The organism is Mesorhizobium neociceri (assembly GCF_013520985.1).
GTDB classification, from domain to species: domain Bacteria; phylum Pseudomonadota; class Alphaproteobacteria; order Rhizobiales; family Rhizobiaceae; genus Mesorhizobium; species Mesorhizobium neociceri.
On the sequence record NZ_JACDTY010000008.1, the window covers coordinates 163560 to 274170 of the forward strand.

115 protein-coding genes (2 of these 115 only partly in view) are annotated in these 110611 nt (G+C 62.5%); 63 read left to right on the forward strand and 52 right to left on the reverse strand.

What is annotated here, in order from left to right:
* Positions 1–349, reverse strand: partial view of a lysozyme inhibitor LprI family protein gene (locus H0241_RS18075; RefSeq protein ID WP_181059011.1) — the start only. 416 nt of this gene lie to the left of the window's left edge; the window shows 349 of its 765 coding nt (coding positions 1–349); the start codon lies at positions 347–349; its stop codon lies off the left edge, out of view.
* Positions 350–602: 253 nt separating this feature from the next.
* On the opposite strand from H0241_RS18075, the gene H0241_RS18080 reads away from it, so the two are divergent.
* Both H0241_RS18080 and H0241_RS18085 read left to right on the forward strand, forming a co-directional pair.
* Positions 603–1301 carry a phosphatidylserine decarboxylase gene (locus H0241_RS18080; protein WP_112560773.1) on the forward strand — a complete coding sequence of 233 codons (699 nt, stop codon included), beginning with the start codon at positions 603–605 and terminating at the stop codon, positions 1299–1301.
* 3 nt (positions 1302–1304) lie between these two features.
* Complete coding sequence (locus tag H0241_RS18085; protein ID WP_181059012.1) at positions 1305–2120, forward strand: CDP-alcohol phosphatidyltransferase family protein; 816 nt, start codon at positions 1305–1307, stop codon at positions 2118–2120.
* A 21-nt stretch (positions 2121–2141) separates the two neighbouring features.
* Here H0241_RS18085 and H0241_RS18090 read toward each other — a convergent pair whose 3' ends face one another.
* On the reverse strand, positions 2142–4364 hold the full coding sequence (locus tag H0241_RS18090; RefSeq protein WP_181059013.1) for an AMP-binding protein: 2223 nt from the start codon (positions 4362–4364) through the stop codon (positions 2142–2144).
* A 239-nt stretch (positions 4365–4603) separates the two neighbouring features.
* Entirely contained in the window at positions 4604–5011 is a 408-nt protein-coding gene (locus H0241_RS18095) for a tautomerase family protein (RefSeq protein ID WP_181059014.1), read from the reverse strand.
* 113 nt (positions 5012–5124) lie between these two features.
* Here H0241_RS18095 and H0241_RS18100 point away from each other — a divergent pair, with 113 nt between their 5' ends.
* Positions 5125–5988 carry a LysR substrate-binding domain-containing protein gene (locus H0241_RS18100; RefSeq protein ID WP_181059015.1) on the forward strand — a complete coding sequence of 288 codons (864 nt, stop codon included), beginning with the start codon at positions 5125–5127 and terminating at the stop codon, positions 5986–5988.
* A 150-nt stretch (positions 5989–6138) separates the two neighbouring features.
* Here the strand turns inward: H0241_RS18100 and H0241_RS18105 are convergent, their stop codons facing one another.
* The 3 genes from H0241_RS18105 to H0241_RS18115 all read right to left on the reverse strand — a co-directional run bounded on the left by H0241_RS18105 (position 6139) and on the right by H0241_RS18115 (position 9641).
* Positions 6139–7044 (reverse strand): DMT family transporter, encoded by a 906-nt coding sequence (locus tag H0241_RS18105; RefSeq protein ID WP_181059016.1) that lies wholly within the window; start codon positions 7042–7044, stop codon positions 6139–6141.
* Positions 7045–7096: 52 nt separating this feature from the next.
* Positions 7097–7984, reverse strand: a complete 888-nt coding sequence (locus tag H0241_RS18110) for a DMT family transporter (protein WP_181059017.1) — start codon at positions 7982–7984, stop codon at positions 7097–7099.
* 151 nt (positions 7985–8135) lie between these two features.
* Positions 8136–9641: a S10 family peptidase gene (locus tag H0241_RS18115; protein WP_181059018.1), complete on the reverse strand. Its 1506-nt coding sequence runs from the start codon at positions 9639–9641 to the stop codon at positions 8136–8138.
* 148 nt (positions 9642–9789) lie between these two features.
* On the opposite strand from H0241_RS18115, the gene H0241_RS18120 reads away from it, so the two are divergent.
* Positions 9790–10296, forward strand: coding sequence for an OsmC family protein (locus tag H0241_RS18120; protein WP_181059019.1), 507 nt, complete (start codon positions 9790–9792; stop codon positions 10294–10296).
* Positions 10297–10449: 153 nt separating this feature from the next.
* Here H0241_RS18120 and H0241_RS18125 read toward each other — a convergent pair whose 3' ends face one another.
* The 14 genes from H0241_RS18125 to H0241_RS18190 all read right to left on the reverse strand — a co-directional run bounded on the left by H0241_RS18125 (position 10450) and on the right by H0241_RS18190 (position 25344).
* Complete coding sequence (locus tag H0241_RS18125; protein ID WP_023689120.1) at positions 10450–10671, reverse strand: hypothetical protein; 222 nt, start codon at positions 10669–10671, stop codon at positions 10450–10452.
* 139 nt (positions 10672–10810) lie between these two features.
* Positions 10811–11440: a hypothetical protein gene (locus tag H0241_RS18130; protein ID WP_181059020.1), complete on the reverse strand. Its 630-nt coding sequence runs from the start codon at positions 11438–11440 to the stop codon at positions 10811–10813.
* A gap of 131 nt (positions 11441–11571) precedes the next feature.
* Entirely contained in the window at positions 11572–12327 is a 756-nt protein-coding gene (locus H0241_RS18135; RefSeq protein ID WP_181059021.1) for an SDR family NAD(P)-dependent oxidoreductase, read from the reverse strand.
* Positions 12328–12547: 220 nt separating this feature from the next.
* Entirely contained in the window at positions 12548–14029 is a 1482-nt protein-coding gene (gene purF / locus H0241_RS18140; protein ID WP_112397309.1) for an amidophosphoribosyltransferase, read from the reverse strand.
* Between the two features lie 130 nt (positions 14030–14159).
* Entirely contained in the window at positions 14160–14825 is a 666-nt protein-coding gene (locus H0241_RS18145; protein WP_181059022.1) for a CvpA family protein, read from the reverse strand.
* 48 nt (positions 14826–14873) lie between these two features.
* Positions 14874–16277, reverse strand: a complete 1404-nt coding sequence (radA, locus tag H0241_RS18150) for a DNA repair protein RadA (RefSeq protein WP_181059023.1) — start codon at positions 16275–16277, stop codon at positions 14874–14876.
* Between the two features lie 237 nt (positions 16278–16514).
* A complete protein-coding gene (locus tag H0241_RS18155) occupies positions 16515–18005 on the reverse strand; it encodes a replicative DNA helicase (protein WP_181059024.1) in 1491 nt (496 codons plus the stop codon).
* A gap of 252 nt (positions 18006–18257) precedes the next feature.
* Positions 18258–18842, reverse strand: coding sequence for an AAA family ATPase (locus H0241_RS18160; RefSeq protein ID WP_328824733.1), 585 nt, complete (start codon positions 18840–18842; stop codon positions 18258–18260).
* Positions 18843–18851: 9 nt separating this feature from the next.
* On the reverse strand, positions 18852–19826 hold the full coding sequence (locus H0241_RS18165) for a small ribosomal subunit Rsm22 family protein (RefSeq protein WP_181059025.1): 975 nt from the start codon (positions 19824–19826) through the stop codon (positions 18852–18854).
* A gap of 164 nt (positions 19827–19990) precedes the next feature.
* The gene (locus tag H0241_RS18170) at positions 19991–21340 is read right to left on the reverse strand and encodes an SAM-dependent methyltransferase (protein ID WP_181059026.1); all 1350 of its coding nucleotides are present in this window, start codon (positions 21338–21340) and stop codon (positions 19991–19993) included.
* Positions 21341–21516: 176 nt separating this feature from the next.
* Complete coding sequence (gene rplI / locus H0241_RS18175) at positions 21517–22101, reverse strand: 50S ribosomal protein L9 (RefSeq protein WP_181059027.1); 585 nt, start codon at positions 22099–22101, stop codon at positions 21517–21519.
* A gap of 268 nt (positions 22102–22369) precedes the next feature.
* A complete protein-coding gene (gene rpsR / locus H0241_RS18180; protein ID WP_006203718.1) occupies positions 22370–22618 on the reverse strand; it encodes a 30S ribosomal protein S18 in 249 nt (82 codons plus the stop codon).
* Positions 22618–23118: a 30S ribosomal protein S6 gene (gene rpsF, locus H0241_RS18185; protein WP_112560792.1), complete on the reverse strand. Its 501-nt coding sequence runs from the start codon at positions 23116–23118 to the stop codon at positions 22618–22620. Before rpsF ends, rpsR begins: the two co-directional genes overlap by 1 nt.
* A 297-nt stretch (positions 23119–23415) precedes the next feature.
* On the reverse strand, positions 23416–25344 hold the full coding sequence (locus H0241_RS18190; protein WP_181059028.1) for an LTA synthase family protein: 1929 nt from the start codon (positions 25342–25344) through the stop codon (positions 23416–23418).
* Between the two features lie 280 nt (positions 25345–25624).
* Between H0241_RS18190 and fabD the strand changes: the two genes are divergently transcribed.
* The 9 genes from fabD (at position 25625) to gmk (ending at position 32960) form a co-directional block, all read left to right on the forward strand.
* Positions 25625–26572 carry an ACP S-malonyltransferase gene (gene fabD / locus H0241_RS18195; protein WP_181059029.1) on the forward strand — a complete coding sequence of 316 codons (948 nt, stop codon included), beginning with the start codon at positions 25625–25627 and terminating at the stop codon, positions 26570–26572.
* 86 nt (positions 26573–26658) lie between these two features.
* Positions 26659–26880, forward strand: coding sequence for a type II toxin-antitoxin system RelB family antitoxin (gene relB / locus H0241_RS18200; protein WP_181059030.1), 222 nt, complete (start codon positions 26659–26661; stop codon positions 26878–26880).
* Complete coding sequence (locus tag H0241_RS18205) at positions 26864–27130, forward strand: type II toxin-antitoxin system RelE family toxin (protein ID WP_181059031.1); 267 nt, start codon at positions 26864–26866, stop codon at positions 27128–27130. Before relB ends, H0241_RS18205 begins: the two co-directional genes overlap by 17 nt.
* Before the next feature lie 42 nt (positions 27131–27172).
* On the forward strand, positions 27173–27910 hold the full coding sequence (gene fabG, locus H0241_RS18210; RefSeq protein WP_027045360.1) for a 3-oxoacyl-[acyl-carrier-protein] reductase: 738 nt from the start codon (positions 27173–27175) through the stop codon (positions 27908–27910).
* A gap of 221 nt (positions 27911–28131) precedes the next feature.
* A complete protein-coding gene (locus tag H0241_RS18215) occupies positions 28132–28368 on the forward strand; it encodes an acyl carrier protein (RefSeq protein ID WP_006203723.1) in 237 nt (78 codons plus the stop codon).
* Between the two features lie 34 nt (positions 28369–28402).
* Positions 28403–29665, forward strand: coding sequence for a beta-ketoacyl-ACP synthase II (gene fabF, locus H0241_RS18220; protein ID WP_181059032.1), 1263 nt, complete (start codon positions 28403–28405; stop codon positions 29663–29665).
* 202 nt (positions 29666–29867) lie between these two features.
* On the forward strand, positions 29868–31127 hold the full coding sequence (gene mltG / locus H0241_RS18225) for an endolytic transglycosylase MltG (RefSeq protein WP_181059033.1): 1260 nt from the start codon (positions 29868–29870) through the stop codon (positions 31125–31127).
* A 261-nt stretch (positions 31128–31388) separates the two neighbouring features.
* Positions 31389–32279, forward strand: a complete 891-nt coding sequence (locus H0241_RS18230) for a YicC/YloC family endoribonuclease (RefSeq protein ID WP_181059034.1) — start codon at positions 31389–31391, stop codon at positions 32277–32279.
* 6 nt (positions 32280–32285) lie between these two features.
* Positions 32286–32960 (forward strand): guanylate kinase, encoded by a 675-nt coding sequence (gene gmk, locus H0241_RS18235; RefSeq protein ID WP_235984335.1) that lies wholly within the window; start codon positions 32286–32288, stop codon positions 32958–32960.
* Between the two features lie 169 nt (positions 32961–33129).
* Here the strand turns inward: gmk and rsmA are convergent, their stop codons facing one another.
* From rsmA to lptF, 6 genes are all read right to left on the reverse strand, one after another.
* Complete coding sequence (rsmA, locus tag H0241_RS18240; protein WP_181059035.1) at positions 33130–33969, reverse strand: 16S rRNA (adenine(1518)-N(6)/adenine(1519)-N(6))-dimethyltransferase RsmA; 840 nt, start codon at positions 33967–33969, stop codon at positions 33130–33132.
* Positions 33966–34994 carry a 4-hydroxythreonine-4-phosphate dehydrogenase PdxA gene (gene pdxA / locus H0241_RS18245; RefSeq protein ID WP_181059036.1) on the reverse strand — a complete coding sequence of 343 codons (1029 nt, stop codon included), beginning with the start codon at positions 34992–34994 and terminating at the stop codon, positions 33966–33968. Before pdxA ends, rsmA begins: the two co-directional genes overlap by 4 nt.
* 13 nt (positions 34995–35007) lie before the next feature.
* A complete protein-coding gene (locus H0241_RS18250) occupies positions 35008–35937 on the reverse strand; it encodes a peptidylprolyl isomerase (protein ID WP_181059037.1) in 930 nt (309 codons plus the stop codon).
* Between the two features lie 75 nt (positions 35938–36012).
* Positions 36013–38451 carry an LPS-assembly protein LptD gene (locus H0241_RS18255; RefSeq protein WP_181059038.1) on the reverse strand — a complete coding sequence of 813 codons (2439 nt, stop codon included), beginning with the start codon at positions 38449–38451 and terminating at the stop codon, positions 36013–36015.
* On the reverse strand, positions 38451–39533 hold the full coding sequence (gene lptG, locus H0241_RS18260; RefSeq protein WP_181059039.1) for an LPS export ABC transporter permease LptG: 1083 nt from the start codon (positions 39531–39533) through the stop codon (positions 38451–38453). The genes H0241_RS18255 and lptG overlap by 1 nt, the downstream gene beginning before the upstream one ends.
* Before the next feature lie 2 nt (positions 39534–39535).
* On the reverse strand, positions 39536–40735 hold the full coding sequence (lptF, locus tag H0241_RS18265; protein ID WP_181059040.1) for an LPS export ABC transporter permease LptF: 1200 nt from the start codon (positions 40733–40735) through the stop codon (positions 39536–39538).
* A 369-nt stretch (positions 40736–41104) separates the two neighbouring features.
* Here lptF and H0241_RS18270 point away from each other — a divergent pair, with 369 nt between their 5' ends.
* The 8 genes from H0241_RS18270 (at position 41105) to H0241_RS18305 (ending at position 49336) form a co-directional block, all read left to right on the forward strand.
* Positions 41105–42595, forward strand: coding sequence for a leucyl aminopeptidase (locus tag H0241_RS18270; RefSeq protein WP_181059041.1), 1491 nt, complete (start codon positions 41105–41107; stop codon positions 42593–42595).
* A gap of 7 nt (positions 42596–42602) precedes the next feature.
* Positions 42603–43052 carry a DNA polymerase III subunit chi gene (locus H0241_RS18275; protein WP_181059042.1) on the forward strand — a complete coding sequence of 150 codons (450 nt, stop codon included), beginning with the start codon at positions 42603–42605 and terminating at the stop codon, positions 43050–43052.
* Positions 43053–43194: 142 nt separating this feature from the next.
* On the forward strand, positions 43195–44136 hold the full coding sequence (locus tag H0241_RS18280) for a 3-oxoacyl-[acyl-carrier-protein] synthase III C-terminal domain-containing protein (protein WP_328824747.1): 942 nt from the start codon (positions 43195–43197) through the stop codon (positions 44134–44136).
* Positions 44137–44138: 2 nt separating this feature from the next.
* Positions 44139–45131 (forward strand): NAD-dependent epimerase/dehydratase family protein, encoded by a 993-nt coding sequence (locus tag H0241_RS18285; protein ID WP_181059044.1) that lies wholly within the window; start codon positions 44139–44141, stop codon positions 45129–45131.
* A complete protein-coding gene (locus H0241_RS18290) occupies positions 45128–45952 on the forward strand; it encodes an MBL fold metallo-hydrolase (protein ID WP_181059045.1) in 825 nt (274 codons plus the stop codon). Before H0241_RS18285 ends, H0241_RS18290 begins: the two co-directional genes overlap by 4 nt.
* Entirely contained in the window at positions 45949–47205 is a 1257-nt protein-coding gene (locus H0241_RS18295) for a F390 synthetase-related protein (RefSeq protein ID WP_181059046.1), read from the forward strand. The genes H0241_RS18290 and H0241_RS18295 overlap by 4 nt, the downstream gene beginning before the upstream one ends.
* The gene (locus H0241_RS18300; RefSeq protein ID WP_328824748.1) at positions 47202–48335 is read left to right on the forward strand and encodes a GNAT family protein; all 1134 of its coding nucleotides are present in this window, start codon (positions 47202–47204) and stop codon (positions 48333–48335) included. The genes H0241_RS18295 and H0241_RS18300 overlap by 4 nt, the downstream gene beginning before the upstream one ends.
* Complete coding sequence (locus H0241_RS18305; protein ID WP_181059048.1) at positions 48332–49336, forward strand: Rieske (2Fe-2S) protein; 1005 nt, start codon at positions 48332–48334, stop codon at positions 49334–49336. The genes H0241_RS18300 and H0241_RS18305 overlap by 4 nt, the downstream gene beginning before the upstream one ends.
* A gap of 19 nt (positions 49337–49355) precedes the next feature.
* On the opposite strand, the gene H0241_RS18310 is transcribed toward H0241_RS18305, so the two are convergent.
* From H0241_RS18310 to H0241_RS18320, 3 genes are all read right to left on the reverse strand, one after another.
* Positions 49356–50513: an ATP-grasp domain-containing protein gene (locus tag H0241_RS18310; RefSeq protein ID WP_181059049.1), complete on the reverse strand. Its 1158-nt coding sequence runs from the start codon at positions 50511–50513 to the stop codon at positions 49356–49358.
* 280 nt (positions 50514–50793) lie between these two features.
* Positions 50794–51570, reverse strand: a complete 777-nt coding sequence (locus H0241_RS18315; RefSeq protein WP_181059050.1) for an OmpA family protein — start codon at positions 51568–51570, stop codon at positions 50794–50796.
* A gap of 89 nt (positions 51571–51659) precedes the next feature.
* The gene (locus tag H0241_RS18320; RefSeq protein WP_181059051.1) at positions 51660–54935 is read right to left on the reverse strand and encodes a DUF6212 domain-containing protein; all 3276 of its coding nucleotides are present in this window, start codon (positions 54933–54935) and stop codon (positions 51660–51662) included.
* A 157-nt stretch (positions 54936–55092) separates the two neighbouring features.
* Between H0241_RS18320 and H0241_RS18325 the strand changes: the two genes are divergently transcribed.
* Complete coding sequence (locus H0241_RS18325) at positions 55093–56106, forward strand: glycosyltransferase family 2 protein (protein WP_181059052.1); 1014 nt, start codon at positions 55093–55095, stop codon at positions 56104–56106.
* 38 nt (positions 56107–56144) lie between these two features.
* Here the strand turns inward: H0241_RS18325 and H0241_RS18330 are convergent, their stop codons facing one another.
* Together H0241_RS18330 and H0241_RS18335 are read right to left on the reverse strand one after the other, a co-directional pair.
* Complete coding sequence (locus H0241_RS18330; protein ID WP_181059053.1) at positions 56145–56432, reverse strand: hypothetical protein; 288 nt, start codon at positions 56430–56432, stop codon at positions 56145–56147.
* A gap of 163 nt (positions 56433–56595) precedes the next feature.
* A complete protein-coding gene (locus H0241_RS18335) occupies positions 56596–59175 on the reverse strand; it encodes a DUF6212 domain-containing protein (protein WP_181059054.1) in 2580 nt (859 codons plus the stop codon).
* A 337-nt stretch (positions 59176–59512) separates the two neighbouring features.
* Between H0241_RS18335 and H0241_RS18340 the strand changes: the two genes are divergently transcribed.
* The 3 genes from H0241_RS18340 to H0241_RS18350 all read left to right on the forward strand — a co-directional run bounded on the left by H0241_RS18340 (position 59513) and on the right by H0241_RS18350 (position 63596).
* A complete protein-coding gene (locus H0241_RS18340) occupies positions 59513–60031 on the forward strand; it encodes a hypothetical protein (protein ID WP_235984337.1) in 519 nt (172 codons plus the stop codon).
* Positions 60032–60548: 517 nt separating this feature from the next.
* A complete protein-coding gene (locus H0241_RS18345) occupies positions 60549–62795 on the forward strand; it encodes a sulfatase-like hydrolase/transferase (RefSeq protein ID WP_181059055.1) in 2247 nt (748 codons plus the stop codon).
* 213 nt (positions 62796–63008) lie between these two features.
* Positions 63009–63596, forward strand: a complete 588-nt coding sequence (locus H0241_RS18350) for a DUF995 domain-containing protein (protein ID WP_181059056.1) — start codon at positions 63009–63011, stop codon at positions 63594–63596.
* 198 nt (positions 63597–63794) lie between these two features.
* Here the strand turns inward: H0241_RS18350 and galE are convergent, their stop codons facing one another.
* Positions 63795–64874: a UDP-glucose 4-epimerase GalE gene (gene galE, locus H0241_RS18355; RefSeq protein WP_181059057.1), complete on the reverse strand. Its 1080-nt coding sequence runs from the start codon at positions 64872–64874 to the stop codon at positions 63795–63797.
* Positions 64875–65912, reverse strand: a complete 1038-nt coding sequence (locus H0241_RS18360) for a UDP-glucuronic acid decarboxylase family protein (protein ID WP_181059058.1) — start codon at positions 65910–65912, stop codon at positions 64875–64877.
* 878 nt (positions 65913–66790) lie between these two features.
* Between H0241_RS18360 and H0241_RS18365 the strand changes: the two genes are divergently transcribed.
* The 7 genes from H0241_RS18365 (at position 66791) to H0241_RS18395 (ending at position 71618) form a co-directional block, all read left to right on the forward strand.
* Positions 66791–67405: a hypothetical protein gene (locus H0241_RS18365; protein ID WP_181059059.1), complete on the forward strand. Its 615-nt coding sequence runs from the start codon at positions 66791–66793 to the stop codon at positions 67403–67405.
* A gap of 7 nt (positions 67406–67412) precedes the next feature.
* Positions 67413–68261: a 23S rRNA (adenine(2030)-N(6))-methyltransferase RlmJ gene (locus tag H0241_RS18370; protein WP_181059060.1), complete on the forward strand. Its 849-nt coding sequence runs from the start codon at positions 67413–67415 to the stop codon at positions 68259–68261.
* 196 nt (positions 68262–68457) lie between these two features.
* Positions 68458–68934, forward strand: a complete 477-nt coding sequence (locus H0241_RS18375; RefSeq protein ID WP_181059061.1) for a MarR family winged helix-turn-helix transcriptional regulator — start codon at positions 68458–68460, stop codon at positions 68932–68934.
* Positions 68935–69004: 70 nt separating this feature from the next.
* A complete protein-coding gene (locus H0241_RS18380) occupies positions 69005–69427 on the forward strand; it encodes a VOC family protein (RefSeq protein ID WP_181059062.1) in 423 nt (140 codons plus the stop codon).
* Positions 69428–69629: 202 nt separating this feature from the next.
* Positions 69630–70076, forward strand: coding sequence for a hypothetical protein (locus tag H0241_RS18385; RefSeq protein WP_181059063.1), 447 nt, complete (start codon positions 69630–69632; stop codon positions 70074–70076).
* A 133-nt stretch (positions 70077–70209) separates the two neighbouring features.
* Entirely contained in the window at positions 70210–70785 is a 576-nt protein-coding gene (locus tag H0241_RS18390) for a TetR/AcrR family transcriptional regulator (protein ID WP_181059064.1), read from the forward strand.
* Complete coding sequence (locus H0241_RS18395; RefSeq protein ID WP_181059065.1) at positions 70782–71618, forward strand: EamA family transporter; 837 nt, start codon at positions 70782–70784, stop codon at positions 71616–71618. The genes H0241_RS18390 and H0241_RS18395 overlap by 4 nt, the downstream gene beginning before the upstream one ends.
* 31 nt (positions 71619–71649) lie before the next feature.
* On the opposite strand, the gene H0241_RS18400 is transcribed toward H0241_RS18395, so the two are convergent.
* Complete coding sequence (locus tag H0241_RS18400; RefSeq protein ID WP_181059146.1) at positions 71650–72243, reverse strand: TetR/AcrR family transcriptional regulator; 594 nt, start codon at positions 72241–72243, stop codon at positions 71650–71652.
* Between the two features lie 95 nt (positions 72244–72338).
* On the opposite strand from H0241_RS18400, the gene H0241_RS18405 reads away from it, so the two are divergent.
* A complete protein-coding gene (locus H0241_RS18405; protein ID WP_181059066.1) occupies positions 72339–72866 on the forward strand; it encodes a DinB family protein in 528 nt (175 codons plus the stop codon).
* 188 nt (positions 72867–73054) lie between these two features.
* Here the strand turns inward: H0241_RS18405 and H0241_RS18410 are convergent, their stop codons facing one another.
* On the reverse strand, positions 73055–73306 hold the full coding sequence (locus tag H0241_RS18410) for a hypothetical protein (protein WP_181059067.1): 252 nt from the start codon (positions 73304–73306) through the stop codon (positions 73055–73057).
* Between the two features lie 140 nt (positions 73307–73446).
* On the opposite strand from H0241_RS18410, the gene H0241_RS18415 reads away from it, so the two are divergent.
* From H0241_RS18415 to H0241_RS18430, 4 genes are all read left to right on the forward strand, one after another.
* Positions 73447–73833: a hypothetical protein gene (locus H0241_RS18415; protein ID WP_181059068.1), complete on the forward strand. Its 387-nt coding sequence runs from the start codon at positions 73447–73449 to the stop codon at positions 73831–73833.
* 351 nt (positions 73834–74184) lie between these two features.
* Positions 74185–74781: a glutathione S-transferase family protein gene (locus H0241_RS18420; RefSeq protein ID WP_181059069.1), complete on the forward strand. Its 597-nt coding sequence runs from the start codon at positions 74185–74187 to the stop codon at positions 74779–74781.
* A 255-nt stretch (positions 74782–75036) separates the two neighbouring features.
* Positions 75037–75420: a TfoX/Sxy family protein gene (locus H0241_RS18425; protein ID WP_181059070.1), complete on the forward strand. Its 384-nt coding sequence runs from the start codon at positions 75037–75039 to the stop codon at positions 75418–75420.
* Positions 75421–75496: 76 nt separating this feature from the next.
* A complete protein-coding gene (locus H0241_RS18430) occupies positions 75497–75922 on the forward strand; it encodes a GFA family protein (RefSeq protein WP_181059071.1) in 426 nt (141 codons plus the stop codon).
* 203 nt (positions 75923–76125) lie between these two features.
* Here the strand turns inward: H0241_RS18430 and H0241_RS18435 are convergent, their stop codons facing one another.
* Entirely contained in the window at positions 76126–76776 is a 651-nt protein-coding gene (locus H0241_RS18435) for an outer membrane protein (protein WP_181059072.1), read from the reverse strand.
* Between the two features lie 413 nt (positions 76777–77189).
* On the opposite strand from H0241_RS18435, the gene H0241_RS18440 reads away from it, so the two are divergent.
* From H0241_RS18440 to H0241_RS18460, 5 genes are all read left to right on the forward strand, one after another.
* Positions 77190–77954 carry an SDR family oxidoreductase gene (locus H0241_RS18440; protein ID WP_181059073.1) on the forward strand — a complete coding sequence of 255 codons (765 nt, stop codon included), beginning with the start codon at positions 77190–77192 and terminating at the stop codon, positions 77952–77954.
* Entirely contained in the window at positions 77951–80014 is a 2064-nt protein-coding gene (uvrC, locus tag H0241_RS18445; RefSeq protein ID WP_181059074.1) for an excinuclease ABC subunit UvrC, read from the forward strand. The genes H0241_RS18440 and uvrC overlap by 4 nt, the downstream gene beginning before the upstream one ends.
* 157 nt (positions 80015–80171) lie before the next feature.
* On the forward strand, positions 80172–80768 hold the full coding sequence (pgsA, locus tag H0241_RS18450) for a CDP-diacylglycerol--glycerol-3-phosphate 3-phosphatidyltransferase (RefSeq protein ID WP_023673449.1): 597 nt from the start codon (positions 80172–80174) through the stop codon (positions 80766–80768).
* Position 80769: 1 nt separating this feature from the next.
* Positions 80770–81024 carry a molybdopterin converting factor subunit 1 gene (gene moaD, locus H0241_RS18455; RefSeq protein ID WP_181059075.1) on the forward strand — a complete coding sequence of 85 codons (255 nt, stop codon included), beginning with the start codon at positions 80770–80772 and terminating at the stop codon, positions 81022–81024.
* A 4-nt stretch (positions 81025–81028) separates the two neighbouring features.
* A complete protein-coding gene (locus H0241_RS18460; RefSeq protein ID WP_181059076.1) occupies positions 81029–81511 on the forward strand; it encodes a molybdenum cofactor biosynthesis protein MoaE in 483 nt (160 codons plus the stop codon).
* A gap of 58 nt (positions 81512–81569) precedes the next feature.
* On the opposite strand, the gene H0241_RS18465 is transcribed toward H0241_RS18460, so the two are convergent.
* From H0241_RS18465 to H0241_RS18480, 4 genes are read right to left on the reverse strand one after another with little or no spacing between them, the layout of a single operon-like run.
* A complete protein-coding gene (locus tag H0241_RS18465; RefSeq protein ID WP_181059077.1) occupies positions 81570–82064 on the reverse strand; it encodes a DoxX family protein in 495 nt (164 codons plus the stop codon).
* Positions 82065–82066: 2 nt separating this feature from the next.
* Entirely contained in the window at positions 82067–82867 is an 801-nt protein-coding gene (locus tag H0241_RS18470; protein WP_181059078.1) for an HvfC/BufC N-terminal domain-containing protein, read from the reverse strand.
* A complete protein-coding gene (gene bufB, locus H0241_RS18475; protein WP_181059079.1) occupies positions 82854–83777 on the reverse strand; it encodes an MNIO family bufferin maturase in 924 nt (307 codons plus the stop codon). Before bufB ends, H0241_RS18470 begins: the two co-directional genes overlap by 14 nt.
* A gap of 33 nt (positions 83778–83810) precedes the next feature.
* Positions 83811–84134 (reverse strand): BufA1 family periplasmic bufferin-type metallophore, encoded by a 324-nt coding sequence (locus tag H0241_RS18480; RefSeq protein WP_181059080.1) that lies wholly within the window; start codon positions 84132–84134, stop codon positions 83811–83813.
* Positions 84135–84415: 281 nt separating this feature from the next.
* On the opposite strand from H0241_RS18480, the gene H0241_RS18485 reads away from it, so the two are divergent.
* Both H0241_RS18485 and H0241_RS18490 read left to right on the forward strand, forming a co-directional pair.
* Positions 84416–85183, forward strand: a complete 768-nt coding sequence (locus H0241_RS18485) for a YbaY family lipoprotein (RefSeq protein ID WP_181059081.1) — start codon at positions 84416–84418, stop codon at positions 85181–85183.
* Positions 85184–85382: 199 nt separating this feature from the next.
* Complete coding sequence (locus H0241_RS18490) at positions 85383–85652, forward strand: hypothetical protein (protein ID WP_181059082.1); 270 nt, start codon at positions 85383–85385, stop codon at positions 85650–85652.
* Positions 85653–85732: 80 nt separating this feature from the next.
* Here the strand turns inward: H0241_RS18490 and H0241_RS18495 are convergent, their stop codons facing one another.
* Positions 85733–86209 carry a cupin domain-containing protein gene (locus H0241_RS18495; RefSeq protein WP_181059083.1) on the reverse strand — a complete coding sequence of 159 codons (477 nt, stop codon included), beginning with the start codon at positions 86207–86209 and terminating at the stop codon, positions 85733–85735.
* Positions 86210–86273: 64 nt separating this feature from the next.
* Here H0241_RS18495 and H0241_RS18500 point away from each other — a divergent pair, with 64 nt between their 5' ends.
* Positions 86274–86729, forward strand: a complete 456-nt coding sequence (locus tag H0241_RS18500; protein WP_181059084.1) for a MarR family winged helix-turn-helix transcriptional regulator — start codon at positions 86274–86276, stop codon at positions 86727–86729.
* Positions 86730–86731: 2 nt separating this feature from the next.
* Here the strand turns inward: H0241_RS18500 and H0241_RS18505 are convergent, their stop codons facing one another.
* The 3 genes from H0241_RS18505 to H0241_RS18515 form a co-directional block, all read right to left on the reverse strand.
* Complete coding sequence (locus tag H0241_RS18505; RefSeq protein WP_181059085.1) at positions 86732–87343, reverse strand: class I SAM-dependent methyltransferase; 612 nt, start codon at positions 87341–87343, stop codon at positions 86732–86734.
* A 234-nt stretch (positions 87344–87577) separates the two neighbouring features.
* Complete coding sequence (gene ndk / locus H0241_RS18510; RefSeq protein WP_181059086.1) at positions 87578–88000, reverse strand: nucleoside-diphosphate kinase; 423 nt, start codon at positions 87998–88000, stop codon at positions 87578–87580.
* Positions 88001–88111: 111 nt separating this feature from the next.
* Positions 88112–89020, reverse strand: coding sequence for an AraC family transcriptional regulator (locus tag H0241_RS18515; RefSeq protein WP_181059087.1), 909 nt, complete (start codon positions 89018–89020; stop codon positions 88112–88114).
* Positions 89021–89273: 253 nt separating this feature from the next.
* Between H0241_RS18515 and H0241_RS18520 the strand changes: the two genes are divergently transcribed.
* The 3 genes from H0241_RS18520 (at position 89274) to H0241_RS18530 (ending at position 90501) form a co-directional block, all read left to right on the forward strand.
* Entirely contained in the window at positions 89274–89573 is a 300-nt protein-coding gene (locus H0241_RS18520) for a hypothetical protein (protein ID WP_181059088.1), read from the forward strand.
* 13 nt (positions 89574–89586) lie between these two features.
* On the forward strand, positions 89587–90165 hold the full coding sequence (locus tag H0241_RS18525) for a DNA-3-methyladenine glycosylase I (protein WP_181059089.1): 579 nt from the start codon (positions 89587–89589) through the stop codon (positions 90163–90165).
* A gap of 129 nt (positions 90166–90294) precedes the next feature.
* Positions 90295–90501 (forward strand): hypothetical protein, encoded by a 207-nt coding sequence (locus H0241_RS18530; protein ID WP_181059090.1) that lies wholly within the window; start codon positions 90295–90297, stop codon positions 90499–90501.
* Positions 90502–90544: 43 nt separating this feature from the next.
* On the opposite strand, the gene bluB is transcribed toward H0241_RS18530, so the two are convergent.
* A complete protein-coding gene (bluB, locus tag H0241_RS18535) occupies positions 90545–91180 on the reverse strand; it encodes a 5,6-dimethylbenzimidazole synthase (RefSeq protein WP_181059091.1) in 636 nt (211 codons plus the stop codon).
* 69 nt (positions 91181–91249) lie between these two features.
* Entirely contained in the window at positions 91250–91969 is a 720-nt protein-coding gene (locus H0241_RS18540; RefSeq protein ID WP_181059092.1) for a glutathione S-transferase family protein, read from the reverse strand.
* 70 nt (positions 91970–92039) lie between these two features.
* Between H0241_RS18540 and H0241_RS18545 the strand changes: the two genes are divergently transcribed.
* The 4 genes from H0241_RS18545 to H0241_RS18560 all read left to right on the forward strand — a co-directional run bounded on the left by H0241_RS18545 (position 92040) and on the right by H0241_RS18560 (position 95477).
* Positions 92040–92552 carry a DinB family protein gene (locus tag H0241_RS18545; RefSeq protein ID WP_181059093.1) on the forward strand — a complete coding sequence of 171 codons (513 nt, stop codon included), beginning with the start codon at positions 92040–92042 and terminating at the stop codon, positions 92550–92552.
* A gap of 224 nt (positions 92553–92776) precedes the next feature.
* Positions 92777–93361: a hypothetical protein gene (locus H0241_RS18550; protein WP_181059094.1), complete on the forward strand. Its 585-nt coding sequence runs from the start codon at positions 92777–92779 to the stop codon at positions 93359–93361.
* 274 nt (positions 93362–93635) lie between these two features.
* Entirely contained in the window at positions 93636–94424 is a 789-nt protein-coding gene (locus H0241_RS18555) for a GGDEF domain-containing protein (RefSeq protein ID WP_181059095.1), read from the forward strand.
* 225 nt (positions 94425–94649) lie between these two features.
* The gene (locus H0241_RS18560) at positions 94650–95477 is read left to right on the forward strand and encodes a sterol desaturase family protein (RefSeq protein ID WP_181059096.1); all 828 of its coding nucleotides are present in this window, start codon (positions 94650–94652) and stop codon (positions 95475–95477) included.
* Between the two features lie 87 nt (positions 95478–95564).
* On the opposite strand, the gene H0241_RS18565 is transcribed toward H0241_RS18560, so the two are convergent.
* Positions 95565–97646, reverse strand: coding sequence for an ATP-dependent helicase (locus H0241_RS18565; RefSeq protein WP_181059097.1), 2082 nt, complete (start codon positions 97644–97646; stop codon positions 95565–95567).
* A gap of 165 nt (positions 97647–97811) precedes the next feature.
* Here H0241_RS18565 and H0241_RS18570 point away from each other — a divergent pair, with 165 nt between their 5' ends.
* A complete protein-coding gene (locus H0241_RS18570; protein WP_181059098.1) occupies positions 97812–98780 on the forward strand; it encodes a hypothetical protein in 969 nt (322 codons plus the stop codon).
* On the opposite strand, the gene H0241_RS18575 is transcribed toward H0241_RS18570, so the two are convergent.
* Together H0241_RS18575 and H0241_RS18580 are read right to left on the reverse strand one after the other, a co-directional pair.
* Positions 98731–99615, reverse strand: coding sequence for an IS1595 family transposase (locus H0241_RS18575; RefSeq protein ID WP_181059099.1), 885 nt, complete (start codon positions 99613–99615; stop codon positions 98731–98733). The two genes, H0241_RS18570 and H0241_RS18575, sit on opposite strands and share 50 nt — an antisense overlap.
* A gap of 120 nt (positions 99616–99735) precedes the next feature.
* Positions 99736–99900, reverse strand: coding sequence for a hypothetical protein (locus H0241_RS18580; protein ID WP_181059100.1), 165 nt, complete (start codon positions 99898–99900; stop codon positions 99736–99738).
* Between the two features lie 153 nt (positions 99901–100053).
* On the opposite strand from H0241_RS18580, the gene H0241_RS18585 reads away from it, so the two are divergent.
* Positions 100054–100206 (forward strand): hypothetical protein, encoded by a 153-nt coding sequence (locus H0241_RS18585; protein ID WP_181059101.1) that lies wholly within the window; start codon positions 100054–100056, stop codon positions 100204–100206.
* Positions 100207–100234: 28 nt separating this feature from the next.
* On the opposite strand, the gene H0241_RS18590 is transcribed toward H0241_RS18585, so the two are convergent.
* Positions 100235–101749 carry a cupin domain-containing protein gene (locus H0241_RS18590; RefSeq protein ID WP_181059102.1) on the reverse strand — a complete coding sequence of 505 codons (1515 nt, stop codon included), beginning with the start codon at positions 101747–101749 and terminating at the stop codon, positions 100235–100237.
* A gap of 766 nt (positions 101750–102515) precedes the next feature.
* Positions 102516–103484 (reverse strand): LysR substrate-binding domain-containing protein, encoded by a 969-nt coding sequence (locus tag H0241_RS18595; RefSeq protein WP_181059103.1) that lies wholly within the window; start codon positions 103482–103484, stop codon positions 102516–102518.
* A gap of 111 nt (positions 103485–103595) precedes the next feature.
* On the opposite strand from H0241_RS18595, the gene H0241_RS18600 reads away from it, so the two are divergent.
* The 5 genes from H0241_RS18600 (at position 103596) to H0241_RS18620 (ending at position 106683) form a co-directional block, all read left to right on the forward strand.
* Positions 103596–104429 carry a hypothetical protein gene (locus H0241_RS18600; protein WP_181059104.1) on the forward strand — a complete coding sequence of 278 codons (834 nt, stop codon included), beginning with the start codon at positions 103596–103598 and terminating at the stop codon, positions 104427–104429.
* Between the two features lie 49 nt (positions 104430–104478).
* Positions 104479–105405: a DMT family transporter gene (locus H0241_RS18605; RefSeq protein WP_181059147.1), complete on the forward strand. Its 927-nt coding sequence runs from the start codon at positions 104479–104481 to the stop codon at positions 105403–105405.
* A complete protein-coding gene (locus H0241_RS18610; protein ID WP_181059105.1) occupies positions 105398–105616 on the forward strand; it encodes a hypothetical protein in 219 nt (72 codons plus the stop codon). Before H0241_RS18605 ends, H0241_RS18610 begins: the two co-directional genes overlap by 8 nt.
* 170 nt (positions 105617–105786) lie before the next feature.
* On the forward strand, positions 105787–106233 hold the full coding sequence (locus tag H0241_RS18615) for a MucR family transcriptional regulator (protein WP_181059106.1): 447 nt from the start codon (positions 105787–105789) through the stop codon (positions 106231–106233).
* A 33-nt stretch (positions 106234–106266) separates the two neighbouring features.
* Positions 106267–106683 (forward strand): hypothetical protein, encoded by a 417-nt coding sequence (locus tag H0241_RS18620; protein WP_181059107.1) that lies wholly within the window; start codon positions 106267–106269, stop codon positions 106681–106683.
* On the opposite strand, the gene H0241_RS18625 is transcribed toward H0241_RS18620, so the two are convergent.
* Positions 106665–106856 (reverse strand): hypothetical protein, encoded by a 192-nt coding sequence (locus H0241_RS18625; RefSeq protein WP_181059108.1) that lies wholly within the window; start codon positions 106854–106856, stop codon positions 106665–106667. The two genes, H0241_RS18620 and H0241_RS18625, sit on opposite strands and share 19 nt — an antisense overlap.
* A gap of 320 nt (positions 106857–107176) precedes the next feature.
* Here H0241_RS18625 and H0241_RS18630 point away from each other — a divergent pair, with 320 nt between their 5' ends.
* The 4 genes from H0241_RS18630 to H0241_RS18645 form a co-directional block, all read left to right on the forward strand.
* Positions 107177–109054: an ABC-F family ATP-binding cassette domain-containing protein gene (locus H0241_RS18630; protein WP_181059109.1), complete on the forward strand. Its 1878-nt coding sequence runs from the start codon at positions 107177–107179 to the stop codon at positions 109052–109054.
* A gap of 186 nt (positions 109055–109240) precedes the next feature.
* Positions 109241–109636: a thioredoxin family protein gene (locus H0241_RS18635; RefSeq protein WP_181059110.1), complete on the forward strand. Its 396-nt coding sequence runs from the start codon at positions 109241–109243 to the stop codon at positions 109634–109636.
* A gap of 9 nt (positions 109637–109645) precedes the next feature.
* A complete protein-coding gene (locus tag H0241_RS18640; RefSeq protein ID WP_181059111.1) occupies positions 109646–110365 on the forward strand; it encodes a cytochrome c biogenesis CcdA family protein in 720 nt (239 codons plus the stop codon).
* A gap of 223 nt (positions 110366–110588) precedes the next feature.
* Positions 110589–110611, forward strand: partial view of a DoxX family protein gene (locus H0241_RS18645; RefSeq protein ID WP_181059112.1) — the beginning only. It continues 466 nt past the right edge of the window; only the first 23 of its 489 coding nucleotides appear in the window; the start codon lies at positions 110589–110591; the stop codon falls past the right edge of the window.

The following is a 110611-nucleotide window of genomic DNA, read 5'->3' on the forward strand; positions in this document are numbered from 1 at the left end:
CCGCCGGCTTGCGGATGCCGGCCAGGAAGGCCGCGCGGCCATGCAGGAATTCGCCGAGATCGAAGGTCTGCTGGTCCTTGGGCGTGTTCTCGTTGAAGCCGGCGATCTGATCGCGATACGCGATGAAGTCGCTCTGATCGTCCCGTAGCGCCTTGCCGGCAGGAGCATCAAGCGTCTTCAGCAGCGCGGCATAATTCTTCGCCACCTCGGCATCGGCTTGCGCCAGAGTCGGATCTGCACAGATCGCCTTTTCCGCGACACTCGCAGCCTTGGCGCAGTCGAAGGACGGCTTGCCTTGTGCCGCTGCGTGGTCGCTCGCTGCCAAGAGTACGGTCAAAACGGCACCCATGGCTGCCAATCGCGTGGCAGGGTGGTGCGCTTTTCCTGATTTCGGCATCGTGGGCAGTCGGCCTTTTCGCCGCGCATTCAGCCAGCGGTGGCTTGAATTCTGGCGGCAAAGCCGCCGACCGGCAAGCACGTCGCCGTCGCTGCCGGCCGTGGCCAATGCAGCCTTGCCCAATGTTGCGTTGCGACGACGGAGCCTTTCCGGTATTGAGGCCGGACCTGAAACAGGGACCGCCCTATCCCATGAGCTCCACCCAATGAGCCTAGTCGACTCGGTCAAAAATGCCTTCGTTCCGATCCATCGCGAGGGCTATCCGTTCATTGCCGCCTTTGGCGCGGGCACGCTGTTCCTCGGCTATTTCTCCTCGGTGCTGTTCTGGATCGGCCTGATCCTGACCGCCTGGTGCGTCTATTTCTTTCGCGATCCCGAGCGTGTCACGCCGGTCGACGACCGGTTGGTGGTCAGCCCCGCCGACGGCATCATCTCGGCGGTCGGGCCAGCTGTGCCGCCGCGCGAACTCGGCCTCGGCAACACCGAAATGACCCGCATCTCGGTGTTCATGAACGTCTTTTCCTGCCACGTGAATCGCGCCCCGGTGCGCGGCCGCATCACGAAAATCGAGCATCGGCCAGGCAAGTTCCTCAATGCCGAACTCGACAAGGCAAGTTCGGAAAATGAGCGCAACGGGTTGGTCATCGACAGCCCCAACGGCACCGTGGCCGCCGTCCAGATCGCCGGCTTGGTGGCGCGGCGCATCGTCTGCTGGGCCGAGACCGGCGGCTCGATCGCCATCGGCGAACGCTTCGGCCTGATCCGCTTCGGCTCGCGCGTCGACGTCTTCCTGCCTTCGACCGCCGTGCCGCGTGTCGCCGTCGGCCAGACCGCGGTCGGTGGCGAAACCGTGCTCGCCGAATTCGGCGGCATCGCCGCAACCCCGCTCGTCAGGATTTCGTAAGCGGTGGGCGCGCCGTTCAAAAAATTCGAGGCTCACGGCAGCGGCGGCCCGCGCATCCGCGAAATCCCGATGCGCATGGTGCTGCCCAATCTCGTCACCGTGCTTGCCATCTGCGCCGGCCTGTCCGGCATCCGCTTCGGCTTCGAAGGCCGCTTCGAGCCGGCAGTGGTGATGGTGCTTCTCGCCGCCTTCCTCGACGGCATAGACGGGCGCTTGGCGCGCATGCTGAAGGCGACATCCAAATTCGGCGCGCAGATGGATTCGCTCGCCGACATCGTCAATTTCGGTGTCGCGCCCGCTTTGGTGCTCTATGCCTTTCTGCTCGACCGTGCGGGATCGCCGGGCTGGATCGCGGTGCTGCTGTTCGCCATCGCCTGCGGTTTGCGGCTAGCGCGCTTCAACGTGCTCGACGAGGACCACGATCGCCCGATCTGGCAGAGCGAATATTTCGTCGGCGTGCCGGCGCCGGCAGGCGCCGTGCTGGTCATGCTGCCGCTCTATTTGTCGTTCCTGCGCGTTGGCGTTGAACCCAGCCGTCCCGCCGCCTTCGTCGCCACCGGCTTCACCATCCTGGTCGCCTTCCTGCTGGTCAGCCGGCTGCCGGTCTATTCGGGCAAAAGCCTGAAAGTGCCGGGTGACAAGGTGCTGCCGATCATCCTCGCGGTGGTGCTCTACGTGCTGCTGCTGATGACCTATCCCTGGTACACGCTGACCGCCTCGGTCGCGGGCTATCTCATCTTCCTGCCCTTCAGCGTGCGTGCCTATTCCAAGCGCGCCCTGCGCGAGGGCGAAAAAGTGCCGCCTTCGGATATCGGGTAGAGGCCAGCTGTCCGGCCGCCCTCAAGCCGCGACGCCCAGCCCCAGCTTTTCGATCGCCAGCTTCCGCGTCGAGACATAATCCGTCTTGCCCGAGCCCAGCACCGGGATCTCGTCCACCTTGACGATGTCGTTGGGCACCATCAACTCAGCCGCGCCTGCCTGCTTGCCGAACTTGCGCAGCTCTTCCGGGTCGGCATCGTCGGCGGTGGTGACCAGCACGATGCGCTCGCCGCGCCTCTTGTCCGGCACGGCCACCGCGGCGTGGTGCTCTTCCGGCCACAGCGACTGCACCAGCATCTCGACCGCGCCCAACGACACCATTTCGCCGGCGATCTTGGCGAAGCGTTTTGCCCGGCCGCGAATGGTGATGAAGCCTTCGCGGTCGACCGAGACGATGTCGCCGGTGTCGTGCCAGCCGTCCAGCGGCTGCAATTCGCCGGGACGGTCGGCCGTCATATAGCCCATCATCAAATTCGGCCCGTCGAGCCACAGCCTGCCGGCGTCTTCGATGCCTTCGACCGGTTCGAGCTTCATGCGCATCGCCGGCAGCAGCCGCCCGACCGTGCCGTCACGGCCATGGATGGCAGTGTTGACGGCAACGACGGGTGCGGCTTCGGTCAGGCCGAAACCCTCGATGATCGAGGCGTCGAAGCGCTCGCGGTAGACGCGCCGCGTCTCCGGCTTCACCGCTTCGGCGCCGGCAACGACAAAGCGCAGGCTGGAGAAATCGCCATCCTTGGCGGTGCGGGCGTAATTGGCGAGGAACGTGTCGGTGCCGAACATGATGGTCGGCTTCACCTTGCGCGCGATCTCCGGGATGATCTTGTAGTGCAGCGGCGAGGGGTAGAGGAACAGTTTTACCCCGGTCACCAGCGGCAGGATGGTGCCGCCGGTCAGGCCGAAAGAGTGAAACACCGGCAGCACGTTGAGCAGGATGTCGGACGGCGAAATGGTGATGCGTGCTTCGGCCTGCATGGCGTTGGCGTGGAGGTTGCGGTGCGACAGCACCACGGCCTTTGGCATGCCTTCGGAACCCGAGGTGAACAGGATCACCGCGGGCTTCGCCGCATCCTGCCGCTGCAGCGGAAAGCGCCATAGGGCGGCCGCGGTCAGCTTCTCCAGCGTTGTGACGCTTGCGCGCACATCCTCCAGCCACAGCATTTTGGCGCCGCCGGCCTCGACAGCAGCGATGATGTCGGCAAGCGCGGCCTTCTCGACGAACGCGCGCGAGGAGATGACGGTGCGGATCACTGCCGTGCGCACCGCGGCGGTGACGCTGGCCGGCCCTGCGGTGTAGTTGATCATCGCCGCCACCCGGCCAGCCGAAAGCAGGCCGACGAAGGACAGCACCACGCCATTGGTATTGGGCAGCAACACCCCGACCGCTTCGCCGGGCGCTGTCATAGCCTCGAAACGGCGGCCAAGCACGCGCGCGCCGATGAACATTTTTCGGTAGCTGAGCGAGCCGCTGATCACGTCCTCGATGATCGGATGCGAGGCGCCGGTGCGATCGGCTGCATCGCGCATGGCCAGGAACAGGCCGCGATCGAGGTTGCTGCCGAAAAGCCTGGCCTCGGCGATGCGGTCGAACAGCGCATTGGTGTTGGAGGCCTGGTCGGGATTGCGCGCCACCAGCTCGGCAATCGTCATCGGCTCCAGCACGCTGATCGACAGTTTTGGCAACCAGTGGCGGGGCGCCCGGTCTTTCGGCGTCAGGGACACCGGCAGGTCGCGCGCGCCGGCAACGAAGATCGGCACGATGCGGGCGTCGGCCTGCATGGCGATGCGGGTGACGGCGCGGAAGAGGCGAAATGACTTCACGTCGGGCTCGACGTCATCGGGCAGATAGACGGCAAGCCGGCCTTTGCCCTTCAGCACCCGCACCAGCCGGCGGCTGACGAAGAGATGCTCGGCGTTGAAGGCGATGGTGCGGCCGAGCTCGCGCCACGGCTCCAGCCAGGGCGAGCGGGCGGAGGCCTCATCGAGAATGTGCAGCGTGTCGTCCGGCAGCAGCGACAGCATCAACGCCGGCTCGAAGCGCGATTGGTGCGAGACCACATAGATCACCGGCGTCGGCGTATTGCGCGCAATGCGGATGCGCCGGTCCTCGATCCGGTAGGCAAGCTTGAACGGCACGTAGAGCAGCGCCTGGGTGAAGCGCAGGTCGAGGCGAAAGGTCTCGATCGCGCCAATCAGCAGCCAGGCCAGCACGAGACCTGCAAGCAGCGCCAGTGTCAGGATCATGCCGCGTCTCTCCCAACGTTCCGGTATCGCGGCTCTTCGTCCGCTTCGGGAGGAGAGGGTAACGCAATGGGGGGCAAGGTCAATGTGGGAGGGACAAGCTTCCCCTTCTCCCCCTGTGGGAGAAGGTGTCGCCGCAGGCGACGGATGAGGGGTGTTCCAGGGAACGCCAGCGTCTCACTCCGCTGGAACACCCCTCATCCGTCTCAGCGCTGGGGGAGAAGGCAAGGGCTGCCGCACGCTCAAGCCGCCTTAAGCCGCCCACTGATGAACCGAAATTCCTGGCTCTTGCCGCCATAGCCATAGGCGGCGGCTGGAACCTCGTGCACGAAGGCGTAGCTCTCCTCATGCACATTGCCCAGAAGTTTGCCAAAGCCATCAAAGATCGCCTTCAGATAGGCCTCCAGCTCCAGCTTGGTGTTGGTGCCGTCGACCACCTTGATGTCGAGCCAGAAGGTGTTGGCGCCATGCTCGGCCAGCGACTTGCCGCCGGCAAACCAGTGCTGCGGGTCGACATAGCTGACGGCGGCCGCGGTGATCGTCGGGTCCTTGCGCAGATGGGTCGCCGTCAGCTCGGTGATTTCCTTGGCGATAGCAGCGGACAGTTTTGCGTTGGGCTTGCCGGTGACGCTGATGTTGATGATCGGCATTTTTCTCTCCTTTTGGTTGAGCGGCGTCTGTTTGCCGTTGGAGAGACCATGTCACGACCTTGGCATCAAAAAAATCGAATTGTTTCGAATGAAAGGTTCTGTATTATCGAAGTATGCAAGTGCTCGATCCCGATTTGCTCAAAACCTTCCTCGCCTTTGTCGATGGCGGCTCATTGGCCCAGGCTGCCTCTGTTGTCGGCCGCTCGCCCTCGGCGGTCACGGCGCAGATGCAGCGCCTGGAGGAGATCGTCGGTGAACCGCTGCTGGTGGCGCAGGGGCGCGGGCGCGGCCTGACGCCGGCCGGCGAGGATCTGGTCGGCCATGCACGCCGCATCCTTGCCGTGCACAGCGAGGCCTGGCTGGCGCTGAAGGGCGCGCGCGCCGCTGGCCGCGTCGCCATCGGCACGACGCAGGATTTCGCCGACAGCGGCCTGCCGGAGCTGCTGCGCGCCTTTGCGACCAGCCATCCGCGCGTCAGGATCGAATTGCGCGTCGGCCGCTCGGCCGAGCTTGGCGAGGCGCTGCAGGCCGGGCAGCTCGATCTGGCCATTGTCATGCGCAAAACCCCGGCCAATGACGAAGTCGGGCTGTTCAGTGAGCCGATGCTGTGGCTGTGCTCGCAAAAGGGGCTTGCCGTGCGGGAAGAGGAATTGCCGCTGGCGCTGCTCGACCCCTATTGCGGCTTTCGCGAGGCCGCTCTCGCAACCCTCGATGCCGCCGGCCGCCGCTATCGCATCGCCGCCGGCAGCGCCAGCCTTGCGGGCCTGCGCACTGCGGTCAATGCCGGCATTGCGCTGACCTTGCGCACGGCGCGATTTGCCCATTCCGGTATCGTCGAAGCGCCGCGCGAGCTCGGCCTGCCGCCGGTACCGATGGCGCAATTCGCCATCCGGCTCGGCCAGGGCGCCGAGCGGCCGGCGCGCGACCTTGCCGCCTTGCTCAGCGACAACCTCGCTTTGCCCGGCCTTACTAGCTGATTTCCCCTAGCAGTCTGATTTTCAAAGAAAAGCCGACCTTTACGGTCGGCTTTGAGGAAGACGGGTCGAGGGGTTTGGGGGGACTTGGGGGGTGACCCGTCGCACCAATAATGCCCGAGTCGAATGAAGGTTCCATGACTCCGAAAATAATTATGGGGTTGCCGCACTTTTTCTCGCCACCAGCCAGTCGCGCCCCGCATGGGCAAAAACCGCGCGCAGCACGATGGCGCCGCCGATCAGGCTGGCGGCCGGCGCGATCTCACCGAGGAACAGGAAGGCGAACAGGATCGCGAACGGCACTTCGGCGGCACCGAGCAGGCCGGATTCGGGTGCAGGGATGAGCCGCGAACCTTCCGTCCACAGGATCGACGCCGCTGCAAACGATCCCCCGAAGGCGATAAGCACGGCGTCGCGGGCCGACACCGCCAGCGGGTCGGTAACGAACCAGCCGAACAGGAACAGCAGGAAGGCCGACACCGCGCCCGCCCACACCACGGGCGTGTCGCGGAAGGCGCGCACCATGATCATGCAGAGCGCGCTGCCGGTGGTCATCAGCAGAGCGAGCCCGTCACCGAACAAATGGCCTGTGCCGAAGCCCGAGCCGACCATGATCGCCACGCCGCACAGGGAGACGGCGGCAGCAACAAGCGTCTGCGCACGGAACGGCTCGCGCACCAAAACGAAGGCGAGCAGCGCGGTGATGAAGGGCGCGGTGGCGTAGATGACCGCGACATTGGCGACATAGGTGAACTTGAACGCCGAGATGAAGGCGATGCTGGCGGCCGCACCCTCGACCGCCAGCAGCCAGCCACGCCAGCCGAGTCGGAGGCTTTCCCGCCCGCCGGAGCGGCGTCGGCGCCACATTACATAGAAGGTGATCAGGATCGAGCCGACAAAGCCGCGCCAGCAGGTGATGGTCAGCGGGTCGGCATGGATCGATTTGGTCAGCACGCCGGTGAGGGCGAAGAAAGCAGCCGACGCAGACACCAGCGTGATGCCGAGTGTACGCTCGGCAGCGGTATCGGTGGTGCCTGGGCTGTCGAGGGCTTCCGTCATCTCAGCAGCGTATCCGTCTTCTCCTGCCACCATTCTGTCAGCACGGGGATACTCATAGCCGCTTGCGGAAATGCTCGTTGCCGATGATCAGCAGGCCGGCGCCGACGATCAGCGCCGCACCCAGGAACACCTCACGGCGCGGCACGTCGCCCCAGATGGCAAAGCCGAGCCCAAAGGCCCAGACCAGCGAGGTGTATTCGAACGGCGCCACGATCGACACCGGCGCCCGCTTCATGCCTTCGAACAGCATAAATTGCGCCACGCCGCCGAGCGCGCCGACGCTGATCAAAAGCAGCAGCTGGCGCCAGTCCGGCATCTGCCAGACCAGCAGTGCCGGCACCGCAGAAAACACCAGGAAGTAGAAGTTGTTCAGCACGAGCTGGATCAGCGTCCGCTCGGCCATCGCCGTCTTGCGCAACAGCACCACGGCGATACCCCACAACACCGCCGCCGCCAGCACCAGCAGCATCGGCGCGGACAGGCCAAGATGGGCTGGATCACAGGCGATGAAGACGCCGACGAAGCCGATGAACACCGCCAGCCAGCGCAGCAGCGGCACCTTCTCGCCAAGCATCACCACCGACAGCACGGTGACGATGATCGGCGCGGCGTAATAGATGGTGGTGAGTTCGGCCAGTTGCAGCGAGCGGGCGGCGTTGTAATAGCAGAGCCAGGCGCCGAGCGTGAAAGCGCTGCGCAGCAGCATCGGCCGCACGATGGGCGAGCGCGCCGCGTCAGTAAAGAGGCGCGGCCCGCCGATCGCCGCACAACCGATAAGCACGGTGATCGAGCGGAAGAACATGATCTGCCAGACGCTGATGCCGACGACCAGAAGCTTGATCGCGGCGTCCTGCGTCGAAAACAGGAAATAGGCGCAGCCGGTGAACAGAATGCCGGCAAGCACCCTTTCGCGGGTTTCCAATATGGCGATATCGGCCATGCGGCGTCGGCCTGTGTCAGAAAGACATTGAAGGCGGCTCCGGCCCCTGTCGGATCCGCTTGCGTCAGCTATACGGGCGAAAGCCAGCGCGGCGCTGCTCCAGCGCCGGCCTTACGTTGGCGCAGCCTTGCCGGCAGCGCGGCCAAGTCGTTCACTGCGTCGCCTGATAGAGCTCCGAAGCGGCCTCCTTCAGCGCGCGCCGGCCGTCAGGCCTGAAATACATCATGTGGCCGCCTTCGACGACGTCGAGGCGGACAGGCTTTGCATTGGCGAGCGTGGGGAGCTGGTTCACCAGATAGCGTGAGGCCAGGTAGGGCGTGACCAGGTCGGTGTCGCCATTGACGATCACCACGCCCAGCGCCGGGTTGAGCGAACGCGCGCGCTGCAGATCGTCCATCACCCCGGCATAGCCTTGCCGGGAGCTGCCAAAGTCCCAATTGTGGGTGACATCGCCATTGAGCAGCCGGTAGCTGACGTCGGTGCGAAAGTTCAGCTCGTCGCTGATATAGCCGACAAAGGCCGAGGTCAATACCGGCACGCTGCGGTCGAGCACCGGATCCGGGCCGGCGATGCGCGCGCTCTCGGGGGCGATATCGCTGGTCGCAATCGTGCCGTCATAAGGACTGAGCACCTTGCCGCCGGCGCGTTGGAATTCGCGCGCGAAAAGGCCGGTCGGGATGCGAGCAAAATTGCGCTGCACGAGCTCGAGCGGCAGGCCGGTGATCTCGGCCACGCGCTGGCTGGCCAGCCGCCCGCCCTGTTCCAGCCCGCTGGTCAGAGCGGTGAGGTAGTCACCCAACGCATAGTGCTCGATCTCGGCGAGTTTCTCGCGCAGCGCCTCGCCGTTGACGCCCTCGCTACGCAGGCGCACCGCCGCCAGCGACGGCAGTTCCAGCGCCCAGTGCAGCGGCTGGAATTCGTCCGGCAGCACCAGCGTGAACTCCAGCGCCGGCGAGATCAGCACGATGCCGTTGGGGCTGAGGCCAACATCCTCCTGCAGGGTTCTGGCGAGCAGAGCGGCACGGAATCCGCCATAGCTTTCGCCAGCGAGAAACAGCGGCGACTCGGTGCGGCCATTCTGGGCGAGATAAAGCCGGATGAAGGCGCCGACCGAACTGGCGTCCTGGCTGACACCCCAGAAGTCTTTCGTGTCCTGGCCGGGCGCTTCGCGGCTGTAGCCGGTGCCGACCGGATCGACGAAGACGAGGTCGGTCATGTCGAGCCAACTGTCGGGATTGTCGATCAGCTTTTGCGGCGGCGGCAGGAATTGGCCGTCGGCCCCGGTCGCGATGACGCGCGGACCGAGTGCGCCGAGATGCAGATAGGCGGACGCCGCTCCGGGGCCGCCATTGAAGACGAAGGTGACGGGGCGAGCCTTCTCCGCGCCCGCCAGCGGCGGCAGCGTGTAGGCGACATAGAAGATTTCGGCCGTGACATCGCCCTTGCCGGAAAGCAGCGACAGCGTGCCCGCCTTTGCCTGGTAGTCCAGCTTGCGTCCGGCAATGGTGATTGAATGGCTGGTGGTCTGCGGCGCCGGCAGCAACGACAGCACGCCGCCGGTCGGGGCGGGGCGCTCGGGCGTTTCGGCAAGGCCAGGCTGGGCGAGGCCGGCGAGCACTATCAGAATTGCAGGAATGAGCTTCAGCCTGGCACGCATGAGACCTCCGGGAATGGCTCCCGTATAGGTATGGTCCGGGCGGTCGAAGTCAAAGTAACTCTTCGCGAGCGTTGCGTTCCTTCGCGCTGCTGTCCCGCCAGCATTTCGGTGCTATCAAGGCGCCGAAGATCGTCGAAAGGACAGGACCATGGACGCCACCGCACTCAAAGCCATGCAGGCGCCGCTCAAGGAGACCTATCGCGGCGATGCCGCGCAGGCGCTGATCACGCTTCGCGCCAGAGGTTCGATCGACGACCAGTCGATTGCCTGCAAGGTCGAGACGGGCAGGGCACTGGCCGTGGCCGGCCTGCATCCGGCGACTGGCGGTTCCGGGCTCGAACTGTGTTCAGGCGACATGCTGCTCGAGGCGCTGGTGGCGTGCGCCGGCGTGACGCTGAAGGCGGTGGCGACCGCGCTGGAGTTCAGGCTCGGCGCGGCCACTGTCGAGGCCGAAGGCGATCTCGACTTTCGCGGCACGCTGGGTGTGGCGAAAGATGCACCCGTCGGCTTCCGCACCATCCGGCTGAATTTCAACCTCGACACAGATGAACCGCAGGAGCGCATCGATTCGCTGATCAAGCTGACGGAACGCTATTGCGTGGTGTTCCAGACCATCAACAGCAAACCGGAATTGACAGTGAGCGGGCGGGCCTGATCTCCCCCCTTGAGGGGGAGATGTCGCCGAAGGCGACAGAGGGGGTCGGGTCGACTGGACGCGACGCCCTTTGTGACGAAGGAGGTTGGCACTCTACGCGAGGCGACCCCCTCTGGCCTGCCGGCCATCTCCCCCTCAAGGGGGGAGATTACGCTACTGCGCGGCCGGCTCTTCCGCATCACCCTCGTCCGTGAACGGCGAGGCGCTCGGCACGCAGTTGACCGCCCAGCCGGCTGGGGTCGGCTGCTTCTGATATTCGGTGATGGCGTTGGTGCACTGTTCGCGGGTGTCGAAGGTGCTGGGCAGAACCACCATGCCGCCTTGCGGGCCGGCGATCACCAGGTACCAGACCAATGCTACGCTGGGAGCAGCCATGGGAATTCCTCGCTTTGCTGGATGTCGGAGTCGGATCGACCCTAGCAACTCCCGGCTGATGGCGAAAGCAGGGCGACGGGGGAGGGACTTGCCGGATCATCACAGACCCGTGAACAGAACCGCTCCCCCCAGGCTTCTCTCAGTTCACCGCAAAGCAGTAGAACAGGCCGTCGCCGCCTGTGCCTTTCAGCGCGTCCTGGCTGCAGCCGCCGCGCGAGGCATGCGAGGAGTTCCAGGATTTGGCGGCCGCCGACTCATCGAGGCCGGTGCGGTCGTGATGGCCCATCATCACAGCGCCCTCCGCGCCACTTAGCGTCCAGTCGCCGCAGGTCTGGTCCGCGATCTTGGTGCCGTCGGGCTTCGAGCCCGTCAGTATGTCGTGCCGGTTCGGCTTGTCGCCACGGCCATTGACCACTTCGCCCTTTTCGTTGAGCGCCGTCTGCTTGGTGATGGCGTTGGCGTCGCTGTGCAGCGAGGCGACGTCATCGGCGATCTTTTCGCCCTTGGCGTTGACCCACGGACCCTTGCCGATGCGGTCGCGCGCATCGACATCGGCGGTCGAGAGATAGGCGTGCCATTCCTTGCCGGTCACCCCGGCCGCTTCCGCCAGCGAGGCACAATGTGCATCGGCGCCTTTGAGGCCGCCGAGATCGGCGCCCTTGCCGGAACCGACGCTGGTAACGAAGAAACTCATCTTGGCGTTTTGGGCGAGGGCTACGCCAGCTGTGGCGGCAATCGCAGCGGCGGCAACGAGAAGAAGTCTACGCATGTCGGTCCTCCGGTTTCGAATGTCCTACATTCGAAGAAACGTAACCGGAGGCCTGTTTAATCCCGACGCATGTCGCCCAAAAGTGTGCAGCGGTTTTAGGAGAACGACATGCGTCAGAAAAAGACCAGCTTTTATTCTGGCTGCTGGTAGGCGACGAAGCGCTGGTGCCTGGCCTGGAAGATCAGCCCGGTCTCTTTCAACTCGGGGCTCGCCAGCGGCACGATGCGTTTTGCGATCTCGGAGGGATGCGGCAGCGTCTCTGGGTCCTCGCCGGGCGCGGCCTGCGCGCGCATGGCGGTGCGGGTGGTGCCGGGGTCGACGGCATTGATACGCAGCGGCAGGCTTTGCGTCTCATGCGCCCAGGAGCGCATCATGGCTTCGACCGCCGCCTTCGACGCCGCATAGGGCGCCCAGAACGCGCGCGCCGAATGCGCTGCCCCGGAGGACATGAGAATGGCGCGGCCGGCGTCGGACAGCCTGAGTAGCGGGTCGACCGAGCGGATCAGCCGCCAGGTCGAGGTGACGTTGATGGTCATCACCTTCTCGAAGGTCTTCGCCTCGACATGGCCGATCGGCGAGATGACGCCGAGCACACCGGCATTGGCCACGAGGATGTCGAGCTTGCCCCACCGCTCATGGATGGCGCCGCCCAGCCGGTCGATGCCGGCCATGTCGGCAAGATCGAGCGGCACCAGCGTGGCCTCGCCCTTGCCGGTTTTTGCGTGCTCGGCCTTGATCTGGTCGTCTAGCTCTTCCAGTCCGCCGACGGTGCGGGCAACGGCAATGACATGCGCGCCGGCGGCGGCAAGTTCCTTGGCGATGAAATAGCCGATGCCGCGCGAGGCGCCGGTAACGACCGCGACGCGGCCGGAGAGGTCGAGGGTCATGCGATGGCTTCCGTGAGGTGGGTGCGAGACACCCCCCTCTGCCCTGCCGGGCATCTCCCCCTCAAGGGGGGAGATTGGATTTCATCAACGCTGGCCCTTGTTCTGCTACCTTGGCGATTGGCGAAAACAGAGGTGGCAGCTGATCTCCCCCCTTGAGGGGGAGATGTCCGGCAGGACAGAGGGGGGTAAACTGGCGAAGGCAAATGCTGGTTCGGCAACCCTACGCCCCGTTGTTCGCCAGCAGCGACAGCGTGCGCACATTGTCGTGGCCTTCGAAGTCGAGTAGGCGGGTGGGGTATTGGCCGGTGAAACAGGCGTCGCAGAATTGCGGCTGCTCATTGTCACGGCCGGCTTCGCCGACGGCGCGGTAGAGCCCGTCGATGGTCAGGAAGCCGAGCGAATCGACGCGGATGAATTCGGCCATTTCCTCGATCGACATGCGCGACGCCAGAAGCTTCGACTTTTCCGGCGTGTCGACGCCGTAGAAGCACGACGCGCTGGTCGGCGGCGAGGCGATGCGCATATGCACTTCCCTGGCACCAGCATCGCGCACCATCTGCACGATTTTCTGGCTGGTGGTGCCGCGCACGATGGAATCGTCGACCAGCACCACCCGCTTGCCTTCGATCATGCGGCGGTTGGCATTGTGCTTGAGCTTGACTCCCATATGGCGGATGGAATCGCCGGGCTGGATGAAGGTGCGGCCGACATAGTGGTTGCGGATGATGCCGAGCTCGAAGGGAATGCCGGCAGCCTGCGAAAAGCCGATCGCCGCCGGCGTGCCGGAATCCGGCACCGGCACGACGATATCGGCCTCGACCGGGCTTTCCTGCGCCAGTTCGGCGCCGATGCGCTTGCGCACCTCGTAGACATTGCGGCCTTCGACCGAGGAGTCTGGCCGGGCGAAATAGACATATTCGAAGATGCAGAAGCGGGTCTTCTGCGGCTCGAACGGGAACAGGCTTTCGATGCCCTTCGAGGTCACGACGACCATTTCGCCGGGCTTCAGATCGCGTACGAAGCGGGCGCCGATAATGTCGAGCGCGCAGGTTTCGGAGGCCAGGATCCAGGCGCCATCGAGGTCACCGAGCACCAGCGGCCGGATGCCGAGCGGATCGCGGCAGCCGATCATCTTCTTGGATGTCATCGCCACCAGCGAGAAGGCGCCCTCGACCTGGCGCACGGCATCGATGAAGCGCGAGTTGAGGTCGCGTTCCTTGCTGGTCGCAACGAGGTGCAGCAGCGTCTCGGTGTCGGAGGTCGACGAGAAGATCGCGCCCTGTTTCTGCAGCGCGCGCTGTACCGTCATGGCGTTGGTGAGGTTGCCGTTGTGGGCGACGGCGAAGCCGCCATCGGCGAGCTCGGCGAAGAAGGGCTGGATGTTGCGCATGCCGGCGCCGCCTGTGGTGGCGTAGCGTGTGTGGCCGATGGCGCGGTTGCCTTGCAGGCTGTCGATGACATGCTGCTTGGTGAAGGTGTCGCCGATCAGGCCGACATGGCGTTCGACATGGAACTGGGTACCGTCATAGGAGACGATACCGGCCGCTTCCTGGCCGCGGTGTTGCAGCGCGTGCAGGCCCAGTGTGACGATGGCCGCGGCGTCCTGCCGGCCGAAAATGCCGAACACGCCGCATTCGTCGTGGAAATGATCGTCTGCTTCGGCGGAAAGCACGTCGTCTGCGTCTGCCTTCGAAACTGCCATGGGGCTCAAGCTCCGCTAAAATGGCCATATAAGGCGATAGCGCCGCGAAAGCAACGCACGCCGTGCGCCGTTCACACCATAGTCAGACCAGAACTGACGGAATGGCCGGCAAAGGCCATCCGTCCAATGCTCAGTTTGCCGGTGCGGCCGGGGCCGGAGCCGCGGGCGCCGGTGCGTTATCGGCCGGAGCGTCACTCTCGTCATCCGGCGCTGGCGCGTCTTCGCCGGTTGCCGGCGCATCCGCCGCCGGTGCATCGGCCGCCGGAGGCGTCTCGGTTGCCGGCTGATTCGGATTGAGCTTCTTCAGGATGGCGTTTTCGGGATCCTCGGGCAGCAGGCTTTCCAGCTTGGCGCCGATGGTCTCGAGCAGCGGCCTCGACTTGGCGTTGGCGATCCAGGCAGGCGCCTTGGCGCCGGCGAGCCAGTTGAAGAACAGCAGCGCCACGGCGACGACGAGAATGCCGCGCGCCGCGCCGTAGAGGAAGCCCAGCGTACGGTCGAGCGCGCCGATCCTGGAATCGATGATCCAGTCGGCAAGCTTCATGGTGATAACGGAAACGACGATCAGCGCGATGAGGAAGACGATGCCGGCGGACGCCGCCATGGCAATCTTGTCGCTTTCAACATAGGGCTGAACGTAAGGCAGCACCGGCTTGTAGAAGAAGAACGCCGCCGCGGCGGCCGCGGCCCAGGAGACGACGGACAGGATCTCGCGGGAAAGGCCGCGAACCATGGCGAGCATCGCCGAGACCAGGGTGAAGCCGACGAGAATTCCGTCAAGCAGCGTAATCGGCATGTTGTTCGCCCCACTCCGATTGTCTTTTCACGGCTCGGCCGAGCCGTGTCATTCTTCCTCGTCGACACGGCTGCGCCGTGAGCCGGCTATGCGCGCGACGAGATCGGCAAGTTCGGTTGGCTGGAAAGCGCCGGCCCCGATCCCCCCGACAACCTCCTCGCTGCCCAAGGGCAGAACCGCACTTCCAAAACCCAGCTTTTCGGCCTCTTTAAGGCGTTGTTGCGCATGCGCAACCGGCCTCACTGCGCCCGATAGGCTGATTTCGCCGAAATAGACGCAATCGGCGGGAAGGGCAAGACCGGTGAGCGACGAAACCAGTGCAGCAGCGACCGCCAGATCGGCCGCCGGCTCGGAAATCCGGTAGCCGCCGGCGACGTTGAGATAGACATCATGGGTGCCGAAGCGCACGCCGCAATGGGCCTCGAGCACGGCCAAGATCATCGACAGCCGCGCGCCGTCCCAGCCGACGACGGCGCGGCGCGGCGTGCCCAGCGACGACGGCGCCACCAGCGCCTGGATCTCGACCAGCACCGGCCGCGTGCCTTCCATCCCGGCGAAAACCGCCGCACCTGGCGACTTTGCATGGCGTTCGCCGAGGAACAGCTCCGACGGGTTGGCGACTTCGCGCAGGCCCTTGTCCGACATTTCGAAGACGCCGATCTCGTCGGTCGGCCCAAAGCGGTTCTTCACCGTGCGCAGGATGCGGTAGTGATGGCCGCCTTCGCCTTCGAAATAGAGCACGGCGTCGACCATGTGCTCAACGACGCGCGGACCGGCGATCTGGCCTTCCTTGGTGACATGGCCGACCAGCACGATGGCAGCGCCGGTGGATTTGGCATAGCGGATCATCGCCTGGGCGGCGGCGCGCACCTGCGTGACGGTGCCGGGCGCCGAATCGGCCATGTCGGTCCACAGCGTCTGGATGGAGTCGAGGATGACGAGGTCTGGTCGCCGGCCATCGGCTATTGTTGCCAGGATGTCCTCGACATTGGTCTCGGCGGCCAGTTCCACCGGGGTGTCGGCGACGCCAAGCCGCTGCGCCCTGAGCCTGATCTGGGCGACGGCCTCTTCGCCTGAGACATAGACGATGCGGTGGCCTTTTGACGCCAGTGCGGCGGCCGCTTGGGTGAGCAGCGTCGACTTGCCGATGCCGGGATCGCCGCCGACCAGCAGGGCCGAACCGCGCACGAACCCGCCCCCGGTGGCGCGATCGAGCTCGCCGATGCCAGAGACGATGCGCGGCGCGTCCTCGATGTCGCCGGATAGGCTGGTCAGCACCACGGCCCGGCCCTTGCGGGCATTACGCATGTTGGCCGGGCCTGAGCCAATGCCGCCGGATGTGCCTTCCTCGACGAGTGTATTCCACTCGCCGCAGGCATCGCATTTGCCGGCCCAACGCTGATGCACGGAGCCGCAATTCTGGCAGATGAACTGGACGCGGGATTTGGCCATCAGGCGCGGCCTGCTTCGAGCATTGCTGACGCTAGAAAGGCCGGCGGGACAGCACCCCCCTCTGTCCTGCCGGACATCTCCCCCTCAAGGGGGGAGATCAGCAGCTTTGCCGACGGAGCTCCATCTTTGACGTCGACGATTGGCGAAAGCCGATGTGACGTCCAATCTCCCCCCTTGAGGGGGAGATGGCCGGCAGGCCAGAGGGGGGCGCGAAGGATTGAGGCCTTTCTCAAGCGGCTACTCAAACCTCTCCGCAATGTGGTGCTCTTCGGCGAGGTCTGAGAAGCGCGTGAATTCGCCCTGGAAGGCGAGGCTGACCGAACCCGTCGGGCCGTGGCGCTGCTTGGCGACGATGACTTCGGCCTTGCCGCGCATCTCGTTCATCTCGTGTTCCCACTTGATGTATTCGTCGGTGCCGGGCTTCGGCTCACGGTTCTTCAGATAATATTCCTCGCGATAGACGAAAATCACCACGTCGGCGTCCTGCTCGATCGAACCGGATTCGCGCAGATCGGAGAGCTGCGGGCGTTTGTCTTCGCGGCTTTCGACCTGACGCGACAGCTGCGACAGCGCTATGATCGGCACAGAGAGTTCCTTGGCCAGCGCCTTGAGGCCGGTGGTGATCTCGGTGATTTCCTGGACGCGGTTCTGCGAGGCCTTGGCGGATGAACCCTGCATCAGCTGGATATAGTCGATGACAATGAGGTCGAGGCCGCGCTGGCGCTTCAGCCGCCGCGCCCGCGCCGAGAGCTGCGCGATCGAGATACCGCCGGTCTGGTCGATGAACAGCGGAATCTTCTGCATGGTCTGCGAGCAGGCGACCAGCTTTTCGAAATCCATCTCCGAGATCTCGCCGCGGCGGATTTTTGACGACGAAATTTCCGTCTGTTCGGAAATGATGCGGGTGGCGAGCTGCTCAGACGACATTTCCAGCGAGAAGAAGCCGACGACGCCGCCATTGGCTGCCTTGAACGAGCCGTCGGCCTGCTGCGCCGGCTGATACATCTCGGCGATGTTGAAGGCGATGTTGGTGGCGAGCGATGTCTTGCCCATGCCCGGACGGCCGGCAATGATGATCAGATCCGACGCCTGCAGACCACCCATGCGGCGGTCGAGATCGCGCATGCCGGTGGCGAGGCCCGACAGATGGCCGTCGCGCATATAGGCGGCGTTGGCCATGTCGACGGCGGTCTTGACGGCGTCGGTGAAGCTCTCGAAACCGCCATCGTAGCGGCCGGTTTCGGCCAGTTCGAACAGCCGCCGCTCGGCATCCTCGATCTGCTCGGAAGGCGCCATGTCGACCGGCGCGTCATAGGCGATGTTGACCATGTCCTCACCGACGGTGATCAACGCGCGGCGCGTGGCCAGATCGTAGATGGCGCGGCCATAGTCGGTGGCGTTGACGACGGTGACGGCCTCGACCGCCAGACGGACCACATATTGCGCCACTGTCATGTCGCCGACCTTCTCGTCGGCCGGCAGGAAGGTTTTTAGCGTGATCGGCGTCGCCACCTTGCCCATGCGGATGAGTTCGGCCGCGACCTCAAAGATCTTCCTATGCAGCGGTTCGTAGAAATGGCCGGCCTTGAGAAAGTCGGAGACGCGGTAGAAGGCATCGTTGTTGACGAGGATGGCGCCGAGCAGCGCCTGCTCGGCCTCGATGTTGTTCGGCGCCTCACGATAAAGCGCTTGCTCCGCCACGCCGAATTTTCGCGCTGCCTCTGCCATGATGTCCCCGATTTCGATCCCGGCTTCTCGATACCAGAACGCGAAAGATCCGGTGCTGACTTAAATGCATCACTCGCGTCCAATCAGCGTTGATGCCCGCTGTCCACAGGGACGGCAAACCGTCCACAGGACAGAATTCTCGTGCTCTGATTCCGATTGACTCGACAAGCGATGATTCTACGGGAGTGACGGGAACGAAGCAAGAACAATCGGCTGGACCCGTTGGGCCGAAGAATCCTGCCATTCGGTTGATTAGATCTGTGAAACCGGCCGCACTCGATTATCCGCCCTGGATGTGTGGGTAACGATGTTGAAGCCTTCGTCGGGTTCCGGAGGGACGAAATAGCTTGTGAATAGATCGTAGTCCGCTTCACTGACCTGGAAGGGGTGTTCGCCACGTCGATTTCGCTCCAGAAGCCTCTGCTTGCAAACCATATCGGGCACATCAAGCAGATGCAGCTCATGGGCCACATCGGCCTGGGCAATGAGCGAACGCATCCAGTCGCGTTGGCCGACAGTGTTCGCAGGAAAGTCCAGAACGACCGAAAGGCCCTGTCGCAAGATATCGACAACGTGCGGCGCCATGGCAGCACGCAGCTTCGCCGAAAGACGGTCGTAGTCGTCGATTGTCTTCAGCTCATCTGAAAACAGATGTGAGGTCCAGTGATCTTCGCTGATGAGCAAGGTCGCCGGCTGTGTTGCAATGTGGTTCGCGAGCGTTGACTTCCCCGCGGCGATCTTTCCGCAAATAAGATATAAAACTGGTACGTGGCCTTGTTCCATACGGGAAGAATACTCGGCCTGGTGTCTCCCCACCAGCACAAGCTGGTGACTCATCCGTTCGGATCAGTCGCTTGTGCCAAATGTATCGCCCCAGTCCAGCCGCCGCGCCGCCTTGAACAGCTCGCCGTCGCGCTTGGTGAAAAGCGTCTCGCCGGCGCCACCGTCCGGCCGGCACAATTTGAGCAGCACCTTGCCGGAGCCGGCCTTCGGCGGTGCAATGACGCGCGGCTGATGTGCAGGCGCGGGCTGCCGCGACGCGGCGACGTAGATGAACTTCTCGTCCTCCCACGGCACATCGGCATCCTTGGCCAGGCGATGCAGGCGCGAGCGGGCGACGCGGCGCGAAAAATGGCACCAGTCGGGCGGCTCAAGCGGGCAGGGTGCTTCATGCGGACAAGGCGCCAGCAGATGCGCGCCGGCCTCCAGCAATTGCTGGCGCACTGCCAGGATGCGCTGCCAGCCGGCCGGCGTGCCCGGCTCGACGATCAGCAGCGTGTCGCCGGTCAATTGCCAGAGCCGGGCGACGAGCTTCGTCAGCGATACCGGCGCGATTTCGTCCAGCACATAGGCGCAGGTGACGAGATCGGCGGGCTTGAGATCGGCAAGGTCGATGGTCACGTCGCCGGCGCGCCAGTCTGTCCTGGCGGCGATGGCGTCGGGAGCGAGCGACTGGCCGACTTTGCGCACCGCGGCGCTGGCTTCGATCAGCACCGCCTGCTCGATGTCGGGCCACAGGTCCGTGGTGGCCCAAAGCACCGTGCCAGGACCAGCGCCGACATCGAGCAGGGTTTTGGGCTGGAAATCGGGCCGTGCCTCGGAAAGCGCATCGAGGCTGGCGCGCACCGCGGCATAGGTCGCCGGCAGCCGCGTCGCCAGATAGGCTTTTACCGCCATCTCCTCGGCCATGTGCAGGCGGCCGTCGCGCAGTTCGGCGCGGTAACGGTCCGATAGCGTCTTCGCCGCCTGGCGCAGCGCCGGCAGCGGTATCGTTTCGAGCAGGCGCTCGACACCTTGTCTGAGCGGTGGAGGCAGTTCCACGCTCAGGCTCCGCGCGGCGCGAGTAAAATGACCGAGGCGCCGGCGACCCCGGCAACGGCGGCTGCGATGGTGAGGATGCAGGTCATGAAAAAAGGTCTCGCGAAAACGAGACCCTTTTCAGTGCGCGAGCCGCCAATGGCAAGCTGCAATGCGCAATCTAGGCGTTATTCGCGATCCAACACCTTGCGGCGACGTGCCGGCTTTGCGGCAGCGGACCTGGCAGCAACGGACTTGGCGGCGACAGACCTGGCAACAGCAGGCTCGGCGGCCGCCGTCTCCTGGCGATGCCCGATCTCGCGCAGCTCCAGCGCCTTTTCGCATTTGGCCATGTAGTCGCGGGTCATTGGCAGCGTGTCGTTCTTCTTGGCGATCTGGATCTGGAAGATCACCAAGTCCTGCCAGCGGAAGGCGGCTTCCGAGGCGGCGAGATAGAACTCCCACATGCGGCAGAAGCGCTCATCGTAGATGGCCTTGGCCTTGTCGCGGTTGGCGGCAAAGCGCTGGCCCCAATGCTTCAGCGTATCGGCATAGTGCAACCGCAGAATCTCGACGTCGGTAACCACCAGCCCCGACTTCTCGATCGCCGGCATCACCTCCGACAGCGAGGGGATGTAGCCGCCCGGGAAGATGTATTTGCGTACGAAGGCGCTGGTCGCCCACGGCACGCCGGAGCGGCCGATCGTGTGTAAGAGCATGACGCCATCCGGCTTCAGCAGCGTCGCCGACTTCTCGAAGAAGGTGCGGAAGTGGTTGACACCGACATGCTCGAACATGCCGACCGAGACGATGCGGTCGAAGCGCTCGTTGAGTTCGCGGTAGTCCTTGAGGTCGAAATGCACCCGGTCCTGCAGGCCTTGCGCATGCGCCCGGTCGGTGGCGACGCCGTGCTGCTCGGTCGATAGCGTCACGCCTTGCACGTCGACGTCGAAAGCCTTGGCGAGGTAGAGGCCGAGTCCACCCCAGCCGGAGCCGATATCGAGCACGGTTTGGCCGGCCTTCAGCCGGAGCTTGGCGGCGATGTGGCGCTTCTTGGCGACCTGCGCCTCGTCGAGCGTCATGTCCGGCTGCTCGAAATAGGCGCAGGAATACTGCATGTCCTCGTCGAGGAAGAGCCGGTAGAGGTCGCCCGACAGATCATAGTGGCGCTGCACGTTGCGGCGCGAGCGCGAGGTAGTGTTGATCTGCTGCAAGCGGCGGAAGGCGTGGCGCAGACCCTCGATCGCCTTTGTCCAGGTGGCGTCGATGCCGCCGCTGCCCATGTTCTGGAAGGCGATGCGCATCACACCCAGCACACCGCCCTCGAGGATGTCGAGTTCGCCGTCCATATAGGCTTCCGGCACCGCCAGCATCGGATCGAAGGAGATGCTACGCTCGGCATGCTTGGTCTTGATGTGCATGTGCACAGGCTCGCCGCTGCCGTCGCCGAATATCACGGTCGAGCCCTTCGGCCCGGTTACTTTGAGATTGCCTGTACGCACCAGGCGGTCGAGAACGCGCTTCAACAGAATATTCATCACCAAATGTCCCCTCACGGTCAGACTGGCTGTCTAATTCTGCCTTAATATATAGGGGCTCGAAAAGTTCCATTTGGCACAAAAATGCCCGGGCGAGACGCCCGGGCATTGGTCCAGAAAGGCTGGATGACGACAATGTGATTGGGAGCGCTGCTCCCTCGCTTGTCGTTAAGCGATCAGGCGTTGTCTTCGCCGCCTTCGAACTCGGTATTCGGGTCGAAGAAGTTCTCCGGCCGCGCATTGTCGTTGATGTCGTCGCCATAAATGGCTTCGGCGGTGGTCAGCGTCTCGCCCTTGGCCTGGCGTTCGGCTTCTTCGGCCGTGCGGGCGATGTTGAGGCTGATGGTGACCTCGACTTCCGGATGCAGCGCAATCGCCACATTGGTGACGCCGATGGTCTTGATCGGCTGGTTGAGCTGGATCTGGTTGCGGTTGACCGAGAAACCTTCCGCCGTCAGCAGGTCGGCGATGTCACGGGTCGACACCGAACCGTAGAGCTGGCCGGTCTCGCCGGCCGAACGCACGGCGATGAAGCTCTTGCCGTCGAGCTTTTCGGCAACCTGGCTGGCTTCCGACTTGCGCTCGAGGTTGCGGGCTTCGAGCTGGGCGCGCTGGCCCTCGAACTTCTTCTTGTTGGCTTCGTTGGCGCGCAGCGCCTTGCCCTGCGGCAAGAGGAAGTTGCGGGCAAAGCCGTCCTTGACTTTGACGGTATCACCCATCTGGCCGAGGCGGGAAACGCGTTCGAGAAGAATCACTTGCATGGTCTTGTTCCTTCGTCTGGGCACCGATCGCGGGATCGGCGCCGAATTGAATGGAACAGGTCAGGAAGCTCGGGCGCCTTGGCGCCGGTGTCGCTGTCCTGCCTGTCGCGGCAGTTAGAGGCTTTTCACCTCAACTCGGGATTTCAATGCATGTCGCCCAAAAATGGTCCCAGTTTTGGGACAACGACATGCATCTTCAAACCAACCCCTGCGGCGCCCGTCGCCGTGGGAGAAAGAGAGCAGGCGGCGAACCGCCTGCTCGAAAGTCTTAGCGAACCACGTAGGGCAGCAGGCCGAGGAAGCGGGCGCGCTTGATCGCCTTGGCGAGTTCGCGCTGCTTCTTCTGGCTGACGGCGGTGATGCGCGACGGCACGATCTTGCCGCGCTCGGAAATGTAGCGCTGCAGCAGACGCACGTCCTTGTAGTCGATCTTGGGCGCGTTGGCGCCGGAGAACGGGCAGGTCTTGCGGCGGCGATGGAACGGGCGCCGGGTCGGGATCTGATTGATGTCGACCATTATTCTGCACCCCCTTCAACACCTTCGCGCGGACGGCGCGGACCACGATCGCCACCGGCGTCGCCGAACGAGCGCGGCGGACGATCGCCACGGTCGCCGCGATCACGGTCGCCGAACGAGCGCGGACCACGATCGCCACGGTCACGGTCGCCGAAGCCGCCGCGTTCCGAACGCTCTTCGCGCTTCTGCATCATGGCCGACGGGCCTTCCTCATGCGCCTCGACCTTGACGGTCAGGAAACGCAGCACGTCTTCGGACAGACCCATCTGGCGCTCCATTTCGTTGAGCGCTGCCGGCGGGCAGGTGAGGTCCATAAGCGTGTAGTAAGCCTTCCGGTTCTTGTTGACCCGGTAGGTGAGGGACTTCAGTCCCCAGTTCTCGACCCGACCGACGGACCCGCCATTTGCGGAGATGACGCCCTTGTACTGTTCGACAAGCGCATCGACCTGCTGCTGCGAGAGGTCCTGCCGGGCAAGGAACACATGTTCGTATAGAGCCATAGTGGTTCAGTGCCTTTCTTCGTTTCTCTCCCGGATCCTCGCGGCAAAAGCCTCTGCAACTTCTCTGACCCGCTGGTCCCGAAGGGGCGGGGAAGAAAGGAGCATTTCGAGACGGTCGAGAGCGGAGACACGGGAGGCGGAAGCGCTTCTGGCTTCACACGAAGGTTTTGGGTAAAACCTCCGGCCCTCCGTTCAGCCCCCAGCAAGGACCGGCAGATTGCGGGCGTCTATACAGCAATTTGGCTGGAAGGCAAGGGTAGGAGGCGTTCCAGACAGCGTCCTTGGCGTCGCAGGCCATCAACTTGTATGGGCGACGACCTTGTCCACCGTTTCGGGGAAGAAGTCGGGCGCGGCCTTACGCTTGCCGAACATCATGTCGTATTGCAACAGGCGGAAATCGTTGATCGCCGGATCGACGTCCTTCTGCCGCGCCCAATCGGGCGTCGCTTCGCCTGACGGTGTCAGCAAAAGATTGCGATCGACGACGCGGTAGCGTTCGCGCAGCGCGCCGAGGAAGCCGGTGTAGTAAGGGTGCGTGATCCCTGCCGTGGTCAGGATGTGATAGGGCAGGAAGGCCGGACTGACCGCGCCCATATCCTGCGCCGGACCGGTGCGGTTCGACCAGATGATCAGCGGCGTCTGGTGGTGCTCGAGTGCCGCCTCCGGCGTAGCCTCCCTGCGCGGCGCGACATTGTCTTTCAGGAAGCCGGTCTCGACATAGACGGGGCCGAGCGGCGGCAGATGGTCGCCGAAGAAGGCAATGACCGTCGGCCGCTCGCGCTTCTTCGCCCAGTCGATCAGCCGTTCGAGGCCACGGTCGGCATCGGCCGAACCCTCGGCGTAGCTGAGCAGCGATTCCCGCGCCCATGTGCTGATGGGTGCCGCGACCTTGTGGGTCGGATTGTAATAGCGGTACGGCTCGTAGGGGCCGTGGTTCTGCAGGCTGACGGCGAAGAAGAACACCGGATCCTCGCTGGCGTCGGCCTCGCGGATGATCTCGTCGGTCATTGCCGCGTCGGAGGCCAGCGGCCCGCGCTTTTCCAACGGCGGCAGCGTCTCTTCCGAGCGGAAATCGTCGAAGCCGAAATCGGCATAGACCGCGCCCCGGTTCCAGAACCAGTTGGTGCCGGGATGGATGGCGCGCGCTCGGTAGCCTTCGCTTTTCAGGAAGGTCGCCAGCGACGGCGTCGGCGTGCGCACATATTGCTGATAGGGGATCGAGCCCGCCGGCAGGAAGGCATTGGAAAAGCCGGTCAGCGCCTCGAATTCGATGTTGGCGGTCATGCCGCCGAATTCCGGCGAGAACATGTAGCCCGAGCGCAACGCCCGCACATTGGGGATCGGATCCGGCGTGATGGTGACGCCGGGCAACTTGGTCGGATCCCAGAAGGATTCGCTCATCACCACGATGATGTCGGGTTTCTCATCCGGCACCGAGGCCGTCACATCCGGCCTGTCGATCGCGTCGATCGCCTTGTCGGAATAGCCGGCCGGCGCAGAGACGTGCGCCATCGGCACGTTGAGCGCGAAAGCCAGCGCAAACCCGTTGGAGGCGTAGTTCTCCTTCTGGTCCCACATGATCGGGATGATCTGCAGCCGATCTCGGGTCCACGAGAAGGTGGCGTAGTCCATGATCGAGACGAAGAAGGCGAGCAGCGGCACCGCCAGTGTCAGCCGCGCCAGGCGCCCCTTGCGGCTGAGGATCGGCACTTTGCGGCGCCACAGCCGCCAGCCATAGATCAGCAGCGACAGGCCGGCGACGATGCCGACGGCCATGGCGAGCGCCGTCCAGGGCCGCTCGCGCACCAGGAGCGGCATCAATGCCATGATCTGGCGCGAATAGAGGAAATCGGTCGGGTAGAGCGGATCGCCCAGATAATGCGACTTCTGGTGCCCGACAAAGGCCAGCGCCAGCGTCAGCGGCGCCACGATCATCAGGCTCTGGTGGCTGCGGCCAAGCACGGCGTCCAGTCCAATCAGCACCAGCGCAAAGACGATGATGGTGGTCCAGCCCGGCTTGAAGGGCTGCAGGAAGAAGTCGACCGTGCCGAAGAAGTCGCCGCGCACGATCCATTCGATGGCGAACACCAGGACGGCGGAGGCAAGCAGCGTGACCAGACCGTAGCGGATGACAGGCCATCGGCGCCCCGGCAGATAGCCGGTGGACGGATCGTCTTCCAAGAACTGTGGCGCGGGTACGGCCGCGCCCTTCCTGATCCTTGCCAACTCTCTCTTCCCCCGGCCCAAGCAACGCGTTTTTCCACTCGCGTCACCGTTCTGTCATAGAACTGTCATCCAAAAGCTAGCGCCTGTGGCGAAAATAAGAAGAGCCAGCAAACGATTCGTGAGCGGTTTTCATCAGGAGTGATCGGCAAAAAGCCTTTCGGAACAGGGACTCGGGGTCTGTTTCCGGCTGGACCAAGGGCCGAAATGCCGACCGCGGGCTTGACTTGGCGGTCCGCCTTGCGTCACAGGCAGGAAAAATCAGGCGCTGGAGAGAGCCCAAATGGCCGTTGCATTCACCTTTCCGGGACAAGGCAGCCAGGCTGTCGGCATGGGCAAGGACCTCGCCGACGCTTTCCCCGAGGCGCGCAGGGTCTTCGAGGAAGTCGATGACGCGCTGGGTGAAAAGCTGTCGAAATTGATCTGGGAAGGGCCGGAAGAGACGCTGACCCTGACCGCCAATGCCCAGCCGGCGCTGATGGCCGTGTCGTTGGCCGCGGTTCGGGCGCTGGAAGCGCGCGGCTTTTCGCTGAAGGGCAAGGTTGCCTACGTCGCCGGCCATTCGCTCGGCGAATACTCCGCCCTTGCCGCCGCCGGCTTCGTTTCGGTCGCCGATGCTGCCCGGTTGCTGCGCATCCGTGGCAATGCCATGCAGGCGGCGGTGCCGGCCGGCGAGGGTGCGATGGCTGCGATCATCGGGCTGGAACAGCCTGATGTCGAAGCCGCTTGCGCCGAGGCTGCAACGGGATCCGGCAAGGTCTGCCAGATCGCCAACGACAATGGCGGCGGCCAGCTGGTGATCTCCGGCGCCAGGGCCGCGGTGGAACTCGCCGCAAAACTATGCACCGAAAAGGGCGCCAAGCGAGCGCTGATGCTGCAGGTCTCCGCCCCCTTCCATTCGGCGCTGATGGCGCCGGCGGCCAATGTCATGCGCGAGGCGCTGGCCGGGGTAACCAAGCATGCGCCGGTGGTTCCCGTTGTCTCCAACGTCACCGTGACCCCGACCAGCGATCCCGACGAGATCGCACGGCGCCTGGTCGAGCAGATTACCGGGCGCGTGCGCTGGCGCGAAACGGTAGAGTGGCTCGGCGCCAACGGCGTCGCTTCGCTTTACGAGATTGGCGCCGGCAAGGTGCTGTCGGGCCTGGCGCGGCGCATCAACCGCGACATCGCCACATCGGCCGTCGGCACGCCCGCCGATGTAGAGGCCGCGCTGGCCGCGCTTGCTTGACCATGCGTCCTGCCTAGACGAGGCTCGGGCTTGAATTCTTGGCCTCGCCACTGTACATGAATACATGTATTCATCAGGAGGGCGGTATGCCAACCTCAATCCGACTGGCTCCCGAAATTGAAGAGCGCCTGGATTTTCTTGCGACCAAGACCGGCCGCAGCAAGGCCTTCTATCTGCGCGAACTCATCGAGCGCGGTCTTGAGGACATGGAAGACTACTACCTCGCAGCCGAGGTCTTGGAGCGGATCAGGAGCGGCGAGGAGGACGTTGTGAAGGCCGAGGAATTCTGGCGTGGCCTGGACGCTTGAGTATGCCCGCTCGGCGCGCAAATTCGTCGAAAAACTGGACCCGCAGACACGTCACCGCATCCGAGATTTCATCGAAAACCGCATTGCCGCGCTGGACAACCCGCGGGAGGCAGGCAAGTCGCTGAAGGGACCTCTGGCGACTTTTTGGAGATATCGGCTTGGGGATTATCGGATTATCTGCGATGTGCAGGACAACCGGCTCGTCATTCTGGTGGTGACGATAGGCCATCGTGGCGACGTCTACAGATAGCCAGATTCGCCGACCTCCCGACTTGAGAAGAGGATTGAAAAAATGTTCGAACTGACCGGCCGCAAGGCGCTCGTCACCGGTGCATCGGGGGGCATTGGCGAGGCGATTGCCCGGGTGCTGCATGCGCAAGGTGCCATTGTCGGCCTGCATGGCACCCGCATCGAGAAACTGGAGACCCTGGCCGGTGAACTCGGCGATCGGGTAAAACTTTTTCCAGCCAATCTGTCGAACCGCGACGAGGTCAAGGCGCTTGGCCAGAAGGCGGAAGCCGAACTCGAAGGCGTCGATATCCTGGTCAACAATGCCGGCATCACCAAGGACGGCCTGTTCGTGCGAATGTCGGATGCCGACTGGGACAGCGTGCTCGAGGTCAACCTGACCGCGGTGTTCCGGCTGACCCGCGAACTCACCCATCCGATGATGCGCCGCCGCCATGGCCGCATCATCAACATCACTTCGGTGGTCGGCGTCACCGGCAATCCCGGCCAGACCAATTACTGTGCCTCCAAGGCCGGCATGATCGGCTTTTCCAAGTCGCTGGCGCAGGAGATCGCCACCCGCAACATCACCGTCAACTGCGTCGCCCCGGGCTTCATCGAATCGGCCATGACCGACAAGCTCAACGACAAGCAGAAAGACGCGATCATGGCGGCGATCCCGACCAGGCGCATGGGCACGAGTGTTGAAGTGGCGTCTGCCGTCGCCTATCTCGCCTCCAACGAAGCCGCCTACGTCACCGGCCAGACCATCCATGTCAACGGCGGCATGGCAATGATTTGACGGGACATGGCCGGGTTACAAGAAGACATGGCCGGCTTGTGAAAAGAGACCATTTCGCCTTGGACCTTGGCCAATTTTCGTGTAATGCGGCCCGCAACCCGGCGGTTCGGGCAAAAACCGGTCCGGCATCGTTGCGTTTCCGGCAGGACCATCTTTCAGCTTGATTAGCGGCATTCTGCCCGCTAACGAAGACAGACAAACAAAAGACGAGGATGCCCCAAATGAGTGACACCGCAGAGCGCGTCAAGAAGATCGTCATCGAACATCTTGGCGTCGATGCCGACAAGGTGACGGAGCAGGCGAGCTTCATCGATGATCTGGGCGCGGACAGCCTCGACACGGTCGAACTCGTCATGGCGTTCGAAGAAGAGTTCGGCGTCGAGATTCCGGACGATGCGGCCGAGACCATCCTGACCGTCGGCGATGCCGTGAAGTACATCGACAAGGCTTCGGCCTGACGCTATCCGCAGTCATCACCGGGGAGGACCTGCGATGAGGCGTGTCGTCGTCACGGGCCTTGGCCTGGTTTCGCCATTCGGCATGGGCTTCGAGCACAGCTGGAAGGAACTGCTGACCGGCCGCAGCGCCGCCAAGCGTGTCACCGAGTTCGAAGTGGAAGATCTTGCCTGCAAGATCGCCCACGTCATTCCGCGCGGTGACGGCACCAACGGCACGCTGAATCCCGAAGCCGTGCTTGAGCCCAAGGAACTGCGCAAGATCGGCGACTTCATCCTTTACGGGATTGCGGCCGCCGACGAAGCGCTTAAGGATTCAGGCTGGGAGCCCAGCACCGAAGCCGAGCGCTGCGCCACTGGCGTCATGATCGGCTCCGGCATTGGCGGCCTCGAGGGCATCGCCGAGAATGCGCTGATCCTGCATGAGCGCGGACCGCGCCGCATCAGCCCGTTCTTCATTCCTGGAAACATTATCAATCTGGTATCCGGCCAGGTGTCGATCCGGCACGGGCTGAAAGGCCCCAACCATGCCGTCGTCACCGCATGCTCGACCGGCGCGCACGCCATCGGCGATGCCGCCCGGCTGATCATCTTCGGCGATGCCGACGTGATGCTGGCCGGCGGCGCCGAATCGCCGGTGACCAGGCTTTCGCTTGCCGGCTTCGCCGCTTGCCGGGCGCTGTCCACCGACCGGAACGACACGCCTGAAAAGGCCTCGCGCCCCTATGATCGCGACCGGGACGGCTTCGTCATGGGCGAGGGCGCCGGCGTCGTCGTGCTGGAAGAACTCGAACACGCCAAGGCGCGTGGCGCCAAGATTTATGCCGAGGTTACCGGCTACGGCCTGACCGGCGACGCCTATCACATCACCGCACCTGCAGAAGATGGCGACGGCGCCTTCCGCTGCATGACGGCGGCGCTGAACCGGGCCAAGCTGACGCCTGCCGATATCGACTACATCAACGCGCACGGCACCTCGACCATGGCCGATACGATCGAACTCGGCGCCGTCGAGCGGCTGGTCGGCAACGCCGCCTCGAAGATCTCGATGTCGTCGACCAAGTCGTCGATCGGCCATCTCCTGGGTGCCGCGGGTGCCGCCGAGGCGATCTTCTCGATCCTCGCCATCCGCGACAACATCGCGCCCGCCACCATCAATCTCGACAACCTGGAACGCGAAACCGCGATCGATCTTGTACCCAACACGCCACGGCATCGCCAGGTCGACGTGGCGCTGTCCAACTCCTTCGGCTTCGGCGGCACCAACGCTTCGCTGGTCTTCCAGCGCTATATCGGCTGATTGCGGTATCGACCGGCGCGCCAGCGGTCTGTCGTCAATTTTGCCATATTCGAGCCTACTCTGCCGCTGGGGATTCGTCGCATCGGCCTGAAACCGAAGGCGCTTTTTTGAAAAGCACGATGCGTAGGCTTGAAATGTTAGGGTACGCTGTGCGTCCAACCGGGCGCATGGTCGCTCTAAGAGATCAGATGGTAGGGCGCTTATGAACACTAATCCGGGCGGCAGCGGACAATTCGGACAAAACCAGCAGACCGGCCCGATCGTGCCGAAGACTGCGGCCGAGGCCTTGCGGCCGGAAGCCGGCACACCGCCGCCGAAGCGCTCACGCGCCTCGCGCAGCCAGGTCGTCGTGTTCATGAACTTCGTCATCTCCGCTGTGATGTTGATGATCCTCGCCGCCGGCGTTTCGCTTTATTTTGGCAAACAGGCCTTCAACGAACCTGGTCCGTCCGCCAATGGCGACACCTTCCTGGTCAAGCCGAGCACTGGCGTCCAGGACATTGCCGACCAGCTCGAACGGCGTGGATTGATCAGCGACGCCCGCATCTTCCGTATTGGCGTGCGCGTCTATGGCAATGATTCAGCGCTGAAGGCCGGCGAATACGAGGTCAAGCCGCGCGCCTCCATGCGCGACATCATGGAGCTTCTGAAGAGCGGCAAGTCGGTGATGTACTCGCTGACCATTCCCGAGGGGCTGACGGTCGAGCAGGCGCTGCAGCGCGTCGCCGAGCAGGATGCGCTGACCGGCGACATGCCGGCGACCACGCCGGCCGAGGGAAGCCTCGCCACCGACACGTTGCGCTTCACCCGCGGCGCCACGCGCCAGCAGATGGTCGACAAGCTGCTCGCCGACCAGAAGAAGCTGGTCGACGAAGTCTGGCAGCGGCGCGCGCCCGACCTGCCTCTGGCCAATGTCGACGACTTCGTCACCTTGGCCTCGATCGTCGAAAAGGAAACCGGCCGTGGCGACGAGCGCTCGCGTGTTGCCGCCGTCTTCCTCAACCGTCTGGCCAAGGGCATGCGGCTGCAATCCGATCCGACCATCATTTACGGCCTGTTCGGCGGCAAGGGCAAACCCGCCGACCGGCCGATCTATCAGTCGGACATTGAGAAGCAGACGCCTTACAACACCTATCTGATCAACGGCCTGCCGCCGACGCCGATCGCCAATCCCGGCCGTGCCGCACTCGAAGCCGTCGCCAACCCGTCGAAGACCGACGATCTCTATTTCGTCGCCGACGGCACCGGTGGCCATGTCTTTGCCACGACGCTTGCCGAGCACAATGAGAACGTTGCCCGCTACCGGGCGATGCAGAAAAAGCAGGCTGAAGACGCCGCCAAGGGCGCCAAGACCCCGGGCCAGACCGACGCGCCGGCGGATGGCGACGACAGCGGTGACGCCAGTGGCGATGCCGGCGGCGATAGCGGGGATGCCGGCGGCGATGCGGGCACTGCCCAGTAGCAGGCCGGCACTTTTTGACGGATTGACCTTACGCCTAGCGGACACAGGCGACGCGCTGCTGCTTTGAACGAGCGGCGCGGTTCGAAGCCATTTCGGCCTTGCTCCGAGGCCTCACCTTCGCTCGATTTCAGCACTGCGAGACCAAAACGACACCGGAAATCAACACCTTGCCGGTATTGCGATTCTGACATTCGCGCTGCCCGTGATATCGAACGCGGGCGGGTTTCAGAATCGGGCCATCAGGGAGACACGAGCCGCATCATGAATTTGCAGAGCATGACCGGGTTTGCACGCACTGTTGCCGAACATGACGGCGCCTCGATCGCCTGGGAGGTCAAGTCGGTCAACGGCAAGAGCGTCGAGGTCAGGCTGCGGCTGCCGCAAGGTTTTGAGCGGCTCGAGCCGGCGGTCCGGCAGACGCTGCAGAAGCGCTTTGCACGCGGCAATTTCCAGGCGACGCTGACCGTCGGCCGTGCCGCCGGCCAGCAGGTGCAGCCGGTCGTCAACGACGTCTTCCTCCGGGATCTGGCCGGCTTGGCCAAGCGGCTGCAGGACCAGTTCGGTGTTGCCCCGGCAACCGCTGACGGCCTGCTTTCCCTGCGCGGCGTGCTCGATATTCCCGAAACCAGCGAAACCGAGGAGGTACGGGCAGCGCTCGATGCGGCGATCCTGTCAGCACTCGAAACGGCGCTCACCGGTCTCGAGCAGGCGCGCCAAAGCGAGGGCGAAGCACTGCGCTCGCTGCTTTCCGGCCACATCGACGCCATCAAGGCGCTGACGCTCAAGGCCGAGGCCGACCCGTCGCGCGAACCGGCGGCAATCCGCGAGCGGATCGCCGAACAGGTGCGGCTGCTGATGGATGCGTCGGCCAATCTCGATGCCGGCCGGCTGCACATGGAAGCGGCGTTTCTCGCCACCAAGGCCGATATCCGCGAAGAGATCGACCGGCTGAAGACACATGTGGCGTCTGGCCGGGCGCTGCTGGCAAATGGCGGCGCCATCGGCCGCAAGCTCGATTTTCTGGCGCAGGAATTCAACCGCGAATCGAATACTCTGTGTTCGAAGTCGAACGCCGCCACTGTCACCGCCATCGGGCTGGAGCTCAAGGCAGTGGTCGACCAGTTTCGCGAACAGGTCCAGAATCTGGAGTAACCCAAAATGGGTGCCAAGGAGCCGATGGTTGCCAGGGATCTGGGGTCCCGCATTCGCCGCCGCGGGCTGATGCTGGTCCTGTCGTCGCCGTCCGGCGCCGGCAAGTCGACGATCGCGCGCAACCTGCTGGAAAGCGATGGCAGCTTGGAACTGTCGGTCTCGGTCACCACCAGGCCACGCCGCGGCTCGGAGATCGAGGGCGTCCACTATCATTTCCGCACCATGCGCGAGTTCGAACGGCTGCGCGATTCCGATGCGCTGCTGGAATGGGCCGAGGTGCACGGCAATTGCTATGCGACGCCGCGCGAGCCGGCCGAACTGGCGCTGGCGCAAGGCCGCGACATGCTGTTCGACATCGACTGGCAAGGCGCCCAGCAGCTCAAGGAGAAGATGCGAGCCGATATCGTCTCGATCTTCATCCTGCCGCCGTCGATGAAGGAACTGAAGGCGCGCCTCAAGCGCCGGGCCGAGGACCAGGAGCACGTAATCGAGACCAGGCTGAAGAACGCCCGCAACGAGATCGAGCACTGGAAGGAATACGACTTCGTCATCGTCAACGACGATCTCGACCGCGCCTTCGCCGAAGTGCGCGGCATCGTGACGGCAGAGCGGCTTCGGCGCGACCGCCGGCCCGGGCTGTTCGATTTCGTGTCGGGGCTATTGGACGAGAAGACGGAGTGAGGCGGCGCCTTCCCTTCTCCCCTTGTGGGAGAAGGTGGATCGGCGCGCAGCGTCGAGACGGTTGAGGGGTGCGCGAAGGATCGCCGTCCTCGCCAAGCTGGAACACCCCTCATCCGACCTCGCTTCGCGAGGCCACCTTCTCCCACAAGGGGAGAAGGAGGAGGCCGCGCTACACCGCATTCGTCAGCCGCACGAATTCCTCGACACTGAGCGTCTCCGCCCGCCGGGTCGGGTCGATGTTGGCGCGCATCAGCAATGCCTCGCCGCCCAGGCTTTTCACGCTCTGCCGCAGCATCTTCCGGCGCTGGCCGAAAGCGGCTTCGGTGACGCGTCCAAGCTTCTTTACATCCGTTGCCAGCGGACTGGCGCGTGGCACCAGATGCACCACCGAGGAGGTTACCTTGGGCGGTGGCGTGAACGCTTGCGGTGGCACGTCGAAGGCGATCCTCGCTTCGGTCCGCCAGCCGGCCAGCACGCCGAGCCGGCCATAGGCCTCGCTGCCGGCGCCGGCGACAATGCGCTCGGCCACTTCGCGCTGGAACATCAGCGTCATCGATTGATAGAAGGGCGGCCAGTCGGTGACGGTCAGCCAACGGATCAACAGCTCGGTGCCGATATTGTAGGGCAGGTTGGCGGCAATCCTCACCAGGTCGCCGCCTTGCGACGCGGCATTGGCAAGAGCGGCAAAATCCGTCTTCAGCGCGTCGCCGCTAATCACCTCGAGCCGGCCCGGATAGTGGTTGGAGACCTCGGCAAGCGCCGCCAGGCAGCGTTCGTCGCGTTCGATGGCGATGACGCGCCGGGCACCGGCAGAGAGCAGCGCCCTGGTCAACCCGCCGGGGCCGGGGCCGACCTCGATCACGGTGCTGTCGCTAAGGTTGCCGGCGGCGCGCGCGATCTTGCCGGTCAGATTGAGGTCGAGCAGGAAATTCTGGCCAAGCGCCTTCTTCGCCTGCAGCCCATGGCGCTCGATCACCTCGCGCAGTGGCGGTAGCCCATCAATGCTCATGCGGCTGCGACCTTTGTGCCGGTATCGGCCAGCCGGCGGGCCAGCTTCAGCGCCGCGATCAAGCTGTCGGGACGTGCGACGCCCTTGCCGGCGATGTCGAAGGCTGTGCCGTGATCGGGCGAGGTGCGGATAAACGGCAGGCCAAGCGTGACGTTGACCGCCTCGTCGAAGGCCAGCGCCTTGGCCGGGATCAACGCCTGGTCGTGATACATGCAGATCGCCACGTCGTAGCCGGCGCGGGCGCGCGCATGAAACATCGTATCGGCCGGCAGCGGTCCAAAAGCGTCGATGCCTTGCGCGCGCAAGATGTCTACCGCCGGACGGATGATGCGCTCATCCTCCGTTCCCATGGCGCCGCTTTCGCCGGCATGCGGATTGAGGCCGGCAAGCGCGAGCCTCGGCCTGGCGATGCCGAAACGGTTTGCAAGATCGGCGGCGGTGATGCGCGCGGTCGCAACGATCAGCTCCGTCGTCAGCGCCTTCGGCACCTCGGCCAGCGCAATGTGGATGGTAACCGGAACCGTGCGCAATTCGGGGCCGGCGAGCAGCATCACCGGCGTCACCACGCCACCGGTGTGGAGAGAGGCCAGATGCGCCAGATATTCGGTGTGGCCGGGAAAGCCGAAGCCAGCATCATAAAGCGGCTTCTTGGCGATCGGACAGGTGACGACCGCGGCCGCATGCCCGGCAAGGCAGTCGGCGACGGCGCGATCGATGGCCTCGATGGTGCCGGCGGCATTGGTCGGGTCAGGCCGGCCGGGATTGTCGGTGAAGCGAGCCGCCAGCGGCACCACGGGCAAAGCGTGTTGAAAGACATCGGCTGCTTGCGCCGGCACCGTCTCCACGATTGCCACCTCGGCGCCGAGCCGCCGCGCCCGCGCGGCGATCAGCGCCGGATCGGCGAGAAGATAGAAGGGGGCTGCACCCGAACCGCGGGCGCTCTGCCATGCGGCTATGGCGATTTCCGGCCCGACGCCGGACGGATCGCCGACGCTCAGTGCCAGTGGAAGCTCTGTCACACGCACGGCTAGGCCGGTTTCAGCGCGTGACGATCTTGGCTTTCGCCTTCAGCTCCTCGACATATTTGGCCGAGAGTTCGTCGGCGTTCTTGTCGCCGCTGCCTTCGCTCTGGAACACCATCTGGGCAGCCTTGTCGTCGGAAACCTCACGTGACGAGCAGATTCCGATGAATTCGATGCCGCGATCGGTCTCGCGCACGGTCGTGGCGCCGCCCAGCTTGGTGGCCTTGATCTGCTCGGCCCAGTCCGGCGGCAGTTGCGGCGCCAGCACCCGGGGGAGGTCGCGAACAGTGACGTCGATGAGGCCCTTGGCGAATTCACGTGTGGTGGCGCAGCCGTTGAAGCGGGCGCGCATGGCCTCGGCCTCACGCTTGCGTTTGGCGAGTGTGGCGCTGCGCTCGGCCTTCGGCACCACGAAGATCACCTGCTGCAGCATGTACTCGGTGGCGCTCGGCTTGGCGCCGCCTTTTTCGAGCATGTGCTTGACCAGGTCCTGTTCGCTCACCTGCCCGCCGCCGCCGCTATAGCGTGCGCTCAGCGCCTGGTTCCACGCCATCTGGGCGCGGATGAATTCCTTGAAATGCTCCTTGGTCACGCCAGACTGCGCCATGACACCGTCGAGCTGCTTGAGCTGCATCTTGTTGGTCGAGGCAAAGCGCTGATAGGCGGCCTCGACCTGAGCGTCGGTGATGCGGATGCCAAGGCGCCTGGCCTCCGCCATGCGCAGCGTCTGGTCGATCATTTCCTGGCCGGCATCACCCTTTTTGCGCTGCAGTTTCAGGAAGGCAGCCCGGTGCGCGATGTCGCCGGTGGTGATCGGCATGTTGTTGACGACATACTTGATTTCACTGGCGAAGGCCGGCGGCGTCATCATGGTAACTGAGACCGAGGTCGCCGCTACCAGGAGCGCGAATCCTGCCGAAAACAGGTATTTCCTCATCGAAAGCATCCCAATTCTAGCCCGGTTTTGGATGAGCGAATGCCGTGCCCGCTCTATGCGGCAAAACGATGTCGTCAGCCGGCTCTACTGGATGGTGTCGATCGAGCTTTGTGACGAGCCGAAATCGCCGAGCGTGCGGAACGACAGGTTGAAGCCGATATTCTGCGACACTTCCCTGGTGTTGATGTCGCGTGATTCCGAGTACGTCATCAGATAGGTGAAGCAGGAATCATTGTAGGCGAAGCCGACCCCGTCCTTGACCAGCACGCTTTGCTGCAGGTCGTAGGTGCCGGTGCCGAAGACTCGCCAGTTCTGAGCCAGGTGCGTCGAGGCGCCGAGCGTGACTTCGTGGCGATCGGTGGTGAAACCGTAGAGAGGCTGCGCCTGGATGAAGGCGTATTTGGCGCTCAGCGAAACCGGCAGGCCGGAATAGGCGGCCTTCACCTCGGCGCGGCGAACTTCGAAGCTCTGCTCGTCAAAGCGGCCGCTGAACGAGCCGGAGAAGCCGCTCGGGCTACTGAAGCCGATAAGGCCGACATAATCGGAGGTCGAAGTCTCCAGGCCGGAATCGGCGCCCGCATTGACCAGATCGGCTGAATCGAACGAGTTGCGTCCGCCCAGCTGGTAAGATTGGCCAAAGATGGCGTTGGTGCCCCAGCCATTGTCATAGGCGCCCGAATAGCGGAATCCAATATTGGCGCGGCTGCCACCTTCGACGCGGTCGTAGCCAGAGAACTTGTCGCGCTCGAACAGTGTCGTGGCGTCGAAGACGAAGCTCTGTGCATCCTCGTTGGGAACGGCAAGGCCGCCGACATACTGTTCGTTCGGGCGCATGAAGACCTGCGCCATCGGCTCGACGATATGGCTGGAGCCGGTCATCGAAAACAGCACCGGCCAGCGCATTTCAAGTCCGGCGGTCGCCATATAACGGGCAAAGGAGGACCGGATGTCGTCGGTGGCGCCGACATTTGTCGCCATCTGGTTTATCGCAGTCAGCGAAGCCGAAGAAGCATTGAGATAGTCGACGTCGCCCTGCAGAGCCAGAAGCGGCGTCAGCTGCAATCCACCATCGGTGGTGAAGGTACGCTTCCATTCGGCCTCGGCGGTGACGCGACCGGATTCGCCCTCGATGCCGCGCACGCGCTGGACGCCTGAGGCCGGCACGTAGGGGGTGAAATAGGCCTGATCGAGATCGTCACGACGGATGACCCGCGCATTGACGTTGAACGACAGCTGGCCGCCGGCCACCGACATGTCGGGGATGTAGGCATAGTCGAGCGACGGCAGCACCCAGGGCTGCTTGTCGCTACGCGACGAGATGTTGCTGTCCAGTGCGTTTTCCTGAACCTGGAAGCGCATGGCGCGCACATCGAAGTAATTGCGGCCGTTGAGGCCGGTCAGGTAGACCGACGATTGATGCACGGCGTCGTTGTAGCCGTCGATCGTATAGGTGCGCGAGAAATTCTTGTCGGTTTGCAGCAGGATGTCCCAGCCGAAGTCCCAGCGCGGATTGATCGCGAACTGGCCCTTGGTGCCCATCATGCCGCGGAACTTGTTCTGATCGCCGATGTCGCCCGAATTGACGTTGTGGCCAGCGCTAGTGGGGAAAGCGGAACCATCGATGAAGGCGTTGGGGTCTTCCTGCCGGATACCGGCGATCTTCAGCGTGTACTGGCCGTTGTTGAAGCGCTGGCGCCACTCGGCCTCGCCGAGGAAACCTTGCTTGGTATAGCCGCTGCCGGTGACGGTCAGGTCGTAGGTCGGCGACAAGGCGAAATAGTAGGGGACTTTGACACCGACGCCGAGATCGGAGTTGAAGGAGATGCTGGGGATCAGGAAGCCGCTTTTGCGCTTGACCGTCGGGTCGGCGATTTCGAACGCCGGCAGATAGGCCAGCGGGAAGCCGAAGAATTCGAAGTTCGCGTTCTCGAAGCGAACCGTCTTCTTTTCGCCGTTCCAGATGATCTTCCTGGCTTTGATCCGCCATGTCGGCGCCTTGTCCGGCTTGTCCTCGCAAGGTTCGCAGGCTGTGTAGACGCCGTTGTGGAACGTCGTCAGCACGCCGCCCATGCGTTCGGCGCTTTCGGCGGCGAAATAGGCCTTTTCGGGGGTTTCGACGCGCAGCGCATTGACGAAACCGTCGGCGAAATCGTCGGTAATGTCGATATGCTGCGAGTTGATCTTGGTGCCGTCGCTGTTGACGATCTCGACATTGCCGCTGGCAAGGAGCCGCTTGGTGTTGCGATCATACACGACACGCTGGGCGACGAGCTTGTTGCCGCCATAGTCGATCTGGACGCCGCCGATGGCGGTGACCGTCTGGTTGTCGTTGTTATAGACGAGCGTGTCAGCCGCCAGCAGCATCTGGGTGCCGGAGGGAACCTTCGTTGCCACATCGGTGACGTCCTGCGCCAGCGCGGAGGCCGTGGGCACGCCGCAAGCGAGCAGGCATGCCAAGGCGCTCGCCGAATAAAGGCGCGCCAAACCGGCCTGCCTATGGCTGCGCAAAGCCGCCTCCCTCACTAGCCGTCTTCCTTGTATAGCAGGAATGTCACCCCAAAGAACATAGCCACGACAACCGGAACCCATGCAGCCACGGCTGTGGGCACGAATCCCGCCACGCCGAATGCCTTGACCAATACCGAAACGACATAAAGCAGAAAGCCGGCGAGGACGCCACCCAGAATCATCGTTGCCGACTGCCCCATCCTCGCAAATCGCATTGAAACTGTTGCCGCAATCAGCGTCATGGCCACAAGCAGGAACGGTAACGCCACCAGCGAATCGAACTGCATGGCGAAGGCATTTGCCTTGAGGCCGAAGGAGCGGGCAACCTCAATCTTGCCGGGAAGTTCGTAAAACGGGATGGTTTCGGGGCGCGCCAGCCGTTCCTGCACGAATTCCGGCTTGAGGTTGGTCGGCAACTGATCGGTCGTTTCCGAGCGGATGTTGCCGTCCTTGAACACTTTGACGTCCTGCAATTCCCAGTAGCCGTCACGCAGGAAAGCCCGCGCCGCGTCCTTGCGCTCGAGGATATTGCCTTGCGGATCGAGGACGAAGAACACCGCGTCGGCCATTTCCAGGCCCTGGTTGAGAATGGCGCGGGCGCCGATGATGGTGTCACCGGAGCTGGTCTTCTGGCGGATCCACGGCGTGGTATCGGCCGCCACAGCGTTCGAATTGCCAGACCGCAGCTGGTTTTCCATCTGCTCCGACCAGGAAAAACCGTGCGCGGCGATCGGATTGAGCACGCCGACCGACAGCACGCCGAATAACAGCGCACCGATGCAGCAGGGCAACAGGAACTGCCAGGCCGACACGCCGGCTGAACGAGCAATCACCAGCTCGTATTTGCGGTTGAGCGACACAAGCGTCGCCATCGCCGAAAACAGGCCGACGAACGGCACCGTCTGCAGCATGATCATCGGCATCCTCAGCGCCGAGATGGCGACCGCCGTACCGTAGGTGAAACCCGACAGTCCAGTGATGCGGCCGGACAGCTCGGTGAAGTCGATCAGGAACACCAGTGCCAGAAGGCCGATGAAGAACCAGATCGTGATCGACACGTAGCGAAAGAAGAAGTAGCGGCCCAAGGTCCAGCCCATCGTCAGGCTCCCTGGCCGGATGTGTAGCGCCGGGTGAGGCGCAGCTTGAGCGCCGTCCAGCCATCGCTGACCCGGCTGGCGAAATTCGTCATCCAGTCGGTCCAGCGATCGGGCAGTTCCATGCTGCGCGAGGTGACGATGAACCAGATGGCGACCGCCGAGGCGACGATCGGCACGCCATAGACCATATAGGCATATTGCGGGATTTTGTCGGCCTTCCCGCCGGCAAAGAAGCCCAGCCAGCGCACCAACAGCGCAATGGCAATGGCTGTAATCAGCGGGTGGATGCGCGCCTCGCGGTGCGAACGCGCATCGCCTGCCACGGCAAGCGCGATAAGCGCGAACACCAGCGAGTATGACCATTCGGAAAAGCGCTGGTCGAGCTCGGCCTTGTAGGCGCCGGGCCTGCGCTGGAAGATTTTGTCGTTGGGGTCCGGGTTGAACAGGTACTGCGTCGTTCGGTCCTTGGGCAGGAGCAGGATGTCGTTCGCCGCCGACATGAAGGCGGACAGGTCGAAGGCGTAGGAGGTGAAGCGGATGACCGACAGGTCGCCGGTCAGCGACTTGCGATGAATGACGCCGTCATTCATCATCAGCACCTTTTCGTCGCCCTTTTCGACGACGCTGCCGCTCTTTGCATAATAGATCAGATTGGCGCCTTCCTCGCGCGAATCGGCGACGAAGATGCCGCCAAGCCGGTTGTCCGGCAGCCGCTCGCCGATCTGCAGGAACAGCCCGTCGTCGATCTTGCGGAACGTGCCTTCCTGGATGATCAGCGACAAAAGATCGGCGCGCGAGGATGCGATCAGCTGGCGGTTCTTCTGCCTGGCATAGGGTTCGACGCCGTTGTCGACGGCGAAGGAAAAGACGCTGGCTGCCAGCGCGATCAGCAGGACCGGCCGCACAATCGTCCAGCGCGAGGCGCCGGCGGCGTTGATGACGGCCAGTTCCGAATCGGAGTTCATGACGCTGAGCGTCTGCGCAACAGCCACCACCAGGGCGAACGGCACCACGATCGGGATGATAGTGGGGATGATGAGTGCCGCGACCTCGAAGAAAGTCAGCGCCGATTGGCCGCTGTCGGTGACGAGGTCGATGCGGGCGAGCACCTGGGTCGTCCAGACAATGGCCAGCGTCCAGATTAGCGCCGCGAGAAACACCGCAAGCGTGCGACGCATGATGTAGCGTTCAACGACCTTCATGTAAGGCTTTTCTCGATTTGCCGAACGGCATCATGCCCGCAGACAAGGTAGTCGTCCGGCTGCGCCTGTACAACTGGGTGTGTTTGGCCATTTGTCTCAGGCGGATCCGACTTCCATCCCACATCGCCCGTCCCGCGGGCCGGAGTGTCGGCGGCAATGGATAAGAAAGGGAGAACATCGATGGTTAACAATAGGTTGCGGCAGGAAAGCGGGGCCGTGCCGCGACGAATCGTCATCGATTCCACAGCGCATATGGGCCCCGATTCCGGCAAAGTCTTGCCAAATGAAGGAAAACGACCAAATGTCGCGCATCTTCCCTGAAAACGTATTCTCCCTGAAAATCCGAGCCGTTTCCGAAAGCAGGACCTGATGACTTTGAGACCGTTGATCGCCTTCGCCAAATTTGCCGCGCCCAAAAAGGGCAGCGTCTTCGTGCTGGCGGCCGACGATGGCGGTCTTGGCGAACCGGCAAAGGCCTGCGACCCGGCCGGAACGCTGGCGCGGGCGTTTCCCGTGGCGGATTTTTCCGGAAAATTCGCCAGCGTCATCGAAGTGCTGGCGCCGCAGGGGACATCGCTCGACAGGCTACTGGCGGTCGGCACTGGCAAGGTTGCCGGCCTCGATGACTTTGCCTGGCTGAAGCTTGGCGGCACCATTGCCGCGTCACTGCGCAAGGCGACCGAAGTGGCCGTCATTCTCGATGTGCCGGGCGCAAAAATTGGCGGCAGGCAAGCGGCGAACCTTGCCGCCGGCATCATTCTGCGCAGCTACTCCTTCGACAAATACAAAACCAGGAAGGACAAGGAAGACGCCGAGCCGAAGAAGCCGATCAAGGTGACCATCCACACCGCAGATCCGGCCGCCGCGAAAAAGGCCTTCGCCGACGAAGTGGCGGTCATCGACGGCGTGCTTCTCGCGCGCGACCTGGTCAACGAACCCGCCAATGCGCTCGGCCCGGTCGAATTCGCAGCCCGCGCCAAGGAACTGGAAGCGCTCGGCGTCGAAGTCGAGATCCTCACCGAGAAGGAAATGAAGAAGCTCGGCATGGGCTCGCTGCTCGGTGTTGCGCAAGGCTCGCCGCGCGGCGCCCGCATGGCCGTCATGCAATGGAAGGGCGGCAAGGCCAAGGATGCACCGGTCGCCTTCGTTGGTAAGGGCGTCACCTTCGACACCGGCGGCAATTCCATGAAGCCGGCTTCCGGCATGGAAGATATGAAGGGCGACATGGGCGGTGCCGCGGCCGTCATTGGGCTGATCCAGGCGCTGGCCGCGCGCAAGGCGAAAGCCAATGTCGTTGGCATCATCGGGCTGGTGGAAAATGCCGTCGACGGCCATGCCCAGCGCCCCGGCGACATTGTCACCTCGATGTCGGGCCAAACCATCGAAGTGCTCAACACCGATGCCGAAGGCCGCCTCGTGCTGGCCGATGCGCTGTGGTACTGCAACGACCGCTTCCAGCCGAAATTCATGGTCAATCTGGCGACGCTGACCGGCGCCATCATGGTCGCGCTCGGCCAGCACTATGCCGGCCTGTTCGCCAACAATGACGAACTCTCGGACAGGTTGACGGCGGCCGGCCAGGCGACGCAGGAGCGGCTGTGGCGCATGCCGCTCGGCGCCGAATACGACAAGCTGATCGATTCCAAGAACGCCGACATGAAGAACATTGGCGGTCGCTATGGCGGCGCCATCATCGCAGCGCAGTTCCTGCAGCGCTTTGTCAAGGAAACACCCTGGGCGCATCTCGACATCGCCGGCACCGCGATGGGCTCGCCGCCGAGCGAGATCAACCAGTCTTGGGGCTCGGGCTTCGGCGTCAGGCTGCTCGACCGCCTGGTGCGCGACAATTACGAGGGATAGGGCTGATATGGCCGATGTCCTGTTCTACCACCTGACCGAATCGACGCTGGAGGATGCGCTGCCCGGCCTGCTCGAGCGCAGTGTCGATCGCGGCTGGCGCGCCGTGGTGCAGACCGGAAGCGAGGAAAGGCGTGACGCGCTCGACCAGCATCTGTGGACATTCAGGGACGATTCCTTCCTGGCGCACGCGACCGACCGCGAAGCCTATCCCGCCGAGCAGCCGATCCTGTTGACCACAAGCGACGTCAATCCCAACCAGGCGCAGATACGCTTCCTCGTCGACGGCGCAGCACCCGCCGATCTCGCCGGCTACGAACGTGCAGTGTTCCTGTTCGACGGCCATGACGCAGCCCAGGTCGAAGGGGCTCGGACGCATTGGAAGACATTGAAAGAGGCCGGCCACGCCGTGACCTATTGGCAGCAGACGCCCGACCGGCGCTGGGAGCGCAAGGCTTAAATGCTTTGCCGGCGCGTCTTGAAAACGACGCTGTTATGTCAGAACGATCCGATCTAAGGATTGCGAAAAGCGCGACTCACGCGGCGGGCTGAGAATGCGGGTCAAGATCATCGGAACCGGCCGAGCCGTGCCGGCTCAATGCGTGACGTCACGTTCTCTCGATGCGCGGCTTGGGCTTGATGATGGCCATCTCGAAGCTGCCACCGGCGTTATCGAACGCTATGTCTGCGAGGCCGAGTCGCAGGTCGACCTGGCCTGCGCGGCGGCGCGCCTCGCGCTTGCCGACGCCGGGCTCGAGCCTATCGGCATCGATCTCGTCATCGGCGGTTGCGGCGTGCCTTACCAGCCGCTGCCGTCGACCGCGCCGCTGGTCATGCAGCGCCTCGGCCTGGCGGATGGATCGGCCGCCGCCTTCGACGTCAACAGCACCTGCCTCGGCTTCCTCACCGCCTTCGAGACCGCATCGCGGCTGATCGAGGCCGGGCAATGCCGCACCGCGCTGGTGTTTTCTTCCGAGATCGCCTCGCGCGCTCTGCCGTGGCAGGACCAACCGGAAATCGCGGCCCTGTTCGGCGATGGCGCGGCGGCAGCGATCCTGCAGCAGGCAGCGCCCGGAGAGGGCAGGGTAGCGGCCAATCTGATGCGCACCTACCCTTCCGCCTACGACGCCTGCAGCATCGGCTCCGGCGGCACGCGTTTCGACTTTCATCGCCAGCCGGAGGAATTCGCCCGCCACAGCCTGTTCCACATGGATGGTAAGGAGTTGTTTCGCGTGACGTCACGCCATTTCAACGGCTTTGTGGCGGAGTTGCTCGATCGCGCCGGCTGGCAGCGCGACGATGTCGACCTCGTCGTGCCGCACCAGGCAAGCCCGTTCGCGCTCGCCCACATGACGCGTCAGACCGGTTTTGCCACGGAAAAGCTGATCGACATCGCCGCCCGCCACGGCAACCAGATCGCCGCTTCCATTCCGTTTGCCCTTGATGTCGCGCGCCGCGAACGGCGCATCGCGCAGGGCACCAAGGTGCTGTTCCTCGGCACCTCCGCCGGCGTGTCGTTCGGCGGCATGGCGCTGGAAGCTTGACCGTGGCGCGCGTGCTCGTCACCGGCGCCAGCGGTTTTCTCGGCGCCCATGTCCTGACGCGGTTGGCGGCATTGGCCACACCGGCGCTTGGCGTTGGTCGCGACGCCAAACGTTGCGCGGCGCTCGAAGCCAATGGCCATAAGGTTGTTCGCCTCGATTTGTCTCAACCGTTCGATAGGTCAGCCGATCGCGCGCTCAACGGCGTCGATGCGATCATCCATTGCGCGGCCCTCTCGGCGCCCTTCGGCAGGTTGGCGGATTTCGAGGCAGCCAATGTCGTGGCAACCCGCAACCTTGTCGATTTCGCACGTCGGCAAGGCGTGCGCCGCTTCGTCCATATCTCCAGCCCGACAGTCTGTTTTGCCTATCGCGACCAGCTCGGCGTCAGCGAAGATGCTGGCCTGCCTCCGCCGGTCAACCACTATGCCCGCACCAAGCGGCAGGCCGAGGAGATCGTGCTGGCGGCGCCTGAAACCGGCCCGGTGGTGCTGCGTCCGCGCGGCATCTATGGCGTCTGCGACCGCACCCTGCTGCCGCGCCTGCTGCAGGTGGCGCGGCAGCGCCCGCTGCCGCTGTTTCGCGACGGCAAGGCGCGCATCGATCTCACTCATATCGATGACGTGGTCGATGCCGTGCTTGCTGCCCTGTCAGCTGGCAGCACCGCCGAGGGGCAGATCTTCAACGTCTCCGGTGGCGAAGTGGTGCCGGTGCGCCGCATTGCCGAGGCGGCCTGCGCCCGTGCCGGTGTGCAGCCGCGCTGGCGGAAAATGCCGCTTTTGCCCGCGATGCTGGCGGCCGGGTTGGCCGAGACGGTGGCTGAGCTTCTGCCCGGCCGGCCTGAACCGCCGGTGACGCGCTACGGTCTTGGCCTGTTCGCCTATGCGCAAAGCCTCGACATTACCAAGGCTGGCCGCATCCTCGGCTGGGCGCCGAAAGTGTCGTTCGAGGAAGGGCTCGATCGCACATTCGGCAAGGCGATGGAGGGAGCGGCGTGAAGATCGTCTTCGCCAACAGTGCCTCTGTCAGCGCGGCCGAACGCCTGATCCTGCGCGGCGGCAGTTGGACGAAGGTCAGGCTGCGTGTCCGCTACGGGCTGATCCTGCATCCGCAAACCGGACCCGTGCTGATCGACACCGGCTATACGCCGCACGTGACTCAAGGCAGCGAGCGCAGCACGGCGCTGCGTCTCTACAGTGCGATCCTTCGGCCCGAACTCAACGAGGCCGAGCAGCCGCAGCCGGTGCTCGCGCGTTTCGGCCTGTCGCCGGAAGATGTTCGCACCGCCATCGTCACTCATTTCCATGCCGACCACATGTCCGGCTTGTCTCTGTTTCCCAACGCCCGCTTCATCGCCAACGACGCTGCCTGGGCGCGGGCAAAGGCCAAGACGGCGTGGCAGAATCTGCGCCATGGCGTGTTCAAGGAACTGTTCCCGCATGGCTTCGAGACCCGGCTCGACGGGCTGTCGTCGAAGCAGCAAATTGAGTCTCGTGGTGATGTGCCCGGTGGCGCTGATCTGTTCGGCGACGGCAGCGTTGTCGCCGTCGATCTGCCCGGCCATGCCGATGGCCAGTTCGGCCTGTTGTTCCCCAACATGGATCGGCCGCTGCTCTATGCCGTTGATGCGCAATGGCTGATCGCAGCCCTGGTCGAAAACCGGACGCCCGGTCTGCCGGCGACCCTGCTGGCAGAGGATGCCGCCGCGCTCGAGCCGACGAGCGCGATGCTGCGCCGGTTTCTGGCGACCGGCGGCGAGGTCGTGCTTTGCCACGATCCGGCGGCGACGGCCCACGATCTCTCTGGAGAAAGCGCGTGAACGGACCGGCCGAGGCGATCGGCTCGTTTGTGTTGACACAATGGCTGTCGCGCAAGAGCCGCAAGAACTTCGAGGGCTGGCAAGCCAGAGCCTTGCGCCGCTTTCTCGACCGCGACCTGCCGCGTGCCCCGTTCTATGGCAAGGCGCCGCGCCATCTCGGTGATCTGCCGGTGACCGACAAGGCGACGGTGATGGGCAATTTCGACCACTTCAACATTCATGGCGTCTCGGCCGCTGAGGCCTGGAAGGCGCAGGCCGGCGATGGCCGCATCGGCGATCTGACGGTTGGCGCCAGCACCGGTACGTCGGGCAATCGCGGTCTGTTCGTCATTTCCGAGGCGGAGAAATACCGCTGGCTGGGCACGATCCTGGCCAAGGCCGTGCCCGATCTGCTGTGGCGCCGGCGGCGCGTGGCGGTGATCCTGCCGCAAAACACCGGGCTCTACGACAGCGCCCGCAAATCGCGGCGCATCGACCTCGGCTTCTTCGACCTGACGCGCGGGCCGGAGGACTGGCGCGCAGCGCTCGAAGATTTCGCGCCGACGGTGATCATCGCGCCGCCGAAGATCCTGCGGCATTTCGCGGCCGAGCACTTCCGGCTCAGGCCGCAGCGCGTCTTTTGCGCCGCCGAAACGCTCGACCCGGTCGACCGGCCGGTGATCGAGACATTCTTCGGCCGCCCGCTGGACCAGATATACATGGCGACAGAAGGGCTGTTCGCCGTCACGTGCCGAAAGGGTGGGCTGCATCTGGCCGAGGATTCTGTGTTCTTCGAGTTCGAGCCGGCCGGCGATGGCCTGGTCATGCCGCTGGTCACCGCCTTTCGCCGCCAGACCCAGATCATGGCGCGCTACCGCATGAACGATCTGTTGCGGCTCTCCCAAACACCGTGCCGCTGCGGCTCGCCGCTGCGCACAGTGGATGAGATCGTCGGCCGCATGGACGATGCCTTCCGGCTCGCGTCGCCGCACGGGCAGATTCTTGTGACGCCCGACATCCTGCGCAATGCTGTGTTGAAGGTCGATCGGCGCATCGACGATTTCCGCCTGGTCCAGACCGCGCCCGATGCGATCGAACTCAGCCTGGCCCCCGGGCTTGCCGACGAAGCCGCTATCGCCGCGCATCAGGCCGTGCGCACGCTGCTGGCGGCGCGCCAGGCGACAGCGACGGTCAGTCTGGTGCGCAGAGACCTGCCGCTGGAGACCGGCCGTAAACTACGCCGCGTCGAATGCCGGTTGGGAGCGGGGCCGTGAACCAGCCTGCCGCATTGCCGCGAGAGCAACTGGACCGGGTGGAGAACAGCCCGCACGATGTCGACGCTTTCGTGCGGCTTTTCAACGAGGTGCCGGTGCGCGACCTCGTCCGCAATCTGACGGTGGCGGTCGAGACTTTCGAGAGCGCCGACCGCTGCTTTCCGCTGACGCTGAACGACAGAAGCGAAGCGCCGAATTGTTATATCTGCTGCCCGTCCAGCGCCTATATCGACTACGCCATCGACGAGACCCGCAACTTCGTCTCCTCGCCCTTGCTTCAAAAGGCGATCCGGATGCTCATCGGCCTGTGCGCGCCGCTGGTCAGGGCCAGCGGCCTCGACCATCAGGTGCAGGTCAACAACTGGCTCTATTCGACCAATCCGGTCCCACTGCTCGACCGCAAGACGGTCGCTGCGATCCGCGACGATCTCACCGCGCGCTTTCCCGATCGGGCCATCGTCATCCGGTCGCTGAACGAGATCGCCGATCCCTCGACCATTGCGGCGCTGAAGGCGGAACGGTTTCGCCTGCTGGCGGCGCGGCAGATCTACATCTTCACTGAGCGCGGTTCGGCCATGACCAATGACATGAAGCGCGACCGCAAGCGGCTGCGCATGACACCCTTCGAGACGGTCGGCGATGCTGATTTCAGCGAGGCCGACTATGCGCGCTGCGAGGCGCTCTACCGAATGCTCTATCTCGACAAATACACGCCGCTCAACCCGCACTACACCGCCCGCTACATCAGCGAGATGCATCGTCGCGGCATTCTGCAACTGGCGGGCCTGCGTCGTCCCGGCGGCGACCTGGTCGCCGTCACCGCTTTGTCGAAGAACGGCAGGACACTCACGCAGCCGATCGTCGGCTATGATACCGGCCTGCCGGTGAGCGAAGGCCTCTACCGCATGATGATGGCGCTGGCGCAGGACCATGCCATGGCGCATGGCCTGTTCTTCAACATGAGCGCTGGCGCCGCCGCCTTCAAACGCTTACGAGGCGCCGTGGCGACAGTCGAATACAACGCCGTCTATGCCGGTCATCTGCCGCGCCGCCAACGCGTGGCGGTGCGGATCATGGAATTTGTGCTCGCGAGGATCGGTATTCCGTTGCTCAGGAGATTTGAACTTTGAGCGAAGCCCGGCAGCAAAAAGACAAAGACTATTGGCAGGCGGTGGTGCGGTCTGCCGATATCGAAGCCAAGCCGAAACGCATCCTGTTCGATGGCGCGCCGCTGGTGCTGTTTCGCTCGGCGCAAGGCATCGCCGCCCTGTTCGACCGTTGCGCCCATCGGCTGGTCGAACTGTCGACCGGCAAGGTCATCGGCGGCGAGATCGAATGCCCCTATCACGGCTGGCGCTACAATGGCGAGGGACGCTGCACAGCCATTCCCGGCCATGTCGGTGACATCCCGCACTATCGCGTCCGCCGCTACGCCGCCATGGAGCGCGACGGCGTCGTCTTCGTCTCGTCGGGCGCGCCTGCGGCCGAGCCCTATCTCCACTGCATGCAGGGCAAGGACGTCGTTGTGAAGCGCGTGCGCAGTTCGGCGCAATCGACGGTCCTCGACGCCGCCGAGAACATTTTAGACGCCACCCACACCCATTTCACCCATAAGGGCGTGTTGCGCGGCCTCACCGCAAAGCGCCATCTCGTGCGCGTCGAGGTGACCGGCGGCGAGGGCTGGGTCGAAAGCTGCTACACCGGCGAGGACCGCCAGCAAGGGCTGGTCAGCCGTCTCCTGGAAGGCGAGCGCGCCAGGACCATCGGCCGCTACCGCCATCCGGGCATCGTCGAACTCGAATATTGGGGCAAGGGCGGTCTGGCGCTGGCGACCACCTTCCATTTGCGCCAAGCGGACGAGCGGACCGTCGAGGGCGTCGGCTGGCTCATCGGCCCGCGCCAGGGCCTGTTCGGCGAGCTCAAGGCGCTGGCCTTCCGGCCGCTCTTCGCCTTCGCGCTGCAGCAGGATCGCCGGGTGCTGAAATCGGCCAGCGACAATGCCCGCATCCCGCCGCAAGTGCTGTCGGCGATCGGCCCGCTGGATTTCCTGCGCCGCGACATTGCGGCGATCATGGATGGCAAGATGCCACCGGCGGCAGCTGAGCCGCGGGTGTACCAGATCGAGCTGTAAGAAAACTGCGAGATCTCTTCTACGTCTGATCCGGTCCATTCCACTCGATATCCCGTGTCGACGCGGCTTGCAGGCTGATGCGCTGGCGCCGTGCGGTGCCGGCGATCTCGGCCAGAGCGCGCCATTGCGCTTTCTTCGGCGCGGGATCATCCGGCCAATCGAGCAACTCATCGGCCTCGCGCATAGTTTGGTGGAAGCGGCCAAGGCCACCGGATCGCAGCGCCGCCGGCAGCCCGTAGATCCACATCGCCAGCCGCACCGTCTGCAGCTTGGCGACATCAGCCTTCACCTCCGGACCGCCGTCCAGCACGGCGTCGGCAAAGCGCTGCGGATCGCGAAAGAAATGCAAGCCACTCACGGCGCGGGGATTGCACTCCAGCGGCAGCACCGTGCCGTCCTTCTCGCGCATCAGGTCGAAGGAGATCTGGCCGGTCCAGCCTGTGCCGGCGACGAAGGTCTCGACGAAGCGCCGGGCAGCCGCATCCTCGATCGGCTCGAAACAGATGCCGGCGCCTTTGCCGGCGCGGTAGAGCGAACGGTAGAGCGCCAGCGCCTTGAGCCTGCCGTCCAGCCCCACCGCATACGCACTGATCTCGTCGCCGGCGATGAAGCGCTGCGCCACCCAGGGGGCGGCGGGTGAGGGGCGGACGGCGTCGAGTTCGCCTGGCGCTGGCCGCAGCAGTACGTCACGGGCAAAACGCGACCACACCGGCTTGAACACCAGTTGGCGCGAACGATCGCGCACACTCGCGAGATCGGTATCGCTTTGCAGCAGTGTCGTCTCCGGCACGTCGAGGCCAAGGCTTTGCGCCAGCCGGATGAAGACATGCTTGTCGTGGACGCGGGCAAGCATCGCCATGTCGGGCGCGAACAGGCGGGCCGGCATGGCGCGGTCTCGCCAGATCTGGCCGAGATAGAAGACTTCCTCGCAGGTCGGGATGACTGTTTCCACGCCTTCAGCTCGGACAAGCGCTTCCACGGCCTTGGCATAGTCGTCGGCGGCAAAGCGTGGCGGCGGCAGGCGATGGTAGGCGGTGCATGCTGTGCTCGCCGCGGCGATCGGCCGGGCCGGACTGTCGGCCAGGATCACTCGCCGCCCGGCGCCGTGCAGCAGTCGCGCCAGATGCAGCGCCACCGGCGCGCGGGCGCCCGTGACCAGCACTGTGCTACCTGTCATCGAAAACCTGCATCAAGCCCGCCGTCCATCGCGACTCCCTCAGTCAGGCTTGCGCGAAATCGGCGGTGTTGACAACGTCCCGATGCAATCGGCGCCAGGTGAAGCACGCCGTCATCGAGCCGCCGGCTATGCCCGGGGTCCGTCGGCGGTCAGCGCATTCGAGCTTGGTCTCGACATGCTGCTGGATGAGATGGAACGCCTGCGCGACAGCGCCAACACAAGGTAACTGTCAGGCAAGGCGCGTCAGAAAGGCGCCGGCCAATCCAGATTTCGCGAGCCGTTACATCAGGGATGCGGTTGCCAGACGACTGCGAACGACGTTCGGCTTCTGGTCGCCAACGTACTCGACGTTCGTGTCCACCAGACGGTCGCTGTCGATCCCGGCCGCGGTCAAGATGTCCTCGATCGCCTTCACGCGCTGCTTGGCCAGTTCCTTGTTCGTCTTTGCAGCGTCGGCGCCGGTGAATTCCTTGGCCGCTAAAGCCGTCAGTTCGACGTTGCAGCGCGAGTCTCGGATGCTGGCGGCGAACGTCTCAAGGTCGGCCTTGATCTGCGATGAAATCACATACGACTGGCTATAGAAAAACAGGTCGACCTGCACAGGGCTGCGCTTCTCATATTGCCGGCAGGATATTCCTTGCTTTGGCAGCGTGTACAGTATCGCGCTCCGCGCCGTATTGGTGTCGGCGGCGCCGTCGTCAACCCAATGCGAAAGCGCCAGCACCATTTCGGGCTTGACGCCTTGCGCCTTGAGAAAATCGCCGGTTGCATTGAGCCTGCGACCAGCGATGTCGTAGGCTTTGCCGTAGTTGCCTTCCTTACTCGCCGTTGCGTAGAGCCGGTAGCCGCAATCGTGCCCGGCATCCTTGATGAAAGCTGCCAGGGCCTTAGCGGATTCCCCGGATATCTTGCCGTCGCTCTTATCGAACAGGACGCGGTACGAGTTCCACTGGACGCATTTCGGCCCCACGTCGCGTTCCTGGGCGATCGCACCGAAAAATACTGCGCTGCCGACAATGATAATAAGGGCCAGAACAAGACTGAATGACTTCTTCATCTTCTGGCACCTCCCTGAACTCGCTCAGTTTAGTACCGCATTCAGTTCTTCGACAAGGTAACGTTCTCGCGATCGACGACGCCTGCCTGTCAGTCCCACACCAGTAACAGCTTGCGCCAGAAAGCGTTGGACGGCATCGGCTTCGAGCCGCGTGGCAATCGGATTGCCAGATAGATGGTCAGCCATTTGCGATCGATCTCCCGGATCGAAACTTTCAGGTCATGCAGTTCGAAAGGTCTCGAAACGCGCGTCCATCCGGAGAATGACAAGGCGCCGACAGGAGCATCGTGTTTCCACACGAGCTTTTCTTCCTGCCTGCCCAGCGCCATGGCGAACTCGAATGGGGATGCGTCATCGTGAGCGATCTCCACCGTCGCGACGACACTTCTGGCAAAGGCCGGGAAGGCCGAATTGAGGGCGGCAACAACCGGGCCATGCGTGTTCGGCCGCAGGAATATGCCGCCATTGTCGCCGGCGATGAGCAGCGTCGGCAGCTCGGACGGATGGTTGGTCACAAGCGTCGCACGCTTCAGCTCATCATTGGTCATTCGACGCATGCGTTGGCGCTGTTGCGGTGCGTTGAGGCGCGGGCGCTTCGCGTCGGTCGAAACGACATGGCGGATCTGGACGCTCGAAAAGCCGCCGAGTACGCGCGCGTCCGGGCGACTGCCGCCGCATTTGACTGCAAACAACAAATCGCGCCGGCCGGTTGCCGGCGAACTGACGGTCGCCCCTATCTCACGCGCCTCGTGCCGTCGGCTGACATCAGCCCAACCGCTCCCGCTCCCATCCTCAAGCAGCTGGGCGAGATTGCTGAAGGTCTGGTTTTCCGCGTCCACGATCGCGAGCTGAAACTGCGCGGAGCCTGTCAGTTCCTCATCGAGGTAAACCCAACAACTCGCGCCTATGGCGCCCGGCGGGCAGACGCCTTTCAGCAAAGCCATGGTGACGTTGCTGCCCTTGGCTTCGAGGAACAACTGGTCCGGCGATTGTTCGACATAGCTCAGCAGGTCCGGATCGGCGTCCGGATACGAACTGACATGAGCCAGGCGCATGGGCTCGGCGGAAAGATACTGCTCGCGGTAAAGTGAGGAATGCAACTCCGGCACGGTCTCTTCAGTCGCCGCGTTGAGTATTTCAACCACACCCAGGGCGAAGTCGGTTCGTCCTGCATGGGCGAGAAGCGAAATTGCGGTATCCGCTCTGCCTTCGCGTGCCGCGATCTCGGCCAGCAACTGCATTGCGTCTGCGGTATTAGCGGGACCAGTGCTCAATCTGAGATACCGCTCGTCGTTGACCCGCAGTTCCAAATTCCAGAGGTTGAGCTCCTTCTCATGATTGTCGGTGTTCGAGCTGATGCCGAGTTGCACGAACATGTCCGTTTTCGCGAATCTATGCTTTCGAAAGACAGCGATGATCGGCTTGCGATTCCTCAACCACTCGGCATTTCGATTCATGCCCGTCGGTGCCGACCGGTACCAATAGAGCGGCTCCGGGACGGGGACGATCTCCAGGCCTGCCAGGTCCGCGCGAAGGAAAAACTCCCAATCGCTTGCGGAAAACCCCCGCTCTTCGTTCAAGTAACCTATCTTGTCGAACACCTCACGCCGGAACATCGCATTGGCATCGCCATACGGATTGTTGAGCAAGGCGATGTCCGTAGGCCCGCCGACCGGGAAGTAAAGCATGTAGCCGCTCTTGGTGTCCGGCGGCACGAAGGGCTCGTTGAGCCACTTGGCGAAGGTCGTGCAGATATCGGCGCCGGAATTCTGCATGCCGGTGACGAACGTACTGACGGCGTTTGGGAACAGCACGTTGTCGTCGTCTAGGAACAGGATCAGTGAACCCTTGGCGGCGCGGATTCCCGTGTTGCGCGCCTTGCCGAGGAAGCCGTTCTTCTGCCGGATGATCCGCCAGCCGCGCTGCTCGAACTCCGGCTCGAGCTCCGCCAGCAGATTAATTGCATCTGGATCGGTGCTGCCGTCATCGACGACGATCAGTTCGATGTTGGAATAGTCCTGGCGTCGAACCGAGGCAATCGCCTGCGGCAACAGGCGCGCCCGGTTGTAGTGCGCCGTTATGATCGAAACGAGCGGTGGCCGGCTGCGGCTGCGGCTGGAGACCTTACCGGGATCACGGGAGAATTTTGCGTGCAGTCTGCTCCAGGCTTTCTCGCGCGCTTCCCGTTTTTGCAGAGGCTTTGCCGGACCAAACGATCGGCTTTCCAGCGCAGACGCAATTTTGGCCGCGATGGCGGAAGCTGACGCCTCCATCATGACGGCGTCAGCCGACTTCGGATGGAGCACGTCACGTATGCTGCCGACATCTGTCGCGACGAACGGAATCTCTTCGTCGAGGCACGTCATCACTTCCAGCGGGAGCTGAGCCGCTGAGTGCGTCATCGCCACCAGCGCATGACTCTGCCGCAGGTACCTGTAGATATCAGGCTCATCTCGAATGGGCAGGAGCTTCAATTTGAACGGCCATTGCCGCGCACGCCGAACGATCATGCCGCCCGAATGCTCGCCCAGGACATGACCAAACACGCCGACAACGGTCACTGTCAGATCGGTGACGCCGCTGTCGGCCAGACGATCGAGCGCATCGCAGAACAGCGTCAGTCCATCACGCGCCTCTGTGCCTGAGAAATGAACCACTTCGGCGGCGGGCCGCTCTCGCGGCGTGTAGTGATCGACAGCGAAGTTCGAACGCCACTCCTCCGGCTCAAGGGGCGCAGCAATGTGATGGCTGGCGGGCAGCTTCCATGCCGCCTTGGCCATCCAGTCGAGCAGCGACTGGCCAGCGATGACAAGATGGTCGCACGTCTCGGCCGACGTCTTTTCCATGTGCGCGACGGTCATCTGCTCTTTTCGTTCGACCGCCCGGGAATTGGCTTCCAGCTTCCACATAAGCGGCTCATGCGCGAGCACGACGATCGCAGGAGGGTCGGGAAAGACGCCTGTTCGCTTAGCAAGGGTAGAGAAATGCGCCAGTCCGCCTTCAAGCGCAAAATAGACGACGTCGAATGCGTTTTGCTTGAGGTAGTGGTAGACAGCCAATGAGTTCTTGTCGCTGGAATCCATGCCGCGCAGCAACTCGGGCGACTGCGGCAACAATTCGAGCCGCACCAGGAAATTGTCGAAGCACCATTTGCGTAGCCTGGCGATTTCCTGATCGTCGGGTTGGCTGCCGAGCGGGCTCGGCGCCCAAAGCAGCGTCACGGTGTCACCGGTTCCCGCCAGATGCTGCGCCAGCGCGTAGGTCACCGATCCGTGATCGCCAGTAACCGTCGAGCCGAACTCAACCTCCGAAACGACACACACATTGCGAGGCTTCTGGCTTGCCTGTCGCTTGCCCTTGGGCATAGCGCCTGCCTTGGAACCAACGCTCAATGAGTCCCCCTTGTCAGCCCGCTTCGTTTGAAACAGTCTTGCCAACAGTTGGATAACACTTTGATAATCGTTTCGCGGGACTCTCCATACCGCACCTGCCTTTCGCGTAAAATGGCTTGATGACGTTCGGATGGTTGAACTTCGCTCCCCAAAGCATCTCGCGCGACTGGACGACCGGCCGATTGACGTGACCGATGGCGAGATCTTGTGCTTTGTCGGACTGCGCAACGAAGCCAAATTGCTGCGGCAACTTCTCGACCACTACCGCGGCCTCGGCGTCGATCGCTTTTTCTTCCTGGACAATGGCTCCACGGACGGGACGCGTGAGCTGATCCTGGAGCAGCCGGACAGCCACTGCTTCCACACGGAAGGATCGCATTTCGCTGAAAACATCGATCCGCCGCGATGGATCAACACGCTCATGAATGTGTTCGGCACCGGCCATTGGTGCCTTTCGATCGACGCTGACGAGCTTCTCGTCTATCCCGATTTTGAGCGGGCGAACCTGCGGCAGCTTTGCAGCTACCTCGATTCGACCGGCGCGGACGCTGTGATAGGCTCCATGATCGATATGTATGCCGACGGCCCGTTGGCCGAATACAGCTATGATGGCACGATACCTCTTGTTGAAGCTTCACCTTACTTCGACCCGGAGCCAGGGTGGATGCGCGCCCGCGACGGTATGTATCCACCCGAGCAGATGTTCGGTGGCGTGAGGGAACGGGTCTTCTGGCACGGCCGGTTCAAGCAAACCTTTCCCCCGTGCCTGACAAAGGTGCCGATCGTAAAATGGGGGCGGGGCACGCATTATCACGTCGCACAGCACACGATCAGCAAGGTCCGATTCAGCGAACTCCGCGTCGCATTGCTGCACTTCAAATTCGTCTGGGGATTTCGCCAGAAATCAGCGTCGTCTCTGAGTGAAAATGCGCAACTCAAGGAGAAGACGCTTGAGGAGCGCGCTGCCTACATGGAGGCCCTGGAGCGCAATCCGAAACTCGCGCTCCGCAATCAAAGGTCTGTCCGCTATCGCGGTGACGCCGCGCAACTGGTGGAGCTCGGCTGGATGAAAACCTCGGAGCGCTATGGCGGATTCGTATCAACCCTCGCCGTACAACACCAAGGTAGCGACTACGCCAACTGACGTGCCCGAATTATTGAAGGGCAAAATTCGGCTGATGCTTATCCGCCGTAGCGGCCGCCGCCTTCACCGTGATCATTGCTCCCATCACCGCCCGCAAACTGGCCCAGACTGTTGAGAGCAAGCGCCTTGCAGGCGGTCGGAGCATTCGGGTAACGGTGCAGATAGTCCTCAAGCGCCTCGATTGTGCCAGTTTTGAGGGCCTGCTCGCATGCGAGCTCGGCTTCCTTGACACCAACATCGATACTCGCCTGCGCCGCGCCTGTGAAAGCGACGCTCAGCCCCAGCAGACTAAGTCCGCCCAAAAGCAACGAATGAACCTTGCGCATAACGCACCCCACACACACAAAACAACCCACTGAAATATTAGCATCTATTAACGTTTTGTCAACCATTTCGGCAAGTTTGGGCAAACGTGGTTAACGCGCGCAATTGGTCGGACCGGGGCCTCGCTGGCGCTCGGAGATTTCATTTGCTTTGGGCGGATCGCCGCTAGTCGCTGAACAGTGTCAGCTTCCGAAAGAAAGCATTGGTTGGAAAACCATTGGACGTTCCAGCGAAACGAACGGCGAGAACGATTGAAAGCGGCATCTTCCGTCGTGCGCGAAGCGCTGCCACCAAGGGATGGCGCACAAATCTGTCTTCGATGCTTATCCAGCCTGAAAAGGCGATCGTTTGCGCGCCGACGTCCTGTTGCCAATCTATGGTTTGGTCGGGTCGAGCAAGGGCGAGAGCAAAATCCATCGCCGGCGCATCGGCATGAGCGATTTCAACGGTTGCTTCCACCTTCCGGAAGAAGGCTGGAAATTGATGATCAAGCGATGCAGCGACCGCGCCGTCCACATGCGGACGCAAGAATACCCCGCCGTCGTCCGGCGCGACAAGCAGCAGCGGGAGAGCCGAGACGCGCGGTGTAAGCAACCGTGCGCTCCTCAGTATGTCGTAGTCGAGGGTGACCGAACTGCCGCCGACATCAGGACGGCCCGGGGCATTGTGGTATGTGGCGGCGGGGCGTCCAAGCAAGGTGGCAGCCGTATCGGGGCGGCCGATCGACCCGGCAATGCTCGCGAGTTTCTCTATGGCCGCATCGCTGTTCGGTTCGATGTCGCACAGCTCCAGATATTTTCGATTGCCGGGGACATATTTCAGGTTTTCGCGAGCACTTTCAATTTCGGACCGGTGCGTGTTCTGGGCGATGGCCAAATGAAACAGCAGGTGGACGTCATCGGATTGGCTCGAGCTGAACGCCTCCATGACGGGAAGCCGGTTGTCGTACCAATTCGACGTCCGGAACATTCCATCCGGTTTCGAACGATACCAGTATAGCGGCTTTGGAATCGTCCTGATCTTGAGACCCGCGAGAGAGGCTCGCGCAAAGAACTCCCAGTCGTGCATGGCGTAGCCGGGTTTTTCGATCAAGAACCCGATCTGCGAGAACACAGATCGGCGCATCATCGCATTCGCGTCGCCGTAGACGTTGTGGATCAGGCCGAGCGCGTCGGGACCACCCAAGGGCAGGTACTGGATCAGCCCGTCGGCGCGATCCTCGGGCACAAAATCCTCGTAGAAGATCAGTTGGAACGCAGTGCAGATGTCGGCGCCCGATGTAGCCATCGCACGCACGAAATGATCGACGGCCTCCGCAAATAGCGCGTTGTCATCGTCGACGAACAGGATCAGCGCGCCACGCGAAGCGCGGATGCCGGCATTTCGCGCCGCGCCGAGATGCTTGTGCGGTCGGCGCAGGATTTTCCATCCGCGCTTACGGAAGGTCGGTTCCAGCGTATCCAGCAATCGCCTGGCTTCGTCCAGGTCGCTTCCGTCGTCGACTAGAACCAGTTCCAGGTGATCGTAGGTTTGCGCCTCGATCGCCGCGATTGCCTGTTTCAGATAGAGTGGCCGGTTGCGATGGGCCATGACGATTGAGACCAGTGGTAACGACCCGGCACTTTTGTCGACGCGCCTGCGCCTGGCCGGCGTCGGCAAATTGCGCGTATCCAGCCAGGACTGCCGACATTGGCGGTCGACAGGCAGCGGGCGAGGCGGGTCATTGAGCGCCGCCGAAATCGCCTGCGCCAACGCGGCAGCGTCAGGATCGACCAGCCGCGGTTGCCTGGCCTGCGCATTCCAGCTCTCGGCGTTCGCGTCGACATTGGTCGCAACGAAGGGCAGTCCCGCCTCGGTACAGGCGGCGACCGCCGCGCCCGTCGACGCGGCGCGGGCGGGGATGACGGCGAGTGCGCCGGTCCGCGCGACGTAGTCGAGCCTTGCGGCGGGGCTTGCGCGCGCCAACAGGTTGAGCTTGAACGGCCACTGCTCGGCGCGCCTCAGAAGCAGTCCACCGCTGTGCTCGCCCATGATCTTTCCGAATGGACCGAATGCGGTGACCGTCAGCTCTTTTGGCGCTGTCGGCGCGATGATGTCGAGCGCGTCGCAAAGCAGCGTCAGGCCATCGCGGAAGCGCCACCCGGCCAAGACGGCAAGTTCTCTGGCGCTTCTCGTCGCAATCGACGGCCGCGCTCCGGCTGGACCGAGACGATCCTGCAACGGCAACATCGGCGTCACTATCGCCTTCTTCACCTTCCAGCCCTTCGACAACATCCACTGTCGCAAGGCGGCCGACACACAGATCGTCCTGTTCGCCATCTCGGCGCAGTATTTCTCCATGTAGGCGACGGCAATCGCCTCGGTGCTGTCCATGAACGCCTTGTCGGCTTCATGTTCCCATTCTTCCGGAGCGTGGGCGACGACCACGATCGGCGGCGCGGCAAAGGCCGCAGTCTCGACCGCAAGCAGCGTGTAGTAAGGCAACCCGCCCTCAAGCGGCGCGTAGACCAAATCGTGGCCGGACCGTTCGAGATAATGCAGCACAGCGGCGGACCGGCTCTCGGGCGTCGCCAGCGAAGGAAGCAACTGATCGGACTTGTCGAGAATTTCCAGTCGCACCGAGGCCGACTCCAGGTCGCGGTGGCGCGCTGCCTCCTCCCCTAGAGATGCTGCATCCCTGCCGGGAACCCATAGCAGGGTGACGTCGTCGCCATCTTCGGCGAAAAGCCTGGCCAGTTCGACCATGGCGGCGTCTTCGCCAGCCTGACCGATTACATTTGCCACGACGCAGACGCGGCGAGGCTTACCTTCCTTTGACGGCCTCCGCTCCTTGCCACCAACGGCCATCCGACTTCCTCTGATCCAATTCCGCCGAGTTCGCTCCGCAGCGCGGTCGATCCGCAATGATGCCTGAGCCGGGTTTACTTTTCAGTGATCATCCTTCTGCGCCATTAGTAAACCAAATCGTCAATCAGGCCCTAAAACGGCTGCACAATCAATCAACTGATACAACTTTAGCGACGCGGAATATTCAATCTTTACGCCTCCCAGCTAGTCATTGACGGCATAGCAGGAGGCGCAAATGAAAACGATAATGAAGTTTCTTGGCGCGCTGGGTTTGATGGGCGCACTGGTCTCGGCAAGCTCCGCGGGAGAATTGCTGCGACCGCGCATCAACCTCGGCACCGGCAATGTCAAGACGATCAGTGGCGATCGCGGTGGCTATGTGATCGACTATGCTATCCGTGCGCTGAAAATGCGCCGCAGCGGCACCTTTGTGCGGTTCAACGGTTCGTGCGACTCGGCCTGCACGCTTTATCTGTCGATGCCCAAGAGCAAGGTGTGCATCACGCAGAACGCGTCGTTCGGCTTTCACCTGCCGTATGGCGTTTCTGCGCGGGGCAATCAGGTGGCCGCGAATTTCATGATGAAAAACTACCCTGGCTGGGTTCGCGGCTGGATCGCCAAGCGTGGCGGGCTGAAGAGTTCCATCGCGAAGATGACATACGCGGATGCGAGCCGCTTTCTGCCGACGTGTCCTTCCGAACAGCGGGGCATGACCGTCGCCAGCCTGAGCCCGACGCGTCTGCGTGGCGGCTGATTGCTGACGCTGTTACTGAAAGATCACGACGGCGGGCGCTCGACGGCGCCCGCCGTCGCCGATTCATACGGCGGGCGCACAGGTGATCAGACAGCTCGCTTGGCCAAAACGCATCGCCGATCAATGCGTTCGGTTAACCAGTTCTCAAGAGAGTTGGTTAACACAAACTTGATTTTGTTGACTCTTTTTTAGCGCAAGCCGATTCTGCGGGTGGGGGTTTGAAGGCTAGCGGCCGTGGTTTGGGCCGAAGCGCAGACTGGCGGCGGGTAATTGTATGAGCATCGGCGGCAATATGGGGTCGGCGCGCCGACCTGAGAGCGGCCTTACGGAATCGAAGGCGAGGACGGCTTCATCGAAGGACTTGCGCTTCCGGCGCAGGAGCCTGCGGATCATTTGCACGGGCCTGCTGTCCTGGTTGCTTTTGGGTGTCTACCGCAGCGCAATCGTTGATCCGCAAACCACGTTTCCTGGCCTTTTGGGGGCCATCCCCAAGGGATTGGCATCGAGCTACTACGACTTGATTGTCGTTACCTCCCTGACCGTGGTGACGCTGATCCTGCTTTTCCTGGCAAAGGCCAGCCGTCTCGGCTCAGCAGTCGTCGTCTTCCTCTTCTATGTTGCTGTCGTGGTCTCTCTGGGCTGGGGATTTGCCAACATCAATCTCGTCAAGATGCTGGGCGAACCGTTCACGTTCCAGTGGCTGGTCTATGGCGACTTCTTGCAGAATGCCGATGCCAGGAACGCGATGGGCGACGCACTCAACATCAAGGACTTCGCGACCCTTTCCGGGTCCGTCATTCTGGTGCTCATCCTTGGCTATGCCGCGGCCAGCTTGTGCCAGCGGCTGAGCGCCGCTGGCTACGGAGCCTTTCTGGGCGTGCTCGTTGTATGTGTCGGCGCGGGCATCGTCGGCACCGGATACCACGTGCGGGCGGAGGCGCTGCCGGCGGCCAAGATCGACAATCCGATCCTGTATTTTGTTGAATCGGCCCTGCTCAATCCAACGCCTGTCGTGCTGACAATGAATGCCAACACCAATGACCCGGATGTCGCAAGCGTTGGCGAGCGTCCGCCGGAAACGTCGACCTTCAAGGCGCCGACGCCAAACCCGATCAAGAACGTGCTGATTTTCATGATGGAGTCGGTGCCATCGAAATACATCGAGACGTTTGGCGGCAAGTATCCGGTCACACCAAATATCAAGAGTTATGCAAAGGACTCCATACGATTCGACAACATATATGCGCACGCACCTTCCACGCATTACTCGGTGTTTTCTCTGCTCACCTCGATGTATAACGACATTTCATACTATGGCATGACCACCAGATATCCTTATCTGCCTCTCGACACGATCTCCAACACCCTGTCCAAGAACAATTTCCGCACAGGGTTCTTCTGGAGCGCGGATTCCCGATTCCAACGCGTCGATGAGTTTCTGCTCAACAAGGGACTGGATGTGATCCAGGACTACCGGGGGCAGAAATGTGGCACCCCGACCTTCAAGCTCAGCTCCGAGCAGTGGAAGAACATGGACTACAACAGCGATCTTTGCACGGCGCAGTCGATCATCGACTGGATGAACAAGGACGAGGCAAAACCCTTCTTCGGCATAATGTTCACCGCGATGACCCATTATCCCTACATCACCGACAGCCCGATGTTTTCGAAGATGGCGCCTTCCTCCGATGGCAACACGCTGGTCCACTACTCGGATGACCAGAAATTCAATGCCTATCTCAACGCCCTGAAGGTCGGCGATACGGCACTTGGCGAGATCCTTGAATCGCTCAAGCAGTCCGGCAAGCTCGATTCGACGCTCGTGGTCATATTGGGCGATCATGGCGAGGCGTTCGGGGAGCATGGCGACTACATTCATGCCAGCGCGATCTACGAGGAAAACATCCACATCCCGCTCATCATGATCAACAAGCACCTCTTTCATGACGAGGTTGCGCACCCGGTCGGCGGCATCATCGATATCGCCCCGACGATCTTCGACATACTCGGACTTCAGCTGCCGAAGCAGTGGCAGGGGCGCAGCTTGTTCAGCGAGCAACGGCCAAACAAGACCTTCTTCTTCAATCCCTGGGCCGGCTTCCTGTTCGGCTACCGCGAGAACGATCGAAAGGTCATCTTCAACGCGACCACCGGCAAGGTGGAGGAATACGACCTCAAGGCCGATTCCGGTGAACGAACCAACCTCTTCAAGGTCGGTACGGGCGACCGAAACGCGCTGCTGCAGCCGATCGCCGGATGGGTGCAATCGCAGAGGCAGCGCGTGGCCGACCTGGTGGCCGCCGCGGCGAAAGCCACAGGACGTTGCTCCATCACCAGTCTCGAGGTCGACGCTGCCGGCGTTAATCTCCAGGGCGCGCCTCGGTTCGACGTCGTGGTCGACGGAAAGACCGTCGCCGAGATCGACGTCCCGGGCAACGAGAGCGCCGCATCGACGCCCGAAGCTGCCGTGGCGGAGCTAATGCAGGCGTCGACCGAGGCCAAGCCGTTCCACATCGATCTCAGCAGCGTGCCGAACCCGAAGACGATCGAGCTTCGCTATATCAACGATTTGTGGGGCGGAGAGGGCAAGCCAGGTGATCGCAACCTGTTCATCAAGAGCGTCAAGGTGAACGGTCAGCTGGTGCCAAACACCAGGCTGCATGTCGACGGGCAGTCTCATGGCTACACCGACGACAACGGGACGGCCATGTACAGCAACGGCTCGCTATGGGTTAGCGGCCCCTTCGTCGAGGGATGTGTATAACGTGCCGCGTGCCTGACCGTCGTCTTCGATCTACAGCCCGTGGGCGCCGCGACAGACACTGTTGGCCTTCCGGTTGACATCTTCGCGTGGCAGTCAATAGCATGCGAAATACTGATGGTTGGGGTGTAGAGCCAGTTGTCAGCGCAGGACGGACCGGGCCCGTTCTTGCGGTATGCTTGGCTGGTCGACGCCCGCTTGGGAAACGAACATCGAATGCGATTGCTCAGCATGACGACCCGGACCGGATTGCCATCTGGATCAGCCAGCGGGGCGAGGCGCCATCGACTTGCCTGGCGTGTCTCCCTTGCGCCCCTCCTGGCCATTTGGTGCCAGATGGCGCTTTGCGGAGCCGCGCACGCAGCTGGTGCTAAAGACAGAGGACCTGCAGATGCCGTTACTGTCCCGACGGCTTTCGAACTTCAGCTTGTTTATGCTGACCGCACGTGGATATGGGATAACGGAGCGGCCTATTTCGGACAGAAGAATCGGCCGGTCCGGGCCTGGACCTCCGAGCAGGACACGGCTTCTGTCGGCGAAGGCAGATGGCATCTGAGCAACGATGGCAAGATGTGCATGGATCTCGTCTGGCGGTCCAAGAACTACTCAGCGCCGATTCGCACGTGTTTCAGCCACCGCATCCGGGGTGGGACCCTCCAGCAGCGCAAGGATCCGGACGGAGCCTGGTACAGTTTCAGGCACTCTTCGGAAAACCCTTCCGACGAGCAACGGAAATTCGAGGAAGGCGATACAAAGGGCGCGCAGTTTGACCAGATCCGTAGCCTGATCGATTCCAAGAGTTGATGCATGCGGCTCAAAGTGCGCAGCGATTTTGGGACAACGGCATGCATGAAGACAAAGCGCGTTGACGGGCTTTGGTTTCAGGCCCTGTCGTGAGGGCCCTCCACGATTTCCAGGGCCGAGCCGTATCAAAGGCTCGCTGAGAGGCCCTCACTCACCTCAGCGAGCCCACGTCCCGACACACGACAAACGGGACGACTACTACCAGCTTTGCGAGCTGGTATTGCTTTCCGATGCATTTGACATGTCTGGCGCAGTTGACCGGCGTCGCTTCGACGTCGGCATCGGAATTGTGGACGCGGCAGCCTCCAGTCCGAAGAATGGTGCGGCTGTCCTGACGATCGTATCGATGTCGGAAAGTTCCGGCATGAAATCGAGATGTTCGCGTGCGCTGGCCGGGTCGGCGTAGAGCTCTGCCGGGTCTCCCGGGCGCCGGGGCCGGAAGACGGCCGGAACCGATTTTGACGTCATCCGGGTGACCGCCTGAAGAATCTCCTTGATGGACACTCCACGTCCGGTGCCGAGATTGACCGACAGGCTTTCGCCACCCGACTCCAGATGCACCAGAGCCTTCAGATGCGCGCGCGCCAGATCGCTGACATGAATGTAGTCACGCACACAGGTGCCATCCGACGTGTCATAGTCCGCGCCGAAAACCTCGATCTCGTCGATCGTGCCGGATGCGGCCATGAGCACTCGCGGGATCAGGTGCGTTTCCGGCGTGTGCCATTCGCCGAGCTCTCCGTCGGGATCGGCGCCGCAGGCGTTGAAATAACGCAGGATCGCATATTTCATTCCGTAGGCGGAGGCATAGTCCCCGATGATCTGCTCGCCCATCAGCTTGGTCCGCCCATAGGGGCTGATTGGATTTTGCGCCGAGGTCTCGCGAATGGGCAGTGTTTCGGGCACACCGTATGTCGCGCAGCTGCTTGAAAAGATGATGTTTTCGATCGAGCTCGCGCGCGCCGCGTCAAGCACCGCGATGGTACCCGACACATTGGTCGAATAATATTCCGCGGGCTCATGAACAGACTCACCGACATAGGCCAGCGCCGCAAAGTGGATTATCGCTTTCGGCTGATACGTCCGGATCGCCTGCTGCAGCGCCTTCCGGTCCTGGATATCGCCGACGACAAGCGGCCCCCAGGCAACGGATCTCTCGTTGCCGCGGCTCAGATTGTCGAAAACGACGGGCAGGTAGCCGGCGGCTGATAACAGCTTGCAGGTGTGACTGCCGATGTAACCGGCTCCACCCGTCACCAGGATTGCCGGCCGGCTCATTTACATCGCAGCTTCTTTGACGGGCGGGCGCGCGTAGAGCAGGGCGTCAAAATACGCCGTGGTATGCGCGAGCCCCTGGCTCAAGCTGATTTTTGGCTCCCAACCGAGATTGTTCCTGGCAAAGGAGATGTCCGGCTTGCGCTGTTTGGGATCGTCGACGGGCAGCGGCCGATGCACGATCTTCGACCGCGAGTTGGTGTATTCGATCACTTGCGTCGCCAGTTCCAGAATCGTGAATTCGGCAGGGTTGCCGAGATTGACCGGGTGCTTCGGTGCGCTCGGTGCGTTCATCAGCCGGATGAAGCCTTCGATCAGGTCGTCCGCGTAGCAGAATGAACGTGTCTGCTGGCCGCTGCCGTAGACGGTCAGGTCGTCACCGTGCAAAGCCTGGACGATGAAGTTCGACACGACGCGGCCATCGTCTGGTTGCATGCGGCGGCCATAGGTGTTGAAGATCCGCGCGACGCGGACATCGAGGCCATACGTTCTCGAATAGTCGAAGAACAGCGTCTCGGCCGAACGCTTGCCCTCATCATAGCAGGATCGGGGACCATGCGGGTTGACGTTGCCGAAGTAGCCCTCCGGCTGCGGATGCACCAGGGGGTCGCCATAGACCTCGGACGTCGAAGCCTGGAATATCTTGGCATTGTTCCGCCGCGCGAGTTCCAGCAGGTTCAGCGAACCAAGCACGCTTGTCTTGAACGTATGGATCGGATCGGCCTGGTAATGCGGCGGGGAGGCCGGGCAGGCGAGGTTGTAGATTTCATCAACCTGAAGATCCAAAGGCAGTGCGTCGACAATGTCGTGCTCGATGCAGGTAAATCGCGGATCGCGCAGGAGGGCATTGAGATTGTATCTTTTGCCGGTGTGGAAATTGTCCAAGGCGACAACTTCGTATCCATCCAGCAAAAGACGCTCGCACAGATGCGAACCTAGAAATCCTGCCCCACCGGCAACCAGGGCGCGGCCCCGATTGGATTTGGCGCCCCTTCGGCTGTTCCCGGACTCGAGTTTCAGAACGTTGACAGATCTACCCATACTCTACCCCTTCGCCCTTACGCACTACTCACGCTACCGCCGAACCGGGACATAGCGTTGCCGGGCGACGTTTCAGAGAACGTCACAAACCTTCCGCTTCGGCGGAATCGTCACTCCTGCTGTCTGTTGATTGCTTTCTGAGTTCGCTGGGCGACGCTATACGGCTATTGGCTGCCGTTCAGCATTCGAAACGCCCCGAAATCGCTGTTACGCGTTTGGTGCCACCATCGCCCATTACTCGCCCAAATTGCACATCCCAACGTACCAAAAATATACCTGTGGACAACATAGTCAACTAAATTAGCGAATCGTTAACCGTGATCGTTCGGGAGTGGTTAATCATGAGGTCGGCAGCGTCTGCGGCAGCATTCCGAGGACCGAGCCGAAATTGGAAATATACCAACAAAAAACATAAATATTTACGGGAATTTTCGCTGACGTAGGGCAACGATGTGGCAGGATAATTTCAGAAAAGGAACCGGAAACGCCAGTTAAAACCAATACTTTTACTGTGCGTTTTTAGCTGTATTTGATGTTGTTTTCATTTATAGAATATCGAAAATATAGGAACGTCACGGCTCTTAGATAAATTCTTAGAAAATGATGCGGTCGGAATGGTCGTTGCGTCTATTCATTTATTTAGACTTCCCTAATTTAGCGATGGCTTTTGAGCGTATAGGTAGAAATCCGGCAGCACTGCGACGCAGACATGACGCCGATGCGGTTGGACGGCGGGCAGCTCGCTTTGGGCCAAATCCGCACAACCATTCATTTGGCTATGTCTTTGTCTTGGACAGACGAGGCTCGCCGCGCAGGCCATCGCCTTTTGAGACTTGGAGCGCTATTGGCAAGCTGGTCGAATACTCGGGTGATCCTCAATGCGCTTTCTATTCTTCCTGATCCTGCTCGCCGGTATCGCCGTCGGTATCGTCTATCCCTGGGCGATGACGAATTTCTCCGGCCATGAGATCGGCAGCTACAGGGTCTACGAGCAGGGCCGCTTCAAGCCGGTGACGGTGACGCTCTCGGCAGGCGATGCGCCGGTCAGGGTGTTGGTCGACCTGACCGCCAGGGCCGAACGCATTGTCTCGCAGCAGCGCACTGTCCTGACACTGACCGCTGCCGCCGGTAGCCGCACGGTGCTCGCCTCGACGCTGCAGTTCGACCACTCAGACAATCCGCGCCAGGTCAGCCCGCAACTGCCCGACAAGATCTTTCGCGACGAGGCCGGCGTGATCGCGACCGTCAGCCCCGGCTCCTATCTCTTCACCGTCGGCCCGGGCGATGCCGATGATATCCCGATGCGGGCGGTGGACCTGGTGCTGCGCTCCGGCGCCGGCGAGATCGACAACCGCGCCCGGCCGGTCGGTTATGGGCTGATGGCCGTCGGCCTGATCGGCTTCCTGCTCTCCCTGCGTTTCGGCGGCAGCCGGCCGGAGAACCCGAACTCGAAGCCGCCACCGCCGCGCTGGGGCAGGGGCTCCTCGACATGAGGGCGGCATGAACTACCGTCACGCCTATCACGCCGGAAATTTCGCCGACGTCGTCAAGCATGTCGTGCTCAGCCTTCTGCTCGACTATCTGAAGCAGAAGGACAAGGCGTTCCGTGTCATCGACACCCATGCCGGCATTGGCCGCTACGATCTGTCGTCGACGGAAGCGCAAAAGACCGGCGAATGGCAAGGCGGCATCGGCCGCCTGATCGACGCTTCGTTGGACAAATCGGCGGCTGTGCTGCTTGCCCCCTATCTCGAAGCCGTGCGTTCGCTCAATCCCGATGGCGGCGTGAAGAAATATCCCGGCTCGCCACTCGTTGCCCGCCATCTCATGCGCAAGCAGGATCGGCTGTCGGCGATCGAACTGCATGGCGATGACGCCGCCAGGCTGAAGACGCTGTTTGCCGGCGATTTTCAGACAAGGGTGATCGAACTCGACGGTTGGCTGGCCCTCGGCGCGCACCTGCCGCCGAAGGAAAAGCGTGGACTGGTTCTTATCGATCCGCCCTTCGAGCAAGCCGGCGAATTCGACCGCCTCGTCGACGGGATGCAGAGAGCGCACAAGCGCTGGCCGGGCGGCATCTATGCGCTGTGGTATCCGATCAAGGACCGCAAGGCGATCATCGCCTTCCGCAAGGCGCTCAAGCAATCGGGCGTTCCCAAGTTGCTCGACATCGAGTTCGAGATCCGGCCTGCGTCGCGCGAACCCAGCCTCGATGGCAGCGGCATGGTGGTGGTCAACCCGCCCTTCACGCTGGAGCGCGACCTGCGCATCGTGCTGCCCGCTCTGCACAGATTGCTGGCGGTCGAAAAACCGGCGCACTGGTCGCTGGAATGGCTGGCCGGGGAGTAGCGACGCTTCGCAGCGGGCGACGCCCGGCAACGATGCAAAGTCGCTAACGATTATGACAGTCGGCGCCATCGGCGAATGCTCAGCTGTGTTCAACGAAACCGAAAGCCACGGAGATCCACATCATCACCGGGCTGGCGTTGACGCTCATTCTAAAATCGGATAGGCAGAAAATCTGATTATTAGATTTACGAACTAAATGACAAGATCGACAAGGAAGGAACTGGTCAACGCGATAGGCTTCGCGATTTCGCGTTGGCAGGATGCCGTTGAAACGTTTGATGGAACCGTCGCCGAAATCTATGTGCTGAGCGCTGCCGAGCGCCGCTGTCTCGGCGCGATCAGCCATGGCCCGCAGCCGGCAAACCTCATAGCGCGGCAGACAAATCTCACGCCGGCGGCGGTCACGTCGCTGATCGACCGGCTGGAAAAACGCGGCTTCGTCAGCCGTCAGCCGGATCCCGATGACAGGCGCAAGGTCATGGTCGCGGCGGGCAAGAAAACCGAGGAGCTCGTGCGGCGCTGCTACCATCCGATCTTCGAGGCGGGTGCCGCATTGCTGGAGAAATACACGGTGGCCGAGATGCAGTTTTTACTCGGCTTCGTCGAAGAGGTCGAACTGATGCAGAAGGCGCAGACCGAAAGGCTGCGCGGCAAGGCATCTCAGGTGCGTTGAGAGAAGGCATCGGAGATGGCCCGGCGGAAAGCCGGTTCCGGTTTCAAGTGTGTATTGTCAAGGAGACCCTATGCCCCGCATGATCTTCGTCAACCTGCCCGTCGCCGACCTAGCTGCGTCGATGGCCTTCTACAAAGCCCTCGGCTTCGACAACAATCCGCACTTCACCGACGACACCGCGGCCTGCATGGTGCTGAGCGATACGATCAACGTCATGCTGCTGACCCACGCCAAATGGCGTCAGTTCACCGACCGCCCCATCCCGCCCGCAACCTCGAGCGAGGCTATGCTCGCCGTGTCCTGCGACAGCCGCGCTGCGGTCGATGCGATGAACGAGGCGGCGGCGAAGAATGGCGGCACCGCCGACATCAACGCCCAGCAGGACTATGGCTTCATGTACAATCGCAGCCTTGCCGATCCTGACGGTCACATCTGGGAAGCGATGTGGATGGATCCGGCCGCGATACCTCAAGGCGACGCCAAGCAGGGCTGAACCAGGTTCCGGCAGCCCGCCGGCCATGGCAGCTGCCTCCCCAAAACAGAGGAAGGCGAGCTTTTCAAAGCTCAGGACAGTGGTTTCTCGGCTTCGCATCGGCAAAACCGGTTGCGAAGCGGGAAACCATCGTCGGCGCGACCGCTTGACCGCGCGCCGCCGAATCCGCAGAGTGCGCGCAGTCGACCTTTGAGAGGCTGCCATGACTCGCTTTGCCAAATCCGCTCTTGCTGCCCTGATTTCGCTTTGCACGCCGCTGGCCGCACCCCTTGGCCAGCCAGCGCAGGCCGCCGATCTTTCCGTCTATTCCGACGCCGACAGCGGCGTCTGCGGTGAGGCCTGGGTGCTGAACAAGATCTCCAGCCGCTTCTCCTATCAGGTGCATCACGTGCCGCATCTGCCTGACGTCTCGATCACCGATTTCCAGCGCATTCACCAGCACCGCTATCTGCCGGCGAGCGAAGAATGGCCGATCGGCCGTCGCTATTGCGGCGCCACCGTCAGCCTCTCCGATGGCCGTGCCCGCACCATCTGGTACCTGATCGAGGAAGGCCAGGGTTTTGCCTCGATCGGCGACAATGTCGAGTTCTGCGTTTCGGGCTTCGACCGCTGGATGGTCTACAACGGCCGCTGCCGCGTCCTGCGCTGAACGCAGATCCTTCTTCTATCTTTTCGCGCCTGCGGTGACATCGGCCGCAGGCGTTTTCATTTGGCGTGTTGACAGGCAGCGCTGATTGACTGCATAGGTATGAGACAGACCTGTCTCATAACCGGTAAAAACCATGACGCCATTGCCCAAAAAAGACAAACGCCACCACGTCGTCGAAACCGCCTACGCCCTGTTCAAGCGCGCCGGCTTCCATGCCACCGGCATCGACCGGATCATTGCCGAGGCCGATGTGGCCAAGATGACGATGTATCGCCACTTTCCGAGCAAGGACGAACTGATCGTCGAGGTACTCGACTATCGCGCCCGGCGCTTCGAGCGCCAGCTCGACCAACTTGCGCGAGAGGTCACCCCGCCTGAGCGCAAGATCGCAAGAATCTTCGACTGGCACGAGCGCTGGTTCAGCAGCCCTGATTTCCACGGCTGCCTGTTCGCGCATGCGTTGGCCGAGTTCGGCGATCCCAGCCACCCGGTGTTTCAGGCCGTCGCCAGGCAGAAGAACGGCCTCAAGCGGCGCATGCAGGCGATCCTCGAGGAGATGATGCCTCCGAGGCAGGCTGAGGGTGCCGCGGCGGCGCTGCTGATGCTGATCGAGGGCGCGACACTGATGGCGCAGATGGGGCAGCCCGCCATCGACAGCGCCCGCAAGGCGGCTGGTGCCATCATCGCCAGCGCGCGTACAGCGCAATGAGCACGACGGTCATTGCGCTCGCCTTGTTCGCGGCTGTCCTGCACGCCGGCTGGAACGCCTTCCTGCGGACTGGTGCCGACAGGTTGTGGACGGTCACCGTCATGAGCTTTTCGAGCACGCTCATCGCCATCCCGATGGCGCTTTTCCACGCGCTTCCGGAGGCCGGCGCCTGGCCGTATGTCGCGCTCTCGGCCTGCCTGCAGGTCGGCTACAGCGTGTTCCTGGTCTCCGCCTACCGCTACGGCGAACTGGGGCAGGTCTATCCGATCGTGCGCGGCAGCGTGCCGCTGCTGGTCACGCTTGGCGGCTTCCTGCTGGCCGGCCAGCAGCTCACAATGCCCGAGATCGTCGGCGTCGCGCTGGTCGCCTGCGGTATCATGGGCCTGTCGCTCGGCAGGGGCAGGGCGTCGTCGACCTCGATCCTGTACGCGCTGGCGACCGGCGCGATCATCGCGGCCTATGCGACGGTCGACGCCATCGGCGTGCGCGTGGCGGGCGGCAGCGTTACCTATACCGCCTGGGTGCTGCTGATCTACGGCGCCTTTCTGCCGGCAACCTTCATCGTCTTGCGCGGCAGGCTTGTGGTCGACCCGCGCGCTCCGGAAACCCGCAAGGCCCTTGCCGGCGGACTGTTTGCGCTTCTGGCCTACGCCGTCGTGGTCGCCGCTTTCGCGCTCGGCCCCGCCGGCCCCATCACCGCCATCCGCGAAACCAGCGTTGTCTTTGCCGCCTTCATCGGCCGGTTCTTCCTCGGCGAGCAACTGACGCCGCGGCGTGTCGGCGCCTGCGCCGTCGTCGCGCTTGGCGCCATCTGCCTCGGCTATCAGCCGTGAGCGGCGAGGGATCTCGATCACGCTATCCTATTTACACGCTGCGGCCCGCACCTGAGAGGTAGGCGCAGATCAGCTCGACGAGTTGCTTCTGCAACTCCGGCGCCTCAAGCATGTCTCGCCGCGCGGCATTGTGGATGACGCCCTCGACCGCTGAGGACAGCACCCGGGCCACGGTCTCATTGTCCTTCCTGCGTCTGCGATATTGCGCCACCGCCGCCGTGTAGTGGTCGAGATAGCGCGACTGGAACGAGGCATGGGCGGCGCGCGATCCGCGATCGCCCGGCGCTTCGTCGAGCAGCACCTGATGTAGGGTCGGATGGATGCTGTGCGCTTCGATCATACCGCGCACCAGCTCCTGCGCGAATCGCTTGAGCGGCTTGTCGCCTTCGGCTGATTCGGCGATCACCGACAGCACCTGATCGAAATGTCGTCGCCGGATTGCCTCGACCAATGACAGCTTGTCGGGAAAATATTGATAAAGCGAGCCGATGCTGACGCCGGCGGCATCGGCCACCTTGTTGGTGGTGAAGCCGGCCCAGCCGAGCGCGCTCAGAACATGAGCACCGGCTTCGATGATCGCCTCGACGGTTGCTCTCGAACGCGCCTGGCGCGGCTGCTTGCGCATGCGCGAGCGCGGCTTTGCAATGCGAGTAGACATGTCTGCTCCATCAGCCAAGAATATAGACAACATACTCACATTTTTCGCAAAGGATACAGACCATGAGCGCGCTGGATCTGCTTCGCAGTCTCTTCGTCTATCAAGCCTGGGCCAATGGCGAATTGCTGCAAAAGCTCGCGAAGCTCGACCCGCGGATGCATGTGGATCAGCGTCACACTGCGATCCGTTTGCTCAACCACAACCTCATCGTGTCGAGGATATTCGCCGCGCATCCTTCCGGCACTCATCACGGCTACGCGTCAGACAATACCGAGGACACGCCGACGCTCGATGAGCTCAGCGCAGACGTCGCTGCGATGGACCGCTGGTATCTCGATTATCTGGACGCTGTGCCGACAAAACTTCTGTCGCAGCCTGTGCCCTTTGTCTTCACCGACGGCGACAAGGCGATGATGTCGCGCCAGGAAATGCTGACCCATGTCGTCACGCATGGCGGCTACCATCGCGGCGAGATCGGCCGCATCCTGGTGCAGATCGGCGTCACGCCGCCATGGGATACGTTTGCCGTCCACCTCCATCAGACCGATCCTGCGCGTCGGCTGCAGGTGCGTGAGCGGGTTGGAGCTTAGGGCCTACACCCCTTGGTTTCCAAGGGATCGCGGCTTCCCGGGAGGAGGATTGCCCGATCCTTCGCTTCCCATTTCCGTTGGGCATCTCTGGCGCCGAAGCTGGCGATCTCCCTTCTCGTCTGGAAGATGTCCAACACAACAGGCTGTCCCCTCAAGTGCTGTCTTTCCTAGCTTCCGTCCAACCACTTTCAATATACGAGTAAAAAGCTCGCATTTATTTTGATGCTGTTTCCGCAACCGCCGGAATGAAGCAAGATCAGCCTCTGCGGTGCAATGATTTTTGCCATCCGATAAGCCGCCGATGACCGCATGAGATCGACGGCGTTGCAAGAGAATGTGAGCTTGACGAGAAGATCGCTTGAGTCGCGATGCTCGAGATTTCTCTCGCAACAGTTCGCCGCGAAGTGGGAAGATTCTTTGCCGATTTCTGTGCCGATCATTGCGGTCGTGCTCTCAGCGTAACCGAAATTTAATCTGCGTAATTCTATGTAATGCTTCGCTGGCTAGATACGCGCGAGTCAGATATGCATTAGCTCGCCGGGTCACTAACGGCCATCGGCACAAACGCAAGGGGCATCGCATGGCAAAGACCACGACGAAGGCGCCGGCGGCGAAAGCGCCGGCAAAGAAAGCGGCACCGAAAGCTGCCGCGAAACCTGCAGTAAAGAAGGCAGCACCGAAGGCAGCGGCAAAGCCGGCAGCCAAGGCAGCGGCGAAGCCGGCAGCTAAGGCAGTGGCAAAACCCGCCGCCAAGGCAGCAGCGAAACCCGCCGCCAAGAAGCCGGCCGCCAAGGCCGCGGCGAAGCCTGCTGCTAAGGCAGCAGCCAAGCCCGCCGCCAAGAAGCCGGCAGCCAAGGCAGCGGCAAAGCCCGCCGCCAAGGCTCCGATGAAGGCCGCCGCCGCCAAGTCGACGGCAGCTGTGAAGAAGGCAGCACCGGCCAAGAAGCCAGCCGCCAAGAAGAAGTAACAGCGGACAACGTTCCATCTCAAAGCTCCCGGGAACTTTGCCGACTGGCAGATTCCCGGGAGCTTTTTTGTTGCGCCTTAGGTCTTGTTTTGATGCATGTCGTTCTCACGAAATCGACGCCACTTCTGAGCGACATGCATTGGCGACTTCATTGCCGGCGGATTGGCTGCCTGGTTTTGTCCTTCTGGCAGTTGCTCCCTCAGAGAAGATCGGCCAACACTAAAGCAGTCGCATTCGAGCGGGTTCGGGCGACGCGCTCTAGACCTTTGTTTTACGCGCGTCGTTCTCTCAAAGACCGGAACCACTTTTTTGAGCGACATACGATGGCCGTCTGCAAACAGGGAACCGATCATGCCGAAGCTGCTCTACGCGTCCTCATCCCCTTACAGCTCCAAGGTACGCATGGCGGCACTCTATGCCGGCATCGCCGTCGACCTGGTGCCGGTCAAGACCGAGGACAAGCCTGCCGAACTGATAGTGGCCAATCCACTAGGCAAGATCCCGGTGCTCGTGCTCGACGACGGCCGCTCGATCCACGACAGCCGTGCCATCACCCAGCATCTCAACCGTGCGTCGAAGAATCTGCTGTTGCCCCGCAATTCCGACAAGCGTCTCGAGGCCGAAGTGCTGGAGGCATTGGCCGACGGCATCTGCGACTGTGCGCTGTCGATGGTCTATGAGCGGCGCACGCGGCCCGAGGAGATGGTCTATCAGCCCTGGCTCGACCGCCAGTGGACGAAGATCACCGCCGCACTCGACCTCCTCAACGCCAATCCGCCGAAACTTCCGAAGAAGATCACCCTTGGCCAGCTGGCGCTGCGCGCCTGCCTTGGCTACCTCTCGCTGCGCTTCGCCGGCAAATGGGAAAAGGGCTGCGGCCGGCTGACGCGTTGGGCGGCGCGTTTCGACGAGAAGTTCCCGGAACTGAAAGGCTGCGTGCCGGGGTGAGAACTGCCGATCTCCCCCCTGGTGGGGGAGATGCCTGGCAAGGCAGAGGGGCGCTGTCCCGCCAGCCTGTCATCGAATGGCAGCCGGAGCCAACACCGAGTTTGTTCGAACAAGCTTCAACGTCGGCGATCCTTCGCGCCCCCTCTGTCTTGCCGGGAGATTGGCGCCTCACTGCCGCGCTCCACTTTCCATATTGAACCGCCGCTCGGATTCGTGCTTGCTTGGCGCCCGGTAAATCGCACACTGGCGGTGAACATGGCGAAGTCATCCACCACAACCGGCAGCGCGGCCGACCCGATGGTCGAGCGCCTGCGCACTGCCCTTGGCAACCGCGCCTTGACCGAGCAGAAGATGTTCGGCGGTACCTGCTTCCTCATCGACGGCAACATGCTGGTCGGCACATCGAAGCGCGGGCTGCTGGTCCGCGTCGGCAAGGCCGCGCACAGCGCCGCCGCTGCCCGTCCGCACGCGCGCCCGATGGAGATGGGCGGACGCACCATGGAAGGCTATGTCCATGTCGCGCCGGAAGGCACCGCGACCGACGCCGACCTTGGCCGCTGGCTCGATCTCGCGCTTGCCTTTGTCGGCACGCTTCCAGCAAAATCGAAATCTGCCAAGGTCGCAAAGAGGCGCGCCTGAGCGGGTGGCGCGGCGCATTCTAAGCTTCGCCGAGTGAGTTTTGCCGAGTTGGGGCGCACGGCGAGGGGAGGGTGCGATGGTCCTTACGGGAATTTGCATGTGCGGAGCGGTTGCCTGGACCTACTCCGGAGACTTGACGCGCAAACTGGTCTGTCACTGCGCCGATTGTCAGCGTGCCACGTCTTCTCCCCTCACGGCCTTCCTGGGGATGAAGCCAGAACAGCTGAGCTGGACCGGCGAGATCGTGCACTATGAGAGCAGCCCCGGGACGTTTCGCGGATTTTGCCCGACTTGCGGCACAAGGCTCTATTTCCGCTCCGACAGATGGCCCACCGAGGTTCATGTCCATGCCGCCACGATGAGCAACCCGGGCGAATACCGGCCGGATGCGCAGGTCTTCATGCCGTCGAAGGCGGGATGGCTCGACCGGCTGCCGTCGATCCCGGCCCATGATGGTTTCCAGCAAGAGCCGATGGTTCACCCGCCTGCCGCGACAGTTTGAGGTCTGGCGCCTGGACGGCAGCCACGTCGGGGCGCGGGCACGGCGGCCGGCTCGCAGTTTTCGGTGAGTTTGTTGCCTTCTCGTACAAAATTCTCGAAACCGGCAAGCCGGGAAAGGGCGCAACGGGTAAAATTGCCTCCCGCCGGGCACAAAAAAAGCCGGGCGCGAGGCCCGGCTTTCTTGTGTCGTGGCTTGAACGACAGTTAGAACTTCATACCAACGCCGAAAGTGACGCGGTTGTCGCTTTCCTTGACCTTGGTGCCGACGCTGTCGAAGCTCTTGGAACCGAAGTCGGTGTAGCGGTACTCGACACGGCCGAACACATTGTCGGTGATCTTGATGTCGGTGCCGACACCGGCCGTCCAGCCGAGCATGGTGCTGCTGTCGCTGTCGCCGGGGACCGAGACCTTCTGGTTCTTCAAGGCGCCACCGCCAGTACCGTAGAGCAGGATCTCCGGGGTCACAGCGTAGCCGAGACGGGCGCGCAGCGAGCCTTCGAAGCCGCCCTTGGAATTGACGCCGCCGCTGTCGCCCTTGACGCCGTTGTAGCCGAGATCGGCTTCAGCACCGTACACGAAGTTCTCCTGCTGCCACTGGTAGCCGCCGAAAACGCCGCCGACGAAGCCCTTGGTCTTGATGTCGGGGCCGCCGTCGTGGACTTTGGCATGACCGCTGAAACCGTAGCCGGCGCTGATACCGGCATAGGGGCCGGCCCAGGAAGCGACAGGGAGTTCGGCGATCGGCGCCGGTGCCGGGGGCTCTTCCGAGACGACGTCAGCGGCAAAAGCAGTACCGCTGAGGGCGAAGAGCCCGAGCGCGACCGCGATTGGCGCGAATTTGAGATTGGCTTGCATTGTTGTTTACTCCTTAAGCCACAAGACACGTAGGCTTGTTTGTCTTGAGCGCCATCAACCCGTCCGGGGGATGAAACGGATCTGGCACTCAACGGTTCCGAATGTCGTGTCAAAATGCGGCGGCAGCGAACCTGAAACTGGGTCATTCCCCGGCGCGAATGAGGCCGAAGCTTGACGTTGCATCTTCGCAACAGCGAAATGTCAGTACGTATGTGATGCTGCACTGCACTCGGCTTGGTGCAAGGAGTCCAGCGTCCTATATTGCTGACCTGCCGACCCGAATCCGGGACGGGTCCAGGCGCTGAAAAAGCCGTTTCGCCACATTCCTGCCCCAGGTGGAAACGGCATTTAACACCTGGACGCGTCACAATGTGCCGGCTAGCGGAATTGAGGCGCAGATTGAGGATTGACAGATGATCGAAGCCGCCGGAACGGCGCTGGTGACGGGCGGGGCAAGGCGGATCGGCAAGGCGATCGTCGATGATCTGGCCGCGCATGGATTTGCCGTCGCCATCCATGCCAACCGCTCGGGCGCCGAAGCCGACACACTGGCCGCTGGTATCAGGGGCGAGGGCGGCCGCGCCGCCGTGGTTGCCGCTGATCTGACCGACATGGACGCCGTTGGCGATCTTGTCGGCCGCGCCGAGGCCGCGCTCGGCCCGGTCACGCTTCTGGTCAACAACGCGTCGCTGTTCGTTGACGACAGCGTCGAGGATTTCGACTGGGCGGCCTGGGATCGCCACTTCGCCATCCATGTGAAAACGCCGGCGCTGTTGGCGCAAAACTTCGCCCGCGCTCTGCAGCAAGGGCAGGAGGGGCTGATCGTCAACATTATCGACCAGCGCGTATGGCGGCCGACGCCACGCTATTTCTCCTATGCGCTGTCGAAGTCGGCTTTGTGGACGCAGACACAGATGCTGGCGCAAGCACTCGGCCCACGCATCCGCGTCAACGCCATCGGCCCCGGCCCGACGTTGAAGAACGCGCGCCAGGACGATGATGATTTCCAAAAGCAGGTCGATGGCCTGATCCTGAAACGCGGCCCACAATTGACCGAATTCGGCGCCACCATCCGCTATCTCTGGGATGCGCGCTCGGTGACCGGCCAGATGATCGCGCTCGACGGCGGCCAGCATCTTGCATGGCAGACGCCGGATGTGACAGGCATGGTGGAATGAGTCCCGCAGACCAGAAACACAAGCGCGGCGCCGCCGACGATCTGCCGCCCGAAATCGACCTCGAGGATGAGGCGGCCGAGGAGATCGTCGAGCCGGAGGCCGCCAGTCCCGATGTCGCCTTCACCGCGATCGACTGGGCACCGCATGCCGGCGACGCCGACGGCATGGTCGGCGCCGAGGTCATCCAGACATTGGTCAAGCGCCTGCCCAACGCGCCCGGCGTCTACCGCATGATGAACGCCGCCGGCGATGTGCTTTATGTCGGCAAGGCGCGCAGCCTGAAGAAGCGCGTCACCAACTACGCGCAAGGCCGGTTCCATACCGCCCGCATCGGCCGCATGGTGCGCGAGACGTCGACGATGGAGTTCGTCGTCACCCGCACCGAGATCGAAGCGCTTCTGCTTGAAGCCAATCTTATCAAGCGCTTGCGGCCGCGCTTCAATGTGCTGATGCGGGACGACAAGTCGTTCCCCTACATCCTCTTGACCGGCGATCATGTCTCGCCCGGCATCTACAAGCATCGCGGGGCGCGCTCGCGCAAGGGCGACTATTTCGGCCCGTTCGCCTCCGCCGGCGCGGTCGGCCGCACCATCAATTCGCTGCAGCGCGCCTTCCTGCTCAGGAGCTGCACCAACTCCTTTTACGAGAACCGCACCCGGCCGTGCCTGCTCTACCAGATCAAGCGCTGCGCCGGTCCATGCACCGGCGAAATCTCGCAGGGCGACTACGCCGAGCTGGTCAGCGAGGCGAAGGATTTTCTGTCGGGCCGCAGCCAGAAGGTGAAGACCGAAATCTCCGCCGCCATGCAGGAGGCGTCGCAGGAGCTCGATTTCGAGCGCGCCGCCATCTATCGCGACCGACTGGCGGCGCTCTCGCATGTGCAGAGCCATCAGGGCATCAACCCGGCGACGGTCGACGAGGCCGATGTCTTCGCCATCCATCAGGAGGGCGGCCAGGTCTGCATCCAGGTGTTCTTCTTCCGCACCGGCCAGAACTGGGGCAATCGCGCCTATTTCCCCAAGGCTGATCCGGCACTGGAGGGGTCGGAGGTACTGGGCTCGTTCCTGGCGCAGTTCTATGACGACAAGCCGACGCCACGGAACATTCTTTTGTCGCGAGGCGTCCAGGATCAGGAACTGCTGGCCGAGGCGCTGTCCACCCGCGCCGGCCGCAAAGTGTCGATCTCGGTGCCGCAGCGCGGCGAAAAGAAGGATCTGACTGACAACGCGCTGCAGAACGCGCGCGAAGCGCTCGGCCGACGGCTGGCTGAAACCTCGACGCAAGGGCGTCTGCTCGCCGGCTTTGCCGAGACGTTCGGCTTGGCGAAGCCGCCCGTGCGCATCGAGGTCTACGACAATTCGCACATTATGGGCACCAACGCCGTCGGCGCCATGGTCGTCGCCGGGCCGGAAGGCTTCGTGAAGAACCAGTACCGGAAATTCAACATCCGCTCGACCGAGATCACGCCCGGCGACGATTTCGGCATGATGCGCGAGGTGATGGAGCGGCGCTTTTCAAGGCTGCTCAAGGAACATGGCGATGTCGCCGTTGCCGACGACGCGGCGGTGGGCGACGACATCGAAGAAGACATTTCCGGCAGCTTTCCGGCCTGGCCCGATGTCATCCTGATCGATGGCGGCCAGGGTCAGATGAGTGCGGTGCGAAAGATCCTCGCCGATCTCGGCATCGAGGACCGCGTCGTGGCGATCGGCATCGCCAAAGGGCAGGACCGCGACGCCGGCCGCGAGCGTTTCTTCGTCAGGGGCAGGGACTCGTTTTCGTTGCCCGTCCGCGATCCCGTGCTGTATTTCGTCCAGCGGCTGCGCGACGAGGTCCATCGCTTCGCCATCGGTTCGCACCGCGCGCGGCGCAAGAAGGAGCTAGTCAAGAGTCCGCTCGACGAGATCGCCGGCATCGGTCCCGGCCGCAAGCGGGCGCTGCTGCTGGCCTTCGGCACCGCCAAGGCGGTCAGCCGCGCGGCAGTCGAGGATCTGGTCAAGGTCGACGGCATTTCCGAGCAGGTGGCGAAATTGGTCTACAACCATTTCCACGAGAGCTGACGCATGTCGCCCAAAAGTGTGGAGCGGTTTTGGGACAACGACATGCGTCACCTCTAAGAGAGACCAGGCTATTTTCGTCTGGCCAATCGAATCTCGGCTGTTGACCCCCTACATCCGGTTCTGATTTGAGTACGCAGGCAGAAAGAGTCCCTGAGATATGGCCAAGCGCGCGTTCAACCTGCCCAATATGCTCACCTACGCCCGCATCGTCGCGGTGCCGCTGGTGGTGCTGTGCTTTTTTCTTGAAGGGCATCTGAAATCGAGCGACTTCGCCCGCTGGTCGGCGCTGATCATCTTCCTGCTGGCCTCGATCACCGATTATCTCGACGGCTATCTGGCACGCGCCTGGCAGCAGACCTCCAACATCGGCAAGATGCTCGATCCGATAGCCGACAAACTGCTGGTCGCCACCTGCCTGCTGCTGCTCGCCGCCGACACCGACCGCCACGCCGGCATTGCCGGTTGGTCGCTGTGGGCGGCGATCATTATCCTGTGCCGCGAGATCCTGGTTTCGGGCCTGCGCGAATATCTGGCGGCGCTAAAGGTGTCGGTCCCGGTGACTCAGCTCGCCAAATGGAAGACCGCCATCCAGATGGTCGCCATCGCCTTCCTGCTCGCCGGCCCCGCCGGCGACAAGATCTTCCCGCTGACCACGCAGACCGGGCTGGTGCTGCTGTGGATCGCCGCACTGGTCACGCTCTACACCGGCTACGACTATTTTCGCGCCGGCCTCAAGCACATCATGGACGAGTGAGATGACGAAGCTCATCTATTTTGCCTGGGTGCGCGAACGGATCGGCAAGCCTGAGGAAGACGTCGAACTGCCCACCGGCATCGAGACGGTGGCCGATCTCCTGCGCTGGCTGAAATCGCGCGGCGAGGAGTATGAGCACGCGCTGCAATATCCCGATGTGATCCGCGTCGCCATCAACCAGGAACATGTCGAGCATCGCGAGAAGATATCCGGCGCGCGCGAGATCGCGCTGTTTCCGCCGATGACCGGGGGCTGACACCATGTCCGGCGCGCCGACGGTGCGCATCCAGCGCGAAGATTTCGACGTCGCCGCCGAGATCGCCAGGCTGACCGAAGGCCGCGCGGACATCGGCGCCGTGGTGTCCTTTTCCGGCCTCTGCCGCGACGAGCAGGGCCAGCTGTCGGCACTTGAGCTCGAACATTATCCCGGCATGGCCGAAGCCGAAATCGGCCGCATCGCCGCCGAAGCCATCGCACGCTGGCCGCTGCAAGGCCTGACCGTCATCCACCGCCACGGCAAGATAACGCCCGGCGAAAACATCGTGCTGGTGGTGGCGGCTTCCGCGCACCGGCATGCGGCGTTCGAGGCAGCGAATTTCCTGATGGATTTCCTGAAATCACGTGCGCCTTTCTGGAAGAAAGTGCACCGCGCCGACGGCACTGACGGCGGCTGGGTCGAGGCCAAGGAGATCGACGACAAAGCCGCTGGCCGCTGGAAGAAGGCTGCGCGGAAACGAACTTGAGCCTTCGCGTCGCCGCAGAGGTTTACCTTCGCCCCTTCGCGCGGAAGAGGTGGTCAGTTCAGCCTTTATGAGTCCCGATCCAGTGATCGAGCGAAATCCGGCCGGGTCCCCACGCCATGATGCCAAGCGCCATCGCCGCCCAGGTGATGTGCAGTGGCCAGCCGTCAGGCACAGTGACTTCTATGACCAGTGTCATCAGCAGCAGCCCGAAGGACGCCAGCCGTGTCGCCAGGCCGAGAACAAGGAGAATCGGCAGCAGGATTTCCGCCGACCCTGACGCGAACGCCACCAGCCCGGGTGCGGGAAAATCGTAAGGTCCGCCAGGCAGATGCAGCTTGAACTCCGAACTGAAGAGCAGCACCGCGACATCGTTCAGCTGCAGGAAGCCGTCCCATTTGTTGATGCCTGACCGCCAGAACGGGACGGCGAGGGCGCAGCGCAGGACAAGCTGGGTCAGCGACGGCGTAGCAATTGTGCGCAGGGCGACGTTCACTGTCTCGACGATCCCTCCTGTCCCGGCATCACCGCTCGCGTTCCGCCTGTCGCTCATCATGCTCACCTTCCTGGGGGTGCCGCTGTGAAGGCGCCCGCTTGCAGCACGCCGGCAATGTTCGCGGAAATATCGAATTCGCTGCTCTCCGCAAATGCTGCCGCCGCCGCCGCGCCGAGCGCCTCACCCGAGATCAGATGCGCGATAAACACTGCGCCGCCAGGCGGCAAGTGGCGAACGAAGACCTCGAGGCCGGGCCGCGTGACCAGCGCATCTTCAGGATCGACCGCCTCGATCCGCCCGACGGGAGCGTTGCTCCGGTTTGCTGCGAGGATGGTGACTGCCGGGAAACGGGAGCGCACGATTCGCGTTGCCGGGTGCGGCTCAAAGACGGCATCGGCCAGTCGTTCGGGCGGGGTCGATGCCAGTGTTGCGGAAGCCAACGGCTCTGCGTCGGCAGCATGATATGCGTCCAGCCAGGCCCGCTCGATCCGTGCGACGTCGGCGAGCCACGGCATCGGCTGTGCGTATTCGTAGCGCCCGATGAAATCGGGAAAGTCGCGGCCGTATTCGAATAGAAGTGGCGAGGTAGGCGGAGTTTCGCGGATATGGAAGCGAGCCATGGCGCGAAAGAAGTCCGGGCCAGTGATGCGCAGCGTCGCTGGAAAGTTGGCGGCCAGCGCATCGATCAGGCTGACCGTGACGTTGTTGCGATAGACGGCATATCGCTTGACCGCAACCTTCCCGTTCGGCCCCGAAACGGCGTCGGGCGGGGCACGGTCAGGATCGAGCAGGCCGGCGGTGAATGCCGCGGCGTACTCAAACCTGCGACCGAGATAGCCCGACTGGAGCTCATCCTGCGGCATGGGCTTTTCCGAGCATTTGGCTGGCATGGCGGTCGAGGATCGCTTGGGCGGCGTCGGCCTCCGCCTTGAGTACCGGCCAGTCGGGAATATTGCTGTCCCATTCGATGAGCGCCGGGAGCGGCCCGCAACTGCCGATGATAATATCGAAGAGCTTCCAGACCGCGCCGGCGACCGGGCCGTCATGGCTGTCAATGAGCAGCAGATCGCCCTCGTCGTCCTCTTGCTTGGCATGGCCGGCCAGGTGGATTTCGCCGACATGTTCGAGTGGGAAATCCGCGAGGTAGGAAAGGGCTGAATAGCGGTGATTGGTGGCCGAAACGAAAACGTTGTTGACGTCGAGTAGCAGGCCGCAACCGGTACGCTGCACCAGCGCACGGATGAAATCCGTCTCGCTCATCGTTGATTCCAGGAAAAGGACGTAGGTCGAAGGGTTCTCGAGCAGGATCGGGCGGCCGATCGCCTCTTGCACTTCGTCGATGTGATCCGCAACGCGTGAAACCGTTGCCGGTGTGTAGGGCAGCGGAAGCAGGTCGTTGTAGTAGGTACTGTCGTGGGTCGACCAAGCTAGATGCTCGGAAACGAGCGCCGGCTCATAGCGCTCGACGAGCGCCTTGAAACGACCGAGGTGCACTTTGTCGAGCGGCTGCGGTCCGCCGATCGACATGCACACCCCGTGCAGTGAAACAGGATAGTCGTGGCGGATCTTGGTCAGAGCGTCGTGCGGCGGGCCGCCGGCGCCCATATAGTTTTCGGCATGGACCTCGAAGAAACCGCCGTTTGGCTGGTTGGCGAGGATTGCTGGTAGATGTTCGTGCTTGAAGCTGGTGCCGACAAGACCAAGGACCGGAAGTGCCGGAAAGCGTGAGGTTTTCGATATGCGGGATGCCAGGTGGGTGGCCAGTCCGTTCATCTTTCCCTCCGCTTTCCGGGCAGGTTGCGTTGCTTATGACGGGATGTCGCGGGCCAACTCCGTGGACGAGCCTTTGCGGCCGTCCGGCAGATTCATCGTCGTGCAGGTGCCGCCGTCGACAAACTTCCAGGCGTTGCCCTGATAATCAACAGTCGACGTGCCTTGGCATGTGGTTCCCGCACCTGCCTTGCAGTCGTTCTGTCCCTTCAGGGCGACGCCAAAGCACTTCTCCTTGCCGGCATCCATCGCCGCCTTGACCTGTGCCTCGGTCAGCGGCGCGGCCGTCGCAAAAGAAGCAAGAGCCGTGGCAACAGCGCTGGCCAGTAAGGCGGCGCTCACGGTTGATCTCATTGACATGATTCACCTCCGATTGGGTTGTTGAACACGCCCTTCCTCAAGCGCGCATTGGTCAGTTCGGCCAGGAGGTGGGCTGCGTTACCTCTGCTTGGGAACACGACTTCGTGATCGCCCTGTAGCTTGGCCCCAGCCAGACCTTGCCGCCCACGCCAAGGAGATCGACGACAAGGCTGCCAGCCGCTGGAAGACACCGTCCAAATAAACTCTCCCGCAGCCATTCATTGACCGCAATCCTTTGGCCAATTTGCTGTCATCGGTCAGCCTGGACAAGGGAGAAGGTCATGCTGGACAGGATCGCCGAATTCCTCATCTTCGGCTTCGTGCCGCTGGTCGTCGGCATGCTGGCGGTGCCGGAAATGTCCAATGCCGCCGAAAAGACCCTGAAGGGCGAAGTGATGTACCGCGAGCGTATCGCGTTGCCGCCCAACGCCGTGCTTTCGGTACAGCTTGCCGATGTGTCGCTTGCCGATGTGCCGGCCACAATCGTCGGCGAACGCAAGGTGGCGCCGGCCGGCCAGGTGCCCATCAAGTTCGAGATCGGCTTCGATCCGCAGGTGATAAGGCCTGGCATGATCTATGCGTTGCGGGCGCGCATCACCGCCGACGACAAGTTGCTGTTCGTCACCGATGTGAGCTATCTCGTCGATCCGCTGAGCGATGCTCCGCAGACCATCGTGCTGAAAATGGTGGCGCCAAGCGACAAGCCGACCTCGGCCTCGGTGTTCGATCAGAGCTGGCTGGTCGAATATATCGACGGTATCGGTGTGATCGTGCAACCGAAGGCGACGTTCCGGGTCAGCGAAGCCGGCAAGGCCGGCGGCAGCGGCCCCTGCAACACCTATTTCGCCACCGTCAAGGTCGAGGGCTCGACGATCGCCATCAGCGACATCGGCTCGACCTACAAGGCATGCGCGCCGGAGGTGATGGCTGAAGAGAAGGCGCTATTCGACGCGCTGACCAGGGCGGCGTCCTATCATGTTGAAGCCGGCAAGCTCACCATCGCCGACAAGGGCGGCAAGAACATATTGCGCTTCAACGCGGCAAGCTGACGTCGACGGACCGGGCGTGGCGGCGGTGCGGGAATCGTCGTCGCGACTCTCCGACCCGGATTTCGCGACAGCCGGGAATAGTCCGGCCGCGCGAAGCGTTAACTTTCCATATGGCGGGTAGGCAAAAGGGACATGTCCCTTCACTGAAGCCGCCAGACCGAATGCGGGTCGATCTGGCCACTCAAAAAGGAGTCCAGATATGAAAAAGTACGCGCGCATCCTTGCTGCCACAGCCGTATCGCTGATTACCTTCGCCGGCTTTGCCAGGGCCGACGACCATTTGGTCAATGCACTTCAGCATGGTCTCAGTCCTGACAGCCAACCCTTCCAGACCAACAAGGCCGGCCACAGTGGCGACCTCGCGCCTGGGCAGGGCAGTCCGTTTGTCGGCGCCGACACCCAGACACCGGCCACCGACACCGAAGCGGCGAATGATCATGCGAATGTGAAAGAGCGCCAAGCAAAGTGACAAGAAGCCCGCCGCGAGTAGCGGCGGGAATTCTCGTTTGTCAGATATGCCGCGCCGCGGGTTGGCTGCCCTGGAGAGCATCAGACCTGCGGTGGCGGCGGTGCCGGCGTCAGGCCGAACCGGCGCATCAGGTCCATAAGCCTGGCGCGGTCGGGCGGGCCGCCGGTGCTGAAGATGGCGAAGGCTTCGCGAAAATAGTCCGGACCGATCGCCGCCGGCGTCACTACGCACAGCACCTTGGCGGTCTCGGCGGTGTCGTTGTCGAAGCGGTGAACCGCGCCGCGCGGAATGCACAGTGCCTGGCTAGGTCCGATATCATGCCGGTGTCCGTCGACGGTCAGCGTCAGCACGCCTTCGATCCCGTACATCGTCTCCTCATAGTGGTCGTGGCTGTGTGCCGGGGCGGGCAGGCGTTGCGAGCCGGCGACCGTCAGTTCGAAGGCGGCGATGCTGCCGTTCGATTGGTCGCCGGTCAGCAGGAAGCGCACGGCAAGGCCGCCATGGCTGATTGTCTCGTCGGCGGGATTGGCGCGAACCTGGCTGGCTTTGTCTAGCATTCCATCCTCCTATGTGGTAAATCGAATTTACCGATATGGGTAAACTCAATTTACCATGGTGTCAATGCCGCAATCCACCGAAGATCCGCCGAAGAAGCCGCCGCTGATCGGTGCGCTGCTGCGCGTGCCGGCGCTGGCCATTCACCGCAAGCTGATCAGGGAACTCAGGGCATCGGGTTTCGAGGACCTCAGCCCGCCGCATATGGCGGTCATACAATATCCTGGCCCGGATGGCCTTCGGCCGAGCGCGCTTGCCGAGCGCGCGGTGATGAGCAAGCAGGCCATGAACCAGTTGCTCAAGACGTTGGAAGCGATGGGCTACATCACCCGCTCGGCGGCCCCCGATGAGAGCGGCGGGACCATCGTCCACTTCACCGATCGGGGCCGCGCCGCCTACCAGAAGATGGCCGACATCCTGCTCGACGTCGAGCGGGAATGGGCCGAGGAGCTTGGGCAGAAGCGCTTCACCGAGCTGAAAACGCTGCTCGGCGACCTCTGGGACACGCCGCTCATTCGTTGAGCTCAGACCGGCTTCGCCTGCTCGAACATCGCCCCATAGTGATAGGGCGGTACCTCGACCAGTTTAATAAGCTTCAAGCCGCCGGCTTCGGCATCCGCGATGGTCTGTTGCGGTGACAGCCTGAGTTCGGTTCGCGGGCCGCGCGGCTCGCCCAGCACTGTCGTTGCCTCACGCGGCTGCTGGTGCCAGTTGACTATGGCAAAGTGTCCGCCAGGAGCGAGCGCCTGGCGCACGGCACGCGCCAGCCGCGGCCGGTCGGGCACGCCGTGGAAGGCGTTGGCCATGAAGACGAAATCGACGGGCCGGGACACAAGGTCCGCGAGCTCGTAGGCGTCGCCGGCGACGAATTCGCAATTGGTCACGCCGGCGCCGGTCAGCCGGCACTGCGCGACCTCCAGCTGGTCGGCGTCGATATCGATGGCGATGACACGGCGGGCGACCGTGGCGATCGGCAGCGTAAACCAGCCGTCGCCGCAGCAGAGGTCGACCACTTCCATGCCCGGCTTCAGCCCGGTTGCCGCAAGCACGCCGGCGGGATCCGGCCACAGCGCCTCCCACCAGCCGCTCGACGGCATCTCGGTGCCCTGGAAGAAACCGGGGATGGCGCTGGTCATGGTCGGGTCGGTTCCGCTGGTGCCTGGTCCGACCTTAGAGCAGTTCACCGTTTCGTGGAAACGATGAACTGCTCTATCTCTTTGTTACGCAATTCCGGACGGAAAACCGTTTCACACTTTTCCTGGAATTGCTGTAGCCCAGGCCGATCTTCGGGGGGAGTGCAGCGAGGTCCGACGCCAAAGAAAAAGGCCGGCGAAACGCCGGCCTTTTGCATGCGTTCCGTTCGCGTCGGCTCAGCCGACGATCTCGGTGTCCGAGAACCAATACTTGATTTCCTGCGCGGCGGTCTCCGGCGCGTCGGAGCCGTGCACCGAATTCTCGCCGATCGACAGCGCATGGACCTTGCGGATGGTGCCTTCGTCGGCGTTGGCCGGGTTGGTGGCGCCCATCACTTCGCGGTTCCTGGCAATGGCGTTTTCGCCTTCCAGCACCTGGACGATGGTCGGCGCCGACGACATGAATTCCACCAGTTCGCCGAAGAACGGGCGATCCTTGTGGACGGCGTAGAAGCCCTCGGCCTCACGGCGGCTCATCCATACACGGCGCGAGGCGATGACGCGCAGGCCGGCCTCTTCCAGCATCCTGGTGATGGCGCCGGTGAGGTTGCGCCGCGTCGCGTCCGGCTTGATCATGGAAAAGGTGCGTTCGATCGCCATTGGTCGTCCTTGTGATGAAGAGAGGAATTGGGTGATGAAGAGTGGAATTGGGAGTGGCGGGCTCTATACAAGCCGCCCGGTCCATTGCCAAGGGGAGGCGCTTGACCCGCGCTATTGCGCCGCGACCGGAGCCCTGGCGGCGCCGACGTCGCGCAGCGGCGGCAGGCCGTAGAGCCGGCTGTATTCGCGGCTGAACTGCGATGGGCTCTGATAGCCGACGGTATATCCGGCCGAGCCGACATCCAGGCGCTCCGTCAGCATCAGGCGGCGCGCTTCGTGCAGGCGCAGCTGCTTCTGGTACTGCATCGGCGTCATCGCGGTGACCGCCTTGAAATGATGATGCAGAGACGACACGCTCATGCCGGCGTGTCCGGCCAGCTCTTCGATGCGCAGCGGCCGCGTGAAGTTCTGCCGCAGCCAGGCGACGGCCTGGGCGATCCTGTTGCTCGGTGTCTCGATCATGGCGATCTGCAGCAGGCTGGGACCGAACGGACCGGTGGCCACGCGGTAGAGGATTTCCTGCTCGATCAGCGGTGCCATCGCCACAATATCCTCAGGACGATCGAGCAGCCGCAGCAGTCGCACGACGGCATCCAAAAGATCCGGCGGCGCCTTGTTGACGGCGGCCGCCAACATGTCGGCTGGCGTAGCTGCCAGCCGAGCCGTGCCGATCCGGCCGAGCAGTTCCTTCAGCCGCTCCGGTTCTATCCTCATGCCGAGGCCGAGGTTTGGCGCTTCGGGGCTAGCCTCAGTCACGCGCGACATCACGGGAAGATCGAGCGAGAGCACCATATAGTCGCCGACCCCGTAGTGGTGCACATGCGATCCGAGCGACAGGCTCTTGGCGCCCTGGACGACAAGGCCAAAGAACGGCCATTGGAGAGTGTGCACAAGCGCCGTCGTCGACGAACGCCTTACCAGGAAGAGGTTGCCGACCGCCGTCGGATGTTCCCCGTCATCGGCCGTGAAACGCGCAATGATCGACGCCATTTCCTGGTAGGGGTCGCGCGGCAGCGTCAAGCGGATATCTCAAAAGCTGTCATGGCCACAATCATATCCAATCCTGCACACACGGCCAGCGTCGGCAAGTGAGCTTTGCAGGATCGTACATGAATCTTGCAGGATCGCGATAACGTTCGATCGTCGCTTCATCGCATAACGCCGCCAGCGGGAGCGTGCTCCCAGAGATCAACCATCGGGCTAGCCGTCCGAGGCTGGATGCTCGGCCCCTGACCGTCAAGAGAGGCTAGGATCGGGCAAGCGGAGATATGAAATGACGGAAGCGATCGAAGTGACGACATTCAGGCTCAATGGGCAGTCCTGCCAGGAATTCGTCGCTGCCAACGCAGATATCGACGCCTGGCTGAAACGCCAGCCGGGCTTTCGATCGCGCCGCATCGCCGAGCGCGATGATGGCAGCATCGTTGACGTGCTGGTCTGGGCCACAGAAGAGGACGGACGCAACGCCGCAAGCGGCATCATGAGCGAGATGGGGCATTCACCGGTGCATGCGATGATCGATCAGCGTAGCGTGGACTGGACCGTGGCGCCTGTCCGCCACAGTATCGGGTGAGGGAGCTTTTGCGATGGACGATCATGCACATCATCGTTGCGGCTGGGCGCAGAGCGATCCGCTGATGCGCGCCTATCACGACGAGGAGTGGGGTGTGCCGCAACGCGACCCTCGCATGCTGTGGGAAATGCTGATGCTGGAAGGCTTCCAGGCAGGGCTCGCCTGGATCATCGTGCTCAGAAAGCGTCAGGCCTTTCGCGCCGCCTTCGCCGGCTTCGAGCCGGAGACGGTCGCACGGTTCGGCGCGGCCGATATCGAGCGGCTGATGGCCGATCCTGGCATCGTCCGCGCCCGTGCCAAGATCGAAGCGACCATCCGCGGCGCGCAGATATTCTGCGAGATGGCGGAGCGCGGCGAGGATTTCACGGATTTCTGCTGGTCCTTTACCGATGGCAAGGTGGTGAAGAGCGACGGCCACAGCTGGGTCGCATCGTCGCTTCTGTCCGAGCGGATCTCCAAGGAGATGAAGCGGCGTGGCTTCAAGTTTGTCGGCCCGACCATTGTCTATGCCTGGATGCAGGCGGTCGGCATCGTCAACGACCACTCCGCCGGCTGCTTCCGCCGGGCTGAAGTCGAGCGTCTCGCGTCTTAGCGCGCAGCCACCATGGAGGGCGGCGGAACTCCCCGTTCCTGGGGCGAAGATGGACGGTTCGCATAGGCGGGGATATTATCTCGGGGAGTCAGTTGAACGGCGAGCCGGCGCTGAGGAAGCTTTGACGAGATGAACTGGCACGATCGGAGACCCGGGGATATCAAGGGCATCCTGCTGATGGTTGCCATCTTCGCTGCCGTTGCATTTGTCTTGGCGCTCTTTCCTGGCCTCGGCAAGAACACGAACTTCGGCTTCGGTCCGGAATGGCAATGCGCCCCGATGGCGAAGGGCGACCCGATCTGCGTCAGGCTCATCGCCAAGGATGAGGCCAAGTGACTTATCGCCAAGAAGGTGACTTGTCGCCAGAAAGTGACCGGCACTACCGCTTGATCACCACGGGCCGCCGCCGCTGCTCCCAGCCCTCGCGTTCCAGCGTCGGCACATCATGCTCCTCGCTGGCATAGCCGAGGCAGAAATAGCCGATCAGCGTCCATTCGGGCGGCGTATCGAGAATCTTGGCCATCTCGGCCGCGTCGAGGATCGACACCCAGCCCATGCCGATGCCTTCCGCCCGCGCCGCCAGCCACAGCGTGTGCACCGCCATTACGGCCGAGTAGTCGATGGTCGCCGGCATGGTCTTGCGGCCGAGCCCGTGGCCCTGTTCCGTTGTGCGGTCGGCGAAAACCGCGAACTGACAAGGGGCCTCATTGAGACCGGCAAGCTTCAGCCGGGCATAGAGCGCGGCGCGCTCGCCCGAAAAGCATGCCAGCGCCTCGGCATTGCAGCGCTCGAAAGAGTCTCTCACGGCCGCGCGCCGTTCGGCGCTCTCGACCACGACGAAGCGCCACGGCTGGCTGAGCCCGACCGACGGCGCGATGCAGGCTAGCTCCAGCAGCCGCTCCAGCGTGCCCTCCGGCAAAGCCGTCCGCTCGAAGCGCCGCACATCCCGGCGCCAGCGCAGCAGCGCGACCAGCCCGGCGCGAAAATCGTCGGTAAAATCGGGGGGTAGTGGCATGGCGATCGGGAGGCTTTTGTTGGGAATAGGCAGTAGGCAGTAGGGAATACAGCGCGGAGACCCTATTGCCTACTGCCTATTCCCAAATCCCTGGGCGGCTGCCGCCGCCTCCACCGTACGGCCAAGGCCGTCATAAAGGTCGAGGCAACGCTCGAACCATTGCGCAACGATGTCGCTGTCGTCGAGCAAGCGATAAGGCGAGGTGATGCGTGCCCATTGCAGCGCGCCAAAGACGATGTAGTCGGCATAGAGCGGCGAGGCGCCGCCGATGAACGGCTGATAGCCGAGCATCGAACGCAGCGGCTCCAGTGCGGCACGGAAGCTCGCGAGCCCGGCATCGCGGGCGGCTGTGACCGCTTCCAGCGGTTTGCCGAAGCGCTGCTCACGGCTGGAGCGGAAATAGGCGGCGTTTTCGTCGTCCTGCATGGCGTGGATGTCGAGCAGCGCGGCCGTGGTGACATAGGGATGGACGGTGAGCTGCGACCAGCGCTCGATGAAACGCGCCATCGCCTTGCCGCCATCGCCGGCAAAAAGCGTCGGCCTCTCGGGATAGGCCTCGTCCAGATAAAGCCCGATGGCAAAGGAATCGGCCACCACACGATCGCCGTCGCGGATCACCGGCACGGTCTTCGAGATGCCGCCTTCGACCCTCGGCACGTCGAGGAAGCGCGTTGGCAGGCTGGACCTGTCCAGCCCTTTATGCGCAAGCGCCATGGCAATCTTCCAGCAATGCGGGCTGAACGGACGGGACGTGTCGCGTCCGACGAGTTCATAGAACAGAATGGTCATTGGCGGCTGCGTCCTCGCGGTCTAATTAGGCGCCTGCGGTTGAAGCGGAACTCGTCGGCGGGAAGAAAAGATGAAACAGCATTTCATGATGTTTGCGGCCTACAATCAATGGGCCAATGGCCGCATCTATGAGGCCGCCGCCGATCTCCTGGATGAAGAATTCGAACGGGATGTCGGCGCCTTCTTCGGTTCGATGATGGGCACGCTCAATCATTTGCTGGCTGCCGACCGCGTCTGGATGAAGCGCTTTACCGGCGAGGGCGACGCACCTTCGAGGACCGATACGATCCTCCGCCGCGCCTTGTCAGTCCTCAGCCTGGCACGCGAAGCGGAGGACAAGCGGATCATCGACTGGGTCGGCGGCATGAGCGACAAGGCGCTTGCTGGCCGCTTCTCCTACATGACGATCTCCGACATGCGCACCGTGTCGCAGCGGCTGGCGCCGGCGCTCAGTCACTTCTTCAACCATCAGACCCATCATCGCGGCCAGGCCCACATGATCCTGACCGTGCTTGGCCGGCCTTCCGTCCCGCTCGATCTGGTGCAGTTCCAGCGCAGCGAGGAAGGCCGCGCCTACGCCTGATTTCAGGATTGGGTTGTCTTATATTAGGAACTTCTAAAGTTTTAGAATAAAGCGCGCCTTGTTTTAGCATGGCAATGAAATGTTCAAAAACTAAGATTCACGGAAACAGAAAGTACGTTGAAACCGGAATGCATCTCCAAGCGTAGCTCTTGGTGCATGAGCAATACGATGGATTTTCCAAGAGATTGCAATGCGGGACTGGAAGGGCAACAGAGGAGAGTGTCATGTCTAGTATCGTTCGGAAAATCGCCAGAACATTTGCAAGCGGAGCGCTTGTCGTTATTCTTGCCGTTCCTGCAAGTGCGGCTGAGGTTGGCCTTGGTGGCCTTGGCGGCGTTTCCATCGGTGGCAATTCAGCCAACGGCAATGTCGGCGGTGCCAACGGAGCCAACGCAAATGCTTCCTTCGGCGGCAGCAGCACCGACGCCAGCGCCTCTATCGGCGGCACGAGCGGCGCCAATGGCAACGCCGTTATTGGTGGCGGCGGTGGCGCGGCCACGGTGTCCTTGGGCGGGACCAGCGGCGCGGTGACCAATGCGACCCTGGGCACAGGCAATGGTGTCAATGCCGCGCTGAGAACGACGCTCGGCGGCACGAGCGCCAATGTTGGTGTCGGCACCGGAGTTGGTACGTCAAGCATTCCTGGCACTCCGGGAACTGCCAGCACGCTGGGTCTGCCCGGCGTCGTTGCCAGCATGTCGAGCAGCCAGCTGACACGCATGAAGAAGCGCTGCATCGACGTCCTCGGCAGCGAGGGCACCTACGACAGCGACCTGCGGCAGCTTTGCCTGATGATCTCCCGTCGCTGAGACGGGTTTCGCCGGGAGTGTCGAACCAGCCGTGAGGCTTTACGGCACTCTCCTACCGCATGACCCGGACTTCCCGAGGACATGCGCTGACGAGAATCCTCCGGTCAGTCGGAAAGCCCGCCACGCGAGTGGCGGGCTTTTTGTGACCGCCGGCATCGTCATGGCGATCACCCGTGCTATCGATGGGCTGTTAACCACATTACAATTGAAGGCAAGGTTTTAGGGTTTCATTTGTGTTCCCACTGCAAAATGGCGGACACGGTGGGAGAATGGCATGCGGATCGATCTGTCGCCCACAAGCTGGGGCAGGGTCATAGCGGTCACAGTTGTCGGCACGGCGATCTGCATCGCGGCTGCTTTCTTTGTCGATTCCTACAATTTTCCGTCGCTGTCGCCTGATGCGTTGCGCTGGGCGAAGCTCACCGACCTTTTGCTGCCGCTTGTGCTGGGTGGGTCGTTCTTCTCTTTCCTGATGTACAAAATGCGTCAGCTGGCCATCGCCCAGAAAGAGCTGAGCATCGTCGCGGCGACCGACAGCCTGACGGCGGTGTTCAACCGCGGCGCGTTTTCAATGCTGGTCGAAGCGTATCTCGACCAGGCGCGCAGCCAGACCGTCGTCAACGCCGGCGCCTTGCTGATCGTCGACGCCGACCATTTCAAGACCATCAACGATCGACTGGGTCACGATTGCGGCGATCAGGCGCTGAAGCTGATCGCCGAGACGATCAAAGCCCAACTGCGCGGCGCTGACATTGTCGGGCGCATCGGCGGCGAGGAGTTCGCCGTTTTCCTGCCTGGCGCCGACCCGTCGCAGTCCTGGCTGGTCGCCGAGGGGATCCGACGGCGCATCCGCGAGGTCGAATTTGCCCCGGGTGGACGACCTTGTCCGCTCTCGGTGAGCATCGGCGGCGTCGCCTTCAGCGGACCCACCACCTATGCCGACATGTTCGTGACGGCCGACCGACACCTCTACAAAGCCAAGTCGAACGGGCGCGACCAGGTCAGTTTTGAGACGACCGGGCCGCGCGGCCTGCTGGCCGGCGACCCGGCGACGTTCCATTGAGACTGGGCAATTGGGTTGGAGCGGGCCTGGTCACTCGGATCGCTGCAACGCCGACCTGATATAGCGCAGTGGAGCTGTTACCTTCCACTATGTCGACTGCAGCAGGGCTTCGTTCCTTGTCGTGAGCGTCTGGATCCGCCGGTTCACGGCGCGGCCGTCAACAATCCGTTCATCCCTTGGCCATTAATCTCTGCCGAGCCGATCTTCGGTTGCAATGAGGGCAGGGTGTCCGATCTCGTAGACCTCAAGGCGGTGCTGGTCATCGCGCTTATCTTCATTCCGCTGGAGCGGCTGTTGCCGCTGCATGCGGAGCAATCATCGACGCGCCGGCATTGGCTGAACGACGTTGTCTATCTGCTGTTCAACGGCATCATCACCAAGATCGGCCTGCTCCTCGTGATCGGCACATGCATGCTGGTGCTTGACCGATTTGTTCCGGCCGGACTTACGCAGGCGGTGCAGTCGCAACCGGTCTGGCTGCAGGCGGTGGAGGTTCTGGTGCTGGCCGATACCGGCTTCTACCTGGCGCATCGCGCCTTTCACGCCGTCCCGTTCCTGTGGCGCTTCCATTCGATCCACCACAGCATCGAGGAGATGGATTGGCTGGCCGCGCACCGTGTCCATCCTGTCGACCAGATCCTGACCAAATCGGCGTCGTTCCTGCCAATCTTCGCCCTCGGCTTTTCGACCACCGCCATACTGATCTTTACGCTGATCTATCAGTGGCAGTCCCTGTTCATCCATTCGAACACGCGTATCAAGTTCGGACCGTTGAAATGGCTGCTGGCGTCGCCGCAATTTCATCATTGGCATCACGCCAATGAGCGCGAAGCCTGGGACAAGAATTTCGCCGGGCAGTTGCCATTGCTCGACATGTTGGGCGGCACCTTGTTCATGCCCGACAGGATGCCGCAGAAATACGGCACCGATGACCCGGTCCCGCCGCTCTATCATCAGCAGCTTGCCTACCCGTTTGTCGGCAACACCGAGCGGCTCGCGCAGCCGGCGAGGCTGGCCGAAGCCTCCCCGACGTCGGCCGGCAAGTCCGATTGATCTTTCTCTGGCCAGGCTTGGTCCAGCCGCGTCTCAGGCGGCGTAGCCGCCGTAGCCGCGCGCGGCATCCACGGCTGCAGCCGGCGGCTATTTCCACATGCCGCGCATGCGGGCGCCGAGGTCGACCCTGACCTCAGGTCTGTGGCGCGGATCGTCCTTTGCGTGGACGCTCACCCACGAGGTCTGCTCGAAGGTGCCGAGGATCGAGGCCGGGATGAAGCGGCTGCGCGAGGCGTAGACATTGCGGTCGCCGCGCGCCGGCTGGTTGTGCGGATAAAAGCGCTGCGGCGTCACCAGGTGCAGACCGTCCTTGGCGCGCGTCATCGCCACGTAAAGCAGCCGGCGTTCCTCCTCGATGTCTTCCTTGGTGCCGACGCCGAGATCGGCCGGGATGCAGCCATCGACGGTGTTGAGCACGAAGACATTCTTCCATTCCTGGCCCTTGGCCGAATGGATGGTCGACAGGATCAGGTAATCCTCGTCGCGATGCGGCGGCCCGGCCTGGTCGCTGGTCGCATCCGGTGGATCAAGCGTCAGTTCGGTCAGGAAGCGCTCGCGCGAGGCATAGCCGGAGGCGATCTGCTCGAGCTGCATGAGGTCGGCCCGCCGCGTCGTTGCATCCTCATGCATGCGCTCGAGATGCGGCTCGTACCAGAGCCTGACCTGTTCGAGATCGGCCAGCCATTTCCCTGACCTGGCGCGCAGGCCGGAATAGAGCGCGACGAAGGCCGGCCAATCGTCCGCAGCGCGCTGCGGCGGCCGGTAGCGGGCCAGCCCCATCGCTTCATCGAGCGATGTCGCCATGATCTCGACGACGGCACTGGCCGCCGAAGGGCCGATGCCGGGCAGGAGCTGCAGCACGCGGAAGCCGGCGACGCGGTCGCGCGGGTTCTCGGCAAAGCGCAGCACCGCCAGCACGTCCTTGACATGGGCGGCGTCGAGGAATTTCAGCCCACCGAACTTGACGAATGGGATGTTGCGGCGAGTCAACTCGATCTCCAGCGGCCCGCTGTGATGCGAGGCGCGAAACAGCACCGCCTGCGATGTGAGCACCGTGCCGGCCTCGCGCTCGGCAAGGATCGCCTGGCAGACATAATTTGCCTGCTCGGCCTCGTCGCGCACGCTGACCAGTTTCGGTTTCTGCGAGGATTTGCGCTCCGACCATAGGTTCTTGGTGAAGCGCTCAGGCGCCTCGGAAATCACCGCATTGGCCGCCGCCAAGATGGTCACGGTCGAGCGGTAGTTGCGCTCCAGCATGATGACATCAGCGGCGCGCGCGAATTGCTGGGGGAAATCGAGGATATTGCGCACCTCCGCGGCGCGGAACGAATAGATCGACTGCGCATCGTCGCCGACCACCGTCAGTCCGGCGCCGTCCGGCTTCAACGCCGAAAGAATCGAAGCCTGCAGCCGGTTGGTGTCCTGGTATTCGTCGACCAGCACATGGTCGAAGCGGGAGGAAAGATGCGAGGCGATTTCAGGCTCGGCGGCCATCTGCGCCCAGTAGAGCAGGAGGTCGTCGTAGTCGAGCACGTTCTGCGCCTGCTTGGCCTCGACATATCCGGCAAACAGCGTCTTCAGCTGTTCTGCCCACCCCGCGCACCAGGGGAAGGCCGAACCCAACACCTCGCCGAGCGGCGCCTGCGCGTTGACAGTGCGCGAATAGATCGCCAGGCACGTGCCCTTGGTCGGAAACCGGCTTTCGGTCTTCGAAAAGCCGAGCTCGTGGCGGGCGAGGTTCATCAGGTCGGCGGAATCCTCTCGGTCGTGGATGGTAAAGGCGGGGTCGAGGCCGATCGTCAGCGCGTAGTCGCGCAACAGCCGGGCGCCAATGCCATGGAATGTGCCGGCCCAGCTCAGGGCGTCGGCGATAACGGACGCATCGCGGCCCAGCACCTCGCCGGCAATGCGTTCTACCCGCCTGGCCATTTCGGTGGCGGCGCGGCGCGAGAACGTCATCAGCAGGATGCGTCTCGGATCGGCGCCCTTGACGATCAGATGCGCGACCCGGTGGGCGAGCGTGTTGGTCTTGCCGGAGCCGGCGCCGGCTATCACCAGCAACGGCCCGGCGATCTGGCCGTCACCATGCTCGACGGCCAGCCGCTGCTCGGCGTTGAGCTTCGCGAGATAGGCGGGCTGCAAGGTCGAATCATTGATGGCGATGGTCATCGCCCATCAAGCATCGTTTCCGCTTTGTTCGCAACGGGCGAGCGGGTGTTTATCCCTTGACAGCAAGTAGGATTGCATCGGATGTTGACACTAGAATACGATAGAGTCCCCGTTCTCCGGCACACCAATCGCGGGGTGCCCTATTGGGGCATGGAACCGGCTGGCATGCCTCGCATACCCGACGACACGCTCGACGTGGCTTTCTACCTCTATCCGTCCGAAGCTGCGGCCAAGGCAGGTCAGGAGGCTGGAGGCACCGGCTTCGTCGTTATGGTGCCGTTTGAACGGGTGGACGGTCTCGCGGTCATTCTCGTAACGAACAAACATGTGATCCAACAGGGTCATACGTTCGTCCGACTGAACAGGAAGGACGGTTCAGCGCCTGACGTATTCGAGATCGATCCAGTGGAGTGGTATCCACATTCAGGTCCGCATGATGTTGCCGTCGCTATCGGCGTTGGCAACGGCAAGGTGCATAGCTTCTCTAAGTCCGTACATTATGAGCAGCTACTTACGCGGGATATGGTCCGTGAATATGACATTGGGATTGGCGACGACGTTTTTATGATCGGGCGATTTATTGGCCATGATGGGAAAACACATAATCGCCCAAGCGTTCGTTTTGGAAATATAAGCGTTGATGTTGGAAATATATATAATTCCTCGTCCGGGCATAACGAAGAGAGTTACGCGGTAGAGGTAAAGTCCAAGCCGGGCTACTCTGGATCATGTGTATTAGTTTATGCTCTTAAATCTTCAACTAGTAGGAGATCTGAAAAAAAGGAATTCGTACTCTGCCTCGGCATCAACTGGGGCCATATCCTTGAGCGGCGGCCAGTTCTAGATGATACCGGAAAAGAGGTAGAGCCCAAAAGGTACGTGCGGGTGCCATCTGATATGAGTGGAATTGTCCCGGCATGGCGTATTCTTGAATTGATCGATTCTGCCAAAGTGAGGAATGGTCTCAAAATGATTGAGGATAAAACTATTTTATACGAGGGCGAGCGGCGAAGCTCGGTCGAGCCGACCGTCGCAGAACAGGACCGGCCTGCCACCGATGAGAACCCCAGGCACCGAGAGGGTTTCACGGCTCTACTAAACGTGGCAGCGAGAACGCCTCCACAAGGCGATTAAACATCGCGGTGTGAGAATGCCGGTAGTTCCTGCGGTAGGAAAACTCGCTCACATATTTCCACATGTGCTTTCCAGAAATGTGGACATGTGTGCCAAGAACGGCGCGCTTGAAATGCGACCAATGGCCTTCAAGGGTGTTGGTGTGGTGTATCCCGTGAACGTACTGTTCGGCGTCGTGATTGACCGTGCCGTGCACATAGCCAGAGTTCTTGAGGTCTTTGTAGGAGCGAAGCTCGTCGGTGCTGATAGTGCTTCCGGGCACCACGTTCGAGCGAATGATCGGTTCTAGGGTGAAAATCGATACGTCCGGGATCGGGCCGGCGATGATGTTGCCATTGCGCTCAACCAAGCCCATCACAACGGTCTTGTTCGTGCCCTTGGCGCGGCGAACACGCACTTTCTGCGATCCGCCAACATAGGTTTCATCAACCTCAACGTGACCAGAAAGAGGGCCGCGATAGTCAGCGGTAGCCATCAGCTTCCGCAATTCGTGGCACATGCGCCAAGCGCATTTGTAGGTCACGCCGATCTGGCGCTCGACTTCCTTCGCGGCGACCCCATGACGCGTGCTGGTCATAAGGTACATGGCGAAAAACCACTTGGTGAGGTTGGTGCGCGACTTGTGGAAGATGCTGCCGGCGCAAGGGTAGATGTGATAGCCGCACTCTTGGCAGGCATACGCCTTGCGCTTGGTCATCGGATAGAAATTCGCCTCAACGCCGCAATCCGGGCAGGTGATGTGCGTGCCGCCGTAGTTGATTTCCATGAGCTTTGCGAGGCAGGCCGCGTCATCGGGATATTCGGCCTGAAACTCTTTGAACGTGTACTTGGTCACGGAACTATCCCCTTACCTGCGGTTGAGGGATAGAATATCAGATGCTTACTTGTCGTCAAGGGATAAATACCGGCGAGCGCCCGGCCTCTATCAGGCCTTTATTCCTCTTTGATGGCTGGCCTATCTTCGGGGCGCGACGCCCATTGCCGCCGACTGGCGTCGCAAGGCGCGTTCGTCGCCGGGCATCGGCAGCGGTTCGAAATCGTCGGGCACCTCGTCGATGACTTTTCTGGCGGCACGATAAGCAGCATAGGCGACAAGGCCGGTTATGAGCAGACGGATCATGGCGCGATCTCCTTTGCTCAACCAACCGCAGAGGCGGCGTTTTGTTCCCGCCGGCTAGGCATCCCTTGCGGACGTGCAACCAAAGTGGAGCCGCCTCGTTGCCCTACAAATGGGGAAGGAGAGCAACGGGGAGGGCGGACGAAGGAGGTAGCCATGAAGAGGCTTCTGATCCTGTTTGCCGTTGGCTTGGCGCTCGCGGCCTGCGACAACAACATCCAGCCGACCAAGGCGCCCGTGGTAGATCAAGTCCCGCAGCCGACGCCGAAGTCGCCCACCGGCGGCGATCAACTGCCACCGGCGCAATAGATCGGGGTCATCGCGGCAAGATGAATCTTTACCGCCCCAGCAGATTTCGGGCGGCGCGAAGCAGGGTGGACCAACGCGATACGGCCTTGTCCAGTTCGAAGACGAGATAGCGCGCGGGTTCGGCGCCGACGGACTTCAGCCCGTGCATTGCACCGGCAGGGTGATAAAGCAGCGCCGGAGCCGAGACCCGCTTGCCCAGCGTCTCAATCGCACCGGAAAACAGGACAATGGCCACGTCATAACGGTCGGCATGGGGCGCGTAGCCGACGCCAGGCATCGCTATCGAGACATGACAGTGCAGTCGATCGAGCCATCTGGTCCTCGCGTTGAGGATGGTTCCCCGATTGCGCCTGCCGAGATCCGCCGCGGCAAACAGCGTGTCTGAGCCCCGCACGAAGGCCAGCTTCGACGCTTCGCCCGGCGCATGGCCTCGCTCGTTGCGCCATTTCAGCATCGTGTAGAGCACTGGTTTGTCGCTGGCATTGACCAGCGTGTGCGGCTGGAAGGCGGGGTAATAGGCGAAATCGCCTGCGTTCATCGTCTCGCGTCGAACGCTCTCAGACCCGACATCGTCGGCGGTTATCAACGCTGCTTGCCCCGAAACGACAATGAGGATCTCTTCTTCCACATGGGCGTGCAGTGGATGCGGCGTGGCGCCCGGCGCCAGTACCGATGAGTGCGCGTCCATGAATTCGATCTTGGCCGTGCGGCCGCGAAAGTGTGGCATCGAGGCGAAATGTGCCACCGGCTTGGCCGGCAGTTCGGGCAGATCGAACGCGGCGTTCGCTATCGCGGCAAGCCGGCGCGCGCCGGGCGGTCTGGCGATCTGGTTGACACCGATCGGCGAGCGGCCGGAAACGACCAGTACCGGCGGCCTTGGCTCCGTCTTGAAACGAAACGGCCATTCGAAGGCTTCAGGAATGAAGACCGGGCGGTCGGCGCGGGCATATTGCAGCAGCAAGGCGACGCGTGTGGTCGTCGACGGATTGTGCGAGCCATGCCAGGCTCTGCCGTCAAAGACCAGCGCGGCACCGTCGCAAACGTCGGGCTGAACGATTGTTGCGTCTTGAGCAAAAGTCCGCGCTGCATCCAGCACAGCCGCATCGGAATTTTCCGTCGCATTCATTCCAAGCCTGGCTTTGATCTCCTGAACCGTGGCGCCATAGCGGTGCGAGCCCCTGACGAATTTGAGGCCCGACGCGGAGTTTGTGTTCTCCAGGCCGAGCCACACGGTCAGGAAGCCGCCATCGGCCGATGACGATTCGACATCGCAGTGAAATGGATGCTCCGTGTCCGGACGCCTGATGACGAGATGCGCGGCCCACAGAATGATGTCTTCGCCGAGGACCGGACGGACCAGCTCGAGGATGCGCGGGTCGCTGGCGATCTTGTAGTAGTGATGATTGGCGACAGCGGACGCCTTGCTCCACACCTTCCTTTTCTGGCGTTCCTTGATCAGCCTGGACAGAAGGCGGCCACGTTCCTTTCGGCTTAGAACCGGAAACGGGCCAGCGAAACCGTCGCGCTCGATATCGTCGATCATCAATCAGCTTGCTTCAGGAAAACCCAATCGGAACCGATTGCCTGAGCCGAGAGTACGACAAGCACGCATCTCAAAACAAGAGCGGGAAGAAGGCCGGCGCTGCTCGGGAGGAAGCTGAAAGCGCCGGCCAAGCGGGAAAACAGGCCCGCCGCGCGACTGAAGATAGCTGAGTCTTTCCTCTGCGTCATGAGGTGGACCGCATCGACTGCTTAATGACGGCGCTCCTGCACAAAATTCAACAGAAAAACCCTGAAATCCTGCAGCATCTAGCCACGACTGGTCCGCTCTGCACGGGTACTTCCGAAAGGTGAAAACGGTTCTGTTCGGTGCCCTCATATTCGCCTCGATCACAATCGCGGCGCTGGCCAAATGGACTGTGGCCTACAATTATCGGGAACGACTGAGCGACCGTCAGCTAATCGCGATAGCCGCAGGCGACGAAGCAGGGGGAAGAGTTGGGTCGGTCAAATACGCTTCTTCCGAGGTCTTAATAAGTCGAAATCCTACGTGCTGCATCGTGCTTCACTCGAATCATGAATGGCTTCGATTTCCATATCAAATATTCGAAGAAGATGATGCCGTAGTTATATTGAATTACATCGTCAACAACGATCGGGGAGAGAGGTACTTTTTCGCTGAAGTGGCTATTAGCTCCAAGGGAGACTTGCTGCGTTCCAGGGGGAATCACAACAGATATGAGGCCGTTAAGATAGATACTCTTTGGTGGCGCGTTTCGCGTGGTGCTGAAGCGACAGGCATGGCGACCTCAGGCCATTGCCTGCCGGAGCACCGGGCCGCTGGCGATCTCGGCGTCCAGTTGGCACTGCGTCAGCGCTGCCTCGGCCATGATCCACTGCTTGAACAGGTCCACCTTGCGCGCGTAGAGCGCGGTGACCGGGCTGACGAAATACCAGCCGGCGGTGTTGGGGTGATGCACCGCGAACGGCGCCACCAGCCGCTCGGCGCGGATGTCGCTCGCCATATAGGCGCGGTTGGCGACCGCAAAGCCCATGCCGGCATTGGCCGCCTCATAGGACATCATGCAGGAATCGAAATAGATGCTCTTGGCCTCGCCGAGCACCGAACTCGCGCCGGCAAAACCCAGCCACGACTGCCAGTTCTGCGTGCAGGTGTCGGAATGCAGCAGCGTGAAATGCCTGAGGTCGTCCGGCGTCACCTTTGACAACGGCTTGTCACCGAGAATCTCGTGGAACAGCTTCCTGTTGCATACCGGCGTCAAATCCTCCTTGAACAAGAGGTCCGCCGCCAGGTCCGGAAAGCTGCCGTCTCCGTAGCGGATCTCCAGGTCGAACTCGGAGGTGGCGAACTCATTGGTGGCGTAGGAGGTCGAGACCCGCATCTCGATTTCGGGATATTGCCGCTGGAACAGCGGCAGGCGCGGAAACAGCCAGCGCGCGGCGAAAGTCGGCAGCACCGAAATCTTCAGCACATGCGCCTGCGACTGTCCGGTCGCTTCCATGCTGGCCGCCACGATCCGCTCCAGCGCCTCGCGAACGCGCGACACATAGGTCTCGCCCTCGGGCGTCAGCGAAACCGCATTGCCGCCACGCTGGAAGATCTTGAAGCGCAGCTGGTCCTCGAGGCTTTTGACACGCTGGCTGACCGCGGAAGCAGTAATGAACTGCTCTTCGCCGGCGCGCGTAAAGTTACGGTGCCGGGCGGCACTTTCCACAATCTTCAGCGAATTGAGGTTGACCTGACTGAGCAGACGCACGCGTTTCGACCTTAAGCTGGGCTTACACTAGCACCAGCATTCCTAATTTTACAGGGGTGGGGAAATTAATCGACTGTTTACCAAGTGATGCCCCCACCCTGGAGAAGTAGAATGAACGCCCATACCATTCCCGATTTGCGCTATGCGATGAGCCGTGAGGCCATTATCGGTCACGAGACAGCCTGGAAAGTGTCGAGTTTTGGCGTAGCGCAGTATCTGCACGGCTACGACCCGGCGTTGCTGGCGGCGATCGAGGAGGCGGCGTTGAAGCTCAAGTCCAGCCACGCCGTGCACAAGCATCTCGATCTGACCTTCATCACCGGCGCCGATCGCTTCATTCCGGAGATCAAGGAACTCCTGCATGACAAGCTGCGCCTGGAACGTCTGTCCGATATGATGGGCACCAAGCTCGAACCGTACCCGCTGTCGATCGTCGGTTCGACCGTCACTTTCATGAATCCCAAGGACGGCGCCGTCGATTGGCATTGCGACGGTGTTCCGGTCACCGAACTCATTCCGCTGTCGATCAGCAATCCGCTGGTTGGCGGCCATCTCGAAATCTACTGCGATGATTCCGAGACCGGCCGCGCCATCCTCGAATCCGGCCGCGAGATCCCGCGCAACCGCATCATGCGAATCGACCACAAGATAAACTACGCGACGCTCGGGCAGTTTCTTGGCGTTCTGCACCGGACGGCACCGATCCAGTTCGGTGAGCGCGTCACGCTGGTGCTCAACCAGCGCTCGGTGGCCAAGCCCTATGTCGATGACAACCGCATGTTCTATCTCGCCGCCGACAATGATCATGATCGCGAATGGGTCAACGAGTTGGCCGAAGACGTCTGGACAAACCAGCTGCCGGCCTATCGCCGCTTCGAGGAAGAGCGTCCGGTTGCGGCGGCGGCCGATGCGCCGTCCCCGGGCGGGTCAAGGGAATCATGGTAGCCTGAGCATAGAAGTGGACACCGGTTTGACCGTCGGTTCGGAAGAAATCATGGTCGGCAATGGAAACAGGGCGCCATCCCGGCGGTTCCGGGATGGATCGGGCTCGCCATCGGCCCTGGTCTTCGCCGCCGGCGCGGTCGCCCTGTGGTCGACCAACGCGCTGGTCGGCAAATCCCTGCTGGCCAGCCATCCGGTGTCGCTCGTGCAGTTGCTGCAGTTTTGCGGAGCGGCACTGGTGTTCGCCGTCATCCATCTGGCGAGCCGCAAGAACGCGGCGCCGGAAAACGCAGCCACAGGCGCTCGGTCGATTGCGGTCGGCATCATCGGCCTGGTCGGCACCATGGTGCTGCAATACATCGCCTTTGCCTCAATGCCGGTGATCGAGGCCAATCTCGTCGCCTACACCTGGCCGCTGATGGTCGCGGCGGCGGTCATCGTGCTGGGCAAGCCGCAACGCCCTGTGCTCCTCGGCTCGACTGCCGTGCTCGGTTTTGTCGGCGTGGCGCTGGTGATCTCGGGTGGCCGCGGCCAGCCTTTTCTCCAGGGCAGCATCGTCGGCTATCTAGCCGCCTTCGGCTCAGCACTGTGCATGGCGTTCTATTCGATCGCGGTCGCTCGCCTGGCCACACCGTCGGAGCGTTTGCTTTTGCCTTCGGCACTGGTCGGCGTCGGCCTGACCTTGCTGTGGTGTGTTCACGACGGCGCGGCCTGGCCAGCTGGCGCGGACCTCCTGCTTGGCCTCTATCTCGGCGCCGGTCCGATGGGTCTGGGCTATTATTTCTGGTCGCGCGCCTTGAAGCTCGAAGGCGGCGGCAAGGTTGCGGTTGTCGCCTATCTGACGCCGATCGCCTCGACGCTGCTGCTGACGATGTCCGGTGAAACGCTGACGCTGACCGCGATTGCCGGTGCGGTACTCGTCATCGGTAGTTGCATTGCGGTGGGCATAGAACGCTCGGAGGCTGAAAACCATGCTTGACGACGATGAACGCCTCGCCAGACAGGAAGCATTCTGGCTGATCAAGGAGTTCGGCGCCGAAGCGCCGCTCTATGCCGCGATGAAGGCCGAGAAGGCGATAGAGCAGAAGGATTTCGGGCGGTGCGCCCGCTGGAAACGTATTCTAGAGATATTGGCCGACTCCAGACCCGTTAGCTCGGCAAGGGCGAAATCGGCCGCTTCGAAGTATTAGATTTTCTAATTTGCAACTTTGCAACCTGATGTGGAAACATCCTCCTGCACTGATTCTTGATGATTTACTGACGCTTAACGACCCGCTGGGGGGGTGCTGTTAAGTGGATACATCGAGAACACTCTTCAAAAAAAAGCCGGCAACTGCATCACCGGCGGGAGAAAAACAAATTGCAAACTCTCGACAACAAGACTGCTATTGAACTGACCGCCGACATTGTATCGGCCTATGTCGGCAACAATCCACTGCCGGCTTCTAGTCTACCGGATTTGATCGCAAGCGTCAGCGCATCGGTTCGCAAGTTGGGCAATGCTGCTGCCGTGGAGAGCCCTGCGCTTAACCCGGCCGTCAATCCGAAGCGTTCGGTGTTTCCCGACCACATCGTCTGCCTCGAGGATGGCAAGAAATTCAAGTCGCTGAAGCGTCACTTGATGACCGACCATGGCCTCAGCCCGGACGAGTATCGCACCAAATGGAGCTTGCCGTCGGACTATCCGATGGTGGCGCCGAACTATTCCGCGACCCGTTCGGCATTGGCCAAATCCTCGGGCCTCGGCCGCAAGCCGGCCGTTCCGGCCGTTGCGGCCAAGGTGACGAAGCGCAAGCCAAAGGCCTGACCGCAGGAGCGGTTCCAACCGAGGGACCGGCCATTGATCCCTGGCGAAAATGCTTCCGCAACCCTGCCGGCGCGCCATCATCTTGTCGCGCTCGGCTGGCTGCGGGAGCGGATCCTCGGCCAGACCGCCGTCGATCCGCGCCAGGGCGTCGAGGCACGCCATGCCCTGTTGTCCCTGAAGCACGATTGCGAACAGTGGGGTCGGGCCTTCGCAAAAAGTCCCGCTCGATCCAATGTCATACAACTCCATCCCGGCTCAACCGGGATGGGACACATTCCAGACAGGCCGGACGCCGCGATCCTGGCCGCGCTCGACATGTTGAATGTCTTCGAGCGCGCAATCGTCGAAAGCCACGACCAGCTCACCGTCGAAGCGCTCCGGCTCAACTGCCTGGACGCGCTCGACCGCCTTCTGCAACGCATTCAACCGGATCACTCCGGCGGCGTCTGACTTTCCGTCCGTCCTGCATCTTGCTCGGCGGCCAGATTGTCGGCTTCGATGGCCGTCATTTCCAGAAAATAGACCAACATGTGATAACGCGTCTGCGAAAGCATCCTCGCCAATTTCCGCGTAATTTCGGCGACATATCTTAAGACGCGTAGATCGTTTTCGGCCCTTTCCATCGTAAGCTCCTGACCGTCAAATTGTTTTTGGCGCCCCTCAAAGTCGACTCACGGCGCGATTACATGTTCACAGCATTGATAAGAAAATTGAAGTCAATTTTCTGACAGCGTGATGCTTGGACTAAGCGATATAACGCATTGCTTATGCCTCCGCCGAGACCCTCCTTCGGCTACGCCGCCGGGCCGGCGCGAAAGAGCGCTGTCCGTGCCCGCACAACAGCCTGCGATGGTACGCCACCTCGTGCGGTTTTCGCGTCAGATCGTGCCAGCCGACCCCCAAGCCCTTGCGAAGCGCCGGTGTCCCGTGCAAAAGCGCGGCCATGCTTATCATCAACGATCTTTCGCTCCGCATGGCCGGACGCTTGCTTCTCGATCATGCCTCGCTGACCTTGCCAGCCGGCACCAAGGCCGGCCTCGTCGGCCGCAATGGCACCGGCAAGACGACCTTGTTCAAGGCCATCACCGGCGATTTCCCCTCCGAGACCGGCTCGATCAGCCTGCCCAAGAACACTCGCATCGGCCAGGTGGCGCAGGAAGCGCCGGGCACCGAGGAGCCGCTGATCGAGATCGTGCTCAAGGCCGACCTCGAGCGCACCGCGCTGCTTGAAGAGGAAAAGACCGCCACCGACGCGCACCGCATCGCCGACATCCACATGCGGCTGGCCGACATCGACGCGCACTCAGCCGAGTCGCGCGCGGCCACCATTCTTGCCGGTCTCGGCTTCGACGACGCCGCGCAGCGCCGCCCGGCCTCGTCCTTTTCCGGCGGCTGGCGGATGCGCGTGGCGCTCGCCGCGGTGCTGTTTGCCGAGCCCGATCTTCTGCTGCTCGACGAGCCGACCAACTATCTCGATCTCGAAGGCACGCTGTGGCTGGAAAACTATGTGTCGAAATACCCGCACACCGTGCTTCTGATCTCGCACGATCGCGACCTGCTCAACCGCGCCGTCAATTCCATCGTTCATCTCGACCAGAAGAAGCTGACCTTCTGGCGTGGCGGCTACGACCAGTTCGAGCGCCAGTACACCGAGCAGAAGGAATTGCAGGAGAAGGGCCGCGTCAAGCAGGAAGCCGCGCGCAAACATATGGAGTCCTTCGTCGAGCGCTTCCGCGCCAAGGCTTCCAAGGCGAGGCAGGCGCAGTCGCGCATCAAGGCGCTGGAGAAGATGAAGCCGATCGCCGCGATCGTGAACGACACGGTACGGCCCTTCTCCTTCCCGGAGCCGGTCAAGACCGTGGCCTCGCCGATTGTGGCGCTCAATAACGTCAATGTCGGCTACACCGAGGGCCGGCCGATCCTGAAGAAGATGACGCTGCGCATCGACGCCGACGACCGCATCGCACTGCTCGGCGCCAATGGCAACGGCAAGTCGACCTTCGCCAAGCTGCTCTCGGGCCGGCTGAAGCAGGAAACCGGCACCATGACGGTGGCGCCCGGGCTGAAGGTGGCGATCTTCGCCCAGCACCAACTGGATGATCTGAGACCGGACGAAAACGCCTATGAGCATGTCCGCCGGCTGATGCCGGAAGCGCCGGAATCCAAGGTCCGCGGCCGTGTCGCCCAGTTCGGCCTGACCACAGAAAAAATGAACACCGCCGCCAAGGACCTGTCGGGCGGCGAGAAGGCAAGGCTTTTGATGGGTCTGTCGGCGTTCGAAGGGCCGAACCTCTTCATCCTCGACGAACCGACCAACCATCTCGACATCGACAGCCGTGAATCCTTGATCCATGCGCTGAACGAGTTTCCCGGCGCCGTCATCCTGATCTCGCACGACCGCCATCTTCTGGAGGCGACCGCCGACCGGCTGTGGCTGGTCAAGGACGGCGCGGTCAACCCGTATGATGGCGACCTTGAGGACTACAAGACGCTGGTCACCGGTGTGTCCGGCGACCGCCGCGGCAAGCGCGAGGCCGAGAAGGCATCAAAGGCCGATCGCCGCCGCGATGCAGCGGCGCGCCGCGCCACCTTCGAACCCCTGGCCAAGGAAATCCGCGCCACCGAGGCGCTGATGGACCGCATCCGCAAGCGCATCGACCTGATCGAGGACGAACTCGCCAATCCGGCCGTCTACGAGAAGGATCCGTCGACGGCGACCCGGCTCGCCAAGGAGCGCTCACAGCTGGCACAGCAGCTTGCCGGCCATGAGGAGAAATGGCTGACCATGTCGGCCGAGTATGAGGAAGGCACGGCGGAGTAGGACGGCTGCGTTCTCCGTCGCAACGGAAGTGGTGCTCTTATCCAGATACCAGGCGCGGCGCGCTACTCCTTGCTCCTGCGGTAACATGACCGTGAGCCTGTAACGGCTGGCTCGTGTGATGCGAATAGCAGACTGTGACGTCATGCTGGGCTCGCGTGCCTTGCCACCGCTTTCGGGAGCAGAAGAATGTTCGACCGCCGTATGTTTCTCATCGCCCTTGCCGCCGTCTCGAGCATCGCCTGCGCCCCCGCGGCACTTGCGGCCGACCACATGGCCTACACCCAGCAGGCATTCGATGAGGCGCAGAAAGCGGGCAAACCGATCCTGGTCGAGATCACAGCCTCGTGGTGTCCAACCTGCAAGGCGCAGAAGAAGGTGCTTGGCCAGTTGCTGCCGATGGCAGAGCATGCGGATCTGGCCGTGTTCGAGGTGGATTTCGATTCCCAGAAAGACATTGTGCGTGCCTTCGGCGCGCAGATGCAGAGCACGTTGATTACCTACAAGGGCACGAAGGAAGTAGGCCGGCTGGTCGGCGTCACCCAGGCGGATGCCATCAAACGGTTGCTTGACACCACGATCTGAGCGACGGCGATGCTGCTTGGCTTTTTCTTCTCGTTCCTGGCTGGTGTGCTGTCGACGCTGTCGCCCTGCGTGCTGCCGCTGATCCCGATTGTGCTCGGAGCTGCTGTCAGCCAGCATCGTTATGGGCCCGTTGCACTTGCAACAGGGCTGGCCTTGTCGTTCACGGTTATCGGCTTGTTCGTCGCCACAATCGGTTTTTCCATTGGCCTGGACGGTGGTGTGTTTCGAAGTGCTGCCGCCATGCTGATGCTTGTCCTTGGCGCCATACTGGTTGTGCCTGCCCTGCAGGCGCGGGTCGCGCTGGCAGCCGGACCGGCCGGGAACTGGGTTGAGCAACGGTTCGGAGGCTTTTCATCCATCGGCCTGTGGGGGCAATTCGGCGTCGGTCTGCTTCTGGGCGCGGTATGGAGCCCCTGCGTCGGGCCGACGCTCGGTGCGGCTTCCGTCCTTGCCGCCCAAGGACACGACCTTGGTCAGGTCGCGGCCACCATGGTCGTGTTCGGCATTGGCGCCGCAGTGCCGTTGCTGATCCTCGGCACGCTGTCGCGCGAAACCTTGCTGCGCTGGCGCAGCAGGATTGCGGAGGCCGGCGGTGGCATGAAGATAGCGCTTGGCATCGTTCTACTGCTCACGGCGGGCGCGATCCTGTCGGGTTTCGACAAGGCGCTGGAGACCGCGCTGGTCAATGCGTCGCCCGAATGGCTGACGGCTCTGACGACGCGATTCTGAAGCGCTGCTGCCAAGGAGCGCCCGCAACTGGCACAGCCGCCTGGGCCTTCACTTACCATCGATGCTTGTCCGCGGCGCGGCGGTCACGTTGCCGTGAGGCGGTAACGTGGGTCCGCCGGAGCGCGAATACCGAACTGTCCATGAGGCTATAAGCCACGCCAATCGTGCCGGTTCCTCGGCAAGATCCTCCAAAGCCAGATCTCACAAAGAAAGTGTCCCCAGCATGCAATTTTCCGGATTCCTCTC

Excerpts from the sequence above, each read along its gene's own strand:
- H0241_RS18580 (WP_181059100.1), bottom strand. The coding sequence starts at position 99,900 with ATGATCCGTCTGCTCATAACCGGCCTTGTCGCCTATGCTGCTTATCGT.
- H0241_RS18555 (WP_181059095.1), top strand. The coding sequence starts at position 93,636 with ATGCGGATCGATCTGTCGCCCACAAGCTGGGGCAGGGTCATAGCGGTC.
- H0241_RS18500 (WP_181059084.1), top strand. The coding sequence starts at position 86,274 with ATGCCGCAATCCACCGAAGATCCGCCGAAGAAGCCGCCGCTGATCGGT.
- H0241_RS18230 (WP_181059034.1), top strand. The coding sequence starts at position 31,389 with ATGAATTTGCAGAGCATGACCGGGTTTGCACGCACTGTTGCCGAACAT.
- H0241_RS18520 (WP_181059088.1), top strand. The coding sequence starts at position 89,274 with ATGACGGAAGCGATCGAAGTGACGACATTCAGGCTCAATGGGCAGTCC.
- bufB (WP_181059079.1), bottom strand. The coding sequence starts at position 83,777 with ATGAACGGACTGGCCACCCACCTGGCATCCCGCATATCGAAAACCTCA.
- H0241_RS18340 (WP_235984337.1), top strand. The coding sequence starts at position 59,513 with ATGAAAACGATAATGAAGTTTCTTGGCGCGCTGGGTTTGATGGGCGCA.
- H0241_RS18330 (WP_181059053.1), bottom strand. The coding sequence starts at position 56,432 with ATGCGCAAGGTTCATTCGTTGCTTTTGGGCGGACTTAGTCTGCTGGGG.
- rsmA (WP_181059035.1), bottom strand. The coding sequence starts at position 33,969 with ATGAGCATTGATGGGCTACCGCCACTGCGCGAGGTGATCGAGCGCCAT.
- H0241_RS18460 (WP_181059076.1), top strand. The coding sequence starts at position 81,029 with ATGTCCGGCGCGCCGACGGTGCGCATCCAGCGCGAAGATTTCGACGTC.
- H0241_RS18565 (WP_181059097.1), bottom strand. The coding sequence starts at position 97,646 with ATGACCATCGCCATCAATGATTCGACCTTGCAGCCCGCCTATCTCGCG.
- H0241_RS18100 (WP_181059015.1), top strand. The coding sequence starts at position 5,125 with ATGCAAGTGCTCGATCCCGATTTGCTCAAAACCTTCCTCGCCTTTGTC.
- H0241_RS18470 (WP_181059078.1), bottom strand. The coding sequence starts at position 82,867 with ATGCCGCAGGATGAGCTCCAGTCGGGCTATCTCGGTCGCAGGTTTGAG.
- moaD (WP_181059075.1), top strand. The coding sequence starts at position 80,770 with ATGACGAAGCTCATCTATTTTGCCTGGGTGCGCGAACGGATCGGCAAG.
- lptF (WP_181059040.1), bottom strand. The coding sequence starts at position 40,735 with ATGAAGGTCGTTGAACGCTACATCATGCGTCGCACGCTTGCGGTGTTT.
- H0241_RS18110 (WP_181059017.1), bottom strand. The coding sequence starts at position 7,984 with ATGGCCGATATCGCCATATTGGAAACCCGCGAAAGGGTGCTTGCCGGC.
- H0241_RS18360 (WP_181059058.1), bottom strand. The coding sequence starts at position 65,912 with ATGGGTAGATCTGTCAACGTTCTGAAACTCGAGTCCGGGAACAGCCGA.
- H0241_RS18585 (WP_181059101.1), top strand. The coding sequence starts at position 100,054 with ATGAAGAGGCTTCTGATCCTGTTTGCCGTTGGCTTGGCGCTCGCGGCC.
- H0241_RS18350 (WP_181059056.1), top strand. The coding sequence starts at position 63,009 with ATGCGATTGCTCAGCATGACGACCCGGACCGGATTGCCATCTGGATCA.
- H0241_RS18395 (WP_181059065.1), top strand. The coding sequence starts at position 70,782 with ATGAGCACGACGGTCATTGCGCTCGCCTTGTTCGCGGCTGTCCTGCAC.
- H0241_RS18335 (WP_181059054.1), bottom strand. The coding sequence starts at position 59,175 with ATGGTCGAACTGGCCAGGCTTTTCGCCGAAGATGGCGACGACGTCACC.
- H0241_RS18540 (WP_181059092.1), bottom strand. The coding sequence starts at position 91,969 with ATGACCATTCTGTTCTATGAACTCGTCGGACGCGACACGTCCCGTCCG.
- H0241_RS18530 (WP_181059090.1), top strand. The coding sequence starts at position 90,295 with ATGAACTGGCACGATCGGAGACCCGGGGATATCAAGGGCATCCTGCTG.
- H0241_RS18090 (WP_181059013.1), bottom strand. The coding sequence starts at position 4,364 with ATGATCCTGACACTGGCGCTGCTTGCAGGTCTCGTGCTGGCCTGGCTG.
- mltG (WP_181059033.1), top strand. The coding sequence starts at position 29,868 with ATGAACACTAATCCGGGCGGCAGCGGACAATTCGGACAAAACCAGCAG.
- fabD (WP_181059029.1), top strand. The coding sequence starts at position 25,625 with ATGGCCGTTGCATTCACCTTTCCGGGACAAGGCAGCCAGGCTGTCGGC.
- H0241_RS18135 (WP_181059021.1), bottom strand. The coding sequence starts at position 12,327 with ATGACCCTCGACCTCTCCGGCCGCGTCGCGGTCGTTACCGGCGCCTCG.
- H0241_RS18570 (WP_181059098.1), top strand. The coding sequence starts at position 97,812 with ATGCCTCGCATACCCGACGACACGCTCGACGTGGCTTTCTACCTCTAT.
- H0241_RS18410 (WP_181059067.1), bottom strand. The coding sequence starts at position 73,306 with ATGATCGGCACAGAAATCGGCAAAGAATCTTCCCACTTCGCGGCGAAC.
- H0241_RS18155 (WP_181059024.1), bottom strand. The coding sequence starts at position 18,005 with ATGGCAGAGGCAGCGCGAAAATTCGGCGTGGCGGAGCAAGCGCTTTAT.
- bluB (WP_181059091.1), bottom strand. The coding sequence starts at position 91,180 with ATGCCACTACCCCCCGATTTTACCGACGATTTTCGCGCCGGGCTGGTC.
- H0241_RS18160 (WP_328824733.1), bottom strand. The coding sequence starts at position 18,842 with ATGAGTCACCAGCTTGTGCTGGTGGGGAGACACCAGGCCGAGTATTCT.
- H0241_RS18375 (WP_181059061.1), top strand. The coding sequence starts at position 68,458 with ATGACAAGATCGACAAGGAAGGAACTGGTCAACGCGATAGGCTTCGCG.
- relB (WP_181059030.1), top strand. The coding sequence starts at position 26,659 with ATGCCAACCTCAATCCGACTGGCTCCCGAAATTGAAGAGCGCCTGGAT.
- H0241_RS18600 (WP_181059104.1), top strand. The coding sequence starts at position 103,596 with ATGAACGCCCATACCATTCCCGATTTGCGCTATGCGATGAGCCGTGAG.
- H0241_RS18480 (WP_181059080.1), bottom strand. The coding sequence starts at position 84,134 with ATGTCAATGAGATCAACCGTGAGCGCCGCCTTACTGGCCAGCGCTGTT.
- H0241_RS18145 (WP_181059022.1), bottom strand. The coding sequence starts at position 14,825 with ATGCCGATTACGCTGCTTGACGGAATTCTCGTCGGCTTCACCCTGGTC.
- H0241_RS18080 (WP_112560773.1), top strand. The coding sequence starts at position 603 with ATGAGCCTAGTCGACTCGGTCAAAAATGCCTTCGTTCCGATCCATCGC.
- fabF (WP_181059032.1), top strand. The coding sequence starts at position 28,403 with ATGAGGCGTGTCGTCGTCACGGGCCTTGGCCTGGTTTCGCCATTCGGC.
- H0241_RS18545 (WP_181059093.1), top strand. The coding sequence starts at position 92,040 with ATGAAACAGCATTTCATGATGTTTGCGGCCTACAATCAATGGGCCAAT.
- ndk (WP_181059086.1), bottom strand. The coding sequence starts at position 88,000 with ATGGCGATCGAACGCACCTTTTCCATGATCAAGCCGGACGCGACGCGG.
- H0241_RS18630 (WP_181059109.1), top strand. The coding sequence starts at position 107,177 with ATGCTTATCATCAACGATCTTTCGCTCCGCATGGCCGGACGCTTGCTT.
- H0241_RS18405 (WP_181059066.1), top strand. The coding sequence starts at position 72,339 with ATGAGCGCGCTGGATCTGCTTCGCAGTCTCTTCGTCTATCAAGCCTGG.
- lptG (WP_181059039.1), bottom strand. The coding sequence starts at position 39,533 with ATGGGCTGGACCTTGGGCCGCTACTTCTTCTTTCGCTACGTGTCGATC.
- rplI (WP_181059027.1), bottom strand. The coding sequence starts at position 22,101 with ATGCAAGTGATTCTTCTCGAACGCGTTTCCCGCCTCGGCCAGATGGGT.
- H0241_RS18425 (WP_181059070.1), top strand. The coding sequence starts at position 75,037 with ATGGCGAAGTCATCCACCACAACCGGCAGCGCGGCCGACCCGATGGTC.
- uvrC (WP_181059074.1), top strand. The coding sequence starts at position 77,951 with ATGAGTCCCGCAGACCAGAAACACAAGCGCGGCGCCGCCGACGATCTG.
- H0241_RS18120 (WP_181059019.1), top strand. The coding sequence starts at position 9,790 with ATGGACGCCACCGCACTCAAAGCCATGCAGGCGCCGCTCAAGGAGACC.
- H0241_RS18325 (WP_181059052.1), top strand. The coding sequence starts at position 55,093 with ATGGTTGAACTTCGCTCCCCAAAGCATCTCGCGCGACTGGACGACCGG.
- H0241_RS18505 (WP_181059085.1), bottom strand. The coding sequence starts at position 87,343 with ATGACCAGCGCCATCCCCGGTTTCTTCCAGGGCACCGAGATGCCGTCG.
- H0241_RS18170 (WP_181059026.1), bottom strand. The coding sequence starts at position 21,340 with ATGAATATTCTGTTGAAGCGCGTTCTCGACCGCCTGGTGCGTACAGGC.
- H0241_RS18270 (WP_181059041.1), top strand. The coding sequence starts at position 41,105 with ATGACTTTGAGACCGTTGATCGCCTTCGCCAAATTTGCCGCGCCCAAA.
- H0241_RS18370 (WP_181059060.1), top strand. The coding sequence starts at position 67,413 with ATGAACTACCGTCACGCCTATCACGCCGGAAATTTCGCCGACGTCGTC.
- H0241_RS18130 (WP_181059020.1), bottom strand. The coding sequence starts at position 11,440 with ATGCGTAGACTTCTTCTCGTTGCCGCCGCTGCGATTGCCGCCACAGCT.
- H0241_RS18635 (WP_181059110.1), top strand. The coding sequence starts at position 109,241 with ATGTTCGACCGCCGTATGTTTCTCATCGCCCTTGCCGCCGTCTCGAGC.
- galE (WP_181059057.1), bottom strand. The coding sequence starts at position 64,874 with ATGAGCCGGCCGGCAATCCTGGTGACGGGTGGAGCCGGTTACATCGGC.
- H0241_RS18440 (WP_181059073.1), top strand. The coding sequence starts at position 77,190 with ATGATCGAAGCCGCCGGAACGGCGCTGGTGACGGGCGGGGCAAGGCGG.
- H0241_RS18420 (WP_181059069.1), top strand. The coding sequence starts at position 74,185 with ATGCCGAAGCTGCTCTACGCGTCCTCATCCCCTTACAGCTCCAAGGTA.
- fabG (WP_027045360.1), top strand. The coding sequence starts at position 27,173 with ATGTTCGAACTGACCGGCCGCAAGGCGCTCGTCACCGGTGCATCGGGG.
- H0241_RS18490 (WP_181059082.1), top strand. The coding sequence starts at position 85,383 with ATGAAAAAGTACGCGCGCATCCTTGCTGCCACAGCCGTATCGCTGATT.
- H0241_RS18610 (WP_181059105.1), top strand. The coding sequence starts at position 105,398 with ATGCTTGACGACGATGAACGCCTCGCCAGACAGGAAGCATTCTGGCTG.
- H0241_RS18315 (WP_181059050.1), bottom strand. The coding sequence starts at position 51,570 with ATGAAGAAGTCATTCAGTCTTGTTCTGGCCCTTATTATCATTGTCGGC.
- H0241_RS18550 (WP_181059094.1), top strand. The coding sequence starts at position 92,777 with ATGTCTAGTATCGTTCGGAAAATCGCCAGAACATTTGCAAGCGGAGCG.
- H0241_RS18390 (WP_181059064.1), top strand. The coding sequence starts at position 70,210 with ATGACGCCATTGCCCAAAAAAGACAAACGCCACCACGTCGTCGAAACC.
- H0241_RS18115 (WP_181059018.1), bottom strand. The coding sequence starts at position 9,641 with ATGCGTGCCAGGCTGAAGCTCATTCCTGCAATTCTGATAGTGCTCGCC.
- H0241_RS18525 (WP_181059089.1), top strand. The coding sequence starts at position 89,587 with ATGGACGATCATGCACATCATCGTTGCGGCTGGGCGCAGAGCGATCCG.
- rpsR (WP_006203718.1), bottom strand. The coding sequence starts at position 22,618 with ATGGTCGACATCAATCAGATCCCGACCCGGCGCCCGTTCCATCGCCGC.
- H0241_RS18465 (WP_181059077.1), bottom strand. The coding sequence starts at position 82,064 with ATGATGAGCGACAGGCGGAACGCGAGCGGTGATGCCGGGACAGGAGGG.
- H0241_RS18125 (WP_023689120.1), bottom strand. The coding sequence starts at position 10,671 with ATGGCTGCTCCCAGCGTAGCATTGGTCTGGTACCTGGTGATCGCCGGC.
- H0241_RS18625 (WP_181059108.1), bottom strand. The coding sequence starts at position 106,856 with ATGGAAAGGGCCGAAAACGATCTACGCGTCTTAAGATATGTCGCCGAA.
- radA (WP_181059023.1), bottom strand. The coding sequence starts at position 16,277 with ATGGCCAAATCCCGCGTCCAGTTCATCTGCCAGAATTGCGGCTCCGTG.
- H0241_RS18485 (WP_181059081.1), top strand. The coding sequence starts at position 84,416 with ATGCTGGACAGGATCGCCGAATTCCTCATCTTCGGCTTCGTGCCGCTG.
- gmk (WP_235984335.1), top strand. The coding sequence starts at position 32,286 with ATGGGTGCCAAGGAGCCGATGGTTGCCAGGGATCTGGGGTCCCGCATT.
- H0241_RS18320 (WP_181059051.1), bottom strand. The coding sequence starts at position 54,935 with ATGCCCAAGGGCAAGCGACAGGCAAGCCAGAAGCCTCGCAATGTGTGT.
- H0241_RS18365 (WP_181059059.1), top strand. The coding sequence starts at position 66,791 with ATGCGCTTTCTATTCTTCCTGATCCTGCTCGCCGGTATCGCCGTCGGT.
- H0241_RS18215 (WP_006203723.1), top strand. The coding sequence starts at position 28,132 with ATGAGTGACACCGCAGAGCGCGTCAAGAAGATCGTCATCGAACATCTT.
- H0241_RS18605 (WP_181059147.1), top strand. The coding sequence starts at position 104,479 with ATGGTCGGCAATGGAAACAGGGCGCCATCCCGGCGGTTCCGGGATGGA.
- H0241_RS18250 (WP_181059037.1), bottom strand. The coding sequence starts at position 35,937 with ATGCTTTCGATGAGGAAATACCTGTTTTCGGCAGGATTCGCGCTCCTG.
- H0241_RS18275 (WP_181059042.1), top strand. The coding sequence starts at position 42,603 with ATGGCCGATGTCCTGTTCTACCACCTGACCGAATCGACGCTGGAGGAT.
- H0241_RS18310 (WP_181059049.1), bottom strand. The coding sequence starts at position 50,513 with ATGACAGGTAGCACAGTGCTGGTCACGGGCGCCCGCGCGCCGGTGGCG.
- H0241_RS18105 (WP_181059016.1), bottom strand. The coding sequence starts at position 7,044 with ATGACGGAAGCCCTCGACAGCCCAGGCACCACCGATACCGCTGCCGAG.
- rpsF (WP_112560792.1), bottom strand. The coding sequence starts at position 23,118 with ATGGCTCTATACGAACATGTGTTCCTTGCCCGGCAGGACCTCTCGCAG.
- H0241_RS18380 (WP_181059062.1), top strand. The coding sequence starts at position 69,005 with ATGCCCCGCATGATCTTCGTCAACCTGCCCGTCGCCGACCTAGCTGCG.
- H0241_RS18415 (WP_181059068.1), top strand. The coding sequence starts at position 73,447 with ATGGCAAAGACCACGACGAAGGCGCCGGCGGCGAAAGCGCCGGCAAAG.
- purF (WP_112397309.1), bottom strand. The coding sequence starts at position 14,029 with ATGGCAGTTTCGAAGGCAGACGCAGACGACGTGCTTTCCGCCGAAGCA.
- H0241_RS18640 (WP_181059111.1), top strand. The coding sequence starts at position 109,646 with ATGCTGCTTGGCTTTTTCTTCTCGTTCCTGGCTGGTGTGCTGTCGACG.
- H0241_RS18590 (WP_181059102.1), bottom strand. The coding sequence starts at position 101,749 with ATGATCGACGATATCGAGCGCGACGGTTTCGCTGGCCCGTTTCCGGTT.
- H0241_RS18400 (WP_181059146.1), bottom strand. The coding sequence starts at position 72,243 with ATGCGCAAGCAGCCGCGCCAGGCGCGTTCGAGAGCAACCGTCGAGGCG.
- H0241_RS18095 (WP_181059014.1), bottom strand. The coding sequence starts at position 5,011 with ATGCCGATCATCAACATCAGCGTCACCGGCAAGCCCAACGCAAAACTG.
- H0241_RS18430 (WP_181059071.1), top strand. The coding sequence starts at position 75,497 with ATGGTCCTTACGGGAATTTGCATGTGCGGAGCGGTTGCCTGGACCTAC.
- pgsA (WP_023673449.1), top strand. The coding sequence starts at position 80,172 with ATGGCCAAGCGCGCGTTCAACCTGCCCAATATGCTCACCTACGCCCGC.
- H0241_RS18495 (WP_181059083.1), bottom strand. The coding sequence starts at position 86,209 with ATGCTAGACAAAGCCAGCCAGGTTCGCGCCAATCCCGCCGACGAGACA.
- H0241_RS18385 (WP_181059063.1), top strand. The coding sequence starts at position 69,630 with ATGACTCGCTTTGCCAAATCCGCTCTTGCTGCCCTGATTTCGCTTTGC.
- H0241_RS18435 (WP_181059072.1), bottom strand. The coding sequence starts at position 76,776 with ATGCAAGCCAATCTCAAATTCGCGCCAATCGCGGTCGCGCTCGGGCTC.